Source organism: Streptomyces sp. NBC_01003, from assembly GCF_045162695.1.
Lineage (GTDB): Bacteria > Actinomycetota > Actinomycetes > Streptomycetales > Streptomycetaceae > Streptomyces.
Genome location: NZ_CP108707.1, coordinates 9,328,868 through 9,442,948 on the forward strand (window position 1 = coordinate 9,328,868; position 114,081 = coordinate 9,442,948).

At 70.0% G+C, this 114,081-nt stretch carries 104 protein-coding genes, 1 tRNA gene and 5 pseudogenes (2 of these 110 only partly in view); 46 read left to right on the forward strand and 64 right to left on the reverse strand.

All coding sequences use genetic code 11. From position 1 onward, the window contains the following. Positions 1-486, reverse strand: the 5' portion of a protein-coding gene (locus OG698_RS42855; protein WP_406109559.1) for a coagulation factor 5/8 type domain-containing protein. Its footprint begins 1,329 nt before the window's first position; only the first 486 of its 1,815 coding nucleotides appear in the window; the start codon lies at positions 484-486; the stop codon falls past the left edge of the window. Between the two features lie 376 nt (positions 487-862). On the opposite strand from OG698_RS42855, the gene OG698_RS42860 reads away from it, so the two are divergent. The 3 genes from OG698_RS42860 (at position 863) to OG698_RS42870 (ending at position 4,921) form a co-directional block, all read left to right on the forward strand. Beyond that, positions 863-1,954, forward strand: coding sequence for a DUF1996 domain-containing protein (locus OG698_RS42860; RefSeq protein WP_406109560.1), 1,092 nt, complete (start codon positions 863-865; stop codon positions 1,952-1,954). 106 nt (positions 1,955-2,060) lie between these two features. Next, on the forward strand, positions 2,061-3,809 hold the full coding sequence (locus OG698_RS42865) for a discoidin domain-containing protein (RefSeq protein WP_406109561.1): 1,749 nt from the start codon (positions 2,061-2,063) through the stop codon (positions 3,807-3,809). Positions 3,810-3,880: 71 nt separating this feature from the next. Beyond that, positions 3,881-4,921, forward strand: coding sequence for a LacI family DNA-binding transcriptional regulator (locus OG698_RS42870; protein WP_406109562.1), 1,041 nt, complete (start codon positions 3,881-3,883; stop codon positions 4,919-4,921). 48 nt (positions 4,922-4,969) lie between these two features. Here OG698_RS42870 and OG698_RS42875 read toward each other — a convergent pair whose 3' ends face one another. The 7 genes from OG698_RS42875 to OG698_RS42905 form a co-directional block, all read right to left on the reverse strand. After that, the gene (locus tag OG698_RS42875; protein WP_406109563.1) at positions 4,970-5,329 is read right to left on the reverse strand and encodes a hypothetical protein; all 360 of its coding nucleotides are present in this window, start codon (positions 5,327-5,329) and stop codon (positions 4,970-4,972) included. Positions 5,330-5,474: 145 nt separating this feature from the next. After that, complete coding sequence (locus OG698_RS42880; protein WP_406109564.1) at positions 5,475-6,167, reverse strand: alpha/beta hydrolase; 693 nt, start codon at positions 6,165-6,167, stop codon at positions 5,475-5,477. A gap of 105 nt (positions 6,168-6,272) precedes the next feature. Beyond that, positions 6,273-6,629: a PRC-barrel domain-containing protein gene (locus OG698_RS42885; RefSeq protein WP_406109565.1), complete on the reverse strand. Its 357-nt coding sequence runs from the start codon at positions 6,627-6,629 to the stop codon at positions 6,273-6,275. Positions 6,630-6,645: 16 nt separating this feature from the next. Next, positions 6,646-7,539, reverse strand: coding sequence for an RNA polymerase sigma factor SigF (locus OG698_RS42890; RefSeq protein WP_399980242.1), 894 nt, complete (start codon positions 7,537-7,539; stop codon positions 6,646-6,648). A gap of 101 nt (positions 7,540-7,640) precedes the next feature. Next, positions 7,641-8,267 (reverse strand): pyridoxamine 5'-phosphate oxidase family protein, encoded by a 627-nt coding sequence (locus OG698_RS42895; protein ID WP_406109566.1) that lies wholly within the window; start codon positions 8,265-8,267, stop codon positions 7,641-7,643. A gap of 132 nt (positions 8,268-8,399) precedes the next feature. Continuing rightward, complete coding sequence (locus tag OG698_RS42900) at positions 8,400-9,170, reverse strand: SDR family NAD(P)-dependent oxidoreductase (RefSeq protein WP_406109567.1); 771 nt, start codon at positions 9,168-9,170, stop codon at positions 8,400-8,402. A 153-nt stretch (positions 9,171-9,323) separates the two neighbouring features. Beyond that, a complete protein-coding gene (locus tag OG698_RS42905; protein ID WP_406109568.1) occupies positions 9,324-10,772 on the reverse strand; it encodes an MFS transporter in 1,449 nt (482 codons plus the stop codon). A 200-nt stretch (positions 10,773-10,972) separates the two neighbouring features. Here OG698_RS42905 and OG698_RS42910 point away from each other — a divergent pair, with 200 nt between their 5' ends. Next, positions 10,973-11,428, forward strand: coding sequence for a MarR family winged helix-turn-helix transcriptional regulator (locus tag OG698_RS42910; protein ID WP_383090076.1), 456 nt, complete (start codon positions 10,973-10,975; stop codon positions 11,426-11,428). 141 nt (positions 11,429-11,569) lie between these two features. Next, entirely contained in the window at positions 11,570-11,959 is a 390-nt protein-coding gene (locus OG698_RS42915; protein ID WP_406109569.1) for a hypothetical protein, read from the forward strand. Positions 11,960-12,007: 48 nt separating this feature from the next. Here OG698_RS42915 and OG698_RS42920 read toward each other — a convergent pair whose 3' ends face one another. After that, on the reverse strand, positions 12,008-12,868 hold the full coding sequence (locus OG698_RS42920) for an alpha/beta fold hydrolase (protein WP_406109570.1): 861 nt from the start codon (positions 12,866-12,868) through the stop codon (positions 12,008-12,010). Positions 12,869-13,169: 301 nt separating this feature from the next. On the opposite strand from OG698_RS42920, the gene OG698_RS42925 reads away from it, so the two are divergent. Together OG698_RS42925 and OG698_RS42930 are read left to right on the forward strand one after the other, a co-directional pair. After that, positions 13,170-14,534, forward strand: a complete 1,365-nt coding sequence (locus OG698_RS42925) for an FAD-dependent oxidoreductase (protein ID WP_406109571.1) — start codon at positions 13,170-13,172, stop codon at positions 14,532-14,534. Between the two features lie 83 nt (positions 14,535-14,617). Next, positions 14,618-14,691 (forward strand) — tRNA-Met (locus tag OG698_RS42930). Positions 14,692-14,772: 81 nt separating this feature from the next. On the opposite strand, the gene OG698_RS42935 is transcribed toward OG698_RS42930, so the two are convergent. The 4 genes and pseudogenes from OG698_RS42935 to OG698_RS42950 form a co-directional block, all read right to left on the reverse strand. Next, positions 14,773-15,234 (reverse strand): hypothetical protein, encoded by a 462-nt coding sequence (locus OG698_RS42935; RefSeq protein WP_406109572.1) that lies wholly within the window; start codon positions 15,232-15,234, stop codon positions 14,773-14,775. A 128-nt stretch (positions 15,235-15,362) separates the two neighbouring features. Continuing rightward, positions 15,363-17,360: an APC family permease gene (locus OG698_RS42940; RefSeq protein WP_406111603.1), complete on the reverse strand. Its 1,998-nt coding sequence runs from the start codon at positions 17,358-17,360 to the stop codon at positions 15,363-15,365. A gap of 123 nt (positions 17,361-17,483) precedes the next feature. Then, positions 17,484-17,780 (reverse strand): annotated as a pseudogene (locus OG698_RS42945) (response regulator transcription factor); the annotation flags it as partial. 25 nt (positions 17,781-17,805) lie between these two features. Then, positions 17,806-19,047, reverse strand: coding sequence for an MFS transporter (locus OG698_RS42950; protein ID WP_406109573.1), 1,242 nt, complete (start codon positions 19,045-19,047; stop codon positions 17,806-17,808). 99 nt (positions 19,048-19,146) lie between these two features. Here OG698_RS42950 and OG698_RS42955 point away from each other — a divergent pair, with 99 nt between their 5' ends. Both OG698_RS42955 and OG698_RS42960 read left to right on the forward strand, forming a co-directional pair. Beyond that, the gene (locus OG698_RS42955; RefSeq protein WP_406109574.1) at positions 19,147-20,232 is read left to right on the forward strand and encodes a DUF5937 family protein; all 1,086 of its coding nucleotides are present in this window, start codon (positions 19,147-19,149) and stop codon (positions 20,230-20,232) included. A gap of 83 nt (positions 20,233-20,315) precedes the next feature. Continuing rightward, a complete protein-coding gene (locus OG698_RS42960) occupies positions 20,316-20,597 on the forward strand; it encodes a hypothetical protein (RefSeq protein WP_406109575.1) in 282 nt (93 codons plus the stop codon). 24 nt (positions 20,598-20,621) lie between these two features. On the opposite strand, the gene OG698_RS42965 is transcribed toward OG698_RS42960, so the two are convergent. From OG698_RS42965 to OG698_RS42985, 5 genes are all read right to left on the reverse strand, one after another. Further along, on the reverse strand, positions 20,622-22,646 hold the full coding sequence (locus OG698_RS42965; RefSeq protein WP_406109576.1) for an ATP-binding protein: 2,025 nt from the start codon (positions 22,644-22,646) through the stop codon (positions 20,622-20,624). Between the two features lie 194 nt (positions 22,647-22,840). After that, entirely contained in the window at positions 22,841-24,853 is a 2,013-nt protein-coding gene (locus tag OG698_RS42970; RefSeq protein WP_406109577.1) for a phosphocholine-specific phospholipase C, read from the reverse strand. 138 nt (positions 24,854-24,991) lie between these two features. Continuing rightward, positions 24,992-27,046: an acetate--CoA ligase family protein gene (locus OG698_RS42975; RefSeq protein ID WP_406109578.1), complete on the reverse strand. Its 2,055-nt coding sequence runs from the start codon at positions 27,044-27,046 to the stop codon at positions 24,992-24,994. Next, a complete protein-coding gene (locus OG698_RS42980; RefSeq protein WP_406109579.1) occupies positions 27,043-28,209 on the reverse strand; it encodes an acyl-CoA dehydrogenase family protein in 1,167 nt (388 codons plus the stop codon). The genes OG698_RS42975 and OG698_RS42980 overlap by 4 nt, the downstream gene beginning before the upstream one ends. A gap of 42 nt (positions 28,210-28,251) precedes the next feature. Beyond that, positions 28,252-29,835: an APC family permease gene (locus OG698_RS42985; RefSeq protein WP_406109580.1), complete on the reverse strand. Its 1,584-nt coding sequence runs from the start codon at positions 29,833-29,835 to the stop codon at positions 28,252-28,254. Positions 29,836-29,983: 148 nt separating this feature from the next. Between OG698_RS42985 and OG698_RS42990 the strand changes: the two genes are divergently transcribed. After that, the gene (locus OG698_RS42990; protein WP_406109581.1) at positions 29,984-31,378 is read left to right on the forward strand and encodes a flavin monoamine oxidase family protein; all 1,395 of its coding nucleotides are present in this window, start codon (positions 29,984-29,986) and stop codon (positions 31,376-31,378) included. Between the two features lie 14 nt (positions 31,379-31,392). Then, positions 31,393-32,271, forward strand: coding sequence for a TetR family transcriptional regulator C-terminal domain-containing protein (locus OG698_RS42995; protein ID WP_406109582.1), 879 nt, complete (start codon positions 31,393-31,395; stop codon positions 32,269-32,271). 32 nt (positions 32,272-32,303) lie between these two features. Here OG698_RS42995 and OG698_RS43000 read toward each other — a convergent pair whose 3' ends face one another. Further along, complete coding sequence (locus tag OG698_RS43000; protein WP_406109583.1) at positions 32,304-33,035, reverse strand: TetR/AcrR family transcriptional regulator; 732 nt, start codon at positions 33,033-33,035, stop codon at positions 32,304-32,306. A 142-nt stretch (positions 33,036-33,177) separates the two neighbouring features. Between OG698_RS43000 and OG698_RS43005 the strand changes: the two genes are divergently transcribed. Further along, positions 33,178-34,113 (forward strand): carbon-nitrogen hydrolase family protein, encoded by a 936-nt coding sequence (locus OG698_RS43005; protein WP_406109584.1) that lies wholly within the window; start codon positions 33,178-33,180, stop codon positions 34,111-34,113. Then, the gene (locus OG698_RS43010) at positions 34,106-35,434 is read left to right on the forward strand and encodes an APC family permease (protein WP_406109585.1); all 1,329 of its coding nucleotides are present in this window, start codon (positions 34,106-34,108) and stop codon (positions 35,432-35,434) included. The genes OG698_RS43005 and OG698_RS43010 overlap by 8 nt, the downstream gene beginning before the upstream one ends. A 9-nt stretch (positions 35,435-35,443) precedes the next feature. Here the strand turns inward: OG698_RS43010 and OG698_RS43015 are convergent, their stop codons facing one another. Both OG698_RS43015 and OG698_RS43020 read right to left on the reverse strand, forming a co-directional pair. Beyond that, positions 35,444-37,525, reverse strand: a complete 2,082-nt coding sequence (locus tag OG698_RS43015) for a SpoIIE family protein phosphatase (protein WP_406109586.1) — start codon at positions 37,523-37,525, stop codon at positions 35,444-35,446. Between the two features lie 143 nt (positions 37,526-37,668). Beyond that, positions 37,669-38,829 (reverse strand): D-alanyl-D-alanine carboxypeptidase family protein, encoded by a 1,161-nt coding sequence (locus tag OG698_RS43020; protein ID WP_406109587.1) that lies wholly within the window; start codon positions 38,827-38,829, stop codon positions 37,669-37,671. 192 nt (positions 38,830-39,021) lie between these two features. On the opposite strand from OG698_RS43020, the gene OG698_RS43025 reads away from it, so the two are divergent. Beyond that, complete coding sequence (locus tag OG698_RS43025) at positions 39,022-39,249, forward strand: hypothetical protein (RefSeq protein WP_406109588.1); 228 nt, start codon at positions 39,022-39,024, stop codon at positions 39,247-39,249. A 27-nt stretch (positions 39,250-39,276) separates the two neighbouring features. On the opposite strand, the gene OG698_RS43030 is transcribed toward OG698_RS43025, so the two are convergent. The 3 genes from OG698_RS43030 to OG698_RS43040 all read right to left on the reverse strand — a co-directional run bounded on the left by OG698_RS43030 (position 39,277) and on the right by OG698_RS43040 (position 41,822). Next, complete coding sequence (locus OG698_RS43030) at positions 39,277-40,092, reverse strand: SAM-dependent methyltransferase (RefSeq protein WP_406109589.1); 816 nt, start codon at positions 40,090-40,092, stop codon at positions 39,277-39,279. A 114-nt stretch (positions 40,093-40,206) separates the two neighbouring features. Then, on the reverse strand, positions 40,207-40,986 hold the full coding sequence (locus OG698_RS43035) for a class I SAM-dependent methyltransferase (RefSeq protein ID WP_406109590.1): 780 nt from the start codon (positions 40,984-40,986) through the stop codon (positions 40,207-40,209). A 107-nt stretch (positions 40,987-41,093) separates the two neighbouring features. Continuing rightward, a complete protein-coding gene (locus OG698_RS43040; protein WP_406109591.1) occupies positions 41,094-41,822 on the reverse strand; it encodes a TetR/AcrR family transcriptional regulator in 729 nt (242 codons plus the stop codon). 106 nt (positions 41,823-41,928) lie between these two features. On the opposite strand from OG698_RS43040, the gene OG698_RS43045 reads away from it, so the two are divergent. Together OG698_RS43045 and OG698_RS43050 are read left to right on the forward strand one after the other, a co-directional pair. Next, positions 41,929-42,807 (forward strand): patatin-like phospholipase family protein, encoded by an 879-nt coding sequence (locus OG698_RS43045; RefSeq protein ID WP_406109592.1) that lies wholly within the window; start codon positions 41,929-41,931, stop codon positions 42,805-42,807. Positions 42,808-42,812: 5 nt separating this feature from the next. Further along, a complete protein-coding gene (locus OG698_RS43050; RefSeq protein ID WP_406109593.1) occupies positions 42,813-44,009 on the forward strand; it encodes a cytochrome P450 in 1,197 nt (398 codons plus the stop codon). A 211-nt stretch (positions 44,010-44,220) separates the two neighbouring features. On the opposite strand, the gene OG698_RS43055 is transcribed toward OG698_RS43050, so the two are convergent. Further along, the gene (locus OG698_RS43055) at positions 44,221-44,571 is read right to left on the reverse strand and encodes a hypothetical protein (protein ID WP_406109594.1); all 351 of its coding nucleotides are present in this window, start codon (positions 44,569-44,571) and stop codon (positions 44,221-44,223) included. A 210-nt stretch (positions 44,572-44,781) separates the two neighbouring features. On the opposite strand from OG698_RS43055, the gene OG698_RS43060 reads away from it, so the two are divergent. After that, a complete protein-coding gene (locus OG698_RS43060; RefSeq protein ID WP_406109595.1) occupies positions 44,782-45,078 on the forward strand; it encodes a YciI family protein in 297 nt (98 codons plus the stop codon). 58 nt (positions 45,079-45,136) lie between these two features. On the opposite strand, the pseudogene OG698_RS43065 reads toward OG698_RS43060, so the two are convergent. From OG698_RS43065 to OG698_RS43120, 12 genes and pseudogenes are all read right to left on the reverse strand, one after another. Continuing rightward, positions 45,137-46,069: pseudogene (locus OG698_RS43065) on the reverse strand (endonuclease/exonuclease/phosphatase family protein); the annotation flags it as partial. Positions 46,070-46,122: 53 nt separating this feature from the next. Beyond that, entirely contained in the window at positions 46,123-47,217 is a 1,095-nt protein-coding gene (locus OG698_RS43070; protein ID WP_406109596.1) for a hypothetical protein, read from the reverse strand. A 175-nt stretch (positions 47,218-47,392) separates the two neighbouring features. Continuing rightward, positions 47,393-48,649, reverse strand: a pseudogene (locus tag OG698_RS43075) (agmatine/peptidylarginine deiminase). Continuing rightward, complete coding sequence (locus tag OG698_RS43080; RefSeq protein ID WP_406109597.1) at positions 48,607-49,404, reverse strand: ABC transporter ATP-binding protein; 798 nt, start codon at positions 49,402-49,404, stop codon at positions 48,607-48,609. Before OG698_RS43080 ends, OG698_RS43075 begins: the two are co-directional and overlap by 43 nt. After that, a complete protein-coding gene (locus OG698_RS43085) occupies positions 49,397-50,395 on the reverse strand; it encodes an ABC transporter ATP-binding protein (RefSeq protein WP_406109598.1) in 999 nt (332 codons plus the stop codon). The genes OG698_RS43080 and OG698_RS43085 overlap by 8 nt, the downstream gene beginning before the upstream one ends. Beyond that, entirely contained in the window at positions 50,392-51,246 is an 855-nt protein-coding gene (locus OG698_RS43090) for an ABC transporter permease (protein WP_406109599.1), read from the reverse strand. The genes OG698_RS43085 and OG698_RS43090 overlap by 4 nt, the downstream gene beginning before the upstream one ends. Then, positions 51,243-52,202 (reverse strand): ABC transporter permease, encoded by a 960-nt coding sequence (locus OG698_RS43095; RefSeq protein WP_406109600.1) that lies wholly within the window; start codon positions 52,200-52,202, stop codon positions 51,243-51,245. Before OG698_RS43095 ends, OG698_RS43090 begins: the two co-directional genes overlap by 4 nt. Next, positions 52,199-53,854 (reverse strand): ABC transporter substrate-binding protein, encoded by a 1,656-nt coding sequence (locus OG698_RS43100; protein WP_406109601.1) that lies wholly within the window; start codon positions 53,852-53,854, stop codon positions 52,199-52,201. The genes OG698_RS43095 and OG698_RS43100 overlap by 4 nt, the downstream gene beginning before the upstream one ends. Positions 53,855-53,901: 47 nt before the next feature. Next, a complete protein-coding gene (locus tag OG698_RS43105; RefSeq protein ID WP_406109602.1) occupies positions 53,902-54,912 on the reverse strand; it encodes an agmatine/peptidylarginine deiminase in 1,011 nt (336 codons plus the stop codon). Positions 54,913-55,037: 125 nt separating this feature from the next. After that, the gene (locus OG698_RS43110) at positions 55,038-56,747 is read right to left on the reverse strand and encodes an urease subunit alpha (RefSeq protein WP_406109603.1); all 1,710 of its coding nucleotides are present in this window, start codon (positions 56,745-56,747) and stop codon (positions 55,038-55,040) included. After that, positions 56,744-57,457, reverse strand: coding sequence for an urease subunit gamma (gene ureA, locus OG698_RS43115; RefSeq protein ID WP_406109604.1), 714 nt, complete (start codon positions 57,455-57,457; stop codon positions 56,744-56,746). Before ureA ends, OG698_RS43110 begins: the two co-directional genes overlap by 4 nt. 202 nt (positions 57,458-57,659) lie before the next feature. Beyond that, positions 57,660-58,208 (reverse strand): hypothetical protein, encoded by a 549-nt coding sequence (locus tag OG698_RS43120; RefSeq protein ID WP_406109605.1) that lies wholly within the window; start codon positions 58,206-58,208, stop codon positions 57,660-57,662. A gap of 265 nt (positions 58,209-58,473) precedes the next feature. Between OG698_RS43120 and OG698_RS43125 the strand changes: the two genes are divergently transcribed. Both OG698_RS43125 and OG698_RS43130 read left to right on the forward strand, forming a co-directional pair. Beyond that, entirely contained in the window at positions 58,474-59,661 is a 1,188-nt protein-coding gene (locus OG698_RS43125; protein ID WP_406109606.1) for a tyrosine-type recombinase/integrase, read from the forward strand. After that, on the forward strand, positions 59,658-62,129 hold the full coding sequence (locus OG698_RS43130) for a tyrosine-type recombinase/integrase (protein ID WP_406109607.1): 2,472 nt from the start codon (positions 59,658-59,660) through the stop codon (positions 62,127-62,129). Before OG698_RS43125 ends, OG698_RS43130 begins: the two co-directional genes overlap by 4 nt. 42 nt (positions 62,130-62,171) lie before the next feature. On the opposite strand, the gene OG698_RS43135 is transcribed toward OG698_RS43130, so the two are convergent. Together OG698_RS43135 and OG698_RS43140 are read right to left on the reverse strand one after the other, a co-directional pair. Continuing rightward, entirely contained in the window at positions 62,172-63,404 is a 1,233-nt protein-coding gene (locus tag OG698_RS43135; RefSeq protein WP_406109608.1) for a protein kinase domain-containing protein, read from the reverse strand. A gap of 218 nt (positions 63,405-63,622) precedes the next feature. Next, on the reverse strand, positions 63,623-64,582 hold the full coding sequence (locus OG698_RS43140; RefSeq protein ID WP_406109609.1) for a serine/threonine-protein kinase: 960 nt from the start codon (positions 64,580-64,582) through the stop codon (positions 63,623-63,625). Positions 64,583-64,756: 174 nt separating this feature from the next. Between OG698_RS43140 and OG698_RS43145 the strand changes: the two genes are divergently transcribed. From OG698_RS43145 to OG698_RS43200, 12 genes are all read left to right on the forward strand, one after another. Further along, positions 64,757-65,314, forward strand: coding sequence for a TetR/AcrR family transcriptional regulator (locus OG698_RS43145; RefSeq protein WP_406111605.1), 558 nt, complete (start codon positions 64,757-64,759; stop codon positions 65,312-65,314). Between the two features lie 63 nt (positions 65,315-65,377). Continuing rightward, complete coding sequence (locus OG698_RS43150) at positions 65,378-65,962, forward strand: TetR/AcrR family transcriptional regulator (protein ID WP_406109610.1); 585 nt, start codon at positions 65,378-65,380, stop codon at positions 65,960-65,962. A 380-nt stretch (positions 65,963-66,342) separates the two neighbouring features. After that, on the forward strand, positions 66,343-67,437 hold the full coding sequence (locus tag OG698_RS43155) for an agmatine/peptidylarginine deiminase (protein ID WP_406109611.1): 1,095 nt from the start codon (positions 66,343-66,345) through the stop codon (positions 67,435-67,437). A gap of 200 nt (positions 67,438-67,637) precedes the next feature. Then, positions 67,638-68,783 (forward strand): agmatine/peptidylarginine deiminase, encoded by a 1,146-nt coding sequence (locus OG698_RS43160; RefSeq protein WP_406109612.1) that lies wholly within the window; start codon positions 67,638-67,640, stop codon positions 68,781-68,783. Positions 68,784-69,197: 414 nt separating this feature from the next. After that, complete coding sequence (locus OG698_RS43165; protein WP_406109613.1) at positions 69,198-70,643, forward strand: purine-cytosine permease family protein; 1,446 nt, start codon at positions 69,198-69,200, stop codon at positions 70,641-70,643. An 88-nt stretch (positions 70,644-70,731) separates the two neighbouring features. Further along, positions 70,732-71,862: a C45 family autoproteolytic acyltransferase/hydolase gene (locus tag OG698_RS43170; RefSeq protein WP_406109614.1), complete on the forward strand. Its 1,131-nt coding sequence runs from the start codon at positions 70,732-70,734 to the stop codon at positions 71,860-71,862. A gap of 69 nt (positions 71,863-71,931) precedes the next feature. Continuing rightward, positions 71,932-72,498, forward strand: a complete 567-nt coding sequence (locus OG698_RS43175; RefSeq protein ID WP_406109615.1) for a cysteine hydrolase family protein — start codon at positions 71,932-71,934, stop codon at positions 72,496-72,498. A gap of 98 nt (positions 72,499-72,596) precedes the next feature. Continuing rightward, a complete protein-coding gene (locus tag OG698_RS43180) occupies positions 72,597-72,821 on the forward strand; it encodes a hypothetical protein (protein ID WP_406109616.1) in 225 nt (74 codons plus the stop codon). A gap of 147 nt (positions 72,822-72,968) precedes the next feature. Further along, complete coding sequence (locus OG698_RS43185; protein ID WP_383090166.1) at positions 72,969-73,085, forward strand: putative leader peptide; 117 nt, start codon at positions 72,969-72,971, stop codon at positions 73,083-73,085. A 74-nt stretch (positions 73,086-73,159) separates the two neighbouring features. After that, entirely contained in the window at positions 73,160-74,392 is a 1,233-nt protein-coding gene (locus tag OG698_RS43190) for an LLM class flavin-dependent oxidoreductase (protein ID WP_406109617.1), read from the forward strand. A gap of 19 nt (positions 74,393-74,411) precedes the next feature. Next, positions 74,412-75,785 carry an NtaA/DmoA family FMN-dependent monooxygenase gene (locus OG698_RS43195; protein ID WP_406109618.1) on the forward strand — a complete coding sequence of 458 codons (1,374 nt, stop codon included), beginning with the start codon at positions 74,412-74,414 and terminating at the stop codon, positions 75,783-75,785. Positions 75,786-75,876: 91 nt separating this feature from the next. After that, entirely contained in the window at positions 75,877-76,668 is a 792-nt protein-coding gene (locus OG698_RS43200) for an inositol monophosphatase family protein (protein WP_406111607.1), read from the forward strand. A 138-nt stretch (positions 76,669-76,806) separates the two neighbouring features. Here the strand turns inward: OG698_RS43200 and OG698_RS43205 are convergent, their stop codons facing one another. The 3 genes from OG698_RS43205 to OG698_RS43215 all read right to left on the reverse strand — a co-directional run bounded on the left by OG698_RS43205 (position 76,807) and on the right by OG698_RS43215 (position 80,920). Next, a complete protein-coding gene (locus OG698_RS43205; RefSeq protein WP_406109619.1) occupies positions 76,807-79,050 on the reverse strand; it encodes an MMPL family transporter in 2,244 nt (747 codons plus the stop codon). Between the two features lie 308 nt (positions 79,051-79,358). Further along, positions 79,359-79,982: a GNAT family N-acetyltransferase gene (locus tag OG698_RS43210; protein ID WP_406109620.1), complete on the reverse strand. Its 624-nt coding sequence runs from the start codon at positions 79,980-79,982 to the stop codon at positions 79,359-79,361. A gap of 89 nt (positions 79,983-80,071) precedes the next feature. Then, on the reverse strand, positions 80,072-80,920 hold the full coding sequence (locus OG698_RS43215) for an aldo/keto reductase (protein ID WP_406109621.1): 849 nt from the start codon (positions 80,918-80,920) through the stop codon (positions 80,072-80,074). A gap of 372 nt (positions 80,921-81,292) precedes the next feature. Here OG698_RS43215 and OG698_RS43220 point away from each other — a divergent pair, with 372 nt between their 5' ends. Next, positions 81,293-81,442 carry a hypothetical protein gene (locus OG698_RS43220; protein WP_406109622.1) on the forward strand — a complete coding sequence of 50 codons (150 nt, stop codon included), beginning with the start codon at positions 81,293-81,295 and terminating at the stop codon, positions 81,440-81,442. A gap of 107 nt (positions 81,443-81,549) precedes the next feature. Here the strand turns inward: OG698_RS43220 and helR are convergent, their stop codons facing one another. Continuing rightward, a complete protein-coding gene (gene helR, locus OG698_RS43225; RefSeq protein WP_406111609.1) occupies positions 81,550-83,733 on the reverse strand; it encodes an RNA polymerase recycling motor ATPase HelR in 2,184 nt (727 codons plus the stop codon). 647 nt (positions 83,734-84,380) lie between these two features. Between helR and OG698_RS43230 the strand changes: the two genes are divergently transcribed. Beyond that, positions 84,381-84,908 carry a hypothetical protein gene (locus OG698_RS43230; protein ID WP_406109623.1) on the forward strand — a complete coding sequence of 176 codons (528 nt, stop codon included), beginning with the start codon at positions 84,381-84,383 and terminating at the stop codon, positions 84,906-84,908. A 208-nt stretch (positions 84,909-85,116) separates the two neighbouring features. On the opposite strand, the gene OG698_RS43235 is transcribed toward OG698_RS43230, so the two are convergent. From OG698_RS43235 to OG698_RS43255, 5 genes are all read right to left on the reverse strand, one after another. Then, the gene (locus OG698_RS43235; RefSeq protein WP_406109624.1) at positions 85,117-85,365 is read right to left on the reverse strand and encodes a DUF6332 family protein; all 249 of its coding nucleotides are present in this window, start codon (positions 85,363-85,365) and stop codon (positions 85,117-85,119) included. Positions 85,366-85,542: 177 nt separating this feature from the next. Beyond that, positions 85,543-86,622, reverse strand: coding sequence for a sensor histidine kinase (locus OG698_RS43240; RefSeq protein ID WP_406109625.1), 1,080 nt, complete (start codon positions 86,620-86,622; stop codon positions 85,543-85,545). Next, a complete protein-coding gene (locus tag OG698_RS43245) occupies positions 86,615-87,313 on the reverse strand; it encodes a response regulator transcription factor (protein ID WP_406109626.1) in 699 nt (232 codons plus the stop codon). The genes OG698_RS43240 and OG698_RS43245 overlap by 8 nt, the downstream gene beginning before the upstream one ends. A gap of 92 nt (positions 87,314-87,405) precedes the next feature. Then, a complete protein-coding gene (locus OG698_RS43250) occupies positions 87,406-88,110 on the reverse strand; it encodes a VanZ family protein (protein ID WP_406109627.1) in 705 nt (234 codons plus the stop codon). Between the two features lie 253 nt (positions 88,111-88,363). After that, on the reverse strand, positions 88,364-89,734 hold the full coding sequence (locus OG698_RS43255; protein ID WP_406109628.1) for an NAD-binding protein: 1,371 nt from the start codon (positions 89,732-89,734) through the stop codon (positions 88,364-88,366). Between the two features lie 559 nt (positions 89,735-90,293). On the opposite strand from OG698_RS43255, the gene OG698_RS43260 reads away from it, so the two are divergent. Together OG698_RS43260 and OG698_RS43265 are read left to right on the forward strand one after the other, a co-directional pair. Continuing rightward, positions 90,294-91,748 (forward strand): ferric reductase-like transmembrane domain-containing protein, encoded by a 1,455-nt coding sequence (locus OG698_RS43260; RefSeq protein ID WP_406109629.1) that lies wholly within the window; start codon positions 90,294-90,296, stop codon positions 91,746-91,748. A gap of 40 nt (positions 91,749-91,788) precedes the next feature. Further along, positions 91,789-91,962: a hypothetical protein gene (locus OG698_RS43265; RefSeq protein ID WP_356275474.1), complete on the forward strand. Its 174-nt coding sequence runs from the start codon at positions 91,789-91,791 to the stop codon at positions 91,960-91,962. A gap of 25 nt (positions 91,963-91,987) precedes the next feature. Here the strand turns inward: OG698_RS43265 and OG698_RS43270 are convergent, their stop codons facing one another. Together OG698_RS43270 and OG698_RS43275 are read right to left on the reverse strand one after the other, a co-directional pair. Then, positions 91,988-92,704, reverse strand: coding sequence for a Clp protease N-terminal domain-containing protein (locus OG698_RS43270; protein WP_406109630.1), 717 nt, complete (start codon positions 92,702-92,704; stop codon positions 91,988-91,990). Further along, positions 92,701-92,922, reverse strand: coding sequence for a helix-turn-helix domain-containing protein (locus OG698_RS43275; RefSeq protein ID WP_100594665.1), 222 nt, complete (start codon positions 92,920-92,922; stop codon positions 92,701-92,703). The genes OG698_RS43270 and OG698_RS43275 overlap by 4 nt, the downstream gene beginning before the upstream one ends. A gap of 95 nt (positions 92,923-93,017) precedes the next feature. Between OG698_RS43275 and OG698_RS43280 the strand changes: the two are divergent. Next, a pseudogene (locus tag OG698_RS43280) lies at positions 93,018-93,311 on the forward strand (hypothetical protein); the annotation flags it as partial. 102 nt (positions 93,312-93,413) lie between these two features. Here OG698_RS43280 and OG698_RS43285 read toward each other — a convergent pair. The 7 genes and pseudogenes from OG698_RS43285 to OG698_RS43315 all read right to left on the reverse strand — a co-directional run bounded on the left by OG698_RS43285 (position 93,414) and on the right by OG698_RS43315 (position 99,444). Beyond that, positions 93,414-94,103, reverse strand: a complete 690-nt coding sequence (locus OG698_RS43285; protein WP_406109631.1) for a response regulator transcription factor — start codon at positions 94,101-94,103, stop codon at positions 93,414-93,416. 100 nt (positions 94,104-94,203) lie between these two features. After that, the gene (locus OG698_RS43290; protein ID WP_406109632.1) at positions 94,204-95,577 is read right to left on the reverse strand and encodes a sensor histidine kinase; all 1,374 of its coding nucleotides are present in this window, start codon (positions 95,575-95,577) and stop codon (positions 94,204-94,206) included. A 60-nt stretch (positions 95,578-95,637) separates the two neighbouring features. After that, positions 95,638-96,279, reverse strand: coding sequence for an ABC transporter permease (locus tag OG698_RS43295; RefSeq protein WP_406109633.1), 642 nt, complete (start codon positions 96,277-96,279; stop codon positions 95,638-95,640). A gap of 7 nt (positions 96,280-96,286) precedes the next feature. Next, a pseudogene (locus OG698_RS43300) lies at positions 96,287-96,682 on the reverse strand (ATP-binding cassette domain-containing protein); the annotation flags it as partial. A 142-nt stretch (positions 96,683-96,824) separates the two neighbouring features. After that, positions 96,825-97,724: a phosphotransferase family protein gene (locus OG698_RS43305; protein WP_406109634.1), complete on the reverse strand. Its 900-nt coding sequence runs from the start codon at positions 97,722-97,724 to the stop codon at positions 96,825-96,827. A gap of 77 nt (positions 97,725-97,801) precedes the next feature. After that, complete coding sequence (locus OG698_RS43310) at positions 97,802-98,650, reverse strand: hypothetical protein (protein ID WP_406109635.1); 849 nt, start codon at positions 98,648-98,650, stop codon at positions 97,802-97,804. After that, positions 98,647-99,444, reverse strand: a complete 798-nt coding sequence (locus tag OG698_RS43315; RefSeq protein ID WP_406109636.1) for a MerR family transcriptional regulator — start codon at positions 99,442-99,444, stop codon at positions 98,647-98,649. The genes OG698_RS43310 and OG698_RS43315 overlap by 4 nt, the downstream gene beginning before the upstream one ends. 213 nt (positions 99,445-99,657) lie before the next feature. Here OG698_RS43315 and OG698_RS43320 point away from each other — a divergent pair, with 213 nt between their 5' ends. After that, entirely contained in the window at positions 99,658-100,011 is a 354-nt protein-coding gene (locus tag OG698_RS43320) for a VOC family protein (RefSeq protein ID WP_406109637.1), read from the forward strand. On the opposite strand, the gene OG698_RS43325 is transcribed toward OG698_RS43320, so the two are convergent. The 5 genes from OG698_RS43325 to OG698_RS43345 form a co-directional block, all read right to left on the reverse strand. Continuing rightward, complete coding sequence (locus OG698_RS43325; RefSeq protein ID WP_406109638.1) at positions 100,008-100,424, reverse strand: cytidine deaminase; 417 nt, start codon at positions 100,422-100,424, stop codon at positions 100,008-100,010. The genes OG698_RS43320 and OG698_RS43325 overlap by 4 nt on opposite strands. Next, a complete protein-coding gene (locus OG698_RS43330; protein ID WP_406109639.1) occupies positions 100,421-102,091 on the reverse strand; it encodes a tetratricopeptide repeat protein in 1,671 nt (556 codons plus the stop codon). The genes OG698_RS43325 and OG698_RS43330 overlap by 4 nt, the downstream gene beginning before the upstream one ends. Positions 102,092-102,518: 427 nt before the next feature. Next, complete coding sequence (locus OG698_RS43335) at positions 102,519-103,019, reverse strand: hypothetical protein (protein WP_406109640.1); 501 nt, start codon at positions 103,017-103,019, stop codon at positions 102,519-102,521. Positions 103,020-103,190: 171 nt separating this feature from the next. Continuing rightward, positions 103,191-104,609 (reverse strand): ATP-binding protein, encoded by a 1,419-nt coding sequence (locus tag OG698_RS43340; protein WP_406109641.1) that lies wholly within the window; start codon positions 104,607-104,609, stop codon positions 103,191-103,193. Beyond that, positions 104,606-105,283, reverse strand: coding sequence for a response regulator transcription factor (locus tag OG698_RS43345; protein ID WP_406109642.1), 678 nt, complete (start codon positions 105,281-105,283; stop codon positions 104,606-104,608). Before OG698_RS43345 ends, OG698_RS43340 begins: the two co-directional genes overlap by 4 nt. Before the next feature lie 64 nt (positions 105,284-105,347). Between OG698_RS43345 and OG698_RS43350 the strand changes: the two genes are divergently transcribed. The 4 genes from OG698_RS43350 (at position 105,348) to OG698_RS43365 (ending at position 109,355) form a co-directional block, all read left to right on the forward strand. Further along, a complete protein-coding gene (locus tag OG698_RS43350; RefSeq protein ID WP_406109643.1) occupies positions 105,348-106,499 on the forward strand; it encodes a UDP-N-acetylglucosamine--N-acetylmuramyl-(pentapeptide) pyrophosphoryl-undecaprenol N-acetylglucosamine transferase in 1,152 nt (383 codons plus the stop codon). After that, entirely contained in the window at positions 106,496-107,500 is a 1,005-nt protein-coding gene (locus OG698_RS43355; protein ID WP_406109644.1) for a GDP-mannose 4,6-dehydratase, read from the forward strand. The genes OG698_RS43350 and OG698_RS43355 overlap by 4 nt, the downstream gene beginning before the upstream one ends. A 182-nt stretch (positions 107,501-107,682) precedes the next feature. Next, the gene (locus OG698_RS43360) at positions 107,683-108,636 is read left to right on the forward strand and encodes a class I SAM-dependent methyltransferase (RefSeq protein WP_406109645.1); all 954 of its coding nucleotides are present in this window, start codon (positions 107,683-107,685) and stop codon (positions 108,634-108,636) included. A gap of 155 nt (positions 108,637-108,791) precedes the next feature. After that, positions 108,792-109,355 (forward strand): dihydrofolate reductase family protein, encoded by a 564-nt coding sequence (locus tag OG698_RS43365; RefSeq protein WP_406109646.1) that lies wholly within the window; start codon positions 108,792-108,794, stop codon positions 109,353-109,355. A gap of 30 nt (positions 109,356-109,385) precedes the next feature. Here the strand turns inward: OG698_RS43365 and OG698_RS43370 are convergent, their stop codons facing one another. Beyond that, a complete protein-coding gene (locus OG698_RS43370) occupies positions 109,386-109,730 on the reverse strand; it encodes a VOC family protein (protein ID WP_399980948.1) in 345 nt (114 codons plus the stop codon). Positions 109,731-109,827: 97 nt separating this feature from the next. Between OG698_RS43370 and OG698_RS43375 the strand changes: the two genes are divergently transcribed. After that, positions 109,828-110,307 (forward strand): polyketide cyclase, encoded by a 480-nt coding sequence (locus tag OG698_RS43375; RefSeq protein WP_406109647.1) that lies wholly within the window; start codon positions 109,828-109,830, stop codon positions 110,305-110,307. Between the two features lie 60 nt (positions 110,308-110,367). Here the strand turns inward: OG698_RS43375 and OG698_RS43380 are convergent, their stop codons facing one another. Beyond that, a complete protein-coding gene (locus OG698_RS43380) occupies positions 110,368-111,171 on the reverse strand; it encodes a hypothetical protein (protein ID WP_406109648.1) in 804 nt (267 codons plus the stop codon). Positions 111,172-111,295: 124 nt separating this feature from the next. Here OG698_RS43380 and OG698_RS43385 point away from each other — a divergent pair, with 124 nt between their 5' ends. From OG698_RS43385 to OG698_RS43400, 4 genes are all read left to right on the forward strand, one after another. Beyond that, positions 111,296-111,919, forward strand: a complete 624-nt coding sequence (locus OG698_RS43385) for a TetR/AcrR family transcriptional regulator (RefSeq protein WP_406109649.1) — start codon at positions 111,296-111,298, stop codon at positions 111,917-111,919. A gap of 129 nt (positions 111,920-112,048) precedes the next feature. Beyond that, complete coding sequence (locus tag OG698_RS43390; RefSeq protein WP_406109650.1) at positions 112,049-112,522, forward strand: carboxymuconolactone decarboxylase family protein; 474 nt, start codon at positions 112,049-112,051, stop codon at positions 112,520-112,522. Positions 112,523-112,679: 157 nt separating this feature from the next. Beyond that, complete coding sequence (locus OG698_RS43395) at positions 112,680-113,228, forward strand: YciI family protein (protein WP_406111611.1); 549 nt, start codon at positions 112,680-112,682, stop codon at positions 113,226-113,228. Between the two features lie 114 nt (positions 113,229-113,342). Continuing rightward, on the forward strand, positions 113,343-114,081 hold the 5' portion of the coding sequence (locus tag OG698_RS43400; RefSeq protein WP_406109651.1) for a hypothetical protein. It continues 143 nt past the right edge of the window; the window shows 739 of its 882 coding nt (coding positions 1-739); it begins with the start codon at positions 113,343-113,345; its stop codon lies off the right edge, out of view.

Sequence of the window (114,081 nt, forward strand, 5' to 3'; positions counted from 1 at the left end):
GGGGGTGAGGGCGAGGTTCTCGGCGGAGCGCCAGAAATTCTGGGTGGCGTTGCCGTTGAACCAGCCGGCGTCGACCGTGACGTCGCCGTTGATCGCGGTGTCGTCGGGGGACAGGCCGAGTCCGGCGATCGAGGTGTAGAAGCCGAGTTGGGCGTTGAGGCCGTTGTACGTACCGGGCTTGAACAGGAACGCGTAGCGGCCGGAGCCGAACTGTGCGGACTCCTGCTGCTTGAAGATCTCGTCCAGCTTGGCCTGGATGCCGGGCGTGGAAGGGTCGAACACGATCACGTTGGGGCCCAGGTCGCCGCCGCCGGGCAGGGCGTCGGCGGCAGGCCTCGCGGAGGCGGGCGATCCGACTGCGAGGAGGCCGGGAACGGTGGCCGCGGTCGCCGCCATGACGCCGAGAACGGTCCGGCGCGAGGGGGAGACGGGACCGGCGGCGGGCGAACTGGACGTCGTTGAGCGGTCCGTGGGGGGCGTGAGCATAGGGGCGACTCTCCTAGTTCAGAAATTGAACGAATGAGGGGGGTGGGAGCGCTCTCTTGCGGTCGAATGCTTCATCTGTGTGAACGTTGCGTCAAGACTTAAATCCAGAATCGTTGAAATTAGTGGCGGGCATGTGTCAGTTGGGGCTGGAGCCGCGACGCCTCGCTACCTGACGTCACCCAACACCCCCTGAAAGAAGAGGCGTTGACAGTCTCTTGACAGTCTCGCGCCACTGCCGCAACACTCCGACTCGGAGAGCGCTCTCCCAGCGCCCCGCTCCATGAGGGCGCTCCGCTCCGCGGGTGGCCGTGTGACGCAGGACCTGCGCCGGCCGCCCACCCCCCACCCATCCATGCCGATGTGGCAGGAGGTCTCCATGGCACGGAGATCGAAGATCGTTTCAGGGTTACTGATGACCGGCGCGCTGATGGTGACGTCGCTCGGTGTGGGCGGTATGGCGTTGAACGCCAACGCCGCTCAGGAGACGCAGAGTTCAGGGTCGACGTCCGCAGCGCACACGAGCCACGTGATGGCAGCGTCCACCCTCGCTTCGGCGGAGGACCCGGACGGCGACGGATACATCCCCGCCGATCCACCGGTGACCGGCGTGGAACCCTCCACGAAGGAGCCGCCGCACCGCTACTTCCACGAGTTCCAGGCGCACTGCACGGTGACCCACACCCGGCCGGACGACCCCATCGTCTATCCGGGGCAGCCCGGCAAGTCCCACGACCACACCTTCATGGGCAACACGACGACCGACGCCAACAGCACCACGGCCTCCCTCGACGCGGGGTCCACCACGTGTCTGGCCCCCGGCGACAAGTCCGGGTACTGGATGCCCACGATGCTCAACGGGGACAAGCCCGTGCTCCCGGTCGGCGAGCAGACCATCTACTACAAGGCCGGAGTCACCGACTACACGAGTGTCCGCCCCTTCCCGAAGGGGCTGCGGTTCGTGGTCGGCAGCCCGATGCAGACCGCCCAGGAGTTCCGCGACCACCGCGGCTTCGTCGAGGGATGGGAGTGCGGCACCAGCTACTTCAACGTGGACTTCCCCAAGGACTGCCCCACCACCGCAGACACCCAGCTCAACATCCGCTTCCAGGCGCCCAGTTGCTGGGACGGCAAGTATCTCGACACACCGGACCACAAGAGCCACATGGCCTACCCGGTCGTCGTGCCCGGCACCAACAACAACGCCTGCCCGGCCGACCACCCCGTCGCCCTGCCGATGATCGAGTTCAAGATGGCCTTCCCGGTCAACGGTGACCTCTCACAGCTCAGACTCGCCAGCGGCCCGAGCTACTCCTTCCACTACGACTTCTTCAACGCGTGGGACGCCCCGACGCTGAAGGCGCTGGTGGACCACTGCGTCGTCGGCGGACTCCAGTGCGATCCCCGCGGCTACGACCAGAGCCACCCCGAGGCCGGGGCCGCCCTCGACGAGAACTACGAACTGCCCTGACCCAGGCGCTCCCCGGGCCGGGCCGACCGCTGCCTGCCGCCCCGGCCCGGGAACCGTACACACGCGTCGCACCCCCTTCACCCCCACATCCAGGGAGAGAACGACCATGCAGAGATCCCGCACATCCCGCCGTCGTCTCATGGCTCCCCTCACCGCGGGACTGCTCGCTGCCGGTGCACTGTCGCTCCCGGCCCAGCAGGCGCAGGCCGCCGGCAGCGTCGTGAAGGTCACCGGTTCACAGGGCGACTGGCAGTTGACCGTCGACGGCTCTCCGTACCAGATCAAGGGGTTGACCTGGGGGCCGTCCGTGGCCGACGCCGACACATACATGCCGGATCTGCGGTCCATGGGCGTCAACACCATCCGCACCTGGGGGACGGACGCCTCCAGCAAGCCGCTGTTCGACTCGGCGGCGGCCCACGGCATCAAGGTGATCGCGGGCTTCTGGCTCCAGCCCGGCGGTGGCCCGGGCAGCGGCGGCTGCGTCAACTACCTCACGGACACCGACTACAAGAACAAGATGCTCGACGAGTTCCCCAAGTGGGTCGACACCTACAAGGACAACCCGGGCGTCCTCATGTGGAACGTCGGCAACGAGTCCGTGCTCGGCCTGCAGAACTGCTACGGCGGCGACGAACTGGAGAAGCAGCGCGACGCCTACACCACCCTCGTCAACGACATCACCAAGAAGATCCACGCGGTCGACCCCGACCACCCCGTCACCTCGACCGACGCCTGGGTCGGCGCCTGGCCCTACTACAAGAAGAACGCCCCCGACCTCGATCTCTACGCGGTCAACTCCTACAACGCCGTTTGTGACATCAAGTCGGCCTGGGAGCAAGGTGGTTACACCAAGCCGTACATCGTGACCGAGACCGGCCCCGCGGGCGAGTGGGAGGTCCCCGACGATGCCAACGGCGTCCCCGCCGAGCCGGCCGACCAGGCCAAGGCCGACGGCTACACCAAGGCGTGGGGCTGCGTCACCGGCCACAAGGGCGTCGCCCTGGGCGCCACCATGTTCCACTACGGCACGGAGTACGACTTCGGAGGCATCTGGTTCAACCTGCTGCCCGCAGGCCAGAAGAGACTCTCCTACTACGCCGTGAAGAAGGCCTACGGCGCCGACACGTCGCACGACAACACCCCGCCCGTCATCTCCGAGATGAACGTCGAGGGCGACGCCGCCAAGGTCCCCGCCGGCGGGAATCTGACGCTGGCGACCAGGGCCACGGACCCCGACGGCGACCAGATCTCGTACGAGGTTCTGACCAACAGCAACTACATCGACGCGAGCAAGCAGCTCACGCCGGTGCCGTTCACCGACCTGGGCGGCGGCAGGTTCAAGGTCACCGCGCCGGACAGGCCGGGGGTCTGGAAGATCTATGTGAAGGCGACCGACGGCAAGGGCAACGTGGGCGTCGAGACCCGCTCGGTCCGCGTCGTGCCGCCGCCCGTCAATGGCACCGACATCGCCCTCGGCAAGCCCGCCACGGCGTCTTCGTACCAGCCCGGGAGCGGCGACTGCCCCTGCACCGCGGCGAACGCGTTCGACGGCAGGAACGACACGCGCTGGGCGAGCGACTGGAGCGACCCGCAGTGGCTCCAGGTCGACCTCGGTTCCCGCCAGTCCTTCAGTCACGTGCAGCTCAACTGGGAGACCTCGTACGCGAAGGCGTACACCATCCAGACCTCCGACGACGGCCAGAGCTGGCGGACCGTCCACGAGGAGTCGGCGGGCAACGGCGGGATCGACGACTTCGACGTCGACGGCACCGGCCGCTACGTCCGTGTCAACGGCACGGCGCGGGGCACCGGATACGGGTACTCGCTCTACGAGTTCGGCGTCTACAACTGAGCCGGTCGCACGGGACCCATGAGAGGGAGAGCGCTCTATCCCGTCCCCTGGCGGGAAGTTAGGGTGCCGACATGAACAGACAGGCGCCGACGCTCGAGGACGTCGCACGTGAGGCGGGTGTCTCGCGCGCGACGGTCTCCCGCGTCATCAACGGCGTACGCAACGTCGATCCGGGCATCCAGGACCAGGTGCGACAGGCGATCGACCGGACGGGATACGCGCCCAACCGGGCCGCGCGCTCCCTCGTGACCCGGCGGGCCGAGACGATCGCACTGGTGGTCTCCGGCGCGGGGGACGAGGCCGACAGCGAGCAGAACGCCTTCGCGGCAAGGGTGTTCGCGGATCCGTTCTTCGGACGTATCGTCAGCGGAGTCGTCGGCTTCCTGCGGCCGCGCTCGATGCACCCTGTCCTGATGTTCGCCGAGTCGGACACCGCCAGGAAACAGGTCACCGCCTATCTGCGGCAGGGCAGCGCGGACGGTGCGCTCGTGGTGTCCACCCACGCCGAGGACCCGCTGCCGGAGCTCCTCGCTGCCGAGCGGCTGCCCGCCGTATTCTTCGCCCGCCCGGCCCTCACGGCCCCGGTCAGCTATGTCGATCTCGCCCATCGGGACGGCGGCCGGCTCGCCGCCGAACACCTGCTGGCGCGGGGGCGCCGCCGGGTGGCGACCGTGTCGGGGCCGCTGGACGTACCGGCGGGCCAGGAGCGGCTGGCGGGGTTCCGCGACGGGATGGAGCGCGGCGGCGTCCCCCATGTGCCGATCGCGGAAGGCGGTTTCACTCTCGACAGCGGGGCGGCCGCGATGGAGAGGCTGCTCGGTCAACACCCGGATGTCGACGGTGTGTTCGCGGCGAACGACCTGATGGCCCAAGGTGTCTGCCAGGTCCTGCGGGAACAGGGGAGGCGTGTGCCCGAGGACGTCGCCGTCGTCGGCTTCGACGACTCGAGCGTGGCCGTCACCTGCAAGCCGCAACTGACCACTGTTCGCCAGCCGGTGGAGGAAATGGCGAGTGCGATGGCCCGCCTCCTCCAGGAGCACATCGAGGGCACACGGACCGAGCCCACGTCACTGATCTTCGAGCCCGAACTGGTGCTCAGGCAGTCGGCGTAGACCAGCGGGGGGAGAGGGGACAGGGCCCCCTCTCCCCCGTACGACCGGTCAGAACTGCGGCGGGGTGAGGAACACCGAGCGCAGCTTGAGGTAGTCGGTGGCCGGCCGGCCGTGCGGACGCAGCGTCCAGGAGTCCCCTTCGCAGTCGGGCCCGGTGAAGACCAGGGCGAACTCGTCCGTGTCGTTGTGCGGAGCGAACGCCGGCTCGGACGAGCTCGGGTCCGCGACCTCGGGGAGGGTGACGCACTGGCGGCTCGGCAGGTCGTGGAGGGTGACCGACTGCGTCTGGCCGTCGAGCCCGACGATCTTGTAGGAGAAGTCGCCGGTGGCGGCCTGGGCGGAGGCCGGCAGGGTCAGCGCGAGAGCGAACGCGGCGAGGGAAGCGGCAACGGTGGAGCGACGGCGCATGGACAGCCTCATCATTCGGTGCTCGGGGACGGTCCATGGCAGCTTCGCCCATGGGCCCGCCCGTCACGCCGTCGACAGAAGCCGAAAGGATTCACTGTCGCCCGTTCGGCGGAACGTGCTCTTCCGGGCCTACGGTTCAGCGCGCTTACGGCGTACGGCCGTTGAGGGCGAGGCGGTCGGCGACGTCGGTCGGGAGCGGCGCGAACCCCAGCAGACCGCTCACGATCCGGCCGGTCTGCCGGTGCCAGGAACCGGCCCGCCGGAGCATCGCGTGATCGCCGCCCGGCATCAGCAGCGTGCAGGCCTCCGCGCCCGCGGCCGAGGCCCGGTCGGCGTAGTCGACGGAGGCCGCGGGGTCCGTCGTGCGGTCCCGGTCGCCGTGGAGCAGCACCACGCGCCGGCCGCGGAGCTGCGTCACCGGCTCACCCTCGGGACACCACGGAGCGAGTCCCACCACGTCTTGGACGAGCCGATGCCCTGCAGCGCGCAACGCGGCACGTCCGCCCATGGAATGACCGACCAGCACCGTCGGCACGTCCCCGGCGCGTACGGCCAGTTCGTCCAGCGCCCGCAGCGCGTCCCGGAGCGGGTCCTCGCGGTCACCGTTCCAGCCGCGGCAGCGATAGCGGACGCTCCCCACCAAGAGCCTCTGGCCCTCGCATGCCCGCTCGACGGCACCGGCGAACGGGCGCATGCGCGCACCCGCGAGACTCAACCTCGACACCGCTTCCGTGCCCTCCGAGCGGCCACCGTGCAAGAGGAGTACCGCGGCCTGCGGCGGTTCGACGGCAAGAGGCGCCACGAGTGCCGATCGCGGATCGTCGTCCCATACGAGCACGCTGTCTCCCCTTCGTCGTGCCCCGGCCATGCGGCCCGGCGCTGCGAGGCCATCATGACGAATCCGTGGCCGTGGGCCGAACGGATGGGTGTGAGGCGGCGCGCGTCAGCGGCGGGCGAGCTGCCGCTCCCCTTTCGTCCCGGGCTCGTACGGCAGGCCGTAGTGCCGGAACAGGGGTTCCTCGTCCTCGGCGGGCAGCACGTCGTCCGTGCCGATCGACGGGGACTCCTTCACCAGCGCCTTCGCGTGGTCGACCTTGACATAGGCCGGCCCGACGACCGCGCCGTCCAGCGGAACGAAGACGAGCCTGTGCCGCGTGGGGAGGCCGATCAGGACCGTGGCCATGGCCGGTTCGTCCGTCCTCGTGTTCACGTAGACGGCCTCGAGCGTGCCGATCTTGCGGCCGTCCTGGTCGACGACGTCGTAGGAGCGCCACTCACGGACATCCGCGGCCTGAATCATGGTGAGCCCCTCCGCGTCAGGCGAACATGCCTGTTCTGAGCTTGGTGAGGGTGCGGGTCAGGAGCCGGGAGACGTGCATCTGGGACACGCCGATCTCGGCGCCGATCTCCGACTGGGTCATCTCCTGGCCGAACCGCATCTCGAGGATGCGGCGCTCACGGCCGTCGAGTTGTTCCAGGAGCGGCGCCAGCGTGTGGAGGTCCTCGACCGTCTCCATGGCCGGATCCGGCTCGCCGAGCACGTCGGCGAACGTCCTCGAGGCGTCGGTCGGGCGCTCGCCGGGATCGCTCGGCATGTCGATGGACCCCGCGGTGTACCCGTTCGAGGCGACCATGCCCTCGATGACCTCGTCCTCGCTGAGCTCCAGGTGCTCGGCGAGCTCCTTGGGCGTCGGCTCATGGTCCAGGACGGTGGACAGCTCGTCCTTGCCCTTGGCCAGGTCGACGCGCAACTCCTGGAGGCGGCGCGGCACATGGACGGCCCAGCTGGTGTCACGGAAGAAGCGCTTGATCTCGCCGACGATGTAGGGGACGGCGAAGGAGGTGAACTGGACCTCGCGCGACAGGTCGAACCGGTCGATCGCCTTGATCAGGCCGATGGTCCCGACCTGCACGATGTCCTCCATCTCGCCACTGCCACGGTGGCGGAAGCGGGACGCCGCGAACTGGACCAGGGACAGGTTCATCTCGATGAGCGTGTTACGGGCGTACTGGTAGTCCGCAGTCCCCTCTTCGAGTACCTGGAGCTGCTCGAAGAACACCATGGAGAGATCACGCGCGTCCTTGGGCGCGACCTTGCCGGCGTCTTCGACCCACGGAAGCTCACCCGGGCCGACGGTCGCGTCGGCGTCGTGCGTCGTCGTGGCCTGCGCTCGCGCATCTTCATGAGCGTGCACCGAAGTTGCCGTCATGTCCCTGCCTTTCGTGTCGGCCCCGTCCAGAGCGTGTGCCCCAGTCCGCTCAGGTCATGCCTCTCGCCGCGGGAAGCGGCGTGGACCTGCCGGGACTTGGCCTATCCCTGTCCCAGGCAGGCGTGGGTCATCTCCTCGGTGAAGTAGTCGCCGTCCTTGGGTCGCCCCGGGGCCCTTCGATTCGGCTGGTGCGCGGGTTCCAGGTGGGGAATGTGCTTGGAGCAGTGGACGTAGGCCTCCTGGACGGTGATGTATATCCACATCTCGGCCTGCCGCCCCGGGGCCGAATCCCTCGGCAGCGTGGGGCAGATGGCCCGTAGCTCACGATCGCCCATCAGTTGGGCCGATCCGTTCACATGCAGCCCTATGTGGTCATGGGTGAAGTCGATGAAGAGCAGGCCCATATGGGGGTTCTCGGTGATGTTGCCCGCGCTGGCCATGACTCCGTTGCCCCGGTACTCCGGGTAGGCCAGGTGGAGGTCGTCCAGAACGGCGACGAACCCTGGTGGGCCTGCCCGGAAGCTGGCATCACAGTGGCCACGTGCGTCCGCCGTGGACAGGAACACCATGGTCTGCCGGGCGATGAACTCATTCATGGCCGGTGTCAGACGCGGCCGGACCTGACGGTCGTAGAAGTCATCGGCGCGCTCGCTCGTACCCATGTGGGCCTGCAGGGCGCGTTCACCCTGGGAAGGCGCGGGGCGGGGGGTGCTGGGGCGGAGGTGCATGCAGTGATCACGTCGCAATCGCCGGGGGTGGGCAACGAGCGAGCGTGGCGCCCACTCGAACTGTGGGGCCACGCTAGGCCATTGACGTTTCCCGGACGCGACGGTTCCGCCAGGAACAGGCGTCGGCCGGGGCTATGCGGCGATCACGGCGGCGCCGGCCCGGCCTCCGTCGACGTCCACGACCGTGCCGTGGACGAACGCCGACTCGTCCGAGGCCAGCCAGACCGCGGCGTGCGCGATGGCATCGGGCGTTCCGACGGCGCCGAACGGCGTGCCCTTCATCATGATTTCGCCCGGATGCGGCTCGCTGCCCTCGGCTGCTCGGGGGACGATCACGCCGGGCGAGATCGCGTTCACCCGCACCCCCTGCGGACCGAACTCCGCCGCCCACGCGCGCGTGAGTGTCTCCACGGCTCCCTTGGTGGAGCTGTACAGCGACCCCACGGGAATTCCCAGGCGCGCGATCCACGAGCCGAGATTGATGATGACTCCGCCACCGTCGCGCGCCATGTCGGGGGCGACTGTCGCGGTCAGGAAGAACGGCGCCTTCACGTTCACCGCGTAGACGTGGTCGAAGGTCTTCTCGTCCGTCGTGGTGGTGGTCCCGGGCGGGTAGATGCCCGCGTTGTTGACCAGGATGTCGAGGCGCCCGCCCAGCACCGCACGGGCCTGCTCGGCGAGGCGGCGGGAGGCATCCGCGCTGCCGTCGAGGTCGGCCTCGACGAAGTCGGCCCGCCCGCCGGCCGCACGGATGTCCTCGACCACGTGCCGGCCGCGCTCCCGATTGCGCCCCGATACGACGACGTGGGCCCCCTCGGTGGCGAACGCCTCGGCGATCGCCTTTCCGATGTTGCTGGTTGACCCAGTGACGAGTGCGGTCTTGTCCTGCAGTCGTCCACTCATGGCCGGTTCTCCTCAGTCTCGGTACTCCCGCTCACCGAGCCGGTCGGGAACGCCGCCCCAACCCGGCCCGGCGGTCCGTTGATCCGGACCGCAAGACCGACTGTGCGCCGATGAAATTGGACCTGCAAGTCCAGTTTTCGCAGGGGGCCCCGCCTACGCCTTGACCTCCGCAGGGGCGGCAGCCGGTTCGGTGCCCGCTTCGACGGGCGTGGCGCGTACGGCCGGGATGACCGCCGCGATCAGCGCGGCCACGAGGGCGACGCCTCCACCGACCATCAGCGCCGTACGGAAACCGGCCTCGGAGCTGAAGCTGTAGCCGCCCATGGTGGTCGTCATCTGGGAAAGGATCACGCCGATCACCGCGGCGCCGACCGAGGTGCCGAGGGAGCGCATGAGCGTGTTGAAACCGTTGGCGGCAGCCGTCTCCGCGAGCGGCACCGAGCTCATGATGAGCGCGGGCATGGAACCGTAGGCGAGACCGACGCCGCTGTTGATGACCATGCACACCACCATGAGCCCCAGGCCGGACCCCATCAGCACGAGCGACAGACCGTATCCGGCAGCGATCACCAGGACACCGCAGATGAGCGTGAACTTCGGGCCGCGGGCATCGGTGAGCTTCCCGCCGAGCGGGGAGACGATCATCATCATGATGCCGCCGGGCGCCATCCACAGGCCCGCCGCGAGCATCGACTGCCCCAGGCCGTAGCCGGTCGCCTCGGGGAACTGCAGCAGCTGCGGGATCACGAGCATGCTCGCGTACATACCGAAGCCGACGAAGACCGAGGCGACGTTCGTGAACAGCACGCGAGGCCGGGCGGTGGTGCGCAGGTCGATCAGCGGGTCCCGGGTGCGCGTCTCCCACCAGCCCCAGCCCAGTAGTACGAGGACGGCCGCGGCGAAGAGTACGAGCGTCGTCGCCGAGCCCCAGCCCCACTCCGCGCCCTTGGACACCGCGAGGAGGAGGCAGACCAGGCCGACGCCGAGGCCGAGCGCGCCGGGTGCGTCGAAGCGCTGACCCTTGGCGCTCGCCGGGACGTCGGGGATGAGGAACCAGATCAGCGCGGCGATCAGTACGGCAAGCACGGCCGAACCCCAGAACAGGACACGCCAGTCGGCGTACTGGGCCACCGCGGCGGCGATGGGCAGGCCGAGGCCGCCGCCGATGCCCATGGACGCGCTGACCAGGGCGATCGAGGAGCTGAGGTTCTCCTTCGTCACCACGTCCCGCAGGAGGGCGATGCCCAACGGCACCATCCCCATCCCCATGCCCTGCAGGCCGCGGCCGACGATCATCGGCACTACGGACGACGACAGCGCACACACCACGGAACCCGCCATGAGCGGGACCGAGCACACGAGCAGCATGCGGCGCTTGCCGACCAGGTCGCCGAGACGGCCGGTGACCGGCACGCATACGGCTCCCACCAGCAGCGTCACGGTGATGACCCAGGCGGCGTTCGACGAGGTGGTGTGAAGGATCTTGGGCAGCTCCGCGATGAGCGGCGTGACCAGGGTCTGCATGATCGCGGCGGTGGTGCCGGCGAAAGCCAGAGTGGCGACCACGCCGCCGGCGCGGGCCGTCGGCTGGGGGGCGTCCATCAGGGGACTCCTTGTGTGTCTGCAGGATTCGGGAATCTGCGGGGCTTCGACCGGGACACCGGCCGATGTGCATCGTACACATCCAATGTATGGCGCACATTGTGTGGTGACTACATTTGGCTGTGCGACGATTGGCGCGGGGGTGTGCACGGACGCGCGGTGCGACGCCGCGGGGAACGACAGCAGGAGGCGGCAGACGCATGGCCAGGCCCACGTACGAGCTCGAGTACGAGCAGATGCTGCTCAGCCGGCACGGACTCGTGCACCACAAAGGCGGGCGCCCCGAGAACGGCACCCTTGAGCGCAGCGCCTACATCCTGCTGAGCCGCATTCGCGTGCAGGGGCCCATGTCCATCGGTGAGCTCAGCGACGCCTTCGGGCTCGACGCCTCCACCCTGAACCGGCAGACCGCCGCCGCGATGCGCGCCGGGCTGGTGGAGCGCATCCCTGATCCCGACGGCGGCATGGCCCGCAAGTTCCGCATCACGGACAAGGGTGCGGCCGTCCTCGACGAGGAGCGCGATCACATCGTGGGCAGCCTGGACCGCGTCATGAACGACTGGGCGGACGAGGACATCGCGGCCTTCACCGCCTACCTGAGGCGCTTCAACATGGACATCGAGCGACTGGGCGGCCGGCCGTGGCCTCGGCCGTGAGATGTGCGCCGGCGAGCCGGAGAAGCCGAGCCGGCGCGCGTGAGGCCGAGCAGGTGAGCTCGAGCCACTGAGTTCGGGCTCCCTGAGGAAGTGGGGCGTCGGGGGCGTCCCGGGGGACGTCTGCCGTTAGAATCCGCTCTCATGTCGAACCCTGACGAACTGCTCGTCGACATCGCCGTCATGGTGGAGTCCGGGCAGAGCAATCAGATGTCCCTGACTGTGGTCACCAGCGGCGCTGTGATCACCGGACGCCTCGCCCCCGAGGCCGTGTGGAGGCAACGCGTCTCGGAGGTCCTGACGGACTCGGACCACCTCGGCTCCTTCTCGGAGATCTTCACCGCCGACGGGAAGCCCGATGAGCGCAAGCGGGGCGAGACCGATGGCGGCCCCGCGCCCACTCATCTGCACTTCCATGTGGCCCGGATCCTCCAGGGCAGCGTCGGCATCCCCGAGACGGGTGGCATGTACCGCGTCGCGATCCAGGACGTGAGCGCCTGGACGGTGGGCGACTTCAGCTACTCCGACAACTGACGTTCATGTGCTCGCGGCGCCGAGAAAGCCTCGCACGCACCTTTCCACCTACCCCAAGAAGCCCGCCGTGGCCGTCACGAACCGGTCCGCGTCGTCGAGCCACGGATAGTGTCCGGCTCCGGGTTGGACGACGAGCTCGGCGTGCGGGAACAGCTTGGCGAATTCGCCCATGGTGCGCGGAGGCGCCCCGAGGTCGACCTCGCCGGCGAGCAAGAGCGCTGGGGACGTGAACCGCGCCAGGGCGGCGCGGGTCGCATCCGGGTCGAATGCGCCGGGCGCGCCGTAGGCGGCCACGACCTCCATGTTCATCCGCTCGTCCCCGGCGGACTGATGGGTCTGCGCCGTCTCGTCCCAACGGCCGTACGAGAAGGGGGCGATGGCCTTCCAGTGCTCGTCGGTCGCGTTGCCGGTGGCGACCCTCTTCAAGGCCTGGAACGCCGACGGGAACCACGGTTCGCCACGGCGCAGTTGCGCGGTCTCGGTCCGCAGGTCGCCCGTGATCGTGAGGTCCACCGCCCGGACACTCGGCGTGATCAACGCGAGCTTGCCGACCCGCTCCGGATGGCGCCCCGCGTACAGGACGGCAAGATTCGCGCCACCGCAGTGCGCGAGTACGTCCATCCGCTCCAGGCCGAGATGCTCGCGCAGGGCCTCGACGTCGTCGACGAGCCGGTCGCAGCGGCCCGACGTCGGGTCCTCCGGCGCGGCCGACAGGCCTGTGCCCCGCAGGTCGAGCCTGATCAACTGCCGGTGCGCGCTCAGGCCCCCGAGATCGCCGAGGTATTCGGAGTCCGTCGGCCCACCCGGCAGGCAGATCAAGGGAGTTCCGTCACCGAGAGCGCGGTACGCGAGCCGGGTGCCGTCGTGCGCGGAGAAGGTGGTGACGTCGTCGAGGTGGGGGAGTCGCATAGGTTCATAACCTTTCGGGATGCCTGCGGGCACTCCCGGAGCCACCTGTGTCAGGTGAACCGCATCACCGTGCGGGAGGAGAGCACCCAGCCTGAAACAGCGTTGACGGGACTCACCTCCTCGGTAGAAAACGTGCGTGCGACGCTATCAGTGGGCAGCTGCCTGCGGCGACCCATAAGGACCACCCGCAGAGACCCATAAGGCAGCCTTATGGGTCCATAGGTCCAACCCGACTACTAACTAAGGTTTGCCTTAGTTTAGGCTTCCCGTTGAGTGCCCATGCCACGAAGGGAACCTGATCATGCCTCGCCCTCTGCGGGTAGCCGTTGTGGGAGCCGGTCCTGCCGGTATCTACGCCGCTGACGCGCTGCTGAAATCCGCGGTGGCCGAAGACCCCGGTGTGTCCATCGACCTCTTCGAGCGGATGCCTGCGCCGTTCGGTCTGATCCGGTACGGCGTCGCACCGGACCACCCGCGGATCAAGGGCATCATCACGGCCCTGCACCAGGTCCTCGACAAGCCGCAGATCCGCCTGTTCGGCAACGTGGACTACCCGGGCGACATCAGCCTGGACGACCTGCGCTCGTTCTACGACGCGGTGATCTTCTCCACGGGCGCGACGGCCGACCGCGCGCTCGACATACCGGGCATCGACCTCGACGGCTCGTACGGCGCGGCCGACTTCGTCTCCTGGTACGACGGTCACCCGGACGTGCCGCGGACCTGGCCCCTCGAGGCGGAGAAGGTCGCGGTCCTGGGTGTCGGCAACGTCGCGCTCGACGTGGCCCGCATCCTGGCCAAGACGGCGGACGAGCTGCTGCCGACCGAGATTCCGCAGAACGTCTACGACGGCCTCAGGGCGAACAAGGCCCTGGAGGTCCACGTCTTCGGCCGCCGTGGTCCGGCGCAGGCGAAGTTCAGCCCGATGGAGCTGCGGGAGCTCGACCACTCCCCGAACATCGAGGTCATCGTCGACCCCGAGGACATCGACTACGACGACGGCTCGATCGCGACCCGGCGCGGCAACAAGCAGGCCGACATGGTCGCCAAGACGCTCGAGAACTGGGCCATCCGCGACGTCGGCACCCGGCCGCACAAGTTGTTCCTGCACTTCTTCGAGTCCCCGACCGAGATCCTCGGCGAGAACGGCGAAGTCACTGGCCTGCGCACCGAGCGGACCGCTCTCGACGGCACCGGCAACGTCAAGGGAACCGGCGAGTTCAAGGACTGGGACGTCAGGTCCGTCTACCGCGCGGTGGGCTACCTGTCCGACGAACTCCCCAAGCTGCCCTGGGACTTGGCCTCGGGCACCGTTCCGGACAAGGGCGGCCGGGTGATCGAGGAGTCCGGCGAGCACCTTCAGTCGACGTACGTCACGGGCTGGATCCGGCGCGGTCCCGTGGGCCTGATCGGCCACACCAAGGGCGACGCCAACGAGACGGTCGCCAGCCTCCTGGACGACCGCGAGAACGGCCGTCTGAGCACTCCCTCATCGCCCGACCCGGCGGCGGTGGACGCGTTCCTCGACGAGCGGAACGTGCGCTACACGACGTGGGACGGGTGGTACCGCCTTGACGCCGCGGAGAAGGCGCTGGGCGAGCCGGAAGGCCGTGAGCGCGTGAAGATCGTCGAGCGTGAGGACATGCTCAAGGCGAGCGGCGCGTAGCCCCTGGCGGTAGCGGTGCCTGCCGTCCTGGCAGGTGGTGGTCGGGAGTAGCTGCTCCCATGGCGTAGGGTGGTGTCTACCGACGCGGGGTGGAGCAGCTCGGTAGCTCGCTGGGCTCATAACCCAGAGGTCGCAGGTTCAAATCCTGTCCCCGCTACTGCCGACCAGGGCCCGGATCCAATGGATCCGGGCCCTGGTTCGTATCTGCGGCCCCCTGTGGCGCCACGGCGAGCGGGGGTCAGGGGTTCGAGGGCGCCGCCGCCGGGACGCGTTCGCCGATGATGCGGCTCGCCAGGTCGGCGGCCAGTTCGGGGACGGTGAGGAGCAGTTCGGCCTCCGCCGCGATGCGTTCGGCCTCGATACGGGCCTGGCCGTCGGCAAGTATCGCCTCGCGTTCGCGCATTCCGTCCTCGCGGGCGGCGGCGATCAGCGCCGCACCCTCCTCGCGCGCCGCCTGCGTGACCCTGGCGGCCTCGCGACGGGCCTCGGCGAGCAGGGCCTGCGCGCCGGCGTGCTCGGCGGAGGCTTCCGCATGGATCGCCTCGGCGCGTTCCAGGGCGCCTTCCGTACGGTCGGCGCGCTCGGCCAGCACCTGGTTGATGCGGGGCAGGAAGCGCTTGAACCAGAGGAAGACGATGGCGAAGAGGACGAGGGCCACTGCTAGGACTTCGATTTTTGCGTTGAGTGGTCCAAATTTCATCGGCAGGAGGTACATGTCCCCTGCTTACCTGCTCATGCGTGCCGGCCCAACGCTCATTTGCGTCAGATTTGGCGGGATGCCGTCACTGGGACACCGTGCGACACCGGATCGATGGCGTACCCGGTGCGTCAGCCGTGCCCGGTGCCGCGCGAACGGCCCGCTCCGGCCCGCGGACGCTGTGGTTCGCCCCGGCGCACGGAACCGGGCGCGCGACGGGCAGGGTGGTTGGCGTGTGCGGACGAGGTGAGCTGCCAGGGGACGCTCGTCACCATCACTCCGGGCGTGAACAGAAGGCGGCTTTTGAGCCAGAGCGCGGACTGATTGTGGAGCAGGTTCTCCCACCAGTGGCCGACCACGTACTCGGGGATGAAGACGGCGACGATGTCGCGGGGGCTGTCCCGGCGGATGGCCCGCACGTACTCGACGACGGGTCGCGTCACCTCGCGGTACGGGGAGTCGATGACCTTCAGCGGTACGTCGATGTCGTACTCGTCCCAGCTCTCGCGCAGGGCGGCGACTTCGTCGCGGTCGACCGACACGGTCAACGCCTCCAGCTGGTCGGGGTGGGAGGCTCGGGCGTAGGCCAGGGCGCGCATCGTGGGCTTGTGCAGCCTGGAGACCAGGACGATCGCCAACACCCTTGAGGGGGAGGTGAGTTCGGCGTGCGGATCCTCGACGGCCAGCTCGGCGGCCGTCGCGTCGTAGTGGCGGCGGATGCCGCGCATCATCAGCCACAGCACCGTAGCGGCGAGAACGGCCAGCCAGGCGCCCTCGGTGAACTTCGTGGCGAGCACGATCACCAGGACCAGGCCGGTGACGCACGCGCCGAGGGCGTTGATGGCCCGGGTCGAGTGGTGGCGGCGGCGCACCACGGGGTCGTGCTCGGTGGCCAGCTCCTGGTTCCAGTGCCGGACCATGCCCAGCTGGGAAAGGGTGAACGAGGTGAACACACCCAGGATGTAGAGGTGGATGAGGCTGGTGACGTTGGCCTTGAAGCCCCAGAGCAGCGCTGCGGCGACGACGGCCAGCGCGAGAATGCCGTTGGAGAAGGCCAGCCGGTCACCCCGGTTGTGCAACTGGTGCGGCAGGAAACGGTCCTTGGCGAGGATCGAGGCCAGCATCGGGAAGCCGTTGAACGCGGTGTTCGCGGCCAGGATCAGGACGAGAGCGGTGGCGGCCTGGATGAAGAAGAAGCCGACGCTGTGCTCACCGCCGAACACCGCTGCCGCCACCTGCGCGATGACCGTGCGCTGCGTGTAGCTCCCGCAGTCCCCGTCGAGTCCCGTCAGCCGGCACGCGTCGTCCGTGACGTGCACCTTGGAGATCAGCGCGAGCGTCGTGACACCGACGAACATGGCGATGGCGATGCCCCCCATGGCCACCAACGTGACGGCGGCGTTCTTCGACTTGGGTTTGCGGAAGGCCGGTACGCCGTTGGAGATCGCCTCCACACCGGTCAGCGCCGTACACCCCGAGGAGAAGGCGCGCAGGACGAGCATCACCAGGGTCAGGCCCGCGAGATGCGCGTCGGACTTCTGGGGAGCGATGCCGTACGCGGCGGTCTCGGCGACCGGCGCGTCCCCCAGGGCGTACCGGATCAGCCCGGTGATCACCATGATCAGTACGCCGCCGACGAAGAGGTACGTGGGTGCGGCGAAGGCGTGGCCGGACTCGCGGACGCCGCGCAGATTCATCGCGGCGAGAAGGGCGACGAAGCCGACGGCCAGCAGGACGCGGTAGTCGTTCAGCGCCGGGAGCGCCGAGATGATGTTGTCCACGCCGGAGGCGACGGACACCGCCACCGTCATCACGTAGTCGACCAGCAGCGAGGCGGCGACCACAAGGCCGGCCGACGGGCCTAGGTTGGTGGACGCGACCTCGTAGGAGCCGCCGCCGCTCGGATACGCGTACACGACCTGGCGGTACGAGAGCACGACCACCGTCATCAGTGCCACCACCGCCCCGGCGATCCACGGCGTGAAGTGCAGATAGGCGAGTCCGCCCAGGGTGAGGACGAGCAGGATCTCCTGGGTCGCGTACGCCACCGACGAGAGCGGGTCGGAGGCGAAGATCGGCAGGGCGAGGCGCTTGGGGAGCAGAGTCCCGCCCAGCTCCTCGCTGCGCATGGCGCGGCCGATCACCAGGCGTTTGACCAGAGCGGGCACGTTGAACACTGCGTGAGCGTATGGCGGACCGTGTCACCGTTCGAGCCTGCGGACGTGTCGGCGGGTCGGGGTACACAAATGGTCCTACGGCCTGGGGGAGACCGGCCCGGTCTCGTTGGCGAGGACGACGGTCTGGGCCCGGTCGCGCAGCGTCAGCTTGGCGAAGATCCGGGCCACGTGGGTCTTCACCGTCGCCTCGCCGAGCGTCAGCACTTCGCGTTCGCGTGGCGTGAGGACGGCAAGGTCGCGGTGGACGGCTGGAGTTGAGGGAGCTGAGGCGGGGCCGGCGGTGCCGGAGGCGAAGCGTTCCACGAGGCGGCGGGTGATCGAGGGGGTGAGCTGCGCGTCACCGGTGTCGACCGGGCGTACGGCCGTGGCGAGCCGTCCCCCGAGGCGATCGCCGAGCTCACGAGCCTGCTCGCGCCCGGCGGCAGCAACCGCTGAGCCGCGTTCCTTGATCCTTCTCGGTGGCGACGGCGGAGGCGGAGAGGAGCGTCGCAGCGGCGAGGCTGCCCCAGAGGGCGGCCGAGCCGCGGGAGGCGAGAGCGGTGATGACCGCCGGGGAGACGGCGAGGCCGAAGCCCGTGGAGAGCTGGAAGCGGGCGAGGGCGCGTCCCAGGACAGGGGCCGGGGCGAGGGCGGTGACGAGCGCGGTGGCGCTGCCGGCATAGATGATCTCGCCGATGGTGCAGACCACGGACACCGAGGCGACGGCCGGGGCAATCCAGCCGTGTCCCAGTGAGGTGGCCGCGAGGAAGCCGAGGTAGGACGCGGCGAGTACCACGCCGGCAAGAGCCAGCACGGTCCGCCGGGAGAAGCGGGACAGCAGGACGGTGACGGGAACCTGCAGGGTGACCACCAGCACCGTGTTCGCCACGAAGATGGCTCCCGACCACACCTGGGATGCGTGCAACTGTGTCACCAGGACCAGGGGGAGCGCGATTTCGGGGACGTTGAGGCAGAAGACGTAGACCACGTTGGCGGCCAGCAGCGCGCGCATCCGAGGTGCGGGCCCGTGGGCCCTGTCCTTGACCGAAGCAGCGGCCGGATGCGTGTGCAGGTGGACCGACCAGGCCAAGGCTGCCGCAGTGAGATAGGCGAGCCCGGTGACGGCTGCCAGCGCCTGCAGTGCGGTGGTGCCGCCCGTCAGGCATGCGGTGGCGAGGAGGGCTCCCGCGCCCAGGCCGGCGTTGCGCAGGGCGCGGCCTGCCGCGAGAGCGGCGTCGCGTTCGCGGCCGTGGGCGACCGTGGCCACGAGGGCAGCATGGGCGGCCGGCCATGCCTGGTTGCCGATGCCGAGGAAGAGTGCCGCCGTCGTGAACAGCCCGGTGTGCCCTGCCGGGGAGGTCAGCAGCAGCGCCACGCCCAGCACCCGTACCAGCATCGACGCCGCCACGACCGTGCTGCGTGCGCCCCGGTCCAGCCAGCGGCCGACCGCGGGCATGCATACCAGGCCCATGACGATGCCGACCGTCATGGCGATGCCGGTGGCCGGCGGGGACAGCCTCAGCACGTTCACCCCGTAGAGCAGCAGAAAGGGCCGCAGCAGGCCGGTGCCGAGCGCGTCCACGGCCAGGGCGACGGCATAGCGGGGGCCTCCGGAGGCACGGACGAGGGCGCGCGGCTGGAGCTTGGTGGTGGTTGCCATGGCGTCAACGGTGCGTTCGGCCGCCGGGCCGGCCATGTCGGTTGACGGACACCGTCAATCGACGCGTTCGTCGGCCGTCCGACCGGCGATGATGAGGGGATGACGTTGAGGATCGACATCGGCGGCCTGCCGTCCGGGCGGCTGCGGTTCGCTGCCTCCCCGCTGGCCGAGCTGACCGCGATGCTGCACGTGCTGGCCGAACCCGCGCATCACCCGCAGCTCGCCGGCTGGGCCGGGGACGTCTGGGCCGGGCTGCGGCCGGAGCTGGCCGAGCGGCTCAGGGAGGCGGAGTTCCTCTGGCGTTCCTCACGAGCCGACTTCCTGGTCCCCGCTCGTCCCCGGCAGACCCTCGCCGAGGAGTTGGACGATGTGGACCGGATCGACGATGAGACCTATGTGACCGCCGCGCTCATCACCACGTGCGGCAGCAACCGGGTCCACTTCGCCGCGCCGTCGCCGCTCGCCGACGCGACGGCGCGCGAGCGGGCCCTGGACCTGGCCCAGGCCCGCGGCGCGCTCCAAGAGGCCTTCGCGGAACGGCTGCTCGCGGACCCGGCCGCCGTGCGGGCGCGGGTGCGTCACACCCTCGAACAGTGCGCCGAAGCCTTCTTCGACGCGGCCTGGACGGGCGTCGCCGTGCAGCTCGCCACCGACCTGCGCCTGAAGAACGACCTGCTGAAGCGCCAGGGCATCGGGGCGGCACTCGCGTCGGTCTCCGGCGCCGTCACCCTGGCGTCGGACGGCAACTGCATCATCGTGGACAAGCTGCAGGACAATGCGACGGCCGCCCACGGTACCGGGGTCACCTTTCTCCCCAGCGTCTTCGGCCGTCCACACCTGGTGGTGGTCCACGCGCCCGGGTGGCAGCCGGTGGTGCAGTACCCCGTGGCCGAGCCGAGTCCGGCGGAGCCGGTATCGCTGGAAACGGTCACGCTACGGCTGGAGGCACTCGCGCATCCGGTACGGCTGCGGCTGCTGCGCACCCTGGCCCGCGGCCCGCACACCAACGGCGAGCTGGCCCACGCCTGGGAACTTTCACCCCCGGAGGTTTCCCGTCACCTCGCTGTCCTGCGCCGCGCGGGCCTGCTCACGACCCGGCGACAGGGTCGTTACGTCCGTTACACCCTCAATCTGCCCGATCTGACGGCGCTGGGCGCCGACCTGCTGGCGGCCGTACTGCGCTGAGTAGCTTCGGTCTGCCAGAACGAGGGCGACCGCCGCCTTCGCAACATCGTCCGACTCGGCCGGCCGCCGAGCCTGCGCCGGGCGTGGCCGCGCTGATCCCCGCCCTGCGGGCACACCGGCTCTCCGCGGCACAGGCCATCACCGCGGGTAGTGCGCCGCGGGCCGGACGCGGGCTGCGCGTCCAGCGCCGCCTCGGCGCAACCCGGTGCCACGCGCCGTCAGCCTCGACCTCGGCCAGCCGGTGTGCCCGCAGGGGCCGCTCCCTGCTGACCATGGCGGCCGTCGTTCTCGCCGTCCTCGGCGCGCTGATCCCCCCGAGGTCGGCAGCGCGCCTGACCATCGCCAAGGTGCTGCACAACGAGTAGTCCGCCATGGGCGGCAAGGCGCTGTCAGGGGCCGGCGTGCCCCTGGAGCGCGTGGGCGAGGCCGTGCTCGGCGTCGTCGGTCAGGGCGCGGTGGTACGCGGTGTCGTACGCGGTGTCGCCGGCCGCCTTGCGGGCCTGTTGCTCCCACTGGTCGCGGATCTCGGACAGCTCCGGGGTGCCGCGATTCGGGTGGCCGAGCATGCGCCAGTAGGCGTGGCCCGTGCCGGAGGTGCGGGCGGCTTCGACTCCGTTGCCCTGGGCCGCGTTCGCCCCGGTGAGCAGGTCGAGGCCGAGGGCGATCCCGAGGTTGTCGTTGAGGTTGTGCTTGCTGGTGAGCATGGCTCGGGCGTGGACCTCGGCCTCGTGCGGGCGGCCCTGGAGGAGGTTGATGAAGGCGAGTTGGTGGTCCGCGTAGGACCGCGCCCAGTGTTCGCCGTACTCGTGGCTGAGCCGGCGCAGGCTGGTGGCCTTCTCGTGCGCCTCGTCGAGCCGGCCGAGCGCGGAGAGGGCGAAGGCCCTGATCACCAGGCAGCAGAGCTGCGGGGCGCCGGTCGGCGGGGTGTCGGCGCAGGTGTTCAGGGCGTGCTCACTCACGTCGTACGCGTCCTGCGGGTGCCCCGTCATGAGATGCGTGAGGCCGAGGGTGTGGGCGGCGAAGAGTACGGACTCAGGTGTGTCGTCCTGCTGCGCGGCGAGGGCGCACTGCTCGCCGATCCGCAGGGCGGTCTGGTGGTCGCCCTGCAGGGTGAGGGTGATGCCGAGCGCCCACAGGGCGCGGGTGCGGGACGGACCCCGGGGCGTGTCCAGCCTCAAGGCGCGTTCCAGATAGTCACGCGACTCGTGCAGGTGTCCGCAGCAGGGCCAGAACAGGCCCGTGCGCCCCGCCATTTCGACGGCCGTGTCGGCGTTCGCGGTGAAGAGGTGGTCGAGTGCGGCGCGGACGTCGGCGTGACTGTCGGAGATCCGGGTGTACCAGGCCACCTGCCGGTCGCTGAGCCAGCCGGCCTCGGCCTGCTCGACGATCCCGGCGAAATGAGCGGCGTGGCGCTCGGCCAGGGTGCGCTGCTCGCCGAGTTCGTCGAGCCACAGGGCGCCGTACTCGCGCACCGTGTCGAGCATCCGGAAGCGGGTGCCGTCCCGTTGCAGGACCGACTGGTCGGCGAGACGTTCAAGGATCGTGGGGATCTCGTCCGTGTCGAGGGGGCCGCCGGCGCAGACGGACCGGGCGTCCGCCTCGTCGACGGGGCCGTGGAAGACGGAGAGCCTGGCCCACACGAGGCGTTCGAGAGGGGCGCACAGCTCGTGGCTCCAGCCGATCGCGGTGCGCAGGGCGCGGTGGCGCTTGGGCCAGATCGTGTCGTCGACGAGGGTGTCCAGGCGTGAGGTCAGCCGCTCGGCAATCTCGTCGAGGCTGTTCTCGCGCAGCCGTGCGCAGGCCAGCTCGACGGCCAGGGGGATGCCTTCGAGGCGGCGGCAGATACGGGAGATCGTCTCGGCGGCGCCGGGGGAGTCGAGCGGGACGCCGGGCGCGGCCGTGGCGCACCGCTCGCGGAACAGGCGCTCCGCCTCGTCGCAGCCGCCCTCGTCGTCGCCCGTGGAGAGGGGGGCCACCTCGATGCAGTGCTCTTCCGGGACGTCGAGAGGCTGTCTGCTCGTGGCGAGGACGGTCAGGTTCGGGGCGGCGGTGAGGAGTTCGGTCACCAACTCCCAGCAGGCGTCGAGGACGCGCTCGCAGCAGTCGAGGACGAGGAGGACGCGCCGCCCGGCCAGCCATTCGCTCAGCGCGTCGATGGGTTCGCGCGGATTGTGGTCCAGGAGACCGACGGCGTCGCAGACCGTGGCGGTGAACAGACGGTCGTCGTAGAGATGGGAGAGGTCGGCCCACCAGGCCCCGTCCGCGTACGCGCCCCGTACCTCCTCGGCGGCGCCCAGCGCGAGGCGGCTCTTTCCGACACCGCCGCTGCCGGTGAGGGTGACCAGCCGGTTTTCTTTCAACGCCCGTCCGACAGCGGCCAGTTCGCTGTCGCGGCCGACGAAACTGGTCGTCATGACGGGAAGGTTGCCTACCACGGGCCTATCCTGCCGTGCGGCTGCTCCAGGCCGTACCCCCTCGCGAGAAACGGTCAAGAACGATCAGTTTCAGTCGCTGACCGGTCGGCCGGAGCCCGGGCCGGGCCCCGGGCCTGTGACGGGGCCGGGCAGGGCGCTCCAGGCCGACCGGTCGCCGCGGGCGCGGCCGGGAATCAGCCGCTGACGGACGCCGAGCCGGTCTCGATGTGGCCTGTGTAGCGGCGGGACCACGTCGTGTCCGTGCTGGACGTGATCGTGAAGTCGTACCAGCCCTTCTGGTTCGCCACGGCGTTGAAGAAGTCCTCCGTCGAGCCGCCGGCGGGGACCGTGTAGTTCCACGGGCCGTCCGAGCGGTAGTTGTTCGACGTGATGGTGAACTGGGCCGATGCGGAGCTCGAGTTGGTCAGCTTGAACCAGATGGCCATCTTGCCGGTGCCGGACTCGACGGCGTACCGGGCGGCGACCTCGATCGCCTTGCCCGCCTTCGTGGCGTCGCCCTTGAAGCGGCGCAGGAAGCGGTTCGGTCCGGCCATCGTGATGTCGTACGCGCCCGACCCGGAGCCCGCGCCGATGTTGAAGAAGTCCGTGGCCGTGCCGCCCGCGTCGACCGTGTACTGCCACGGCGTCGTGTCGCGGTAGGCGTTCGGGTGGATGGAGAGGTGGGCGGCGCTGCGTGCCGGGGAGCCCTGGTTGGCCATGGAGAACCAGGCGAGGATCTTGCCGCTGGCGCCGAACTCGAAGTGGTCGAGGTTTCCGTTCGGCTGGTAGGGCAGGGCGCGCGCGGGGCGGGTGCCGGCCTCCTGCGTGGGCAGGGCGTTCGTCTGCGGCGCGGGGTTGGGCAGCGGGCCACAGGTGTCGTACCCGATGACCTTGGTGGCGGGCAGGCCGGACGGCATGCCGTACACGGGCCTGGCGAAGTCGAACGCGCCGGTCAGGTCGCCGGTTACCTTGCGGCGCCACGCGCTGATGTTGGGACAGGTGGCCGGAGTGCCGAGGGCGGTCGTCCAGGTCTCCAGGAACCGCAGCACGGACGTGTGGTCGAAGACCTCCGACGAGACCCAACCGCCCCTGGTCCAGGGAGACATGATGACCATCGGGACGCGGAAGCCGAGGCCGAAGGGGGTTCCGTCGAGGAACTCGCCGGCCGTGCCGGCGGGGGGTGACGGCGGGGGTACGTGGTCGAAGAAGCCGTCGTTCTCGTCGTAGTTGAGGAAGAGGACGGTCGAGTCGAAGACCTCGGGGGAGGCCGCCAGGGCGCGGTGGACGAGGTCCACGAAGTGGGCTCCGTCGCCGGGCGGGGCATACGGGTGCTCGGAGAACGCCTGGTTGGCGACGACCCAGGAGACCTGGGGAAGCCGGCCGGCCAGCGCGTCCGCCTTGATCGCGGCGGCGATGTCGTCGGGCGTGGAACCGGTCACCGCGGGGACGGAGCCCATGCCGCGGTCGTGCAGCGGGTCGCCGGGCTCGGCGGCGGCGAACTTCGAGAAGTACGCGAGACCGTTGTCACCGTAGTTGTCATTGGCATTCTGGTAGACCTTCCAGCTCACGCCGGCCCGCTGGAGGGCCTCGGCGTACGTCTCCCAGGTCAGCCCCGACTCGTCGCCGCCGTCGTGGCTGGAGTCGTCGACCTTGCCGCTCCACAGATAGGTGCGGTTGGGTCCGGTGGCGCTGAGAGTGGAGCTGAAGTAGGCGTCACAGATGGTGTAGTTGTCGGCCAGCGCGTAGTGGAACGGTATGTCGTCGCGGTCCAGGTAGCCGAGGCTGCGGACGTTGCCGACACCGGCGACCCAGTGGTCGAGCCGACCCTTGTTCCACGCGGAGTGCTGGGAGGACCAGCTGTGCGGCAGGTCGCCGTTGCACTGGGCGAGCGTCTCGCCGTCCACGCCGCCCGCGGCCGGGGTGGCGCTGAGTTTCCACGGGTACTGGCGGCCCAGCCCGCTCGGCTGGTTGAACACGGGCTGCCCGCCGGAGAGCGTGATGCCGCTGCGGTCGCCGAACCCGCGGACGCCGTTGAGGCGGCCGAAGTAGTGGTCGAAGCTGCGGTTCTCCTGCATGAGGATCACCACGTGCTTGACGTCCTTGACGGTGCCCGTGGCGGCTGCGCCCGCCCTGGTGGCGGGCAGCGCGGCGCCGGCCGCGATCCCGGCGCCCAGCGCGACAAAACCCCTGCGGCTGATCGGTGTCATCGGTTCACCCTTGTCTCACGCTTACGTCCTGACACAACGGGCGCAAGAGTGCCGACATTTAATGGTCTGGGGCTAGACCTCTACATGGTCGAGTTTGTGAACACCGGGTTCCGGCCGGTGGTCGCCGGCCGGACGCGGTCATGGACTGGAAGGGCTGTCGGGGGCCGGTGCCGCTATGACCAGGGCGTCGACCGCGAGGGCTCCTTCCGGTGAGACACGGACCGGGTTGAGCTCGATCTCGCCGATGTCGCCACGGTCGGCGATCAGCTCGGAGACAGCGACGACGACCGCCGCCAGCGCGTCGACATCGACCGGCCGTTTGCCGCGCCAGCCGGACAGGAGTGGCCATGACCGGAGCCGGCGGATCATCTCGCGCGCGGTGTCCTGGGAGCAGGGGGCCAGCTCAAGGGCGAGATCCTGGGTGAGCTCGGCCTGCACTCCGCCGGCGCCGACCATGACGACCGGCCCGAACGACAGGTCACGCCGCGCGGCGACGATCACCTCGACCACATCGGTGCGCCGGTCCATCTCCTCGACCACGTACCCGTGAGACCCCAGCCGCGCCACCATGTCGCCGTACGCGGCCCCGAGCGCGGCGGCATCGTGCAGTCCGGTCGCGACACCGCCGTGCTCGGTCTTGTGCTCCAGCCAGTCGGCTTTGAGTACGACCGGTGCCGAGAGGGGGCGCATCGCGGCGCGGGGATCCGCCGTTCCCGGCACGATCCCGACCGCGGGCGGGAACGGGACGCCGGCATCGGCCAGAAGCCGCCGAGCTGCCATGTACCCGGATCCCAGTGGCACTTGATGCTCCCGCCCGGGTGCACGAAGCTCGCGCGGACGGGGCGCCCGAGTGAAGCGGTGCGCTGTCGCCACCGACCTCAACGCCGCCTCGATGTCGGCGAAGGTCGGCACCCCGGCCGCGTGCAACTCCCGTACGGTCTCAGTGTGTTCGGCCATTGAGTGGACCACGACCGGTATCGCCCGCTCGGCGGCCAGTGAGCCGATGGCCCGCGCGACCTCCGACTCGGCCGCCTGATGTCCGGGGATGTCGCGGCCGTAGCTGCCGAAGTAACCGCTGAGGACCACGGCGTCGGTGACCGAGGTGTCGGCGAGCACCGCCGGAGTCGACGCGTACGTGGAGATGTCCTCCTCGCCCGCACCGGCGAGGTCGACAGGGTTCGCGAGCGCGGCGTGCGGCGGCAGCCGGGCCGCCAGGCGCTCCTGGACCTCCGGGGGGAACCCGACGACGGTCAGGCCGAGCCGGGACGCGGTGTCCGCGGCGACGGCCCCTTGCCCGCCACTGTCGGCCACGATCGCGACCCGGCGCCCTCGTACAGGCGCAGACCGGAGCAACAGCTGGGCTGTGTCGACGAGTTGGACCGGTGACTCGACGCGTACCGCACCGACCGTCCGGCAGGCGGCATCCACGACATCGATGCCCGATGTCATGGAGCCGGTGTGCGAACGGGCCGCCTGCCGTGCGGCCTTGCTGGCACCGACCGTCAGCAGGAGCACCGGCCTGCCCGCCTCGCGCAGGCGCTCCAGAGCGTCCAGAAGCCGCTCGCCGTCGCCGAAACTCTCCAGATAGACGGCGACGACGCGGGTGGCTTCGTGGTGGGCCAGGTCGGTGAGCAGTTCGGCGGCGCACACGTCGAGCTGGCTGCCGACGGAGACGAACCTGGAGACACCGATGCCGGCGCTCGCGGCCATCCCCGCGATCTCCAGGCCCAGCTGTCCGCTCTGCGAGACGATCGCGAGGCTGCCGGGCGTGAACCGCCCCCAGGCCAGCTCCAGTTCGCCCGACGCGTCGTAGAGACCGAGGCAGTTCGGACCGAGCAGCCGGGTCGTGCTCGCCGCTATCACGTCACCGATCGCGGCCTCGTCCTCGACGCCCGCTGTGATCGCTAGCAGACCGGGCACGCCGAGAGCGACGGCATCTCGGACTCCGGAGGCGAGGGCGGAGGCGGGGACGGCGAAGGCGACCAGATCGGGGACCTCGGGCAGCGCGTCGAGGCTCGGGTGGCTGAGGCGGCCGAGGACCTCGCCGCCGCGCGTGTTGACCAGGTGCACGCGGCGCCGGTGCGCGCCCGCGACGGCGCCGCGTGCGAGCCAGTGGCCCCACTTGGCCGGGTTGTCGGTGGCGCCGACGACGGCGACCGACTCCGGGGCGCGGAAGACGTCGAGAGTGGTCATGACTTCGCGAGCGCCCTGGAGATGACCAGCCGCTGGATGTCGGAGGTGCCTTCCTCGATCTCTTCAAGTTTCGCGTCGCGCATCCACTTCTCGGCCAGGAACTCCTGCGAGTAGCCCCAGCCGCCCAGCGTCTGCACGGCGGCCCACGTGTTGAACATGGCGTTCTCCGAGCCGGTCAGCTTCGCCATCGCCGACTCCGCGGTGACCTTCTCGCCCTGGTCGAAGAGGCGAGCCGCGCGCATCGTCACCAGGTGGGCGGTGTCGGCGCGGGTCGCCATGTCGGCGAGCCGGAACGCGACCGCCTGGTGCTCGATGATGGGCACGCCGAACTGCACGCGCTCCTGGGCGTACTCCACGGCCAGATCCAGCGCGGCCCGGCAGAGGCCCGCGCAGGACGCGCCGATCAGGATGCGTGAGGCGTCGAAGGTGCGCATCAGGCCCAGGAAGCCCTGTCCCTCGGCGCCGAGCCGGTCGGCCGCGGGGACCCGTACGTTGTCGAGGAACACCTCGGCGTTGACGATGGCGCGCTGCCCCATCTTGCGCATCGGCTTGCCCACGGTCAGTCCGGGCGCGTCCCGGTCGATGACGAACGCGGTCACGCCGCGCGCTCGGAGCGACGGGTCGACCGTGGCGAACACGACGAACCGCTGTGCGTAAGGGGCGTTGGAGATCCAGGCCTTCTGGCCGCTGAGCACATAGTGATCTCCGTCGCGCACGGCGCGCGTGCGGATGCCGGCGGCGTCCGAACCGTGGTCGGGTTCGGTGACGGCGAGGGCGGTCAACGGGGGTGTGCCGGTGGTGAGCGGCCGCAGCCACCGCTCCTTCTGTGCCTGCGTGCCGAGTTCGAGAATGGGATCGGCGAAGAAGCCGCTGGAGGTCAGCAGATTGCCGATGGCGATGTCGCCGTGGCACAGCTCCTGCTGTACGAGCACCTGCGTGACCATGTCGGTCACTCCGCCGCCGCCGAACTCCGCCGGGATCATGAAAGCGGCCAGGCCTGTCCTTGCGGCCTTGTCCCACAGGTCCAGCGGTGACTCGGTCCGGGCGTCGTCGACAGCTCGGGCGCGGGGGCGGATCTGGGCGGCGGCGAAGTCGCGGGCGAGCCGGATGAAGTCGTGCTGCTCGGCGGAGAGGCCGAGCGCGTCGCGTACGGGGTAGGGCATGGCGAGCTCCGTGGTGGGAGGGTTGCTGAGGGGCTGTGACGTTCAGCGGGAGATGCGCTCGTGCGGGGGCCGGTGCTCGGCGACGGCCGCGGTCCCCTTCGGCGCCCCGGTGAAGAACCGCGGTGCGATGCGCCCGTAGGCCAGCATCAGCAGGTAGCCGAGGAGCAGCGTCCCGACGCCGATGACGAAGACTCCGCCGACGCGCCAGTGGGGTGCGAAGGGGAGGGTCCAGGACGTGTAGCTGTTCACCGGGTCCCAGTCGTTCTTCAGGCTCCACAGCCCGGCCGCGACGAGGATCAGGCCGCCGATCGCGGGCAGGGTGAGGCGCAGCCAGAAGTCGGCGGCGCTGCGCCGCCATTGGGTGCGGTGGGCCCAGGCCGAGGTGAGGCCCGTGAGGCCGTAGTAGAACGCGATCATGAGTCCGCAGGAGGACACGGCGTCGCCGATGACCTGACCGTGGCTCAGGAAGTTCATGACGACGTAGCAGACCGCTCCCGCGACCCCGGTGGCGATGGTGCTGAACTGCGGGACGGAGTAACGCGGGTGGACTTTCGCGAAGACGCGCGGCGCGGCTCCGCGGCCGCCCATCGCCAGGAGCGTGCGCCCCAGGGAGAGCACGGTCGTCTCGGTGGACGCGGCTGCGGAGGACAGCACCATCAGGACGAGCAGATGCCACAGGAAGGACCCGAAGCCGCTGTCGCCGAAGACGGCCTTGCCGATGGCGGAGAAGACGTCACCGAAGTTGTCGGGGTTGCCGAGCCCCGTGCCGGTCGTGCCGGTGCCGGCGAAGGCCAGGGTCGCCACGGTCGCGACGAGGTAGAGCACGAGCAGCATGACCGTGGAGGAGACGGCGGCGACGCCGGGTGTCCGGTGCCGGTCGGTGGTCTCTTCATTGACGGTGAGCGCGGTCTCCCAGCCCCAGTAGATGAACAGCATCAGGACGAGGCCGCTGACGAATGCGCTGGGTGAGGAGACCTCGAACGGGTTGAGCCAGGACCAGTGCGGATGCCGTGCGCCGGCACCGGCGTTCCCGGTGTAGACGCGTACGAGCGCGACCACCGAGAAGACCGCGAGCATCGCGAACTCGAGGAAGAGCAGGGCGCGTTGGACGGCGGCGGCCACTTCGATGCCGCGGTAGCAGACGGCCGTCATCAGGGCGATCCAGCCCAGTCCCGCCAGGAGGACCCAGGGGCTGGACGGGTCGGAGCCGATGCCTTTCGCGCCGAAGAGGATGAAGACGTACTGGCCGGCGACCTGGGCCAGGCTCGCCATCACCAGGGTGAACGAGGTGATGATGGCCCAGCCGCCCATGAAGCCGACGCGTGGGCCGAGGACGCGGGTGGCCCAGGTGAAGATGGTTCCGCAGTCCGGCTCCTGGCGGTTGAGAGCGGCGTAGCCGAAGGAGACGAAGAGGATCGGGACGAACGCGAGCACGACGATCGACGGCGCCTGGAAGCCGACGAAGGCGACGATGAACGCGAGGGTCGCGGCGAGGCTGTAGGCGGGGGCGGCGGACGCCACCGAGAGGATCAGGCTCGTGGTCATGCCGAGCGCACCGGTGCGCAGGCCCTTTTCCTGCGAGCTGTCGGGTGCGGCTTCCGGAGTGGTGTCAGGTGACGTTGCCATGGGCGGACCCCCTGTCCGGGGTGGGTGGCGAATCGCAAGATTGATGCGTGGGTCAATGATGCTGGCGGTGCGGGGCATGTCAAGACTTCCGGACGGATTTATCGCAACGATTGACTGATGGATCAGTCTTGCGACATGCTCTGCGGCCATGTGGGAACAGACCGAAATGGACCTGGTCGAATCCGAGGTGGTCGTCGTGGGCGGCGGCTACGCGGGACTGGCCGCAGCTCTTCAACTCCATGACACGGGCGTCGACTTCACCCTCGTCGAGGCGGCCGACCGCGTGGGCGGCCGCGTGCTCACCGAGACCCGGCCCGCCGGCGTGACGCTCGATCACGGCGGCCAGTGGGTCGGCCCGACCCAGACACACCTGCTCGCCCTCGCGGACCGCTTCGGCTGCGCCACCTTCCCGACCTGGGAGACCGGCAAGCACGTCGAGGTGTGGCACGACGGCGGCACCGCCCCCTACATCGGCGCGGCACCGGCCGACGGCCCCGGCATCGCGGAGTACACCCGCGTCAGCGAAGTCCTCGACGAGCTCGCCGGGACCGTGGACACCCAACAGCCCTGGCGCACACCCCGGTTCGCCGAGTGGGACGCCCAGACAGCCGAGTCGTTCTTCCGCGCGCAGACCGACGACGCGGACGCCCGGCGCCGCCTGGCACTCGCCGTGCAGGGCCTGTGGTGCGCGGAGCCGTACGAGATCTCGCTGTTCCATGTGCTGTTCTACATTGCCGCCGCCGGCGGGTACGAGCAGCTCATGGAGACGCGGGACTGCGCCCAGGACAGCCGCTTCGTCACCGGAGCCGCCGGCCCGGCCCGCGCCGTAGCCGACCTCCTCGGCCGGCGTGTCCGGCTCGGTGAGCAGGTCCGGTCGATCGAGTACGACGAGGACGGTGTCCGCGTCCGGACCGCGTCCACCGTGTTCGAGGCCCGCAGGGTCATCGTCGCGCTGCCGCCACAGGCGGTCCGCACCGTCCGCTTCACCCCGGGGCTCCCCGTCAGCAGGGACGGCTGGCTGTCCCACAGCCCGATGGGACGCGTCGCCAAGGTCCACGCGGTGTACGACTCCCCGTTCTGGCGGGCCGCCGGACTCTCGGGCGTCGCCACGCTCTACGACGACGGACCGGTGGGCGTCGTGTTCGACAACTCCCCCCACGACGCCTCCCGGGGCGTCCTCGTCGGATTCGTCTACGGCGACCGGGTCACCGACTGGAGCGACCTCGGCGACGCCGGCCGCCGTGAGGCCGTACTGGCGAGCTTCACCACCGTCGTCGGGGAGGAGGCGGCACGGCCGCTCGACTACACGGAGAAGATCTGGTCGCGGGACACCTTCGCGAAGGGCGGCTACGAGGCGTACGTAACCCCCGGCGGCTGGACGGGATACGGGCGGCGCGGCTGGCGGGAACCCACCGGGACCGTGCACTGGGCCGGAACCGAGACGGCTAGTGTGTGGAACGGCTACATCGACGGCGCCATTTCGTCGGGCCTGCGAGCGGCCGACGAGGTCGTGTCGGCACTCTCATCGCAAGCGGAAGGCTGAACGGACCCAGCTCAATGACGTCGATCCAAGGCGGGCCGGAGGACATCGCGGACGACACCGCGACCCTGGCGGACCGGGCGCGGCTCGTGGTGCTCTCGGCGCCCATCAGCCAGCGGGAGTTCGCCGACCGCGTGGGCATGGATCCCACCGCCCTGTCCAAGGCCCTGCGCGGCAACCGCCGCCTCCAGGACCACGAGGTCGCCGCGATCGCGCAGGTCGGCAAGGTGTCGCAGCGGTATCTGCGCACCGGCGCGGGAAGGCCGCCCGCCACGGGTGGCGGGCAGGCCGTGCGCCGCCGCGCCGACGCCGTGGACGCCGACCTGCGCCGCGCCCAGATCCTGGAAGCCACCGCCCGCCTCATCGCCCGCCGCGGGTTCCACAAGGTACGGGTCGCCGACATCGCCCGCGCATGCGGCACCAGCACCGGCACGGTCCACTACCACTTCCCGACGAAGGATCACGCGCTGCGGTCCGCGCTCGTCTTCTACGCCGACCGCTTCCACGCGCGCCTCGAAGAGGAGTTCAGGACGGCCGACACCACCGTCGAGAAGCTGCGCCGGCTGATCGAGGTGCAGCTGACGACCACCGAAGAGGATGCCGACGAATGGTCGGTGTGGGTGCAGTCGTGGAACGAGGCCATCCTCGACCCGACGCTCAGGGAAGGACAGAAGGGCGTCCACGTCCGCTGGCGCGAGATCGTCCTCGACCTGCTGCGGACCTGCCAGCGCGAGGGGATGGCGCAGGGCGCGGACGCGGAGGCCATGGCCAGCCGCTTCACCAGCATGGTCGACGGCATGGCCATCCAGGTCCTCGCGGGGACGGGCGACATGGACGCGACGCGGATGCGCGAGCTGTTGCTGGATGCCTTCGAGCCGTACATCACGCTGCGCTAGCGGTGCTCGACGCGCGGACCTCGGGCGTTGGGTCAACTGCCACCGGCGGCCCGCTCGATCGCGGCGATGACCGCTTCCACCGCAGTGTCGTAGAGGGCCTTCTGACTGACGGAGCTGAGCTGGTCGATGTGTGCCCGCGTGGCCGGGTACTCATCCGCGGGCAGATGCGCGTAGACCCGCGTCCACGCGGTGGCGTCCTTCTCCCGCACCTCGGGATCCAGTGAGCTGAGCGCCGCGGAGTGGGCGCAGAGTCCGAGGGCGGTGTCGACGAAGGTCCTGTAGTACAGGACGGCCTCGGCGGGGGCGAGCCCCGAGCGCGTGAACGTGGTGAGCTGAAGCTCGACCAGCCGGGCCTCGTACGGACCTCCCGTGGTGCGCGCGAAGGTCAGCACGGTGATCGCCGGGAAGCGGGTCTGCACCTGCCAGGTGGCCTCGGCGATCCTTCGCAGCGTGTCCTGCCAGGGCTCGTCGCCCGGCACCTCGCCGATCTCGCCGAGGATCGTCTCGATGGTGCGCTCGCACACGGCGAGGAGCAGCTCGTCCTTGTCGCGGAACAGCCGGTAGAGCACGGCCGCGTCGACATCGAGTTCCTGGCCGAGCCTGCGCATCGTCAGGCCGGCGACACCCTCCCGCTCGGCGAGCGTGAACGCGGCGTTCACCGCCGCCTCCTGCCGCAGGGTCCTGCGCTCCCGCCGCGTGGGCTGCCGGGCGGCGTCGCCCCCGGACCGCTCGGTCGGGGCCGCGGACGCGGTGTTCTTCGCCATGGCGGAACTTTACCAAGGTTCGTCAGCAGAAATGACAACACCGTTGACAACGGCGTTACGCATCGGGTTCCGTGTCCCCGTCACGCCGATCGGCAGGCCGTCGAGTGCTCGTGCCGGTCCGTCCACCAGAGTCAGGAACCCCATGAGCCGCCACCTACGTCTTGCCCTCGTCCAGGCACCAGCGGAATCCTTCGAGCAGTTCGCCGAGGGGCTGCGGCTGCGCATGAAGTCGCCCAACGCGGCCGACCTCGTCGTCTATCCCGAGGCGCATCTCTACTCGCTGGGCACGGACTCGATGTCCGCAGAGGAGCTGTACGACGCCCACGCGGAGCCGCTGGACGGCCCGCGCGGGAAGGCACTGGGAGCCCTGGCCCGCGAGCTGGGGATCTGGCTCGTCCCCGGGACGGTCCTCGAACGCGACGCGGACGGCAGCGTCTACAACACCGCCGTGGTCTACAACCCGGACGGCGAACTCGTCGCCGGCTACCGGAAGATCTTCACCTGGCGCCCCTACGAACCGGTGTGCGTCGGCCGGGACTTCGTCGTCTTCGACATACCCGGACACGGCCGCGTCGGCCTCTCGATCTGCTACGACAGCTGGTACCCCGAGCTCACCCGCCACCTCGCGTGGATGGGCGCCGAGCTGGTGATCAACGTGGTCCAGACACCGACCGCGGGACGCGCCCAGGAAATCCCGATCAACCAGGCCAACGCGATCGTCAACCAGGTCTGGGTGGCCAGCGTGAACGGCGCGGCCCCCACGGCCCACGGCCGCAGCCTCCTCGTGGACCCCGAGGGACACGTCCAGGTCGCCGCCGCCGGCATGGAGGACGTCACGCTGACCAGCGTCGTCGACTTCGACCGCGTCGCGGCCGCGCGAAAGTACGGGACCTGTGGGGACTCCTGGCCGTGGGACCACTTCACCGCCGGCGACACTCCGCTGGAGCTGCCGCTCTACAACGGCCGCATCGACCCCGCCACCTGGCGGCCCGCCGTCTCCCGCGAAACCCCCGACGACCTGCGCCCCACCGGCCACACGGTCTTCGAGCGCCCCGCCGAGGAGTCCGGCGATGAGTGACACCTCCGTGAGCCTCACCCCGAAGCTGTCGCTGACGTCGGTGGTCACCTTCGGCCTCGCCTACATGGCGCCCAGCATGGTCATGGTGATCTTCGGCGTGATCTCCGCGGCCAGCTCGGGCGCCGCGCCGACCGCGCTCCTCGTCGCCACCGGCGCCATGTTCCTCACCGCGCTGAGCTACGCGAAGATGGCCCGCCACTACCCGACCTCCGGCTCGGCGTACGTCTACACCAGGAACCTGTTCGGCTCACCGGTCGGCTTCCTCGTCGGCTGGGCCGTGCTGCTCGACTACCTGTTCCTGCCGATGGTCGCCTGGCTCGTCCAGTCGATCTACCTGAACGCGCAGTTCCCCGGCATCCCGGTCTGGGTGTGGATGCTCCTCAACGCCGGCCTGACCACGCTCGTCAACATCATCGGGCTCACCCTGACCGACCGCGTCAACAAACTCCTGACCGGCCTGGCCGTGTTCATCGTGCTGCTCTTCGTCGCGTACTGCCTGGTCCACCTCGGACACCACACCCCGAAGTCCTACACACAGCCGCTGTGGAACAGCGGAAGCAGCCTCGGCGGCATCTCGGCGGCCGCCGCCATCGCCGCCTACTCCTACCTGGGATTCGACGCGGTGACCACGCTCTCCGAAGAGACCCGCGACGCGCGGCGCACCATCCCCCGGGCCGTCGTCCTCGTCATCGCGATCGGCGGACTCCTCTTCGCCGCCGTGGCTTACGTCATGCAACTCGTCCACCCGGGCGGCGTGTTCGAGGACCCGGAGGTCATCTCGTACGCGATGTCCATCGAGGTCGGCGGCCAGACGTTCGCCGACTGGACCAACATGGCCGGCATCATCGGCGGGTTCGCCTCGGGCCTCGCCGTACAGCTCAGCTCCAGCCGCCTGCTCTACACCATGGGCCGTGACGGCGTGCTGCCCAAGCGGTACTTCGGGGCGCTGCACCCGAGGACCAGGACCCCGGTGCTCTGCCTCCTGCTCACCGGCGCCATGTGTGTGCTCGGCCTCGACATCTCCCTCGCGACCGCGACGTCGTTCATCAACTTCGGGGCGTTCCTCGCCTTCACCGCGGTCAACGCCGGTGTCGTCGTCTACTTCGTCCGCCACCGCGGCGAGGGCGGCGTGAAGGTACTGGGCTACGTCGTCGCACCCGCGCTCGGCGCCTGCGTCACCATCTACCTGATGACGCAGCTCAGCTCGGTCGCCCTCACCATCGGACTGTGCTGGCTCGCCGCGGGAGGCGCCCACCTGCTCTGGCTCACCCGCGGATTCAGCCGCCCCACACCGGAGTTGAGCATGGGGGAAAGCTCGTAAGGTCCGTGGCTAGACCAGATCGAGGGACAGCTCGCACCACACCGTCTTGCCGTTGCCGCGGGGTTCGACGCCCCAGGCCGTGGCGAGTTCCTCGATGAGCATGATGCCGCGGCCGGAGGTGGCACGTTCGGGCGCGGCCCGGCGGCGGGGCGACGCGGTCGACGTGTCGCTGACGGCCAGACGCAGGCCCCGGCCACTGTGCAGTACCGGTCTGGCCGTCAGCGTGGCGCTGCCGTCGGTGTGCACCAGGGCGTTGGTGGCGAGTTCGCAGGCGAGGAGTTCCGCCGTGTCACTGAGAGCCTCCAGCGACCAGCTGTGCAGCGCCTCGCGCAACGCGATCCGCGCGTTGCGCAGGGCGTCGGGATCGCTGGGGGAGATGACCGCCTCCATACGCGGTGCCGGGGTTGCCTTCCCCCGGGACCGGTGCAGCACCAGGAGAGCCACGTCGTCCTCTTCGCCCGTGAAGGGGGCCATGGCGTCCAGCAGATGGTCGGCGAGTGCGTCGGGCGGCCCCGGCCCTGCCTCCAGCGCGTCGAGGAGCCGCCCACGCCCCAGGTCGATGTCCGCGCCGCGCGACTCGATGAGCCCGTCCGTGCACAGCACCAGGGTCGAGCCGGGTTCGACGACCGTCTCGAAGACCGGGTACGCGGGCTGGCCACCGGGCGCGTTGAGACCGAGGGGCAGGCCACCGGGGATGTCGAGCCAGGCACAGCTTCCGTCGGGGGCACGCAGTACGGGCTCCGGATGGCCCGCGCGCACCACCGAGGTCATCCCGGTGAGCGGATCGACGAGGGCCATGAGACAGGTGGCGAACCGGTCGGTGTCGAGCTCGGCCAGGAAGGCGGAGGCGCGCGCCATGGCCGTGGACGGTGGATGCCCCTCGGCGGCGTACGCGCGCAGAGCGATGCGCAGCTGCCCCATCACGGCGGCGGCCGTCACATCGTGACCCTGCACATCGCCGACGACGACGGCGATCCGCCCGTCGGGCAGCGTCAGCGCGTCGTACCAATCGCCACCGATGCCGCCCCGGGCGCGCGTGGGCCGGTAACGGGTCGCGAGGTCCACGCCGGGCACGTGCGGCAGGATCCCGGGGAGCATCGCCGTCTGCAGCCCCGCGGCGAGCTCGTGCTCCTGGTCGTAGAGCAGCGCCCGCTGGAGCGACTGCGCGATGACCTTGCCGAGCGCCGTCAGCACGGTCCGCTCCTCCGGCGGGAAGCTCGCCCGCCCCTCGTATGTGAGCCCGACGGCACCTATCGGGGTGTCCTGCGCAATCAGTGGCAGATACACCGCTGCCGCGGCGTCCGGGAAATGCGACAGGTACGGCGTCAGCGCCGGATAGCGGGCGATGAAGTCCAGCCTGTTCGTCACGAACACCGCCTCGCGGGTGCGCGCCGCCTCCGTCAGCGGCAGCGGCTCACTCAGACGGGCCAGGTGAAAGTCCTGGATGAGGCCCTCGTGGACGCCGTTGGAGCCCACCAGCTCCATGCGGCCGTTGTCGATCAGGCCGAGGATGATGCTGGAGGCACCTATCTGTTCCATCAGGTGCGAGTTGGTGAGGGCCTCCGCGACGTCCTCCACGGTGACGGTCGGCACGAGCGCGTCGCTGACGTGGACGACGACGTCGGACGGCCGTCGCTGGTCCTCCCGGGCCTGCCGCAGCAGCTCGGTCTGGTCCACCGCCCGCAGCTCCTGGCTCGCGTCGCGGATGATCCCGATGACCCGCACCGGACGGTTGTGCTCGTCCCGGACGATGTGGCCCTGCGTGTGTGTCCACTGCAGCCGCCCGTCGGGGTGCCGTACCCGGAAGTAGAGGCTGAATCCGGAGCGCTCCCGCAGGGCCCTGTCCACCAGCTCCTCGATGGCAGGCCGCTCGCTGGGCACGATCCGCTCACCCAGGGTGGCCAGCCGGCCGTCGAACTCGCCGGGCCGGAACCCCATGACGGCCAGGCCCCCGTCGTCATACTGCATGAGCCCGGCGGCCACGTCCCACGTGAACGTGCCCATGCCGTTGACCGCCAGGGCGAGGTGGGCGGCGGCCTCGGGATCACTCTGCGTATCGGGCACGCCGCTCGGTTCGGAGGAGCGATCCATGAAACCTCCTGGCCCGTACACCCTCGGTAACCGTGGGCGCGCCGGTTCACGGCTGCGCCGCGCGTGGCCACCTCCTCATTCTGCGCGGAATCGCGGAGGGGCGCCTGTCCGGCGCCGGGCCCCGGTGCGCGCTGGTCGGGCCGTCACCTGGTGGGGTGCCTGCGCCTGCGCCGGACAGCCTTGAGGATGAAGGGCACGCAGGCGAGACCGAGGAGGGCGACGGCCGCTCCCAGGTGACGGGTGAGGCCGGACGACGCGTCCTTGGACGTGGTGGAAGCCTGCGCGGCGGCGGCACCGTGATGGGCCGACTCCGGGCGATGTGACGGGGCGGCGTGCGAGGCCGGCCCTCGCCCCAGGCCCGCCCTCAGGGCGCCTGGAGCGGCCTCGAAACCCCAGTCCAGGAGTTCGCGGCTCTCTTCATAGACGGCGTTGGAGGACGTGTCCTGCGGATTCATGACAGTGACCAGGATCGTGCGGTTGCCTTGGGTCGCGGCGGAGACAAGCGTGTTGCCGGCCTCGGACGTGTATCCGTTCTTCACGCCGATCAGCCCCGGATAGGGCTCCACACCGTGGGATCCGACCAGCAGACGGTTGGTGTTCTGGATGCCGAAGGAGTCGGGGCCGCCCACGGCCGGGAACTGGGCCGACTTCGTGGAGCAGTAACGACGGAAGTCCGGGTTCCGCAACCCCGCCTTCGCGAACAGCGACAGGTCGTACGCGGATGAGTACTGCCCCGGGGTGTCGAAGCCGTCGGGCGTGCGCACCGAGGTGTCGTGCGCGCCGAGCCGGTTCGCGGTGGCCTGCATCTGAGCGAGTGTGAGATCCAGTCCGCCGTTCAGTCTGGCGAGCGTGTGCACCGCGTCGTTGCCGGAGCTGAGGAACACACCGCGCCACAGGTCGCCGACGGTGTAGCTGGTTCCTTCGTGCACGCCGACGAGACTGCTGCCGGGAGCCACGTCGGCGATGTCGGCAGTGACTGCCGTGTGCTCGGTGGCAGCGGGCAACTTCGGCAACAGAGCCAACGCGAACAGCGTCTTGAGGGTGCTGGCCGGCGGCAGGCGAAGGTGCGGCGCCTTGGCGGCCAGCAGCTCGCCGGTACCGACGTCGGTCACCGTCCAGGACAGGGCCGACAGCTCCGGCGCGTCCGGCGTCCCCGGCGCGGTCTGGATCTGACTGCTCACGCCGTCGGAGCGTGGCACCGCGGCCGCGACGCCGCCGACCGGGCCGACCACGATCGCCGCACCGGCGACGGAGGCGACAACTGACTTGGTAATACAGGGGTAAAAGCCTACGAATCGTGCCATGGCGGCAACTTAGGATCGTTGTTCTCCTCCTGCCATCGCACTTACGCCATCCGGCGGGGGCCGGGAGGCTCCATGTGACATCGAGTGGTTCCCGCCTCAAGGCCCCCCGCACGAAGACCGTCGGCGTGTCATGAGAGCGCTGTCCTGAGGGTGTTGTGCAACATGCCTCGGCGACCTGCGAGACTTTCCCGCGTGAGTCATTCCCGCCGCCCCTTGGGCACCGGACCGAGCCGCGACCAGGCCTCTGAGCCTGCGCGCGCCGCACGAGGCCGCACGGCTGCGGAGCGAGCAGGCGCCGCCCCGCAACCACTCGACCCCCACCCCGACCCGCACCTCGCCGACGACGCGGACCTCACGGACTCCGGCCGGCGCCGCCTCGGCGCCGGCCCGTGGTCGCGGCAGGACCACCCGGACGCGTAGACCGATCCGCCCCGGCTCCCGGCGTACTTACGGCTTGCGGGCGAGGCCGCCGTGTTCGGCGACGAGCTCCGGGGCCGGAGAGGTCGATTCGGGGCGCCAGAACGGCACCGAGACCACGCCGGGTTCCAGGAGTTCGAGGCCGTCGAAGAACGCCGTGATCTCGTCGACCGGGCGCAGGAAGTAGGGGACGGCGCCGGAGCTGTTGTAACCGTCCTGGGCCTGCTCGAAGCCGGCGTCGAAGCCGCGCGACCCGTCGTTGATGGAGAGGTAGCTGCCCGACGGCAGTCCGTCCATCAGCCGCTTGACGATGGTCCGCGCCTGCTCGTAGTCGCCCATGTGGCCCAGGATGTTGCTGAGGATCAGGGCCGTGGGGCGGGTGAAGTCCAGCGTCTCGGCGGCCGCCGCAAGGATGCGGTCGGGGTCGGACAGGTTCGCGTCGACGTAGGCGGTCGCACCCTCGGGGGTCGAGGTGAGGAGCGCGCGGGCGTGCGCGAGGACCATCGGGTCGTGGTCGACGTACACGATCTTGGTCTCGGGGGCGAGCCGCTGGGCGACTTCGTGGGTGTTGTCGACGGTCGGCAGGCCGGTCCCGATGTCCAGGAACTGGCGGATGCCGGCCTCGGTGACCAGGTACGAGATGTTGCGGCGGAGAAAGGCGCGGCTGCTTCGGGCGATGGTGGAGATCCCGGGGAACGCGGCGCTGTACGCGTCGCCCGCCTCCTCGTCGACCGGGTAGTTGTCCTTTCCGCCCAGCCAGTAGTTCCAGATCCGGGCCGAATGCGGAACCGACGTGTCGATCTTCTGGTGAGCCGCAGCTCCGGGCGTCGTCGCGTCGTCCGTCATGGGTACCGTCCGTCTTCCAACCGAGGCGTGAACTCTTTCCACGGCATAACTTACGTCCCAACAATCGTGGCACGCACACCAGTTCGCGCGATCCGCCACGAGAGTCGAGGACACTCACAGGCGCCGGACGCGCAGCACGCCGGTCAGCATCGGGAGGGTGAACTCGCCGTGGGCGGTCTCCGGTCTGCTCGTAAGGAATGCGCGGATCGGGTCGAGCGTGGCCTCCCGTTCCTGTTCCGGCATGACGAGCACCCCCGCCTTGGTCGCGAACGTCGCGACGAGGGAGTCGGCGGTCCGGCGCTGCCCGTGCGGGAACTCGGTCTGCTCAGGGGAGCCGAACCGGGCGAGCAGGCCGGCACTTGGAAGATGTGCGCCGGCCGTCTCGGCGCGCCAACTGCTGCGCGTGTCCCGCGGGCCGATGGCCGCGCTCCCACTGACGCGCTCAAGCTGGGCAACCCAGTCGACCTGGTTGTCGAAGACGTTCCACAAGCCGGCCAGCATGCCACCGGGTGCGAGGACTCTGGCAATCTCGGGTCCCGCGACGTCCATGTCGAACCAGTGCATGGCGTTGCCGGCCACGACGGCATCGACGGACGCGTCAGGCAGCGGTACCGCCTCAGCACTGCCCGGCAAGGCGCGGACAGTCGGCAGCGCGCGGCCCAACTCGGTCAGCATCGCCGGGTCGGGTTCGACCGCGATGACCTCGGCGCCCAGCGCGACCAGCGCGGCGGTCAGTTTGCCCGTTCCGGCGCCGAGGTCGAGCACTCGGAGGCCCGGCGCGGGCTCGAGCGCCCAACGCACCGCAGCCTGCGCGTAGTCCGGGCGGTGCTCGGCGTATGAGGGCGCCGCCGCACCGAACGACGAGCTGTGCAGTATCCGTTCGTCCTGTTCCACTTGGCGACCGTAGCTGTGCCGCGCGGTCCGTGTGCCCCCTTTCGCACTTGCGACGGCGGCGGACGCGCAGCGCCTTCGCGGACACCCTTGGCGGACGGCTTCACCCGTCAGCGGTTGAAGTGGTGCAACGTGTCGTCGAGTTGCGCGGGAGTGAGCGCGGGGGAGGGGAGTGGGGGCGACGGCGGTGTGGCGCGGAGGCTGTCGCAGAGGAGCGCGAGGGGGCGGTGCCAGGCGTCGGCGGTGGTCGCTGTGGTGAGCGCGGGGACCGCGCGGCCGAGCGCGGCGAGGGCGAACAGGACGTCCTCGGTGGTGACATCGGGGCGGACGGTTCCCTGGTCGCGACCGCGTTCGAGGAGGAGTTCCATGGTGCGGTGGTTGTGGGTGTGTACGGCCTCCAGTGACTCGACGCCCTCCAGGTGGGTCGTCATGAGGTCGTTCGTCCCGCGGTCGGTGGCCAGAACGGTGAACACGGCCTGGAGGTAGCCGGTCAGCCCCGTCCAGGCGTCGTCGGTGGACCGGGCGCGTTCGCCGGCGTCCATCGTGCCGCTCAGCTGGTCGCGGAAGACCGCGTCGACGAGTGCGGCGCGGTGGGGAAAGTGCCGGTACAGGGTGGCATTTCCCACGCCCGCGCGACGGGCGATCACGTCCAGCGGCGCGCTCAGGCCCTGTTCGGTGAACACCTCGTGGGCGGCGTCGATCAGAAGGTCCCTGTTGCGCCGGGCGTCTCGGCGGCGGACGGGTGCGCCTGCGCCCGCAGCGTCTTTGCCGCTGCCGCTGCCGCTGCCGGTGCGGCCGGTGTCCGCGATCCCGTTCGGGCGGTCCGTTCTGTCTGTCATCTTCATCGCCCTTCACGGTACCGGGGAGTGCTCCCCGGTACCGATGCTATCGTCGAAGTGAGAAGTGGGGAGTACTCCCCGTTTACTGCTTCGAGGGGGTTGCGGCATGAGCGACAGAGGCGATAAGAGCGACAAGAGCGACGGGTACGGCACGGCGCTGGTGCTCGGCGGCGGCGGACCCGTGGGCGGCGCCTGGATGACAGGCGTGCTGGCCGGGCTCGCCGACGCGGGGATCGACCTCCTGCGTGCCGACCTGGTCATCGGCACGTCGGCGGGCGCGATCTTCGGTGCCCGTATGGCCTGTGGCGAATCCGCTCGCGAGTTGCACGAGCGGCAGCTGGCCCGAGCCGATCAGATCGACCTGCCGGTCACCACCGCCCAGACTCTGCGATTTCTCTGGGCGGCACTGGGGTCCCGTGACTCGCAGCGGTCCGTACAGCGGCTTGGACGAGCCGCGCTCGCCGCTCGGACAGCACCCGAATCAGACGTCCGCCGCACCATAGCGACCCTGCTGCGGGATGCCACCGACTGGCCCACGAACACCGATCTGCGGATCACGGCAATCGACGCGCACACCGGGTCACTTGAGACGTTCGATGCCGCCGGACAGGTCACGCTCGCGGAAGCGGTCGCGGCGAGTTGTGCTGTCCCCGTTGTCTGGCCACCGGCGTCGGCGGCCGGGCGCCGCTGGATCGACGGTGGCAGCCGCACCACGGCCAGTATCCATCTGGCGAGTGGCTGCCGACGGGTCCTGGTCGTCGCTCCGTTGACCACCGCGCCGGGCCCGCACCCGAGCGCCCAGCGGCAGGCGGCCGAACTCGCGGCCGCGGGAGCCGACATCGTGTTGGTGTCCCCGGACCGTGCCGCCCGTCGCGCCATGGGACGCGACATGACCGCCGATACGCGCAGGCCCGCCGCCGCCCGCGCCGGCCATGCACAGGCCACGGCGCTCGCGGAAACGGTGACCCGTCTGTGGAAGGGATGACGAGGATGCAGCAGCCACCTACCCTCAACGACCACGCCCCGGAAGGCCACGACGTGGCCGCAGACCCCTTCCCCGTATACGCGTCCCTACGGGCCAAGGGTCCCGTGCACCGTGTCCTCGTCCCGGAGAGCGGCGAGGCGTGGCTGGTCGTCACGCGTGACGCGGCGCGCGCCGCGTTGACTGATCCGCGCCTGTGCAACGACATCCGGCACTCGGCCCCCTGGCGCGACGACGGGGGACACGCCATCGGGCGCAACATGCTCCAGACCGATCCACCCCAGCACACCCGCCTCCGCCGCCTGGTCGCGGGCCACTTCACCCCGGGTCGCATCACTGCCCTGCGCCCGCGGATCGAAGCCATGGCCACCGACCTGCTGGCCGAACTCCCGCGCCACGGGACCGCCGACCTGGTCAGCGCCTACGCACTGCCGCTGCCGGTCACCGTGATCTGCGACCTCCTGGGCATCCCGGCATCCGACCGCGCTGTGTTCCACGCCTGGTCCAACGCGCTGGTCATGCCGGCGAACCCCGAGCAGGCGGTCACGGCAGCCACCGAGCTGACCACGTATCTGGCCGAGTTGATCGACCACAAACGCCGTACACCGGACTCCGGCCTGCTCAGCATCCTCGCCGCCACCGACACCGCGGCCGTTGACGCCCCCCTGGCCACCGACGAACTGCTCGGCATGGCCTTCCTTCTCCTTGTCGCGGGCCACGAGACCACCGTCAATCTCATCTCCGGTACGCTCCACGCCCTGCTCACCCACCCGGACCAGCTCGACCTCCTCAGAGCGGAACCTGAGCTGACGGGCGCGGCCGTCGAGGAATCGCTCCGCTACAACTCACCCGTACACGCAAGCGCGTTCCGCTTCGCCGCCGAACCACTCGACATCGCCGGAGTGCGCATCCCCGCGGGCGACGCCGTGCTCATCTCCCTCGCCGCCGCTTCCCGGGACCCACTGCACTTCCCCGACCCGGACCGGTTCGACATACGCCGGGCGCCCAACAGCCACCTCGGTTTCGGTCACGGCCTCCACCACTGCCTGGGCGCGCCCCTGGCCCGGGCCGAAGCCACCATCGCGCTCCGCCTGCTCCTCCACGACCGCCCCACCCTCGCGTTCGCGACGGACCCGGCCACCCTCACGTGGCGCACCAGCACCCTGCTCAGGGGCCTGACCGAACTGCCCCTGCGCGTCGGCTGAGAACCGGGACGGCCGCTCACGACCCACTGTCCCGCGACGTCCGCCGACCCTCCCCATGTCACAGACGGCCGCCCCGTCCCGTCTCGGGTGTGAGGGGCCGAATCGGAAGCGAGAGGGTGCTGGGAACTGAGTTATCCGTCCTGGCGGCAGGGCTTCCGGGAGAGCCTCGCGTGACCCGGACGGAGCAGGTCCCCCCGACGTGTCAGCGGCCCTAGGGCGAGGCCACCAGCATTTCGAAACCAGCCCGGTCGCAGTAGGAGGTCACCCTGACTGCGCTGTAGTGAATGTGGTGGACTACGGCCTCCTCGGTGTCACGCAGGATGTGACTGCCTCCCGTGTCCAGGTGCTCCCGGTCCAGTGTCTTCGCCGCGTCGACAACCATCTGAGCCGATACGGAGTCGACGTCATGCGTGGCGTCGTCTTGCTGCCACTGGCCGAACTGGGCGCAGAACCGCTGCTGTTGCGCCGTCGCCTTTTCGGGATCCGTGCTGTCGCCGAACGAGCATCCGCCGGTCAGCCCCAAGCAGAGCGCCACCACCGCTGCCGCTGTCGCAGCCGCCACCCGTCCGGAATGAGATCCACCCAGCCGTCCCCGCACCACAATCCCCCCAAGCCGTCCCACCGGCGTGGCTCGCCCTGGATGCGGGCTCCACGGACGGGATACTGATCTTTTCGACAGGCCGGGCAGCATAATCGCACAGCGATCGCCCCGACCTACCTCAGACTCGGACTGACCCCGGCTCACCCCAGACTCACAGGAGAGAACGCTCCGATGCCCATCTACGCTGTGACCTACACCTACACCGACGACTCCGCGGCCCGCGGCGAGCTCCACCCCGCCCACCGGGAGTTCCTCGGCACGCTCGTCGAGCAGGGGATCAACCTCGTCTCGGGCCCCTTCGTCGCCGGGGAGGCGCCCGGCGCGTTGCTCCTGTTCCGTGCCGCCGACAAGCAGGCGGCGCTGGCAGCCACGGACAAGGACCCGTTCCGCGTGCAGGGACTCGTCAGAGATGTCTCGGTCCAGGAGTGGAAGCCGGTGCTCGGACCGCTCGCCGACCAGCTGTCCTGACGTCGTGTGTGGCCGCCACCGACCTGGGGTGGCGGCTACGCGACACTCCCTGGCCCTGTGCGATCCGGGCGGCCACGGGCAGATGGTCGCTGCCGGTTTCGGGCAGCGTACGGATCTGGGTGACGGTCGCCGAGCGGGCCATCACCTGGTCGATCCGAGCCACCGGGAAGGCGGCGGGGAAGCTGAACGCGAATCCGCGCTCCGCCGTGTTCATGCGTGAGGTCAGCGGGGCCAACCCGCGGTCATCGACCGTGCTGTTGAGGTCGCCCAGCAGGATCACCGGCTTCAACTTCTCGGCAGCGACGGCCTGTCCCAGCATCCGGGCACTCTCGTCCCGCCACGTGGATCCGAGGCCGCTAGCCCCGACGCGGACCGAGGGCAGATGCGCGACGTACACCGCGATCTCGCCGCGCGGCGCGTGGACCACGGCGCGCAGCCCACGCTCCCAACTCTCCGTAATCCCACGGGGTTTGATGTCCACCATCCGGGAGTCGGTCAGCGGATGCTTCGACCAGAGCCCGACCGTGCCCCGGACCGCGTGGTACGGGTACCGCGGGGCCAGCGTCCTGTCGTAGACGGGCCGCGCTGCCGGGAGCAGCTCCTCCAGCGCGATGAGGTCGGGCCCGGCGTCGGCCAGGGCGCGGGCTGTGCCCGCCGGGTCGGTGTTCACGTCACTGACGTTGTGCTGCACCACGACCAGGTCGTCTGCGCGGGGTGTCTTCCCCGGCAACAGCAGCCCGCCGCAGAGGTACGTCCATGCCGCCACGGGCAGGAGCAGGGCCACCAGCGCTGCGGCCGAACGGCGCACCAGCGCCAGGGCGAGCAGCACCACGACCACCAGGCCGAGCCAGGGCAGGAACTGCTCCAGCAGACTGCCCAGGTGCCCCACGGAGTTGGGCACGGCCCGGTGGAACGCCAACAGTCCGGCCGTCACCACGGCAAGCGCGGCGAGCACGCGCCCCCGTGCCCAGGCCGACCGGTCCCACTTCACCCTTGGCGCCCCATCTGCTTCCCCGCACCGCTCACCCTGTTCCCCCGCACCACTCACGTCCGTGTCGCGGTCCCGCACTCCGCATCGTCGGCACCCTGCATGCGCGCGTCCATCGACGTGCTCCGGTCGTACGGGTCGACCTCGGGGCCGGCTCCCGGGCCGGTTGCTGCGCGCGCGGAGGGGAACTCCGGGACGTAGAAACCGGTGTCGTTGTCACAGCCGCCGTTGGCGGTGTCCGACTTGTAGGAGACGAGGGAGAACGTCCCCGGCTCGGTGATCACCTTCGCCGGGTCGTCCCAGCTCATCACCACCTCGCGGCGCACGATCGTGCGCGCGACCTCGTCCCTTCCCTCCGCGGCGTGCGCGACCGGATAGACGTACGTGACGTCGGTGGTCACCTCGACCGCACCGCGCTTGCCCTCCCGGTACGTGATCCGCCCGCGCGTCTTGACCACGTCCCCGACGAGACGCACCTTCTCCGTCGCGAAACGGCTGAACAGCAGCAGAGGATCGTCGTCCTGGCTCGGCGCGCGGAACGCGGTCGCCAGGTAGTCCTGGACGTCCTCCTGATCCGGATTGATCAACGCGATCGCCTTCTCGGGCGGCCGTCCGAGAAGCACACCGGAATCCAGATTGGACGCGGCAAGAAAGTCCCGGGACTTGTCGAGCGCCTGCGAGACCTGCGCCTTGCTCATCCAGCCGGTCGCCCGGGCCTCGGGGACGGTGATCCCCGCCGTTCCGTCACCCCACTGCGCCGCGGGCGATCCCCTGAACGGCTGCTGGAGGGTGGGCTGTTGGTCCGCCGCCTCCGTCGCGGGCGGCCGGCCGGGACGTACCGACTCCGCGGCGAGCGGTGTATCGCCGCCTCCACCGCCGAACCAATCGGTCACGCGCCCGGGATCCAGCGCCACGTACAGCATGCCCGCGGCGACGAGCAGACCGACCACGTACCAGCCCTTGCCCCGCCGCTGCCGGGCCGGTTCGTGCGTCCGCCACCCCTCGGGCCGGTCGGTCTCCTCCCGCAGCCGTCGCGTCACCATCCGGGCCCGGGCCGACGGTTCCTCGGGCGCGCCCTGAGTCCCGGCCTCGGCCTCCTTCTGGAAACGCTCCCACTCCTCGTCCGATATGGACGCCCCACCCTTGCTCACGATGTGCTCCCCGCCCCTTCCGCGGTACCTGACGCGGTGCTCCACCTTCATCGCGTCGAGTCGGCCGATGGCATGGTTGCCGCCTCGGCGTCGCTGATCTTAAACCGTGAGCACGTGGGGCTGGGTGCCTCGACGTTCCGGTGCCGGGTGGTAGCCCGGCACCGGAACCTGGTCGCTACGGGCGTGGCTGCTGCTGCGTGACGCAGTGGATGCCGCCGCCGCCCGCACCGAGGCTGTCGATGTCGAGCTGCTCGACGGTACTGCCCGGGAACAGCCGCTGGAGGAGCGCCTTGGCCCCTGCGTCCGCACGGGTGTCACCGAACTGGGCCGAGATCACCGCACCGTTGCACACGTAGTAATTGGCGTACGCCGCAACGAAGTCGGGGTCACTCGACCGGATGCGGGAGTAGTCCGGGCCCTGCAGCTTGGTGACCGCGATCGGCGTACCGTCGGCGTCGGTGGACGTGGAGAGGAGCTGGTACTGCTGACGGGCGTCCTTCGACCACGGGTCGGTGTCGGTGGCCAGGGGCATCTGGACGAGGCCGTCACCCGCGGCGAGGAAGCGGGAGGTGGCGTCCACGTGGTCGTCGGTGATGTCCCGCCCGGTCACTCCGTTGAACCAGATCACCTTCGACGCCCCGAAGGCGTCGCACATCGCGGCCTCGATCTGCGCGGTTGTCATGCCCGGGTTGCGGTTCTTGTTGACGAGGCTGCTCTTGGTGGCCATGAGCGTGCCGTTGCCGTCCGTCTCCACCGCGCCGCCCTCGCCGACGAAGTCGGCACTGGTGAGTTGCACCCCGACCTCGGCCGCGATGCGCCCGGCGATCAGCGAATCCTTCGCGTGGGCCTACTTGTTGCCCCAGCCGTTGAAGTTCAGGTCCACGGCGTCGAGGCCACCGGCCCCGTCGGTGCGGAAGACCGGCCCGCTGTCACGCATCCAGCAGTCGTCGACCGGGATGGAACCGATCACGGTGACGGCCGATCCGCAGGCGCTCCGGGCCTGCGAGACGCCGGCGGAGTTGGCGCACATGGTGATGGGCTCGTACTTGGCGATCGTCTTCGCGATGAGGGCGATGTTCGCCTGGACGCCGGCCAGCTTGCGGCCCCAGATGGCGGTGCTGTCGGGCCACGCCATCCACGTCCGGGTGTGCGGGACGGTGTCGAGCGGCACGGCGAAGCCCGTGCCGGAGGCCGGCACCGGGGTGGCGAGTGCCTTGCCGCCGCCGGTCGCGGCCCAGGCGGCGCCGGCCGCCGCCAGCCCTGTCGCGGCGAGGAAGTTCCTCCTGCCGAGCAGGCGGTGGGACGGGCTCTGAGGTGCGAGGTGGTCGTTCATCTGTGATCTCCGATCTGTTGTGTACGGATCTCTGGACGCCGGTCTCGGGGCCCGGGCTACAGCGCGCGGCGGGCCAGGGCGATGGCCTGCGGGTTCCATCCGGGGCGGGGAATCGACTCCAACAGCAGGCGCGTGTATGCGTGTCGGGGGGCGTCGAGGACTTGGGAGGTGGGTCCCGACTCGACGATCCGGCCCTGGCGCATGACGATCACGTCATCGGCCACGCAGCGCACCACGCCGAGGTCGTGCGTGATGAAGAGGTAGGCGATGCCGGTCTGTTCGCGGATGTCGGCGAGCAGGTTGAGGATCTGCGCCTGAACCGACACGTCCAGGGCTGCTACGGCCTCGTCGAGTACGAGCACGGCCGGTTCGACCGCCAGTGCCCGTGCGATGGCCACCCTCTGGCGCTGTCCACCGGAGAGCTGCCGGGGCAGGGCGCCGGCCGCCCGGCTGCCGAGCCCTACCTGGTCGAGGAGTTCGTCGAGACGGTGCGAGTGGTCCCCGTCGGGAAAGTGGAGCCGCAGCGTTTCGCGCAGCGTCGCGTCGACGGTGATTCTCGGATCGAGGGAGAGGAACGGGTCCTGGAACACCATCTGGACCTCGCGGGCCCGCGCAAGCCGGGCCGCCCGGCCCCGCGCCCGTACCGTTCGCGAAACGCCGCGCACCAGGACCTCGCCCGCGTCGGCGCGCTCCAGGCCCACCACGATGCGGGCGGTCGTCGTCTTGCCCGAGCTGGACTCGCCGACGATGCCGAGCGATCCGCCGACGCCGAGCGTGAACGAGACGTCGTCCGCCGCCTGGACGCCGCGGTAGGCGCGGCTCACTCCGGTGACCTGGAGGACGGTCTCACTCATGGCCGGACTTCCCTTCGAGCCGTTCACTGTGGTGGCATGCGACGCGATGCCGCAGCAGCCCGTCCTCGGCGCCGGCCGGACGGTCGACGGGAGCCTCGTCCCGGCAGATGTCGGTGGCGTACGCGCACCGGGGCGCGAACGGGCAGCCGGTCAGCTCCTGTCGCAGATCGGGTGGTCGGCCGTCGATCGCGGCCAGTCGTCCCTGCGGTGCGTCGAGGCGCGGTGTGGCCCCCAGGAGGGCGGCCGTGTATGGGTGCCTCGGCCGGTCGAAGAGGGCTTCGGCGGGGCCGGTCTCAGCGATCCGGCCCGCGTACATCACGTAGACCCGGTCGCTGATGGTCGCGGCGAGACCGAGGTCGTGGGTGACGAAGAGCAGGCCGGTGCCGAATCGGTCCCGCAGGTCACCGAGGAGGCCGACGACCTCGGCCTGCGTGGTGACATCGAGTGCCGTGGTGGCCTCGTCGGCGAGGAGGAGCGCCGGATCGCCCATCAACGCGGCCGCGATCATGACGCGTTGGAGCATGCCGCCGGAGAGCTGGCCCGGATAGCGGCGCAGGGCGTCGGAGGAGAGGCCGACCGCGGCGAGCATCTCCGCGGCGCGCCGGCCTGCGTCCTCGGCGCGCATTCCGGCGTTGAGGCGCAGGCTCTCGGTGAGGAAGTCCCCGATCCGGCGCAGCGGGTTGATGGCGGCGCGGGGGTCCTGGAAGATCATGGCGGCCGTGCCGGTGCGCAGCTCGCGCAGCCGCGCGGGCGTCATCGTGAGGACGTCGTAGCCCGAGACCCGTACGGTCCCTTCGGTCGTGGCCCCTGGCGGCAGCAGGCCCAGGATGCTGCGGGAGGTGAGGGACTTCCCGGAGCCGGACTCGCCGACGAGTGCGACCGTCTCCCCGGCGGCGACGGTGAGGTCGACGCCGTCGAGTACCGGCCGTGCGGTGTCCGGGAGTTGGAGCCGCAGCCCTTGGATGTCGAGCACGGGTGGGGTGTCGTTCATCGGTCCCTCCTGGCGACCTGGTCGGCCCAGCGCTCGCCGACCACGTTGAACGCGACGACGGTCAGCACGATCGCGGCACACGGCAGGAACGCCGACAGGGGATAGCAACGCTGGATGGCTGTCTGGCCGTCGAAGACCATCCGGCCCCAGTCGGGCGTCAGCGCGGGCACACCGAGTCCGAGGAAGGACAGACCCGCCAGATCGATCAGCGCGTAGCCGAAGTTGATGGCGGACTGGGCGAGGACGACGGGCGCGATGTTGGGCAGGACGTGCCGCAGACAGACCTGGAGCCCGGAGTGCCCCTGCACCGAACAGGCGCTGACGTACGGGCGTTCACGCTCGGCCAGCGCCAGGGAACGGGTGAGCCGGCTGACATACGGGAGGTAGGCGACGGCGAGTGCGATGACCGGGGCGAAGAGGCCCTCGCCGTACACGGAGACGATCAGGATCGCCAGGAGCATTCCGGGGAACGCGAAGACCAGCTCGGTGCCGCGCGACAGCACGGAGTCGAGCCAGCCGCCCCGCCAGGCGGCGGCGATCCCGATGGCGACACCGGCGACGGTCGAGAAGGCGACCACGCCGAGCGGGCCGAGCAGAGAGGTCCGCGCGCCGACGACCAGGCGGGACAGCGTGTCGCGGCCGGAGGCGTCGACGCCGAAGGGGTGGGCGGTGGATGTGCCCGCCAGCGCGTTGCCGAGGTCGGCCGCGTTGGGGTCGGCCGGGGCCAGCCAAGGGGCGAGCAGGGCCGTCAGGACGACGACGCAGACGAAACCGAGGCAGAGCACGTAGAGGAGCGGACGGTTGGTGCGGAGCCGGGCGAGGCCGGGGCGGCGCAGAACGGCGACACTCATGCGGCGGACCTCCCCGGACCGAGGGAAATGCGCGGGTCGACCAGGGGGTGGACGAGGTCGACGACGAGGTTGACCGCCATGAACAGCCCGACCATGGTCAGCGAGATGGCCTGCACGGTGGGGAAGTCCTTGGTGGTGATGGACAGTTCGAGGAGCTGGCCGATGCCTCCGACACCGAACGCGGACTCCACGAGGACGGTGCACACCAGAAGGGTGGAGACGATCAGCCCGCCGGTGGTGAGCACGGTGCCGAGCGCGTTACGGAACACATGCCTGCTGATGACGTGACGCTTCGGGACACCCCGGCTGAGGGCCACGGTGACGTGCTCCTGGCCGAGGACGTCGAGCATGGCGCTGCGCGTGACGCGGGCCAGCATGCCGATCAGATACAGCGAGAGGGCCACGGCGGGAAGGGTCAGATGCCAGAGCAACTGCCCGAACCCTTCGCCGGTGCCGCCGGCGGGAAACCAGTGCAGCCGCACCGCGAACACACCCTGGAGCACGACCGCGGCGACGAACGACGGAGTGCCGACGGCGAGGGTGGTGGTGACCAGGATCGTGGCGTCGGTGGCGCCGCCGCGGACCGCGCCGATCCGGCCGAGAGCGAGGCCGACGACCACGACGAGGACCAGAGCCATCGTGACCAGGAGCAGGGTGCTCGGCAGCCGGTCGGCCAGGAGCCGGGACACGTCGGTGCGGTAGGTGATCGAGCGGCCGAAGTCGCCGTGCAGCAGCCGGCCGAGCCAGCGGAAGTACCGTACGACGAACGGGTCGTCGAGGTGGTACTGCTCATTGACCGCGCGCAGCGCGTCCGGCGAGGCGGACCGCCCGGACAGGAGGAAGCTCGCCGGGCTGCCGGGCGCCAGATACATCGCGCCGAAGATCACGAACGAGGCACCGAGCAGGGTGGCGGCCATCTCGGCCAGCCTCCGCACCGTGAATTTGAGGAAGTTCATTGCGCGGCCCCGATGCCGGCGGCCCACGGGGAGTACAGGTAGGAGATGGTGGTGGGGGCCCCGGTGATCCGCCTGTTGAGGAACAGGGCGGTGGGCCACTCGGCGACCGGGATCCACAGCACCTGACCGGCCGCCTTCCGCTGGAGCTCGGCCTCTGTCGTCAGGCGCTCGACCGGGTCGTACGTGGCGCGGGCCCGGTCGACCAGGCGGTCGTACGAGCGGTCGCTGTAGCCGGCGAAGTTCTGGTACGCGCCTGTCCGGAAGTTGCTGAGCAGGTCCAGCGGATCGGTGATGGAGTCGTAGTACGTCTCGGGGAACATGTCGATGCCCTTGCGCGCCTGCGGGTCCGTGAACAGCGCGGTGAAGGCGTTGGGAGCGACGGTCTTGAGCTTGATGTCGAGCCCGATCTCGCTGCCCGCCGCCTGGACGGCGGTGGCGAGCAGCGACACGTCCTGACCGATCGAGCTGGTGGCGACGGTGAGCGTCTTGCCGGTGGCGCCGGCTTCCTTGATCAGCTTCTTCGCCTTGCTCAGGTTCGACTCGGCGGCCGGCAGTCCGTCGAAGGCGGCCTTGCGTACCGACTCCGGGGCGGCGGCCCAAGCAGCCTTCGTCGTAAGAGAGTTGGTGACGGTTCCCGCGCCGCTCAGGCCCGTCTTGAGGAAGCCCCGGCGGTCCAGAGCCAGTGACAGCGCGCGGCGGACCCGGACATCGCCGAGCGGTCCGTGCATGTTGGTGACATTGACGTTGACCGTGCTGAGCCCCTCACCGAAGTAGAGGGTCCCGACACCTGAGGAGCGCAGGGCGCCGTAGCTCTCGGTGGGGATGAGGTATCCGCCGTCCACCTCGCCGCTGAGCATGGCCTTGGTGCGCGCGGAGGAGTCACTGAGGAAGCGGAACACCGCTTTGGCGGACTTGGCCTTCGTTCCCCGGTAGCGGTCGAAGCGCCGCAGCTCGATCGACTGGCCCTTGGCCCACTTGCCCAGCTCGTACGGTCCCGAGCAGGCGAGTCCACCGGAGGTGCCGTAGTCCCGGCCCGCGGCCCTGACCCCGGCCCGGCTTGCCACCACTCCGGCGGCGGTCGCCATGTACTGGGGGAACTGCGAGTCGGGGCGCTTCAGTCTGACGGTGACCTGGAGCGGGCCGGTCTTGTCGAGCGAGGCGACGTTCTCGAAGACCTGCGCCCACGCCGCCCCGTTGTGCGGGTTCATCTGACGCCCGAGGCTGAAGAGGACGTCGTCGGCGGTCAGGACGCGCCCGTCGTGGAAGCGCACGCCGTCGCGCAGGTCGTACACCCAGGTCAGCGGGTCGGGATTGGACGCCCTCCTGGCCAGACCCGGCGCCAGTTTCAGGTCGGGCGTCCACCGCATCAGGCTCTCGCACACATTGGAGAGGATCATGTTCTGCGGGTAGTCGAACGCTGAGATGTAGTCGAGCGTCGGGGGCTCCGCGTACAGCGCCCACGTGAACGAGTCGATCCGGCCCTTCGCCCGAGGCGTGCTCGCGGACAGCCGGAAGTCGGTTCCCACGCCCGAGGCGCCGGTGCCCGGCGGTCCCGCACACGCGGGGACCAGGAGGATGGCGGACAGGGCAGCGGCCAGCAGGGCGGGACGGCCGGCCCTGCGTCTTCCCGGCCGGGGTGGTGTGGTGTGCATCGGCGCGGTTCCTCTCCGTACGTACGTCGCCGAGGGTGAGGAACTGCTCAGACGCGCGGACGCGCGGCGGGGACCTGCTGGGTGATGCAGTGGACACCGCCGCCACCGTGGGCGATCACGCGGGCGGTCACGCCGACGACCTTGCGCCCGGGACAGGCCTGCGCGATGACCTCCAGGGCCTGCGCGTCCTGAGGCAGCCCGGCGACGGGTACGACCACGCCGCCGTTGGCCACATAGAAGTTGAGGTACCCGACCTCGACCGGCTGCCCCTCGACCTCGACGAACGCGCTCTGCGGCAGATCGACGATCTCCAGCGTCCGCCCCGTCGCGTCGGGCGTGGCCTCAAGGACCGCCCGGTTGGCGCGCATCCGCGCGTAGTCGGGGTGCTCGGGATCATCCGGGAGCTGTACGACGACCTTCCCGGGGGCGACGAACGCGCAGACGCCGTCCACGTGACCGTCCGTCTCCGTGTCCAGAAGCCCGCCGTACGGCAGCCAGATCACCTTCGTGACACCGAGCCGGGCCTTCAGCTCCGCCTCGATCTCCGCCCTGGTCAGGCCCGGATTGCGGTTGGGGTGGAGCAGGCACTGCTCAGTGGTGATCAGCGTGCCCTCACCGTCCACGGTGATCGCCCCGCCCTCCAGGATCATCTCGGAGCGGTCGGCCGGGACACCCAGCCGTTCGAGCAGCAGAGCACTGATCCGGTCGTCGGCGTCGTACGGGTGGTGCTTGCCGCCCCAGGCGTTGAAGCGGAAGTCCACGCCGGCCCGGCGGCCGTCGGGGCCGAGCACGAACAGCGGCGCGGAGTCGCGGAACCACGAGTCGTCCGTGGGCAGTTCGATCACCTCGACGTCTTCGCCGCACAGGTCACGGGCCTCGGCTGCGTGGCCGGGCGGCGCGACCATGGTCACGGGCTCGAACTCGGCGATGGCGCGGGCCACTTCGGCGTACTCACCCTTGACGGTCTCCAGGACGTCGCCCCACAGGTCGGGACGGGTCGGCCAGGCCATCAGGCAGCGCTCGTGCTCGGTCCACTCGGCGGGCATGCGGAAGGTCATCGGGGTTCTCCCTCTCCGGATTCATCCGGGGTCGGTCTATGGGGCAGGCGGTGACTGAAAATTCAGTCAGTCTGATTGAACCGAAGAAATCTCGGCGGTTTCGGCACTCGTGGAGTCTCGGTGCTTTACAGGAAGTACAGGCGGTTGAGGGGCACTTCGGACGCCGGCTCCGAGCGGACCGGCGATCCGTCCAGCGTGACGAGCCCGCTGTCGGCCTCGACCCGGACCTCGCCCAGGCGGGCGTTGTTCACCATGTCGGCCGGGCCGATCCCGCGGGTGCCGTGCACAGCCACTCGCCGGCGCCGGGTCGCCAGCGCGTCGTACGGCCGGCCGAAGGAGCCGGACTCGGCCGCTGCCCGGCTGACGAACGCCACCGACAGATCCGCCGCGGTCGCCCCGTGCGCGCCGAACAGCGGGCCGAGTACGAGCGGTTCGCAGCGGTCGTCGGCGGCATTGGGATCGCCGGTCACGCCGTAGGCGGGGAAGCCTGCCTTGAGGACCATCTGCGGCTTGGCGCCGAACGAGTCGGGCCACCACAGCACGATGTCCGCCAGCTTCCCGCTCTCGATCGAGCCGACCTCGTGGGACAGACCATGGGCGATCGCCGGATTGATGGTCAGCTTGGCGATGTAGCGCAACACGCGCGCGTTGTCGTCGTCGAGCCCGTCGCCCTCCATCGGGCCGAGCTCGGCCTTCATCTTCCCGGCCACGGCGAAGGTGCGGCGCACGGTCTCCCCGGCCCGGCCCATGCCCTGGGCGTCGGACGAGGTGATGCCGATGATCCCGAGGTCGTGCAGCACGTCCTCGGCGCCCATGGTTCCCGCCCGGATACGGTCCCGCGCCATGGCCGCGTCGCCCGGGAGGTCCGGCTGCAGGGCGTGCGCGCTGAAGATCATCCCGTAGTGCTCGGCGACCGCGTCCCTGCCGAAGGGGAGGGTCGGATTGGTCGAGGAGCCGATGACATTGCGTACGCCCGCCATCTTCAGCACGTTGGGCACGTGCCCGCCGCCGCACCCCTCGATGTGGAAGGCGTGAATGGTGCGCCCTCCGAGGACGGCGAGGGTGTCCTCGACAGAGAGGCACTCGTTCAGACCGTCGGTGTGCAGGGCGACCTGCACGTCGTGTTCCTCGGCGACCCGCAGCGCGGTGTCGAGCGCCCTGGTGTGCGCGCCGAGGTCCTCGTGCACCTTGAAACCGGACGCGCCGCCCTCGGCAAGAGCCTCCACCAAGGGCGCCGGGTCGGAGGACGAACCCCGGCCCAGGAAGCCGATGTTGACCGGCCAGGCGTCGAAGGCGTTGAACGCGTGCCGCAGCGCCCAGGGCGAGTTGACCCCGACACCCCAACTGGGCCCGATCTCCTGCCCGATGATCGTGGTCACGCCGGAGGCGAGCGACGCCTCCATGATGCGCGGCGACAGCAGATGTACGTGCGTGTCGACGGCACCCGCCGTGGCGATCATGCCCTCTCCGGAGACGATCGTCGTCCCGGTGCCGACCACGACGTCCACGTCGGCCAGGGTGTTCGGGTTGCCCGCGCGGCCGACGGAGGCGATGCGCCCCTCCCGTATGCCGATCGACGTCTTGCGGATGCCCTGCGCCGCGTCGATCACCAGCACGTTGCTGATGACGACGTCGCAGGTCTCACGGACGGCGGCGGCCTTCAGGTGCAGTCCGTCGCGGGCGGTCTTGCCGAAGCCGGCCAGGAACTCGTCCCCCGGGGCCTGGGAGTCTGCCTCGACCCGTACGACGAGTCCCGTGTCGCCGAGGCGGACCCGGTCGCCGACGCGCGGGCCGTGCACGGCGGCGTACTCCTGCGGATCGATGGTGGTGCTCACAGCGAAGCCTCCTGGTCGTCGTCCGGCCCGGCGCCGAGATAGCCGCAGGCGGCCGCGCGGCGCAGCGCGTCCCGGCGGGCGCCCGGCGCGTCCAGCGGACCGTCGACCAGGCCGGCGAACCCGATCACGACGCGGTCGCCGCCGACGGGGAGAAGCCCGACCTCGCTCTCCGTGCCCGGCGCGAACCGGGTGGACGCACCGGCCGGCATGGCCAGACGCATGCCGAAGGCGGCGGCCCGGTCGAAGTCCAGGCGGGGGTTGGCTTCGAAGAAGTGGAAGTGCGAGGTGACGCTGATCGGTATGGAGGCGGTGTTGCGGACGGTGACCGTCCGGACCGGAGCGGGCTGCCCGGCCGGATCCTCCGCCGCGGGCAGGACCGCGCCCGGCGCCTGCGCCCCGAGGCCGCCGCCCCCGAACGGATGGCTGATCACGGCCAGCCGGGTTCCGTCGTCGAAGACCGCCTCGACGTGGATCTCGGTGACCACATCGGGCACGCCGGGCAGGACGTCATCGGGCCCGAGGGCCTTGCGTGCGGCGGTGACGGCCTCCGCGAGGCGGGCGCCGTCACGGGCGGCCTCGCACACGGTGTCGGCGATGAGCGCGGTCGCCTCGGGCACGTTGAGGCGGAGACCGCGGGCGCGTCGGGCGCGGGCCAGCTCGGCGGCCCCGAACAGCAGCAGCCGGTCGCGCTCCGTCGGGGTCAGCCGCATACCGGCGGCTCCGCGAATCTGCCGCGGACGGGCTCGTGGGTGGTGGCGGCGTCGAGGTGCATGGTGGTGAGTCGCTCTCTGTGGCGGTTCATCTGGCGCTGACCTGAAGATGTCACTGACTGAAAATTCAGTCAAGGTGTGCGACGGGACTTCTCCGGGCATCCGCCGGGCGGGGCTCGCCAGGAGATCTGGCGGCCGTCCGTCAGGTGGTCTTGCGGTAGTAACGGACGGAGACCGTTACGGACTCGCTTGCCGTGGGGGCGTCGATGAGACGCACGATCGCGATGTCCTTGCCGTTCGCGCTGCGGATGCAGAACGGACGCCATTCCTCCAGGTCATCGAAGTCCAGCGTGGTCACCGGCTCGCCGTCGATCCCTTCCTCGCAGCCACCGGGGGACAACGTGTCGTCGTATGCGATGTAGGCGTCGCTGTCGTCGGGGAAGCCGAAATCGTCGGCGGTACGTGCCAGATACCAGGCGGCGGTGGACTCGGGGGCGACCGTGCCGCTGCGCAGGTCGAACTCGTAGCTCGGGTCGGGGGAGGTCAGCTCGGTGTCGGCGTACACCTGCTGGTATCCGGCACCTGGCGACGCGGTCGACTTCGAGGGCGGCGAAGAGTGCGGCCGCGACGGTGGGGCCGAGCTCCGGTCGCGCCCGCTGGGGGCGTCCGCATTCGACGGGTCCCCGGTGGAGTCGCTGAGGCTGTAGGCCGTCGCTCCGGCGATCAGGACGGCCACTGTCGCCGTCGGCACGATCCAGCGCCGCCGCCTCTTGCGTCCCCGTGGCGGGGGTGGTGGTGCGGGTGATGCGCTGACGGCGGGTGCCGTGCGGGCCGGGGCTGTCGGGGTGGCCGTCATCGAGCCGTTGACCGGACTACGGAAGGACACGCCGGGCGGGAGCGCATCCCCCGCTTGGTCTAGTCGGTAGACGTTGCGCATCCGATGACGAAGGAGCGCAACGGAGTTGAACGAGCAATCCCGTGATGTCAGCGCCATCCAGCTACCGCAATGGGGGCGGGTGGCTACGAACTCAGGTGTCGTGCCCTGGCTGGTCTTCGATGAGGACGGGAAGGTCGTGCTGCCGGTCCGCAGGTTCCTGATCGACTTCATCGCCCGGGACAACCGGACTGGCAGCGTGCGCAGTTATGCCTACGACCTGCTGCGTTGGTGGCGGTGGCTGCGGGTCGTCGATGTCGAGTGGAACCGCGCGACCTCGGTGGAGGTACGGGACTTCGTGCTGTGGCTCCGGGCCGCGTCGAAGCCGCGCAGGTCGGCGCGTACACATTCCGCGTCGACCGCGGGCACCACGAATCCGGTCACAAAGAAGACGTACCTGGACGACCGCTACAAGCCGCGGACGATCCGGCACAGCAACGCGGTGCTGCGCAGCTTCTACGACTTCTGGATCGAGACGGGCGGCGGCCCGCTGGTCAATCCGGTGCCGCTGGCGCGTTCCGACCGGCGCCGGCCGCACGCCCACCACAACCCGCTGGAGCCCTACCGGGGCGAAGGACGGCTGCGCTACAACCCGAAGATCCCCAAGCGCCGCCCGCGGCAGATGCCCGACGAGCGGTGGAACGAACTGTTCGCGGCCCTGCGCTCGAACCGGGACCGGGCGGTCCTGGCCCTGGCCGTGAGCAACGGCGCCCGCGCCTCGGAGCTCTTGGGCGTGCGCGGGGTCGATCTCGACTGGGGCGACCAGCTCGTGCGTGTCGTGCGCAAGGGCACGCTCGCCGAGCAGTGGCTGCCGTCCAGCCCGGAGGCATTCATCTGGATTCGCCTCTACCTCGCCGAAGGACCACCGATCGATCCGCAGGCCCCGCTGTGGTGGACCCTGCGTCGCCGTGACCACGGCGACGGGCTGGCCTACCAGGCCATGAACTACGAGGCTCTGCGGGCGGTGTTCCGCCGGGTCAACGCGCTGTTGGGCACGAACTGGTCGATGCACGACCTGCGGCACACCGCCGCCCTGCGCATGGCGCGCGACGAGAGCCTGTCACTGCGGGACGTGCAGACCATCCTCGGTCACGCCCACCTGTCCACCACAGCGGACATCTACCTGGTGGAGGAGGAAGCCCAGGTCATCCGCCGCGTCCAGGAACATCTGGCCGAGGTGAGGGACCGGGCGAAACTTCCGCCACCGGCGGTGGCGACGGGCTATGAGACCAGCGACCTGGATGTGCTGTTCGGAGGTGGTCAGTCATGAGCCGCCGCGCCAACCGCGTGATGCTCGCTGGCTCCGGCCCTACTCCCGAGCGCCGACTGTTTGTCGCCCACGGCGTGAAGGCAGACGAGAAGCGCACCGGCCCCCACGAGCACCTGGGCCGCGAGGACGTCCTGGCCCTGCTGCCTCTCTCCCCGGTCTGGCCGGCGCAGGACTACATCAACGGCAGGGTTCTGGGACGGTCCCGCCTGATCGGGGCCGGTCAGGTCCTCGACTGGCTCTCGACTCACCCCGGCGACGGGTGGCAGGCCCGTTGGCGCGCAGCCGGCGCCGACCGCGGCAAGGACTGGATCGAGCAGGTGCTCGCCCAGACCGACAACGGCCACAGCTACCAGGGACGCCGCGCAACGCTGCTGAGCGGCCTGAACAGCATGTTCATCAGCCGCATCGTGCTGCCCGACTACGAGTTCCTGCGCGGCTACAAGGCCATGGCCCTGTTCAAGGACATCCAGCGCATGTTCCCGCCCGAGCAGCTGGAGCAGATGCGCCGCCACGGCCATGAGCTGGGCATGACGGGCCGACACGTCGACGAGGGCCTGCGCGTGATCTCCAAGATGATCCTGCACACCGGCCGCGGCCTCGATCAACTCACTGCCGAGGACGTCTTCGAGGCACGGGCCTGGGGACGGCGAGCCATCGGCTACTCCTACGATGGCACCCACAGCGCCTGGGATCTGCTGCGGGGCGCCGAGGTGATCCACTCCAAGGACACCCTCAAGGACGCGCTGCGGCACGGCCAGCGGCCCACCGCCGAACTGGTCGACTTCTACAACCTCCAGAGCACGGCCGTCCGCAACCTGCTGGTCCGCTACCTCGAAGAGCGCCGGCCCGGCGTCGACTACGGCACCTTCCTCGGCCTGGTCCGCGAACTGGCCGGGGTGTTCTGGGCCGACATCGAGGCCCACCACCCCGGCATCGACACTCTCCGCCTGTCCGAGGACGTGGTCGACGGCTGGAAGCAGCGGCTGCTCACCTACGTCAACAAGAGCGGCGAGGTGGTTGAGCGCCGCTCCCGTTACGACGTCATGATGCGCATCCGCGGCTTCTACCTCGACATCCAGGAGTGGGCGCACGAGGACCCGTTCTGGGCCCAGTGGGCCTGCCCCAGCCCGATCCGCCGCGGCGACGGCGCGGGCAACCTCAAGGCCGTGGCCCAGACCCAGGCCCGGATGCACCAGCGGGTCCGCGAGCGGCTCCCCCACCTCGGGCGCCTAGTCGAAGCCGCCGAGCGTGAGCGGGATGAGACGGCCGCGCTGCTGGCGGCCGCGAAGGCCACCGCGTTCGACGAGTACTTCGACCACGAGGGCACTCGTTACCTGCGGGTCATGCCTGCTGCCCACAAGGTCACCAGTCGCCCCGACCACGTCACCCCGCACGTCTACGTCCAGGCCGAGGGCAGCACGAAGCGGATCAATCAGAGCATGGCCGAGGACGAAGCGTTCTGGGCCGTGATCGAGACCCTGCGACACACCGGAGTACGCGTCGAGGAACTCACCGAGATCACGCACCTCGCGCTGGTCTCCTACAAGCTTCCGGACACCGGCGAGATCGTCCCGCTGTTGCAGATCGTGCCGTCCAAGAGCAACGAGGAACGGCTCCTGCTGGTCAGCCCGGAACTGGCCAGCGTCCTGGCCACGATCATCAAGCGCCTCCGCGACGCCAACGGCGGCAAGATCCCGCTCGTTGCCCGCTACGACGACCACGAACGCGTCACTAGGCCGGTGCTGCCGCACCTCTTCCAGCGACGCCATTACTGGCAGCCGCAGGTCATGGGGCAGAACACGGTCTCCCGGCTGCTCCGTAAGACCCTGGCCCGGATGGGGCTACTCGACCAGGCCGGCACCCCGATGCGCTACACGCCCCACGACTTCCGCAGGATGTTCGCGACCGAGGCCGTCACCGGCGGACTGCCCGTCCACATCGCCGCACGCATCCTCGGACACAAGACCCTGACGACCACTCAGGCTTACCTTGCAGTCTTCCAGGACGACCTGATCCGCACCTACCGCGGCTTCCTCGACCGCCGGCGGGCCGAACGGCCCGTCGAGGAGTACCGGGAGCCCACCGAGCAGGAGTGGCGCGACTTCCAGCAGCACTTCGAGCTCCGCAAGGTCTCCCTGGGCACCTGCGGACGTCCCTATGGGACCCCCTGCAAACACGAACACGCCTGCATCCGCTGCCCCGTCCTCCAGATCGACCCACAACAGCGGTCCCGGCTCATCGAGATCATCCAGAACCTCCGCGAGCGGGTCCGTGAGGCCCGCGCCAACGGCTGGCTCGGTGAAGTCGAAGGACTCCAGGTCAGCCTCGACGCCGCCACCGCCAAGCTGCACAGCCTCAAACGAACCCCCGTCGACGGTCGCCCTCAGCTCGTCGATCTCGGCATGCCGCTCTTCACGGACCTTCCACGCCAAGGCTCAGAGCCGCTCGATGACCAGGAGTCTTCATGATCGCTGCCTCACCCTGGGGGCTACCTACCTATGGGAGCAGCCTCACGAGAGGACCTCCTCGATCGTGCCCCACCCCTTGCACTCGGGACAGCGCCCCCTCCATTTCGGTAGACCCGCTCCACAGGCCGTACATCGGAAAGCATGCGCGTTCCCTGCCGCCGTCGATCGCGCGGGGACCTTTTCGATCGTGCCCCACCCTTTGCACTCGGGACAGCGCCCCGTCCATTTCGGTAGACCCGCTCCGCAGGCCGTACATCGGAAAGGAGACTGAGGAGTTGTGGCGGGATGGGCCTGCGGCAAGGCATGCGTTTCAGGAATCGTAGGCAGACCGGGCGGCCCTGGTTCAGCCGGGCACAGATCTTGGACGGCCACTTCGCGGCGGCCTATCTCCTTGGCGAGCGGCGCAGGCAGCCAGCCGTCGAAGTCGCGCAGTTGCCGCTCCGCGGCCTCCGCGCACCGCTCGGCGAGCGCGGCGGGCGTCGGACGCTGTCCCGGATCCACCAACAGACAGGCATCCAGCAACGGCCTCAACGGGGCTGGGTAGCCGCTCAGATCCGGGGGCCTCAACTCGGTGTTGGCAATGCTCGCTGCAATGGAGACGCCCCGGACCTCACCGTAGGGGTGACGCCCGGTGGCCGCCACGGCCCCGATCAGACCGAGCGCGAAGACGTCGGTGGCCGGAGTGACCTTCTGCCCCAACGCTTGCTCGGGCGACATGAATTGCGGCGTGCCGATCACCCCGCCGGTACGTGTGAGCTGCGTGGTGTCCGCCGCCCGCGCGATGCCGAAGTCGATGACCCACGGCCCCTGCGATCCCAGCAGGATGTTGCCCGGCTTCAAGTCGCGGTGGATTACCGACGCCGCATGCACATTACCCAGCGCCTGCGCCACACAGCCGACCAACTCAAAGACGGCGGGCAGCGGCAGCGGCCCGTACGCCGTCAGCGCCTCCCCCAGCGGCACTCCGGGCACGTACGCGCTTGCGATCCAGGGCTCCTCGGAGTCCACGTTGTGGTCCACGACCGGCACGATGTGATAGCCCGACACCCGCCGCGCCGCCAGCGCCTCCGCCTTGAACCGCGCCCGGAAATCAGGATTCCTCGCGAACTCCCGCCGGATCAGCTTGAGCGCTGCCGGCTGCCCGCCTCGTGTGTGCGTGAAGTACACCGCGCCCATGCCGCCCTCACCGATCCTCGCGGTGAGCCGGTAGCCGGAAACTTCCCGCGGATCGTCCGGCTCCAGCGGCTTCAGAAATGCCTCATGGTCGTCAGACACGGATCCCCTCGCTCGTACGTCGAAAGGGCTTCCCCTGCCGACGGTGGTCGTCCCTGCGAATCCTAGGTTTCCGGCATGGGTGACAGACAGAAGAGCTACCGAATGAGGTCCGCCCCGTCCAGACCAACAAGCGACTTCAACGTCAACACCACAACGAGCGGCCCCGTCACCGACGGAGCCGCTCTCTTGGCGAAGGAGCCTCCACCTTGATCGTTTCCTTAGTCCGGAAAAGTGGGCTGGGCGTGCGGCGGTTGGAGGGGTTCGGGCAGATCGCTGCGGCGGGCTATGTCGGCACGGATCGAGTGCGGCAGCCAGCCGTCGGTGAACCGCAGCCGGGCCCCCGCGGCCGGATGGTGGCGCACGGCCTCGATCACGGCGCCGGTGGTGGGCCGGTCCCCGGGGTTCTTCGCGAGGCACTGCCACAGCAGGTTCTGCAGCTCGGGCGGTACGTGCGTGAGGTCGGGCTGTTCGTGCACGACCCGGTACAGGGCCGACTCGGGGCCGCTGCCGAAGGGCGGCGCGCCGCAGACCGCGTACACCGCGAGGGCTCCGAGCGCGAAGACGTCCGTGGCGTCCGTGGCGGGTCTGCCCAGGGCCTGCTCGGGGGCCATGAAGGCGGGTGTGCCGATCTGCAGGCCCGCGCTGGTGAGCGCGACGGCGTCGGCGGCCCGGGCGATACCGAAGTCGATCACCCGCGGGCCGTCGGAGGCCAGCAGTACGTTGGCCGGCTTGAGGTCGCGATGAACCACACCGGCGGCATGGATCGCCTGGAGCGCTTCGGCGATGCCGGCCATGAGCAGCAGCACCGTCGGAACGGGCAGCGGGCCGTGCCGGTGGACCACCTCGTGCAGCGAGGGCCCCGGCACATAGGCGGTGGCCAACCACGGTGTCGCGGCGTCCGTGCCGGAGTCGATGACCGGGGCCGTGTACAGGCCGTGGACGCGCTGGGTGTTCGTCACCTCCTGGGCGAACCGGTGGCGGAAAGCGGTGTCCCCGGCGAGTTCCGGTCGCACCGTCTTCAGGGCGACCGGCCGGCCCCCGGGTGTGAAGGCCAGATAGACATGGCCCATGCCGCCCGAACCGAGCCGGGCGCACAGCCGGTAGCCGCCGATCTCGTGCGGATCGTCCGCGGACAGGGCCTCGAAGGAGGGTGGCGCTCCGCGCCGGTCGGAGGTCATGCGGTGGCTCTCTCAGGGTGTGACGGACAAGGGGGCCGCGTGTGGCACGCGCGGGACAGGGGAGAGGATTGGACTGCATCGTGCCCGTGACTGAAGTTTCAGTCAATAAGAGGTGAGGTTCGGCCGGTGAGAGCGGTTAGGGTAGGAATCGTGGGCGACCGTAGAACAGGGATCATGGAGGCAGCCGCGCGGGTCATCGCCCGCCGCGGAGTGCGCGGGCTGCGGGTGGAGGAGCTGGCCGCCGAGGCCGGGGTGTCCACCGCGCTCATCTACTACCACTTCAAGGACCGCGCGGGGATCCTGCGCCGGACCCTGGAGTTCATCAACGACCGCGCCGAGCGCTACACCACGGAGCACGACGCCGACGCCGAGCCCCTGACCCCACGTCAGGAGCTGGAGCGCACCCTTCTCCTGGAGCTCCAGGACGAGCCGGTCGTCCGCGAGAACAGCACCGCGTGGGGCGAGCTGCGCGCCAGTGCCATCTTCGACCCCGATCTGCGGGAAGACCTGGCAAGGGCGACGCTGATCTGGGTGCAGGAAATCTCCGAACTGCTCGGCCAGGTACGGCCGATGGCCACCGTCACCGCCCTCGCGATCTCCGCCGAGCGGCTGACGCTTCTGGTGGAGGGCATCAGCATGCGCTGGCTCAGCGGCATCCTCCCGCTGGAGCACGCCCGCGAGCTGATGCTGGACGCCATCGACGCCGAACTGGGGCGGCTGGAGCGCAGGTAGGTGCTGCCCGCCCCGGCGGTGTGCGTCGCTCCGGCGCCCTGACCTGCTGGTTACAGTACGGACGTGAGTACTCGACGCGCCAAACTGCTGGAAGCCACCTGCCGAGTGATCGCCCTGCGGGGAGTGAGAGGACTGCGGGTCGAGGAGGTCGCCGCCGAGGCGGGTGTGTCCAAGACCCTGATCTACTACCACTTCCGCGACCGGTCGGGCCTGGTCACGAGCGCGCTGGAGTACGTCAACGACCGTGCCGAAGGGTATGCGGGCGTCTCCGACGACGAGGACGCCCCCGTTCGTGAGCTGCTGCTCCGGCTGCTGGTCGGAGAGTTCCAGGACGACCGGTCCGTGCGCGAGAACTCCGCGGTGTGGGGCGAGGTGCGAGCCGCGGCCACCTTCGACGAAGGGCTGCGGCCGGTCCTGGCGACACTGACCGAACGCTGGCTCGTCGAGCTGGCCGAGGTGATCGAGGACGGTCAGGACGACGGGGACATCCCGGCGTCGGTGGACTCGCGCGCCGCCGCGGTCCGGCTGACTTCGCTGGTGGAAGGGCTGAGCGGGCGCTGGCTCGCCGGCCTGCTCACCACCGCCGAGGCCCGGGCTCATGTGGCCGCCGCTCTGGAGCGCGAGCTTCTTCCCGATCCGCAGGGCTGATCTGCGGAGCTGAGCTGTAGGGCTCATGGGCTGGGTGGGCCGAGCCCCAGAGGCTCGCCGGACGCCCGGGGCCCTGCGCGGCTCTTTGACTGAAAATCCAGTCAGTGTCACAATGGGGGCGTGGTGACACCGAGCCGCCCGGCTCGCTCCCTGCCCGGGTCGCGCCCTGCGGCCCAGGGGATACGGGTGAGTGCGGCAGCCGCCCAGGCGCCGCAGGCTGACGGCTCCCGTCACGGCGTGGGCGAACGGTGGCGGCCGTAGAGGCTTCCGGCCCGTCCCACGCGAGGCTCGGCAAGGTCCCTGTCGCCGATGACCGCTCCCTGGCGATTCGGTGGCCTCAACAGCCGCTCAATACACAGCACTTGATGTGGAGCCCTCCCATGAACGAACCTCCGCTGGGCAGGCGTCTGCTCGACGCGCTTTTCGGGGCGAGCCCCTCGCGTCAGCCCGGCTACGACAGCACAGCCGATGACGGATGGCACGTACCGGCGGACGATGTCCCGCACGTGCGGACATGGATGTCCTGGCCGGCGAGCAGATCCATCTGGGGCCGCCGGCTGTCCGGAGTCCAGCAGGACATCGCCCTCATCGCCCGCACGGTCTCCGCCTACGAGGCCGTCATCATGTGTGCCCCGGACGAGGACACCGCCGAGGACGCCAGGGCTGCCTGCGGCCGGGACGTCACCGTCATCACGTCGATCCCCACGGACGACCTCTGGATGCGTGACACGTGCGCCGTCTTCCGGCGCGACGGCCGGGGAAACCGTGACGCCGTAGGCCTCAACTTCAACGGATGGGGCCACAAGCAGACGCACCGAGACGACGCCGCCGTGGCCGAGTGGGTCGCCGAATTCAATGAACTCGAATTCGAACGGGCGGACTTCGTCGGAGAAGGCGGCTCGATCGAGACCGACGGTGACGGGACGGTGATGGCCACCGAGAGCAGCCTCGTCAACAAGAACCGCAACCGCGGAATGAGCCGGACGGAGATCGAGGAGGCCGTACTGCACGCATACGGCGCCGAAAAGATGATCTGGGTTCCAGGCGTCCGCGGCCGGGACATCACCGACAACCACATCGACGTCACGTCCCGCTTCATCCGCCCCGGCGTGGTCATGGTGCAGATGCCGCCCGGCGACAGGGGGGACGTCTGGGCCCGCGACGCGCGTGAGCAGTTCGCGATCCTGTCCGGCGAGACCGACGCCAGGGGGAGGAGACTCCAGGTCATCCAGGTCGACGGCCCCGATACCGTCCGCTCACGCAGCTCGCAGTTCGTCGACTCGTACCTCAATTTCCATGTCGTCAACGGCGCCGTCATCACGGCACAGTTCGGGGACCGGACGAAGGACCACGCCGCCCGCCAGGCGCTCTCCGACGCGTTCCCCGGACGCGAGGTGATCCAGCTCGATGTCGACCGCCTCATGGGCGGAGGCGGCGGCATTCACTGCTCCACCATGCACGAACCCGTGCCGTAGATCCCCACACGCTGCCGTACACCCCCATACGCACGTAGATATCCGAAAACGCATCCAGCTACCTGAAAAACGCGCCTCGATAACCGAAAAGGCGACAGCCGTCGGATATTTCTGTCCCCAGGGCTCCACGATTCAGGATCCAGGAATCCTGAAAGTAGCCCGTCAGCTGAATTCCGGAGTTCTCAGTGCCCCATCCCCCCATGTCCCGTCGCAGTGCGCTGCGTTCCTTCGCCGGCGTCGGCGCGCTCGCCCTCGGAGCCGCGGCCTGCGGCCCCGGTGACGAACTGACCTCCTCCGCGTCCTCGTCCTCCGCGAGCGGGGTGAAGGCGTCGGGCCGCAGGTTCGGAGCGGAGTGGGACAGCCACACTCGTACGTTCATGTCCTGGCCCGCGCTGGAATCGGTGTGGTTCGAGGATCTGCCCGCCGTGCGCGACGACATCGCTCGCGTGGCGCGGGCCGTGGCGGAGTACGAGGCGGTGGTGCTGATGGCGCGGCCGGAACAGGTCGACGCCGCCCAGCGGGCCTGCGGCTCCCAGGTCGAGGTCATCCCTCTCGAAGTGGACGACCTGTGGGCGCGCGACATCGTCCCCGTGTTCGTGGAGGAGTCGGACGGCCGCCTGCTGGGCGTCGATTTCAACTTCAACGGCTGGGGCAACAAGCAGGAGCACCGCAACGACGCCCAGGTCGGCCGACTCCTGCTGGCCAAGTACGACATCGCCCGCTCGAAGGCCCCGCTCGTCGCCGAGGGCGGCTCCTTCGAGACCGACGGCGAGGGCACGCTCCTGCTGACCGAGAGTTCGGTGGTCAACAAGAACCGCAACCCCGGTAAGAGCCGCGAACAGATCGAGGCCGAACTCAAGAGCACCCTGGGCGTCGAAAAGGTGCTCTGGCTGGCCGGAGTGCGGGGCCAGGACATCACGGACGCCCACGTCGACAGCCTCGTCAGGTTCACCGCGCCGGGCGTCGTCCTCGTGGACCAGGCGTACCCCGGCAGCCCGCCGGACGTGTGGTCGCGCTCGGCGGACCAGGCCAGGTCGGTCCTCGAGGAAGCCACGGACGCCCGAGGCAAGCGCCTGGAAGTCGTCGACCTGCCTCAGCCGGACCTCGACAAGATCACCGGCCGCGGCGACGACTTCGTATCGACGTATGCGAACTTCTACGTCGCCAACGGCGCCGTGTTCATGCCGCGCTTCGGCGACACCCGGGCAGACGACCGCGCGAAGGGGATCCTCCAGGACCACTTCCCGACGCGTGACATCGTGCCCGTGAAGATCGACACCATCGCGGGTGGCGGCGGCGGAATCCACTGCTCGACCCACGACCAGCCGGGCAAGCCCGCCGCGTAACCGCACGCCACGCACAGGGCCGCCAGGTCGGGGACGAGCCGTCACATGCCGAGGGCGGACGTCGGCTCGTTCCCCGCCTGGCGGCCCTGGCGGCCCTGGCGGCCCTGGCGGCTCTAGCCGCTCTAGCCGCTCGGGCAGGTCGGGCAGATCGAGCAGGTCTGACAGATCGCGCGCGCCTCCGCCGTCGCGGTCCGTGAGTTGACCGTTGTCCTGGCGGGCGTCAGGGCCGATCGCCCGTCGGGGTCCGGCTGTCTCCTGGGCATGGCGTATCGACGGTGCGGCTTCCGTTGTATCGCGAACGTATTTCCGGTGAACCCTTGACGTCGCGCGACCCACCGCTATTAGATCTCCACTATTGGGCATGCGGCCAATAGGGTCGATCGGTCATGCCGTGACGCTTCATGGGAGGACGCGATGGCGACCAGAGACCTGACAGCCACCGTCGGCAGTGACACGGCCAAGGCCGTGGAACAGGCCGGACAGCTGGAAGCGCACGGGATCGACCACATCCCCGAAGAGGAGCGGCACGGCCGGCCGCGGGAACTGTTCGCGGTGTGGGCGGCGCCCAATGTGAGCTACCTGAGCCTCGTCGTGGGTGCGGCGCTGGTCCTGATGGGCCTCACCCTCGGGCAGGCGCTTGCGGTGATCGTCGCCGGCAACCTGCTGTGGGCGCTCACCGGAGTCCTGGCCGTCAGCGGACCGGCCGCGGGCACCACGGGCTCGGTCATCTCCCGTGCCATGTACGGAATCCTCGGGAACAAGGCCGTCATCGCGCTCACCGGCTGGCTGATCTCCGCGGCCTATCTGGCGCTGAACTGGTCCGCCGCCTCGGTCGCCGCGTTCGGGCTCGCCCGACGGCTCGGCGCACCCGACAGCCCCGTGCTCGACGCCGTCATCATCTGCGGGATCGCCGCGGTCACCCTCGTGGTCAGCGTGTACGGCCACGCCACGATCGTGCGGCTGTACTCCGTGCTGAGCGTCGCCCTCACCGTCGTGTTCGTCGTGGTGAGCGGCTACGCGCTGGCGCACACCGACTGGTCCTACCGGCCCGCCGAGTCACTGCACGGCGCCCAGCTCTGGGTGACGCTGGCCGGCGGCTTCGCGATCATGGCGTCCACCCCGCTCTCGTACAGCAACAGCCCCGACCTGGCGCGATACCTGCCGCGCGACAGCAAGCCGATGGCGGTGGCCGGGTGGACCGCGCTCGGGGCCTTCCTGCCGAGCGTGCTCTTCACCGGCGTCGGCGCCCTGGCCGCCACCACACTCGACATGAGCGACCCGGAGGCGGCGCTCGAGGGGATCCTCCCGGGCTGGTTCATCCCGGTGTTCGTCATCGCCGTCGTCCTCAACACTGTCGCCAACAACGGCCTCACCGCGTACAGCGCGGGTCTCACCTTCCAGTCCATCGGCGTGCGGCTCGGCCGGATCTGGGCTGTCCTGATCATCGGCATCCTGGCCACGGCCATGACGCTGTACGCACTCCTGGTCTTCGACTTCCTGACCAGCGTGAACACCATGCTCGAACTCGTCGTGGTGGTCACGGGACCGGCCGTCGGCGTGTACGTCGCCGACATCTGGATCTGCCGCAACCGCTACGACGGCCCCCAACTCCTCGACGAGCGGCGCGGCAGCCCGTTCTGGTACGACGCGGGCGTGCACCGGGCGGGCGTGGCGGGGTTCCTCGCCGGCGCTCTCGCCGGGGTCCTCTGCGTGAGTACGAGCTTCTGGACCGGCCCCGTCTCGTCGTTGCTCGGCGGCGCGAACCTGTCCCTCATCGCGGGACTCGTGGTCTCGGCCGCCGTTTATGGAGGGTTGGGGCGCACGCGGCGCCGCGCGGTGATCACGGAACCGGGCGAGTGACCGACGCGCGCCGCAGCCACCTCCCCACGCAATGCCCCGACATCCCCACACCCGCCACATCCCCACAGTCTCCGAGGAGAAGGCAGTCATGATCGCCCGTCCCGCCGAACGCCTCCACGTCGCGGTCGCCTCGTCCGACCCCTTCGCGCGCGGAGCCGCCCGCGGTGATCGACTGCGCGACACCCTCCCCGGAGGGATCGCCGGGTACGACCGCTTCTTCCGGCTCGGCGGCACCAGCCCGCATCAGGTCCGCGACGACGCCGAGCGCGCTCTCGACACCATCGACGCGTTCCGCCCCCGCGCGCGGGCAGAGATCGAGGGCATCGCGCACGGCGCCGGTGTCGACATCTGGCGCATTGCCGCGCTCAACGCCCGCACCGAGATACTCGCCCGCAGTGCCACCGTCCCACCCGGCGAATGCTCGACGATCGTCCGCCGCACGGGCGGCACGGGCGGCGCCTCCGGCACCGTCGACACCTTCGGCATTCAGACCTGGGACTGGCACGTCGAACTGAACCCCTACTGGCACACCCTGGAGTCCCGCGGCGGCACCCACGACGTCGTCGGCCTCACCGAGCACGGCATCCTCGGCAAGATCGGCATCAACAGCGCAGGCCTCGCACTGCACTTCAACATCCTGGGCCACCGCCGCGACGGCATCGGCGGCATCCCCATGCATGTCCTTGCCGCCGTCGTCCTGGAGGAAGCCGGGAGCGTGGCGGAGGCGGTCGAGATCGTGCGCGGCGCCCCGATCGCCTCCTCGGGATCGTTCGCCCTCTTCGACACCACCGAGGCCGTACTCCTCGACCTGAGTCCCGAGGGTGTGTTCGCGGTGGAATCCGACCGGGGCACGCTCGTGCGCACCAACCACTTCCTCTCGCCGACCCCTGCGGCCGGCGAGAAGACCTGGCTCTACCAGCCGGATTCCGGCGAGCGCTACGACCTCATCCGGAAACGCCTGACGCCCACCGCGCTGCCGCAGTCCCCGGACGAACTCGTCGCCCTTCTCGTATCGGGGAAGGGCGAAGCGGCCCTCACCTGTCTGCCCGACCTGAGCCTTCCCGAGGGACAGCGATGGGCAAGCCTGGCGACGGTCGTCCTCGAACCGGCCGCCCGCACGGCCCGCATCCTGGACGGCACACCGGCTGACGCCGGTTCACGGCCCTGGCGCCACCTCGCGGCACAGCGCGGCTCGGACACCGGATCCGGAACGCGGTGAACTCTTCACGCTCTTCTGATTCCATGAAGGCCCCGCTCAAGTGCCTCCATGAGGGAAGGGACAGCAAGCATGGTGAAGGCGAACAGCGCGCTGCTCGTGATGGACGTCCAGCGGGACGTCGTCCGCATCGCCGACGACGGATCCGGTTATCTGGCCCGCCTGACAGGGGCGATCGCGGGCGCCCGCGCGGCGGGGATCCCCGTGATCTACGTGGTCATGCGGCTACGGCCGGGTCAGCCCGAAGTCAGCCCGCGCAACAGGACGCTCGACACCGTTCTGCAGGCGGGCCTGTTCACCGACGGGGCTCCCGGCACCGAGATCCACGACGACGTCGCGCCCCGCCCGGGCGACATCGTGGTCACCAAGAGGCGGGCGAGCGCGTTCTCGGGCAGCGACCTCGACTCGGTGCTCAGGGCTCGCGACATCAACAGCCTTGTGCTGGCAGGCATCGCCACCAGCGGCGTGGTGCTGCACACCCTGTGCCAGGCCAACGACCTGGACTTCGGCCTCACCGTCCTGTCGGACGCCTGCCTCGACCTCGACCCGGAGGTGCACCGGACCCTCATCGGGAAACTGTTCCCGCAGTGGGCGGAGGTCGTCACCGTCGAGGACTGGGTCGGTTCCCTCGCTCAGTGACGGGCGCCCAGCACCTTCCTCATCGGCCATGAGCACCCGAATGCAAGGTGATCACCCCGCTCGGTTCGGGTGTGGTGACGACTCGGGGGAGCACGACAATGGCCGAGCCGGTACGCGCGTCGCTGGGAGAGATGTGGATCACCTGCCAGGTCTGCCGCAGCGAACTCTTCCGTGAGCGGGGCATCAGGCTCAACAGCACCGGCATGGAGTTCATGAAGCTGGCGTGGGCGGACGCGACGGCGACGGGCCTGATCTGCTGGAAGTGTGGATACGTGCACCTCTTCGTGAACCGTGAGATCCGGCTTCACCGGGCCGAGGACTGACCTGGCGCGGGGAGTCGTGGGCCTCCCCGGTATCAACACACGCAGGGTTCCGTGTGAGATCCGGGCCCGAAGCGGGAACAGACGGCGGCGGCCGACCGTTCTTGCTGACAATGCCGTGTGCACTGGCGATGAGGGGGAGGGGCGTTCATGACCCAGGTGTCCCGCCTGTGCGCCCTGGTCATCGCCCCGTACCGCCCGGTGCACCTGTACACCCGGGCCCATATCGACCTCCAGCGCGTGGCCGGCGCGCTCTGTTGTTCCTGACCGGATTCTTCGCCGTCGCACCCTCCGCCTGAGGGTCGCTCATCTCGTACGGTCGATCAGGAAGGCACCCTTTCGTGTCCTCGTCTTCTTTGCTGCCCTCTTCAACCTCCGCACTGCACCTTGCCGTTGCCCTTGACGGCGCAGGCTGGCACCCGGCCGCCTGGCGCGAGCAGGTGTCCCGGCCCCGGGAGCTGTTCACCGCCCGCTACTGGGCCGACCTCGTCCAGGAGGCCGAGCGCGGGCTGCTCGACTTCGTGACGATCGAGGACGGACTCGGGCCCCAGTCCTCGCACTTCACGGAACCCGACGCCCGCACCGACCAGGTCCGCGGGCGCCTCGACGCCGTGCTCATCGCCGCCCGCGTCGCCCCGCTGACCCGGCACATAGGCCTCGTGCCGACCGTGGTCGCCACACACACGGAGCCGTTCCACATATCCAAGGCGATCGCCACGCTCGACTATGTGAGCTCCGGCCGCGCGGGTCTACGCGTACAGGTGTCGGCACGCCGGAACGAGGCCGCGCACTTCGGACGCCGTACGTTTCCCGCCCTGCGCATCGAGGACCTGGACAGCCCGGAGGCGAAAGAGCTGACGGGCGACCTCTTCGACGAGGCCTCCGACTACGTCGAAGCGGTGCGCCGGCTGTGGGACAGCTGGGAGGACGACGCCGAGATCAGGGACGTCGCCACCGGCCGCTTCATCGACCGCGACAAGCTGCACTACATCGACTTCGAGGGCAGGCACTTCAGCGTCAAGGGCCCCTCGATCACGCCACGTCCGCCCCAGGGACAGCCGGTCGTCACCGCCCTGGCCCATCAGAGCGTGCCGTTCCAACTCGTCGCACGCTCCACCGACATCGGATACGTGACCCCGCACGACGCGGACCAGGCACGTGCCATCGTCGACGAGATCCGTACGGCACAGGCCGCGGCCGGACGCTCGGACGAGCCTGTCCATGTCTTCGGAGACCTCGTGGTCTTCCTGGACGACGACCCGGCCGCGGCGGCGGCACGGCGCGAACGCCTCGACGGCCTGGCGGGCTACACGTACGCCGGCGACGCACGGATCTTCACGGGCACTCCGGCTCAACTGGCCGATCTGCTCCAGGAGTTGCAGCAGTCGGGCCTCACCGGCTTCCGGCTTCGTCCCGCCGTCGTGGGCCACGACCTACCCGCGATCACCCAGGGACTCGTCCCCGAGCTGCAGCGGCGCGGAGCGTTCCGGAGCGCGTACGAGGCCGACACCCTGCGCGGACTCCTCGGGCTCGCGCGCCCCGCCAACCGCTACGCCGCCACCGCCACCGTCTGAGCCGGAGGGAACACAGACCATGCCCCGCAAGCAGATCCACCTCGCGGCCCACTTCCCGGGTGTCAACAACACCACCGTATGGAGCGACCCCAAGGCCGGCAGTCACGTCGAGTTCAGCTCCTTCGCCCACTTCGCGCAGACGGCCGAGCGGGCCAAGTTCGACTTCCTGTTCCTGGCCGAGGGCCTGCGCCTGCGCGAACAGGGCGGAGAGATCTACGACTTGGACGTGGTGGGGCGGCCCGACACCTTCACTGTCCTCACCGCGCTCGCCGCGGTCACCGAGCGCCTCGGCCTGACCGGCACCATCAACTCCACCTTCAACGAGCCCTACGAGGTCGCGCGCCAGTTCGCCAGCCTCGACCACCTCTCGGACGGGCGTGCAGCGTGGAACGTCGTCACGTCCTGGGACGCGTTCACCGGCGAGAACTTCCGGCGCGGCGGGTTCCTGCCGCAGGACGAGCGGTACTCGCGGGCCAAGGAGTTCCTGACCACCGCGAGCGAGCTGTTCGACTCGTGGCACGGCGACGAGATCGTCGCCGATCAGGCGAGCGGCACCTTCCTGCGCGACGCCCAGGCCGGAGCCTTCGTCCACCAGGGACAGCACTTCGACATCAGCGGTCAGTTCAACGTCCCCCGCAGCCCCCAGGGCCGCCCGGTGATCTTCCAGGCAGGCGACTCCGACGAGGGGCGGGAGTTCGCCGCGTCGAGCGCCGACGCGATCTTCAGCCGGTACAGCACCCTCAAGGAGGGCCAGGCGTTCTACACGGACGTCAAGGGCCGCCTGGCCCGCCACGGCCGTACGCACGACCAGCTCCTGATCCTGCCCGCCGCGACCTTCGTGCTCGGCGAGAGTGACGTCGAGGCGGCGGAGCTGGCCCGCGAGGTACGCCGGCAGCAGGTCAGTGGCGCCACCGCGATCAAGCACCTGGAGTTCGTCTGGAACCGTGACCTGTCCGGCTACGACCCGGACGGCCCGCTCCCCGAGATCGACCCCGACCTCGGCGAGCACACCATCGCGCGCGGCCGCGCCCAGGTCCGCATGTACCGCGACCCGCTGGCCACCGCCCGCGAGTGGCGGGAGCGTGCAGCCGCCAACAAGTGGTCGATCCGGGATCTCGTCATCGAGACCGGCAACCGCCAGTCGTTCGTGGGTTCCCCGGCCACGGTCGCCGAGACGATCAACGACTTCGTCCAGGCGGACGCGGCCGACGGCTTCATCCTCGTCCCGCACATCACCCCCGGCGGCCTCGACGTCTTCGCCGACACCGTCGTCCCGCTGCTCCAGGAGCGCGGGGTGTACCGCACGGAGTACGAGGGCACCACCCTGCGCGACCACTTGGGCTTGAGTGAACCGACCGCCGTGGAAGCCGGGACCCGGCGAGCGGCGTCGTAACGACCTGTCCGCCACGCGATCTGCACCTGGGTCGGACCCGGCGGTGAGCTTTCCGCCGCCGGGTCCGGCGCCGCCCGATACTGTGCACCGCGTGATCAACTCATCTGCGAGTTCTGACGATTCCGTGGTCGCGACAGCCGCGGCGAGTGCCGGTGCCGACGTGGTGCGCAGCCTGTACGGGCGACGCCTCACCCGCATCGACAAGGGCGCGGGGGACTTTGCCACCGCCGCCGACGTGGAGGCCGAGAAGGCCATTGTCGACGTCATCCGCGCCGCCCGCCCCGACGACGCGGTGGTCGGTGAGGAAGGCGGGCAGCAAGGCACGGCCGATGCCGCGCGCCAATGGCTGGTGGATCCGTTGTGCGGCACGTTGAACTACGCCGTCGGCAGCATGCTCGTTGCAGTCAACGTGGCGCTGCGCGATGGAGCGGCGGCGGTGGCCGACCCGTTCAGCGGCGAGGTGTTCTTCACCGACGGCACGAGCGCTTGGGTGCGGCGCGACGGGGTGGACGAGCCGCTGGCCCCGACCTCCGCCACCTCGCTCGTGGATGTCAACCTGGACCCGCCGTTCATCGGCCGGCCCGGCTTCCGGGCCGTTGATCTGCTGGCCCGTCCCGCGTTCGTCGAGCGGTTCCGGCCGCGGGTCGTGTCGACGACGCTGGCGCTGGCCTGGGTCGCGGCCGGCAGGCGCGCCGCGTACGTCACCGATGGCGGTGACCTCACCGGGAGTGTGCATTTCGCCGCGGGCATCGCACTGTGCCGGGCCGCCGGCTGCGTGGTCACTGGGATCGACGGTGCCCCAACTGGGCCTGCGGGGCGCGGACTTGTGGTGGCCGCCGACACCGAGACGCACGGGCAGCTGATGTCGATGATCCGCGGCTGAAGGCGCAGCGGCGACCGCTGCCCGCCTGTGCAGGGGCGGTTGTGTGTACGGCCGCAAGCCCGCCGCCCCGGTGACTGTGATCACCGGGGCGGCGGGCTTGCGGTGGGGAGGGGCCCCGGATCGGGCGGGGCCGTGGGATCAGCCGCGTACGGGCTCCAGCTCCCGCTCCTCCTCGGCTGCCGGTGACGACGACGGGGCGAGGGTCTTGTGCAGCTTCTCGCCCTCGACATCCACGTTGGGCAGGATCTTGTCGAGCCAGCGGGGCAGCCACCAGGCAGACTTGCCGAGCAGGGCGAGGACCGCCGGGACGATCGCCATGCGGACGACGAAGGCGTCGAAGAACACCGCGATGGCGAGCCCGAAGCCCATCATCTTGATCATGTCGTTGTTCTCCATGATGAACCCGGAGAAGACGCTGATCATGATGATCGCCGCCGCGCCGACGACCCGGCCGCCGTGCTTGAAGCCGGTGACGACCGCCTCGGCGGGGCGGGCCCCATGGACGTACGCCTCTCGCATCCGTGTCACGAGGAACACCTCGTAGTCCATCGCCAGGCCGAACACCACGCCGATCATGAAGATCGGCATCATCGACATGATGGGGCCCGGCTGGTCGACGCCGACGATGTCCGCGAGCCAGCCCCACTGGAACACGGCGACGACTGCGCCGAGCGCCGCGGCGACCGACAGCAGGAAGCCGAGGGCCGCCTTCAGCGGGACGAGAACCGAGCGGAAGACCAGCATCAGGAGCAGGAAGGCGAGCCCGACGACGAGACCCAGGTAGGGCAGGAGCGCGTCGTTGAGGGTCTGGGAGAAGTCGATGGTCATCGCCGTCTGCCCGGTGACCAGGACGTCGGAGTGGGTGTCCGCCTCCAGGCCGCCGGTGGTGGACCTGATCGTCTTGACGAGTTCCTCGGTCTTGTGGTCGCTCGGTCCGGTGGTCGGGACGACCGTGATGATCGCCGTGTCACCGGCCGGGTTCACCGAGGCGGGGGTGACCGCGGCGACGCCGTCGACCTTGGCGAGGGACGTGCCCACCGTCTTGGCGGCGGCGGCAGCGTCCTTGGCTCCGCCCGTGTCGACGGTGACCATCAGCGGGCCGTTGAAGCCCGCCCCGAACGACTCGGACAGCATGTCGTACGCCTTGCGCTGCGTGGTGTCCGGCGCCGACGTCCCCTCGTCGGGCAGCCCGAGCTCCAGGCTCGTCGCCGGGATGGCGACCGCGCCCAGGCCGAGTACACCGATCAGCAGCACGGTGACGGGGCGGCGCAGCACGAGGCGCGCCCAGCGGGTGCCGAGGTTGGGCTTGGCGTCCTTGGCATCCCTGGCACTGTGCGCGGCGGCCGGCTTCGCGAGGTTCTTACGGTCCTTGCGGCGCAGGGCGCGCTTGCCCGCGAAACCGAGCAGCGCGGGGATCATGGTCAGCGCGATGAGTACGGCGATGGCCACCGTGGCCGCCGCTGCGAGGCCCATCTTGGTGAGCATGGGGATGTTGACGACCGACAGACCCGCGAGAGCCACGATGACGGTCAGTCCGGCGAAGACCACGGCGGAGCCCGCGGTGCCGGTGGCCCGGCCCGCCGCTTCCTCCGGTTCCCGGCCCTCGGCTATCTCGGCGCGGTAGCGGGAGACGATGAAGAGGGCGTAGTCGATCCCGACCGCGAGCCCGATCATCATCGCCAGCGTCGAGGTCGTGCCCGAGAGGTTGAGGACGCTCCCCAGGGCGGCGATGCCGGAGACACCGATTCCGACACCGATGATGGCGGTCAGCAGCGGAAGGCCGGCGGCGATCAGCGAGCCGAAGGTGATGACGAGGACGACCGCGGAGACGGCGATGCCGATGAGTTCGGCGGAGCCGCCCATCTCCTGCTCGGCCTGGACCGCGTCGCCGCCCGTCTCGACGGTGAAGCCCTCGGCGCGCGTCTTGTCGGTGGCGTCGGTCAGCGCGTCATGGGTCTTGTCCGTGAGCTCGGTCGAGATCACCTTGTAGGTGACGGACGCGTAAGCGGTGGTGCCGTCCTTGCTGACGGCGTTCGCCTTGTACGGGTCGGCCACACCGGCGACCTGCGACCCCTTGCCGAGCGCGGTGACGAGCTGCTTGACCTCGGCCTTCGCGGCGGGGTCGGTTATCTTCTCGCCCTCCGGCGCCCGGATGACGACGCGGGCGGTCGCGCCCTCCGCACTGGCGGCGGGGAAGCGCTCGTCGAGCAGGTCGAAGGCCTTCTGGGAGTCCGTTCCCGGCATGGAGAACGAGTCGGCGGGCGGGGCGGGCGCGGCCGATGACGCGTATCCGATGCCGCCCAGGAGCAGCACCCACAGAAGTGCCACATAGCGGCGCCGCCTGAAGGAGAGGCGCCCAAGTTTGTAAAGGAAGGTAGCCACGGCGAAAGAGACTCCCGTCGGGTGGAGGCGGAGGCAGGGGCGACCGCCCGGCGGTGCCATGGCACGTCAGGGAAGTCAGCAGGATTTCTCCCTCTATCGTCGCCGCATTCCGGAGCCCGGATGTCAGCCTCCGGGCCGGACTCCGACCCACGCCTGCGGTAGTCGGACTGGGTGGCCGGTCATCCCCCGGTATGACCGCAGGACCCCTTTTGTAGAGCCGTGGGTGCAGGCGGGAGGTGGAGGCGGGGACCTGGGGACGAGTCTGCATCCGGCGCGGGGCCCGTGCCGGGCTCAGGTGTTTGCGCAGGTCACGCGGGCCGAGGCGGTAGGTGGAGAGGGAGGGAAAGGATCATGTCCAGCGACGGCGTGCCGTCCGGTCCGATGAAGGGGCCGACGAGCCGGAACCCGTTCTTCTCGTAGAAGCGCAGTGCTCGCGCGTTGTCGGCGAGGACGCCGCCCCACAGGATGACCCGCGTCCGCCCGAGCCGTCGTACGGCCTCCATGACGAACGGGATGACGAGCGAGCCCACCCCGCTGCCCTGATACGCGTCGGCCAGGGTGGGGCCGAAGCGGCAGTCGGTCCGTTCGGTGAGGGGGATTCCGGCGACCCGGTAGCGCGCGATGTCGGAGGCGGTGAGCGCGAGGCTCAGCTCGAACAGGCCCACGATCCGCTCCGAGGACTCGTCCTCGAGCACCAGCCGCAGCTTGTCGTAACGGGCGATCGCGTCACACAGTTCGCGGGCCGCCGCGAGGTCGTATCCGTCGAATGTGCTCAGCCGCCTCGACTCCGGGGACAGCCCCGCAAGGAAGTCGGCCAGACGCTTCACGTCGGCGTGGACGAGAGGGCGCAGCACGGCTCGCGAACCGTCGCGCAGGCGCAGGCGGCGCGTCAGGACGAGCGGGTCATCGGCGATGTCGGTGAGTGTGAGCACTGAGGCATTGTGCTCCCGAGGGGGCGCGTCGCGGCCTGATGCGTGCGCAGGCGATCGGCAGCCGCGTCGGCCTGGTCCAAGCGCGAGGGTCAGGTGGTCGGCTGGAGCTTGCCGATCCGGCTGACGACCTCCGGGTCACGGTGGTCGAGGAACAGGGACTGGCCTGTGTCCATGGCGTCGACGGACGCCATCTGGCTGTCGGTGAGTTCGAAGTCGAAGACGTCGAGGTTCTCCGCCATGCGGTCGGCGCGGACCGACTTGGGGATCACGACGACCTGCCGCTGAATGAGCCAGCGCAGCACGACCTGCGCAACGGACTTGCCGTGCGCGGCGCCGATCTCGGTGAGCACCGGGTCGGAGAAGAGGTTGTTGCGGCCCTCGGCGAAGGGCCCCCACGACTCGATCTGGACCCCGCGCTCATGCATGACGTCCTGGTCGACGGTGCGCCGGTTGAACGGGTGGGTCTCGATCTGATTGACCGCCGGCGTGATCTCGTTGTGGTCGATGAAGTCCACGAGCCGGTCGGGGTAGAAGTTCGAGACGCCGATGGCCCGGACGACGCCCTCGTGGTGCAGGCGCTCCATGGCACGCCAGGAGCCGTAGACGTCGCCGAAGGGCTGGTGGATCAGGTACAGGTCGAGGTGGTCGAGGCCCAGCCTGCGCAGCGAGGCGTGGAAGGCGTGCCTGGCGTTCTCCTCGCCGGCGCTGGAGATCCACAGCTTGGTCGTGACGAACAGGTCCTCGCGCGGGATGCCGCTGGCCTTGATCGCACGTCCGACGGCCTCCTCGTTGCCGTAGGCGGCCGCGGTGTCGAGGGACCGGTAGCCGGCGGCGAGAGCGTCGCTGACAGCCTGCTCGGTCTGCTCGGGCGGGATCTGGTAGACGCCGAATCCGAGGATCGGCATCTCGACGCCGTTGTTGAGCAGGACGTTCTGCATGGGGGTGTTCCTTACGTGGGTGGTGTTCCTCTCTTGGCCATTCCCCGGCGCGGTGGGTGCTCGCGCAACCGGAGTGCGGCGCCCGGTGCCGCCCGGGCGGCACCGGGCGGGCGGCACCGGGCGGGCGGGCGCGGCCGTGCCCACGCCGCCGTCCGGGGCGATGACCCCAGCATCGGGGTGACTGTGAGTGAGTTCGGCGCGCGTGATCAGCAGAACGCGGTTCGACGGTTTCACCGCCGACCAGCCTCCCACCGGAGGAATTCACGCGCCTTCCCGCACTGGCCTGGCCGCCCTGACCGCGGTTGTCGTGCTCAGCCCGAGCGCGTCAGCCGACACGACGGACAGGAACACGAGTGGAGCATCAGCGGGCCGGTGGACGGTCTGATGGACCTCGGCCTCCACGAAGGCCAGGCGGCCGTCGACGCGCACCTGATGACCCTGGAGTCCGACGGCGGACTGCCGATGCCGCGCGCCCTGGCGGGGCAGGAAGAGCCGGTCCGTCTTGTGGACGACAGCACCTGAGAGGCGCATGCCTGGACGCGCGCGTGCCCGGGCCCGCCACGTAAGCGGCAGGCCCGGGCACACCCGGAAACCTTCAGCGGCGATCACGCCGGCCTGTCTCTCACGGGTCAGGAACTCGTCAGGATGACGAGCTGCTGCGTCGCCCGGGTCATCGCTACATAGCGGTCGACCGCTCCCTCGATGCCGTCGCCGAACTCCTCCGGATCGATGAGTACGACCAGATCGAATTCGAGGCCCTTCGACAGCTCCGGGGTCAGGGACCGGACGCGTGACGTCGCCCGGAACGTGGGGTCGCCGATGACGCAGGCGATCCCGTCGTCGTGCGCGGCGAGCCAGGTTTCGAGGATCGGATCCAGGTCCGTAACCGGCCCGTGGACGACGGGGACGCCACTGCTGCGGATGGATGTCGGCACGTTGGCGTCGGGGAGCTCGGCCCGGATGACCGGCTCGGCTTCCGTCATGACCTCTTCCGGCGTGCGGTAGTTGATGCTCAGGGAGGCTGGCTTGATCCGGTCGAGCCCGGCCCGCTCCAGGCGCTCCTCCCACGACTCCGTGAACCCGTGCCTCGCCTGAGCACGGTCCCCGACGATGGTGAAACTCCGCGACGGACAGCGAAGCAGCAGCATCTGCCACTCCGCGTCGGTCAGTTCCTGCGCCTCGTCCACGACGATGTGTGCGAACGGTCCCGCGAGCCGGTCCGGGTCGGCCGTGGGCAGCGCGCTCTCGTCGATCAGGCTGTCCTGGAGGTCCTTCCCACGCAGCATCCGCACCGCGCCCTCGCTGTCGTCGCCGGCCGAATTGAAGTCGGCTGCCGAGATGATGTCGTCGATGACGAGGGCCATGCGCTCGCGCTCGGCGGCGACGGCGGCGTGGTGCTGCCGCTTGCGCCGCGCCGCCTCCGGGTCACCGAGGCGCTGCCGAGCCGCGTCAAGGAGCGGCAGGTCGGACACCGTCCAGGCCTGGGGTGCGTCCTTGCGCTGCAGCCTCGCCACGTCGTCGCGGTCGAGCCAGGGGGCACACATCCGCAGGTAGGCGGGGACAGTCCAGAGGTCGGAGACGAGGTCGGCGGCCTCGAGCAGTGGCCACGCGCTGTTGAGGGCCGCGACCAGATCCCTGTCCTGCCGCAGCGAACGCAGGAACAGATCGGGCGAGACGCCGTCCTCGTCCTCGTCCATACCCTGCTTGTCCATGAGGATCGTGGCCAGTTCCTCCCAGACCTGCTCCCGCGCCTCGTTGTGCGCGGCGCCCGGACCCGGAGCTTTGAACGCTTCGGCCCAGTCGTCGGCGCTCACCCAGATGTCGGACCAGGCAGTCGTGGCGGTCATGCCCTTGGTGGGCGGCTCCTCGTAGAACCTGACGGCCGTCTCGATCGCCTGCACCATGTCCGCCGAGGACTTCAGGCGGGCCACGTCCGGGTCGGTCTCGTCCTCCGCCGTCGCGCCCTCGGCGACGAGGTCCGGCAGGATGCAGGTCTGCACGCCCTCCTCTCCGAGGCTCGGCAGGACATCGGCCACGTAGTCCAGGTAGGGCCGGTGCGGACCGACGAACAGCACACCGCCCCGACGGTGGCTGAGGCGCGGGTCGGAGTAGAGGAGGTACGCGGAACGGTGCAGGGCGACGACGGTCTTGCCCGTGCCGGGCCCGCCGTCGACGACGAGCGCTCCGCGTGAACCGGCGCGGATGATGGCGTCCTGGTCGGCCTGGATGGTGCCGAGGACGTCACGCATACGGGCCGAACGGTTGCTGCCCAGGCTGGCGATGAACGCGGACTGGTCGTCGAGCGCGGCGCGCTGTTCCAGGCCGGCGGCGGTGAACACCTCGTCCCAGTAGTCGCTGATCCGGCCGCCGGTCCAGCGGTACCGGCGGCGGCTCGCCAGGCCCATCGGGTTGGCGTGCGTCGCCGCGAAGAACGGCTCGGCGGCGGGGGAGCGCCAGTCGACAAGCAGTCGGCGGCCCTCGCTGTCGGTGAGGCCGAGCCGCCCGATGTACAGGGGCTCGCCGTCGTCCGCGCCGACGACACGGCCCAGGCACAGGTCCAGGCCGAAGCGGCGCAGGGCGCGCAGGCGGCCGGTCAGCCGGTGGATCTCCGAGTCCCGGTCCATCGCCTCGCGGCCGATGCCGCCGGGGGCCTTGCGCAGCACGTCGAGACGGTTCGAGAGCTCGGTGATCGTCTGGTCCAGGCTGCTCGCGATTGCCGCGAAGTGCTGCTCATCGCCGGAGATCAGCGTCGCGTCGGCCTTGGAGGAAAGACGCTCGGCAAGGTCGAACGCACTGGTGGTCGTGGAGGTCAATGTCATCAGCTCCGATCCGAGGTCACGCTTGCGAAGTACGACGCGGCGCCCACCGGCACCTCGGCGCCGAGCGCCCGCTCCGGCGCGACGCCACCGCACGACCCATGAACCGACAACAGCAAGTGCACTTCGTTGATCTCCCATTTCCGCAGGGTTCGGGCCTCGGCCAGCGATTGTGCGGCAAGGTGGGGGCCTTGCCGCAAGCCCCCCAGTGCGCTATAAGTTAAGAGTGGCAAGGAGTGAGAAGTCCTCCTTGCCTTTCTTGCTCTCTGGGGACGGGCACCACTTGCTCTCTCGGACGAGCACATCCTTCAAGCGGCGGCGACGCGCTACGCAACGCTCCCACGAGACCGGCCGAAGCTCACCACAGGGGCTCGCGTGCATAGTCGGTCAGGTCCAACCGGCTTGGAACGAGCTCGACTTGATGGATGATCAGGCATAAGGGTGTTCCGGGGACGCGTGCGGTCCTGCGTCCCGCTCCTGCTCCTGCTCCTGGCGGATCCCGCGCCGAAGATTGCCGGACATCGGCAGTGCGGCACAACCCACCGTGCATGCATGCTGGTGCCCGTCGGCTGAAACGGGGGGCGTCAGTGGAAGCGAGTACAACCAGCAGCGTGGCGCGTGCGCGCGTGGGATCGGGACTGGCGGTGGCTGTTCTTCTGCTGCCCCTCGCCGGCTACGGACTGGCCCGGACCGGGGCAGTCCCCGAAGGCACACCGATCGGGCTTGCCCTGGTGTGCGTGATCATTGGCTGCGTCCTCCTCACCGAACTGTGCGAGGAACGAGCCCCGTTCCGGCACTCGTCGTCGCACCTGACCGCGCACACCCTGACCGGCGAACGGTCCGTCGACCTGAACCGGATCGCCACCGTCCGCCTGCTCACGACCTTTTCGTACGGCGGCGCGCACCGCACCCTGGTGGTGTGCGACGTCCATGGTGTGCGCCTGGGCATCACGACGAAGAGATCCCGCGGGAAGCTTCGCCGAGCGATCGAGAAGGCTGACGCGAACGCCGCGCGAGGAGTCCCCCGACCCCGGGTGAGCCGTGCGGCACGGGCATACCTGGGCCTTGCCCCGGGACGAGGGCTCGTCGTCCACACGACTCTCGCCTTTCTGCTCACGACGGTATCCGGGTGCCTGTACGTGGTCGGCGCGCTCCGACTCGGCGGGTCGTGAGTTCGCCCTTCCGCCCCGACGGCTCAGCGGTTACTGCGGTGGACGAGAACGGCAGGTTCTTCACCCGCGCCCTCGCCCCGGCGCGGCTGATCCGGGGCCTCCGCGCCGGGTCGGGCCCTCTTACGGAACAGGAATGGAAGGCTCACATCCCTGACGTTCCCTACCGCCGGCCGTGCTGATGCGGCGACCGCCCGCGCCTGGTTGTCCGTCAGCGGCGTTGCGAGTCGAATCGCCACAGGACGTGGACGACGCGCATCACTGCCAGCACGCCGCCGACCACAGTCCCCGTAGCCACCAATGAGCGCTCGACAGAGGGAGGGAGGTGCCAGACGAAGGCGGGGCCGGCGATCGTCGCGAAGACGATGCCTCCGAGGAAGCACGCGCTGAACAGCGCATAGCCGATCTCGACGGTGATCTCATCCCGCTCGGCCTGGCTGCGCCGCGGTCTTGTCCCCATGAGGGCAGCATCGCAGCCGATCCGCCATCCGGCCACGTAAGTGCACGCCCGTAGAGGGACTCTGGGAGGACTTCGCCGTCGGCCCGTGGGTGCGAAGGCGGCCCGGGCGGGCCTGGTCAGGTCGGCTCCGGCGCCACGACGCCATGGCCGACCGCCAACCATGCCCTGGGACCATGCCTACGCCGTGCCGGGAAGCCGGACCGTGACGAGGAGACCGCCGGCGGGGCGGGGGACGAGGTCGAGGGTCCCGTCGTGGGCGCGGACGATGCTGTGGACGATGGCCAGGCCGAGCCCGACGCCGGCGTGCTCGTCGGTGCGTACGCGTTCCGTTCCGCGCTGGAAGGGTTCGGTGAGGGTCGGTACCAGTTCCGGTGGGAGCCGACGGCCGGTGTTCTCGACCCGCAGCACGCTCGTGTCGCCGTGCGTCTCGGTGTGGACGGTCACGGTGCCGCAGGCGGGGAGGTTGTGGACGATGGCGTTCTGGACGAGGTTCGTCACCATCCGCAGCAGGAGCTCCGCGGAGCCGCTGGTCCGGGCCGCCCCGCCGGTGACGTCGAGCGTGATGCGGCGCTGTTCGGCGAGGGGGAGCAGCGTTTCGGCGGCTTCTTCGGCGATGAGGGAGAGGTCGACGCTCTCGCGGATGAAGTTTCCGCGGTCGCCACGGCTGAGCAGCAGGAGGGCCTCGGTGAGGTCGATCGCCCGCGTATTGACGGCGTGCAGGCGTTCGATGAGTTCGTCCCGGTCCCGCGTGGGGTCCTTGCGGGCGACGTCGAGGAGGGTGCGCGAGATCGCCAGCGGGGTGCGCAGTTCGTGGGAGGCGTTCGCGGCGAACCTCTGCTGCTCGGCGACGTGGGACTCGAGTTGTCGGAGCATCGAGTCGAACGCGTCGGAGAGTTCACGGAATTCGTCCTGCCGGCCCTTCATGTGGATCCGGTGGGACAGCGACCCGCTCCCGGCCATCCGTGCCGCATCCGTGATCTGTGTGAGCGGCGCGAGCATCCGGCCGGCGAGGATCCATCCCCCTACGAGGCCGAACACGAGCAGGAAGACCATGGCCACGGCCGCGGCGGGGGCGAAGGTGTGCACCAGGAGGTAGCGGTTGGGCGAGATCCCGAGAAGGCCCTTGGGGTTGTCAGGTACGTAGCGCAGCAGGAACACCCACACCACGGCCAGCAGGAGAGCGCCGGCGACGGCGAGGAATCCGGCGTAGCTGAGGGTGAGTTTCAGTCGGGCGCTGAGCCCTGGGCGCCTATCCATGCGGCGTACCGTCGGGGGCGGTGGTGTCCGGACCGGTGGCGATCCGGTAGCCGACGCCGGGCACCGTGGCGATGACCCATGGTTCGCCGAGCCGTTTGCGCAGCGCCGAGACGGTGATGCGCACGGCGTTGGTGAGGGGGTCGGCGTTCTCGTCCCACGCCCGTTCAAGGAGTTCTTCGGCGCTGACGACCCCGCCCTCGGCGGCGACGAGGACTTCAAGGACGGCGAACTGTTTGCGGGTGAGCGCCACGTAGCGTGCGTCGCGGAAGACCTCCCGGCGGAAGGGGTCGAGCCGCAGGCCCGCGATCTCGTGGACCGGAGGCCGGGCGTACGCGCGTCTGCGGTCGAGCGCCCTCAGCCGCAGGACGAGCTCCCGCAGCTCGAACGGCTTGGTGAGGTAGTCGTCGGCGCCGAGCCCGAACCCGGAAGCCTTGTCGTCGATCCGGTCGGCGGCGGTGAGCATGAGGATCGGGATGCCGCTGCCGGAGGCGACGATGCGCCGGGCCACCTCGTCGCCGGAGGGGCCGGGGATGTCGCGGTCGAGGACCGCGAGGTCGTAGGAGTTGACGCTGAGGAGTTCCAGGGCGGAGTCGCCGTCGCCGGCGATGTCGGAGGCGATCGCCTCAAGGCGCAGACCGTCACGGACGGCTTCGGCCAGGTAGGGCTCGTCCTCCACGATCAGTACGCGCATGTGCGAAGCCTAGGCAGCAGAACATATCGCCGACGTATGCAACGGCGTCTGCAAGGCCGTGTGCGGAGAAGTGTGCACGCCGGACACGCGACTCAGCCTGTCGGTGCCGGCGCGGGGCGAGGCCGGTCCGACGGCGCTTGCGCCGCAGTGCGCCACCAGGGGCGCGTCGCCAGCGCGGCCAGTGCGGCGCCGGCGGCGTTGACCAGTACATCGTCCACGGAGGACACCCGGTCAAGGCGCAGGACGTACTGTGCGGTTTCGACCAGGACCGAGCAGCCCGCCCCGAGCGCCAGGATCCGCGGCACGGACGCCAGCGCCGCGAACCGCATCGGGGCGAAGAACCCCAGCGACGCGAAGACCAGCAGGTTGCCGACGATCCCGAGCGTCCCCATCGTGACCAGGTCCCGCAGCGGTACCAGGCTCACCCGGGCGGGGACGATGCCGGCTCCGGCGCCCGGCATCATGGTCAGCCACAGGAACGGCACCGTCCCGTGGACCATGCCCACCTCGGCCAGCGACATCCGCCACGCCGATGTGACGCCGGCGGCACGTCGACGGAGCGCCAGAGCCCACACCACCAGCGCGGCCAACGGCAGCGCGACCAACGTCATGAGCACCACGCCGTTGAACGTGTCGAAGCAGCCGTGCCACCGCCCGGCCATGCACCTCGGAGCGGACATCATGAGCGGCCCGCGCACAACGAACGCGCCGCTCGCCAAGACGACGATCGCCAGGCCGAGGAACACGATCCTGCGTGTGCGGCCGGGCGGTGCCGGCAGGGATGCGTCGTGGTTCATGGCCCCCATTGGAGAGGGAGGGCCGTTGCGGTGGCGTATGCGATTTTCGATACGCCCGCGATACACGGAACCCCCGGCACCTAGGAACTGGCGCAAGCCGGCAGTGAGATGGCCCCGCCGCGGGTGATCGCGCCGGCGCGTCGGTCACGCTCGATCGAGTGTCCCCTCCTTCTCCTCGGCCGTGTTCACGGCATGCCGGGTGGAGCGGACGGCAGTCCAACTGGCCAGTAGTGCGAGCGCGGTGAGTCCGCCCTCAGTTCGTGGCCGCTGACGCTTCAACGCCTGACGCAGTACGGCCAGGTGCGGTCTCGTCCTCGTGTTGCCCGGGGCATGTGTCCCACGTGGCGAGGTCCACCACCTGGCCGTCCGGGAACAGGGCGCAGGTGCGGTCCTCGGCGACGAAGACGCTGGACGGTTCGGCGCCCAGTACCGACGCGGCGACGAACGCGCCGACGATGCGCGGGAAGTCGCACACCGCACCGATCCGGAACAGGGACTGTGAGTCCGTCGTGACCTCGTCGCTTCCGGCGCGCAGGATGATCCGCTGGTCGGGGGCGACGGCCCGGGCCGCGACCGCGACAGCCATGTTCGCCAGACTGTCCGAGCCGACCGCGGCAAGACCGCGGGCCCGCAGGACGGAGAGGCGTTCGAGCAGGAAGCGGTCACCGCCCCGGCCGAGGACGACGGGAATGTTCAGGGAGCGGGCCAGGGGGAGGCACGCTGCCTGGGGGTTGCGCTCGACGGCGACGACCTTGATGCCGAGGTCCTTCAGCCGCGCGGACAGCCGCAGGCCCACCTGCCCGAGGCCGACGACGATGACGTGGCCGCGGCGCGGGATGGACCGGGCGCCCAGGATGCTCGTCATGCGGTGCCCGGTGAACCGGTCGACGACGCTCGCGGTGAAGATGGCCGCCAGCACCAGGACGGCGAGCATCGAGACGGCGGACAGGACCTTGTACCAGCCGGGTCCGTGCTCGGCCGCCGGCGAGGAGCCGATCGTGGTGAGCGCGCGGGCGGCGTTCCACACGGAGTCGGTCCAGTGCTCGTGCAGGACGAGGACGCCGAGCGCGATGTCCACCGAGAAGACCACCGACAGGGCGGCCAGACTTGCGATGAGCGCCTTCGCGGACGTCCCGAGGGAGCGCAGCCACGCAGGGAAGGACGCGCGGGGGTGAACATGTGCGTGGGCCGCGAGGGCACGTCCGTTCAGATGCTCGACGGACGTGGTCCCGTCCTCCCGCCGGACCGCGATGACGCCCCCGCCGTCGGGCTGGAGCATGGCGTAGCTCGGGGCGAGGCATTCGGCCAGGAGGCTGGGCACGATGGCATCGGTCATGCTCAGGACGGTGCAGTTGGGGACCGTACGGGAGACCTCGTCGGCGACCGTGCGGTCGAAGAGGGTCACGACCAACCGGATGCCCGGCTTGAGATGTTCGGCCAGCAAGGCATAGCGCAGGGCGACGATGTCATCACGGGAGACGACAGCGACGGCGTCGACGGACTGCTCCAGGTGCTCGCGCAGCGTGTCGTCGTCGGGCCGCGGCAGGCGGTGCACCGTGCCGTACCAGCGGCCGATGTGAGCCGCTGCGGAGCGCCCCAGGGCCTCGTCGTCCTCGATGATCACAATGCGCTGACCCGAGGCGGGTATGTGGGGAGGTGCCTCATCCTGAAATGTCTGCGGGTTCAAACCGTCGGCCTTTCTGCACGGGTGGGGGCTGCTCTGAGCCGCCTTGTGATCAGTGCGCCCGGCATGCCTGGTCGAGGCTCGGTGCGGGGGCTTCGGCGCGGGCCGGTCCGGCCGACACGTCTGTCTCGTACGCCGTGTCCGATGAGTGAGGCACGGCCGGGAGGAGCCGAAGACGTGTTCTTTGTACCAGGGTGCCGACGGTTTGTATCAGGCTCCATGGGGGCGTCGGACCCCCGGCCTGTCCGACATTGTGTACAAGAGGGCGAAGTCCCCTGTGCGGTATGGGAGTCACTGTTGCCCGCGACGGTGACCTCCTGGCGACGAGGCCGGAAACGCGGAGCGGTGGTTTCCGGCGCGGTGGTGCTCCCCAACCGTTCCGAGGTCGAGAGGCCCGTGGCTTAACCACCCTTGAGGCGATCCTCAAGCCTGCCTTAAGGATCAGTGATCGGCCTCTGACCTGGCTTTTTTCGCCCCTCTCGACCCCTACTGTGGCCGCGTGACGACCGAGGCCGCCAACGAATCCGAACTCTCCAGGTACCCCGCCCTGAACGCATATCTGCGCCACGTCGAGGGTCCGGGCGCGGAGTGCCCGCCCATACCCCCGCGGCCCACCCGCCGCCCCCGCATCGGCCGTCCCGCCGCTCCCCTCCGCATCTCGCCGGGCGCCCTGCGTGCAGGCATCGTCATGGGCGGCATCGGCGTCAGCGCCCTCTGGGCCGTACAGGCCGAACCGTCGGCACGGCTCGACGTGCTCTTCGCGACCGGCGCACACCTCACCGGACTGCTCGCCGGATACGGCATTCTCGTCATGCTCTTCCTCATGGCGCGCATCCCCGCGGTCGAGCACGGAGTCGGCGCCGACCGCCTCGCCCGCCGTCACGCCGCCGGTGGACGTCACGTCCTGGTGCTGTGCGCGGCCCATCTGGTCCTCGCCGTGTGCGGATACGCCACCCACGCCGGCACCGACGTCGTCTCCACCGTCGTGGACCTCCTCGGATACCCGGCCGTCGCGGCCGCGTTCGCCGGTACGGCCCTGCTCGTCGCCGTCGGTGTGAGCAGCGCTCGTGCGGTACGCCGCCGGGTCACCCACGAGACGTGGCGGGCCCTGCATCTGCTGACCTATCTGGGCGCTGCGCTGGGCTTCGTGCATCAACTCGCGGGCCCGGACGTGGCAAGCGGCGTCGTCACGCGGTGGCTCTGGGCCCTCCTGCACACGACCGTCGCCGTACTGCTCGTCTGGTATCGGCTGGTCGTGCCCGTCCACCAGGCGCTGCGGCACAGCCTGCGCGTGGTCGCGGTCCATGGCGAGGGGCCCGGCGTGTTCTCCGTCGTCATGCAGGGCATCGGGCTCGACGGACTGCGGGCCGAGCCCGGCCAGTTCTTCCGCTGGCGATTCCTCAGGGGAGGGCTCTGGCACACGTCGCTCCCGTTCTCCCTCTCGGCGCCGGTGCGCGGCGATGAACTGCGTATCACCGTCAAGGCACTCGGCCGGCACACGCGCCGCGTCCGCAGGCTCGCGCCGGGCACGCGCGTCCTGGCCACAGGGCCCTTCGGCGCGCTCACCGCACACCGCCGCACACGGCGCAAGGTGCTGCTCCTGGCGGGCGGCGTCGGCATCACGCCCCTGCGGGCCCTGTTCGAGACGCTGCCCGGAGCGCCGGGCGACCTCACCCTCCTCTACCGCGCGGGCACGGCCGAACAACTCGTCCTGAGCGGGGAGTTGGAGGCCATCGCCCGCAGCAGGCAGGCGGCCCTGCACTATCTGCTCGGCCCGTCGGACGCCTCGTTCGACCCGCTCGCACCGCAGGCCCTACGCAATCTCGTACCCGAACTCGCCGAGCACGACGTGTACGTGTGCGGGCCGCCCGGCATGACGGCCGCGGCCACCGCGGCGCTGGTGCGGGCCGGGGTGCCCGAAGACCACATCCACGCAGAGTGCTTCACGTTCTGACCCGGCGCAGATGCCGTACACCACTGACAGAGAGACCCCCATGGGACGCCACCGCAAGCCCGCAGGCCCCACGCCGCTCCCCACCCTCACGGCCCGGCGCCGTCTCGCCGCCGGGCTCGCGGGGGCCAGCGCCCTCGTCGCCACGTTCCTCGTCATCGCCGTCGACCCGGCGGCCCCGCCCGCCCCCGACCGGACCACGGCGACGGCGCCGTAGCCGCATGACCGGGGGAGGGAGGGAATCAGCTCACCTGCCGATACCTCTCACTGATCGCGGTGCGCAACGCCGGGGCCGAGGCGCCGAGTGCCGACAGTACTGAGGGCACGAGGCCGGTGGCCGTGGTGATGACGCTGAGGCTGAGGTGTTCGAGGCCGATGTGACTGTCGTGCCGGGCCTGTGCCTCGCGGACCGTGTTCGCGAGGCTCTCCTTGGCGCGAGGGGAGAACCGGATGTGCCCGCCGGAGCGAGCGCCGGCGGCTTGGTACAGGCCGGTGGGAGCGGGGGCCTGTGCCGTGCGGGCGGGGTGTCGGGCGGCGCGCCTCCGGCGCCAGTGGCGGGCGAGGCCCGTGGGCACCACGCGACGCGGGCCGCGCCTCGGCGAGCGAGGTCCGTGGTGGACGGCACTGTCGGCGCGCGCGAGGGCTTCCGGCCCGAAGGACTCCTCGATCCTGGCGCGTACGGCGTCGATGTCGATGCCCACGGACGCGAGCGCGTCCCGGTTGAGGGTGCCGAACAGGTGGGACGCGCCCCCGAGTCCGACCAGACGGACGATCTCCTCCTCCACGCCCTCCGGCGTCACGCCGTGCTCACGCAGTACGGCGCCCGCGGGCTGATCGGTGGAGGCGAGGGCGAGCAGGAGATGTTCGGGGCCGATGTAGTTGTGGCCGAGCCGGCGGGCGTGTTCCTGGGTGTGGACCACCACGGTGCGGGTGTCCGGTGTGAAGCGTTCGAACATCATCGACTCCCTATCAGGCGGCCGTACTTGCGGTGCACGGTCTGCTTGGTGACGCCGAGCCGCTCCGCGATGTCCTGCCAGGACCATCCCAGCTTCCGTGCGTTCTCGACCTGGAGGATCTCCAGGCGTTCGGTGAGTTCTCGTAGGGCGGCCACCGCGCGGAGCCCGGTGTCCGGGTCGCTGCTGGCGGCGCCCTCGGCGATTTCGAGTGTGCTCTCCATAGCCGTCAGCATATGCTGACGGCTGAGCGGGTGTCAACATATGCTGACGCGATCCCGGGGTTCGAGAATCGATCGGAGCACCAGATCAGGCCGGGATACCGCAGGCCTTCCTAGCATCGGCATGTGGAACACCCCGCAGCGGAACAGACGACCGCCCGCCCGCCGCGGCCTACCGCAACCTGGCTGTGGCCACCATCGGGTTCGCTCTCACGTTCTGGGCCTGGGCCCTCATCGCGCCGCTCGGCAGCGACTTCGGGGAACGCCTGAACCTGAGCTCGTTCAACCAGTCGTTCCTCGTCGCGGTGCCAGTCATCGTGGGCTCCCTCGGCCGCGTTCCCGTCGGCGCGCTGACCGACCGCTACGGCGCCAAGCTGATGTTCCCGCTGATCCTTGGTGGGGCGCGGGGTTCCTGTGCCTGTCCTTCCTGGTGGTCCTGGGGCTGTGGCTGCTCGACCCGAAGGATCGCTGAACTCCCGGCCGGACGGCGTCACTTACGTCCGGCAGATCCGACCCGAACTCCAGCGGACCGGCGCCGTCCACGACCCCAGGTAGCGCAGTACGGCCAGCACGCGCCGGTTCGCGTCCTCCGACGCGGGCAGGCCCAACTTGCCGAAGATGGCCGCGACGTGTTTCTCGACCGTGCCCGCCGACACCACCAGCGCCTGCGCGATCGCGGCGTTCGTCCTGCCCTCGGCCATCAGCGCCAGAACATCCCGCTCGCGTGCCGTCAGCGACTCCAGGTCGCCTCCACGGCGGCTCGCTCCGGCCAACTGCGTGACTACTTCCGCGTCGAGAGCGGTGCCGCCGGCGGCGACGCGGGACAGGGCGTCGGTGAACTCGGCGACGTTCGCGACGCGGTCCTTGAGGAGGTAGCCGACCCCGGCTGAGCCCGCGGCGAGCAGCCTGGTCGCGTACTTGGTCTCGATGTACTGGGAGAACAGCAGCACGCCCGTGCCCGGGTGCTCGCGCCGGATGTCGATCGCGGCTCGCAGGCCCTCGTCGGTGTGTGTCGGCGGCATCCGGATGTCGACGACGGTGACGTCGGGCCGGTGCTCGGCGACGGCGGCGATGAGGGCGTCGGCGTCGGGCACGGCCGCGCACACTTCGTGGCCACGCTCGATGAGCATCTGGGCAAGCAACTCCCGCAACACGGCGGCATCTTCGGCGATCACGATGCGCATGGGGGCATGCTCTCACGGGTTCGAGCGGGGGAGGGCGGGGGCAGATGCGCTGCGCGCGGGCCGTCCGCCGTGTCCCTCAGCGCATTGCTTGCGGTGTCACTCATGCGTGGAGCGGCAGTTCCACCGTCACCGCGGTCGGCCCGCCGCTCGGGCTCGACACGGCAAGGCGTCCGTCCACCGTCCGGACCCGCTGCTGAAGGCCCGTCAACCCGCTTCCAGCGCCGAGTGCAGCCCCGCCGCGTCCGTCGTCAGTGACCCGCAGCCGCAGGACGCCGTCCTCCTGTGCGACCCACAACACCGCTCGGCGCGCGTCGCTGTGCTTGATGACGTTGGTGAGGAGCTCCGCCGCGCAGAAGTACGCGATCGTCTCGATGGCGGGCGTGGGCCGCTGCGGCACGTGCACCGAGAGCTCCACCGGCACGGTGCTCCGCGCGGCCAGCGTCGACAGCGCGTCGGGCAGGCCGTCGTCCAGGGCCGGGGGATGGATGCCGCGTGCCAGGTCACGCAACTCGGCGAGGGCCTCGGTGGCGTTGCGGTGCGCGGTGTCCACGAGTTGCCGTACACGCGCCGGGTCGGCGATCGGTTCGCCCTCCGGGCCGAGCCGCTCCTTCGCCATGTCGAGGCTCATGGCCAGCGCGACGAGCCGGACCTGCGCCCCGTCGTGCAGATCGCGCTCCAGGCGGCGCAGCAGCGCAGCCGAGTCGTCGACGGCGAGAGCGCGACTCTCCTCCAGACTCCTGACGCGTTCGGCGAGTTGGCCCGGACCGAGCAGCGCCCGGACGAGCCAGCGGTCCACGGCGACGACGCCGCGAGTGAACCAGGGCGCCGCCAGCAGCGTCACCGCGCCGATCGCCGCAGCCACGAAGGTCCCGGCGAAACTCGTGCTGTGCGGGGCGCCACCGCCGAAGGGGATCGGCGTGATCGTCGGCATACCCGCCTCGCCCGCCGCGGGGCGCTGGTGGAACGCGGCCCAGCGCAGTGGCGCGGAGAGATTGAGGAGGGCGGTCAGCCACCAGCCGACGGCGTACAGGCCGAAGGCGGCGACGGGCAGCTTCACCAGGACGTATGCCACCGAACGCCACCCCGCCGCATCGCGCAGGCGAGCGTCCAGCCGCGCGAACGCCTTGCCCGTCGGTCGCAGCCGCGGCGGTGCCTGCACCCGCTCGCCCAGCAACCCCTGGGCGAGCCGGCGATGCACGGCGGCGCAGCCGCGCGCGAGGCCGACCGCCCCGACCACCAGCGCGAGGCCGAGGACGGCGCCGACGAGGGAGGCGGTGAGACCGGTGCCGAGGGCGAGCAGGACGAGGAGGAGAACGGCCCCGACGACGGCCAGGGGGAAGCCGACCAGGCAGTACGTGGCCTCGGCCCAGGCACGGGCCGTGAACGGAGCACGCAGGACGGCGCCCGGGGATACCTGACGTGAGGGCTCGGCCCGCGCGCCATTCGGTGGCCGGTCCCCGGCTGACTCGTGCATGGCTCAAGTCTCCTGTACGTACACACCTGTTGTAGGTATCCGTCGTCCGCCGTGAGGCGATCAGGCGTCCCGGCGCGTCAGCAGCCAGCCGCCCGCGCCGAGCGCCGCCACCACGTACAGGCACAGCATCCCGAAGCCGACCCACGGTGAGAGCACGTCGGCCACCGGCTTGGAGACGGCGAGCGAGTTCCCAGCGATCATGGTCGGGAAGTACTTTGCCACCGCGACCCCGGTGAGCCCGGACAGTGCCGCGGGCAGCACGTACAGCAGCCCGACCAGGGCCCCGACGGCCGCGGCCGTGTGCCGGACGACGGCGCCCAGCGAGATGCCGAGCAGCCCGACCATGGCGAGATACGCGCCCGAAAGGACCACCGCGCGCAGCACACCCGGATCGCCGAGGGCGGGCACCGGCACTCCTTCTCCGAGCGCGAGCCGCCCGGCGAAGAACGTCGCGAACGCGACCACTTCACCGACGGCCGACGTCACCGCGCCGAAGACGCCCGCCTTGGCGGCGAGCAGCAGCGGCCGGTTGGGGATCGCGGCGAGCGTGGAGTGAATCGCGCCGGAGGAGTACTCGCCGGTGACCACGAGCACGCCGAGTACGCCGACGACGAGCTGGCCGAGGGCGATCCCGGCGAGCACGTTGTTCACCGGGTCGAACGTGTCGGCCTTGTCCGGGCTGGGGGTATGGGTGTTGGCCATGGTCACACATGCCGAGCGAGAAACCGCCCGCGCGCTTGTTCGCCACGTCGGCGAGACCGACGGTGTCCAGGACGACGCGGACCCGGGCGCGGGGAATGCCGTTGGCGGCGGCCAGCGCGGCCAGGTGGTTCGCCGCGCTGCGGCCCGGGTGGTACGTACGGGCCTCAAGCAGTGCGCCGACCTCGCGCAACGGCCAGCGCAGCTCCTCGTACGGCGTGCAGTGGATACGGGCGGTGCCCGCGTCCGGGCGGTCCAGGCCCGTGATCATGCGCATGGTGGTGGACTTCCCGGACCCGTTCGGGCCGAGGAAACCGGTCACCGCGCCCGGGCGGACCTCGAAGCCGAGGCCGTCCACGGCCACGGTGGGGCCGTAACGTTTGGTGAGACCGCGGACCTCGATCATGGCTGTTCCCAGGTGGCTACGTTCATGCCCCCGACGCTAGGCGCGCCCGCGCCGCCCTGGAACGAGGCTGACCTCCGTCTTGAGCTGGGGGGTTTCCCCCAGGGAGCGGTGCCCCGTGCGGTAGGGGCGTCAGCCTCCCGCGTCAGCCTCCCCCGTCCGCGCGGCTCAGAAGGATCAGTGTGCGCTCGAGGAGCTTGTCCACGTTCTGAATGCCCAGCTGAAGGTTCCGCTGGTGGACGAAGACGGTGAGGTCGAGGGCGACCTGGGCGAAGCAGTAGGCCAGCACACCGGGTCCGGCCACTTGCTCGCCGGCGTCGCGGAGCATCTCAAGTGCCTCGGGAGTGAAGTCGTGGGCGCTCAGAAGCGTCGCGTAGTCGAAGACTCTGGTTCCGCTGCCCAGTGCCTCGATGTCGATGACGCCACTGACGCGGTCCGCGTCGAACAGGATGTTGCCGGGCCGGAAGTCGCCGTGGACAAGGTCCTCGGTGGGCAAGGTGACGGGGCCGTGAGCGGCGAGAAGCCGCTCGCAGGCGTGGACGAGGTCCCGTCCGGTCGCACCGGTCTCCGCCGTCTGCCGCCAGAGGTCCTCACCCGCCATGCGCGTGGTCACGAACTCCGACCAGCATCGCTGCGGGTCGGGGTCGAGACCGGCGTGCATCTCCAGGACGCCGATCAGCAACCGGGCCTCGCTCGCGGTCACTTGCTGTCTCGTCCGACCAGGTGCGAGTTCCTGGATCTGGTATCCGAAGCCGTCTGTGCTGGTGCCTACGGCGAGCCAGGCGGGGGTCGGATATCCGGCAGCGCGGATCTTGGCGACGCCCGCGGCAGCCCGTTCGATCTGAGGGGCCCAGGAGAGATCCGGGCTCCACTTCAGCACGGCTTGTCGGCCGGTGTCATCGGTGATGATCCAGGCTCCTGACTGGACTCCGTCGTCGAACCGGTGAAGCAGCTGGAACTGCTCGTCATGCGCGTGGTTGGCCTCGCGCAGGACCGCCCGGGCGGTGCGGGTGTCAGCTTCGTCAGACGTGGTGTTCCGGGGCACGGGGCCCTCCTGGGCAAGCCGAATGTCGAACGTGCGCAAGGGACACTACGAGGGGCGGTCCCCGAAGCGCACCTCGTTTACCGGCTGTGGATGCCGCCGGCCGCCCTCAGCGCGGTGACCGCGGATGTGGCGTCTTCGGCGTAGAAGCGGAAGGTGTGGGCTTCGGCGGGCTTGCCCAGGGCACGTACGTACCGAACCGGTTCGGTGAGTTCGACGGTGATGGTCGTCTGGCCGCCGACGGCCAGGTCGGCGACGCCGTTCTCATCCACGGCGGCCAGCCTGCTCGTAGGGAACTTACGGTCCTGGCGGACGGAGGCTATGCGGTCGGCCGGGATGCGGATGTCCAGCAGTGCGCCGTAGCGCAGGTGCAGGGAGCCGTCGGATCCGATCACGTGCGGGCGCACTACGCACGAGGCGTGCAGGGCGATGACGAAGTAGCAGCCCCAGACGTCGAGTACGAGCGTGACGGCGTGCACCAGCGGCCAGGGGACGAGGAACGCGAGGGCGACGGTCTCGACGACACTGACGAAGAAGAAGCCGTACATGAAAGACGTCTGCCCCGGGGCGTAGGGGACGGGCACGGCGCCGTCGCCCACGCCGTGCGGGCCGCGGCGGGCGACCCAGCGCACGAAGCTGGTGGAGAGGGAGATCTCGTGCGCGGTCAGCTTGCGCACAGGCGCCGGTACGGTGTCGGCGACCGCGGCGAGGAAGGCACCGCGGTGATCGAGACCGGTGCGGTGGTGTCGGCGGTGGTCGAGGCCGAGCAGGACGGCCGACGCTGTCATGAGTGCGAGCGCGGCAAGCTCCACTGCCGATCGGGCGGCCGGGGGCGGCCGCACCCCGCTTGTCAGGCACAGGACGAGCGCGAGCTCGCCGGGTACGAGTGCGGCGAAGGACCAGCGCACGGCCCTTCTCAGCGCCTTCACCGGGCACGCTCCTGAAGGAGTTCGATGGCGCGGCGCACCGCCGCGGCCTGGGCTGGGGCGAAGTCCGAGAAGAGGGCGTCCGCGAAACCGCCGTCCTCACCCACATCGCCGTCCGCAGGGATGTTCATCGCCCGAACAGCCGCCTCCGGGATGCTGTCGACGATGGCGCGGGCCGCCGCCTCCACGCGCACGTCGTCCTCGGTGGCCTCGGCCAGCTCGTCCAGCTGGGCGTAGACCTCGTAGGCGCGCCGCATGGCGTCCGAGTCGGCGTTGAGGGTGTGCATCAGCGCATCGAGCCAGCCGCGGTCGCCGCCCGGCGAACCGGTCTCCAGCAGGGCGAGCAGTTCCCGTTCCTTGGCGGCCATCGCGGGCTCGGGGCCGGGCAGCCGTGCGGAGGCGCGGGCCATGTCGGCGAAGAGCGCGGTCAGTTCGGGCGACACGGGGGCCTCGGCGGGCAGCTGTCCGGTGTGCTCGGCCTGTCCGAGCAGCAGCCGCAGACGGGCGCGACGTCGGCGGATGGCCTCCTCCTGGCGGGCCAGGTCGGCGTCCAGCTCGGTCAGGATCTCGACGAGATCCTTGCCCACATCGTCCGCCAGCACGTCCTTGACCTCGTCGAGGCTCAGGCCCAGCTCGGTCAGCCGACGGATACGCGCCAGCTCTACGGCGTCGCGCAAGGAGTACTCGCGGTACCCGTTGGGCTGCCGGGGAGGCTCGGGCAGGAGCCCGATGCGGTGGTAGTGCCGCACGGCACGGGTGGTGATGCCGGCCATGCCGGCGAGCTCTCCGATTCGCATGGCACCAGTAGAAACGTTGACGTTGCGACAAGGTCAAGCGGCTCGGTGCACGGGTGGTGGCGTCATCCGTATGGGCGGCTGGGTCCTTGAGGGAGTAGGTGACTGGGCGGCTGGGCCGAACTGAGGGCGCTCGTCGGGATGTTGGTCCCGGAGACGGATCCCGGTTCCCCGGCCCACCGGACGCAGGACCCACGGCAGAGGCATACTCACCAGATGGCGAACCGTTGGGTCGGAGTGACCGTGGACTGCGTCGACGTCGAGCGGGTGTCAGCGTTCTGGAGCGTGCTGCTGGACCGCCCACCGGGGCCGTCCGAGCCCGGCTGGGTCTATCTCGGTCATCGCGACGACCCGCAGCCGCGCCTGGTCTTCCAGCCCGTGGCCGAGCCGAGGGCCGGAAAGGTGCGCCTGCACCTGGACGTCTCGGTCGACGACATCGATCAGGGCATCGCCCAAGTCATAGGCCTTGGCGGCCGGTTCACCGGCGAGCGGCACGACTACGACGAGGGCGTGGTCGTCGTGATGGCCGACCCCGAGGGGCACGAGTTCTGCCTGTCCCAGTACTACTAGCTTTCCGTATCGAGCTGGTGGTCGGCCCACACGTAGGTTTCGGGCAGCAGGTCGGCGACGGGGACGGTGCGGAGGTGGTCGCCCGCACCGACGATGACCTTGAGGTCCGGGAAGTAGTCGAGGAGGACCTGGCGGCACCGGCCGCACGGGGGGACGACTCCGCGGTCGCGGTCGCCCACGGCGACGATCGTGTCCAGCTCGTAGGCGCCCTGGCCGGCTGCCGCGCCGATGACGACCAGCTCGGCACAGGGGCCTCCGGTGAAGTGGTAGGCGTTCACCGCGGTGACGATCCGGCCGTCCCGGTCGCGGGCCGCGGCCGCCATGGTGTGGTTGTCGCCCCGGCAGCGGGTGCGCGCGACATGGGCCGCGGCCTCGATGAGTTCGTGGTCGACGTGATCGGTCTGCGTGGTCATCTGCTCTGCCCTCGTGAGGTGTTGGCCCATTGTGCCGTCAGCGAGTGGGTCGGGAGTCGGTCGGGACCGCCGGTTGCCTGGTTCGTCGTCATGCGGTGTGCCGCGGCGGAACGGCCTTGCTCGCGGTAGAGGGCCAGTGCGGTGGTCCAGGCCTTGCGGGCACGAGCGTCCTCGCCGCGTTCGGCGTGGATGTCTCCGAGCTTGGACCAGGTGTCGGCTTCTCGGTTGGCGTTGCCGATGGACTGGAAGTGCGTGAGGGCCTCACCGTAGGAGTGGAGGGCGCGTTCGGCTCTTCCGGTGTGCCGAGCGATGTAGCCCAGGGTGTCCCAGGTGGCGGCCTGGCCCTCACCGTCACCGTGGTGTTGCAGCAGGGGCAGGGCTTGAAGGCAGTGATCCTCGCCTTCGGCGTACCGGCCGAGGCGGGCGAGGGCCCACCCTGTTCCGTTCAGGATGTTGGACTCGCCTACCTGGTTGCCGAGTTGCCGGTATCCGTCGAGCGCCTCGGCGAAATGCGGGAGGGCACTCTCGTAGGCGTTGAGCCGGACATGAACCTCGGCCAGAGCATGGTGGGTTCGCGTGAGTCCCGACGTATCGCCTTGTTCGCTGAAGTGGGACCGGGCGTCCGCCAAGTGGGGCAGCGCTTCCTCGTGACGTCCCGCCTGGGCCAGGGCCACCGCCAGGCGCTGGTGGGTGTGAGCGGCGAGAGACGGGTCGTCGAGCGCGGCGGCCGCATCCAGGACGGACTGCCAGGCCTGGATGCTTTCCGTGAAGAGACCGCGCCGCCAGCGGAACGTGTGCAGCGACCAAGTCAGGCGACAGACAGCGGATTTGAGGCGGTGGCGTCGCGCCGTCGCGGCGATCTCCTGCAGAGCGGCGTACTCGGTGTCGAACCAGGCGAGCGCGCTGTCGGCGTCCTCGAACGTCTGCGGTGCGGTGTGTGGTGGGTCGGTGGGCAGTGGGTCTTCGGCGGTGCGATGGGGGTCGAGTACGCGGTTCGCGGCATGTGCGGTCCGGACGTAGAAGTCGACCAGCCGGTACGTGAGTTGATCGTGCAGGTCACGGGGCAGATCGGCGGCCTGTTCCTCGGCGTACAGCCTGACGAGGTCGTGCATGCGATGGCGCCCGGGGTTGTGCTGCCTGACGAGGAACGCTTCCTGGAGGACGCGCAGTGCCTGCCGTGTCCGTGCCGGAGTGCGGTCGACGAGATGGGTGAGCGCCGGAAGTGCGATGTCCTGGTGCGGGGCGAGACCCATCAGGCAGAAGACACGTGCCGCCTCCGGATCCAGGGCCTGGTGCGAAGACGTGAACAGCGCCCGCAGGTTGGTGGAGACGTCACCGGCGTCCAGCACGTCGAGGCGCGTACCAGGGTCGCGCAGCTCCTGGGCCAGGTGGTCGAGCGCGGCCGTGGGCAGGCTGACGGCGTGCGCGGCCGCGATGTCGATGGCCAGCGGAAGCCCGGCACATGAGCGGACGATGTCCTGCATCGCGGGTTCGGCCGCGGCCGGGGTGCTGCCCACGCGCCGGGCGAAGTGGAGTGAGGACTCCGAGTCCGTGAGCACGCCGAGGGCGACGGAGCCGGCGCCGCTGCGGACCTTGAGACTGCTCAGCCTGTTCCTGCTGGTGACCAGCGTCAGGCAGCCGGGGGAGCCGGGCAGCAGGGGCAGCACCTGAGAGCTGTCCCTGGCATTGTCAAGGTCGCCACATGACCCGTAGGACAGTCTGGAGGCAGAGGGGCGTACGGCCGGGGAAGAGCGGGCGCGCGAAGCGTGCTGTTGTACGTCAGGGGGGCTCGGCGGTCTGACCGGGGCCGGGGGCACCGCCGGAGTCGTGCCCGGCCCTCCGCCCACGGGGGTGGCGGGGAGCCGGGCTGCTGGTGATGTGACCAGTTGAAGCGACAGCGAGCAGCATCGACCAGTTGAAGTAACGGCTGAAGTCAGAGCTTGAAAGCCAGAGCTTGAAGTCCTCGACGCCCAGTACGCCGAGTCCGTCGACCTGACCTCGTACAACTCGTTCACTCTGAACCGGTAGAACACCCGCTGCGGCCGCCGGCGTGCGAGGAGGCGCGGTGAGCGACGGCTCCAGGACTTCGTGCCGTCAGTCGGACACGATGCGGAGGATTGCCGTGCCGTTCTCACCGGTGAGCGCCTGGATCACCACCGCATCGGGCTGAGGGCTCGGCCGGGCGGCGTCACCCTGACCACCGCAGGAGTTGCCGCCGCCGTTGCTGCGGAGGACCGTGATGCAACTTTGGCCCGGGCCGGTCGCGCCGCCGTTGGACTGGCTGTTGCCCGACTTGATCGTGTACTCCACCTTGTTCGGGCCGACCTCGGTGACGGACAGGGTTGCCGAACCGGCCGGGCCTTTGAAGCGGAACGTCACCGGCTTGGATACCGCGATCTCGCAGTTGCCGTCCGCGCAGGCGCCGACATCACGCCCGTCCGCCGCCGACACGGACGGCTGCGCGGACGAGGGCCGCGGGGACGGGGCCTTCGAGGAAGGGGCTTTCGAGGTCTGACGACTGGGTGAAGACTCATGTTCGGCTTTGTCCGTGCTGCCGCAGCCACCCACCGTCAACGCGACCAGCGCGGCGAGCATGACGCCCGCTGCCCGCCGACGCTGCGAATGCCCTGGCAGCAGCCTCCGTGCCGATTCAGTCGCGGCCATGATGTCCCCTGTGTTCCAGCCTGCACGGTTCGGTGTTCGGCAGCCAGTCTTCCCCCTTGCCACCGCCGCCATGCGGTAGCGGGCCGGAGCGGCCACCCGCCGTCACTCGAATGCCAGCCGGAACACCGCCCCGCCCCCCTGCGCCTGCTCCGCCGTGAGTTCCGCGCCGTGGGCCCGGGCGATCTGGCGGGCCATGGCCAGGCCGAGGCCTGAGCCGGGCAGGGCGCGGGCCGTTTCCGCGCGGTAGAAGCGGTCGAAGACGTACGGCAGGTCCTCGGCCGTGATGCCGGGACCGTGGTCGCGGACCGTCAGTTCGAGGCGCTCACCCGACCCCGACCCCGACCCCGACCGCCGGGACGAGGTGAGTTCCACCTCCACCGGCAGCCCCTCCGGGCTGAACTTCGCCGCGTTGTCCAGCAAGTTCGTCAGCAGCCGGGTCAGCCGGGCAGGAACCCCCGGCCGTACGGTCTCGGCAGCATCCGGGGCGACCTGCAGGGTGAAGGGGGTGGCGGGCCAGTGTGCGCGGGCCGCACCCACCGCGTGTTCGGCAAGCGCCGCGATCCGTACCTCTTCGAGGAGCGGCGTGGGTTCCTCGTCCCTGGCCAGTTCGATCAAGTCGTTCACCAGTCCCGTCACTTCGCGCAGCTGCCGTGCCAGCGCCCCCGCCGCCCGGTCGCGCTGGGCGTCGGTCAACCGGTCGGCGCGGGCGAGGAGTTCCGCGTTCGTGCGCAGCGCGGTGAGCGGTGTGCGCAGCTCGTGCGACGCGTCCGCGACGAGCCGTCGTTGGGCCGTCACAGACTGCTCCAGCTCACCCAGCATCGTGTTGAAGCTCGTGGCGAGGCGGGTCACCTCGTCCTCACGCCCCGGCGGGCCCGGCGGCAGTTCGATGCGGTGGCGCGGGTCGCGGGTCGACGCGATGCGTTCCGCGGTCGCGGTCAGCCGGGCCACCGGCGCGAGACCGGTCCTGGACACCCAGTAGCCGAGCCCGGCCGCCAGGAGAACGCCCGCAGCGCCGATCACGGCCAGCAGCCCGGCAGCCTGACGCACCCCCTTCTCGACGCTGTCCGAACGGAGCGCGACCTGAAGGGCCTTGTCCTCTCCGAGGCGGGTCGTCAGCATCCGCATGGGCTTGCCGGAGAGCGTGATGTTGCTGAAGTAGGGGGCGCGATCGCCGGTGGCCACTTCGCGCACCGGCGCCGAGACGGGCAGGAGATAGGGGCGGGGAGGGTCCTCGGCCGGGAGGCCCGGCACGATCTGCGCGCACGCCGGCGCCGACAGGAACCGGCACTCGCCCGCCACGACCTGCGGTCCGCCGTCCCGGTTCTCCTGGATCACCCGCGTCGCCGACTGCGTCAGATTCAGGTCGAGCTGGTGGAACATCTCGTACCGGATCACGAAGAACGCCGCCGTGCACACCCCGACGGCGACCAGCGCCACCGCCGCCGAGGCCGCCAGGGCGAGTCGGGTGCGCAGCGGCCGCTGCCTTCGCCAGCGGCGCCCGAGCCTGCGGACTCCGCTCATGCCACGTCCAGCCGGTAGCCGATGCCGTGGACCGTGTGCACGAGGCGCGTCTCGCCGCCCGCCTCCAGCTTCCGGCGGAGGTAACCAACGTATACCGCAAGGGAGTTGGAGTCAGGACCGAAGTCGCGGCCCCATACGAGCTCCAGGATCAGCTCGCGCGGCAGGACCTGTCCCGGGTGGCGCATCAGCAGTTCGAGGAGCGCGGCCTCGGTACGGCTGAACTCCAGCGGGCGCCCGCCTCGCCGTCCCGTACGGGTGTTAGGGTCGAGGACCAGATCCGCGTACGCCAGCCCGCCCTCCGTAGGGGTCGGCGCGGCCCGCCGCAGCAGCGCCCGTACACGCGCCACCAGTTCGTCGAGCGCGAACGGTTTCACCAGATAGTCGTCGGCGCCCGCGTCCAGGCCGTCGACGCGCTCGCTCACCGAGTCGAGCGCCGTGAGGACGAGTACGGGCGTACGGTCGCCCATCGCCCGCAGCTGACGGCACACCCCGAGCCCGTCCAGGACCGGCATCATCACGTCGAGGACGAGCGCGTCGGGCTGCCAGGACGACACCGCCGAGAGCGCTTCGAGGCCGTCGCGCGCGCCGCGCACCTCGTATCCCTCGACGGTCAGTCCGTCCTCGACGGCCGCCCGCACTTCCGGCTCGTCATCGACTACGAGGATCTTGGTCATGCCGTAAAGAGTGCCAAACGGGACTCTTAGAACCCTCTTAAACCGCTCCACGAGTGTGGCCGCCATGCGCACACCACTCTCCGTCGTGATCGGTGCGGGCGGCACCGGCGGCCACATCTACCCAGGGCTCGCGCTCGCCGAAGCGCTGCGCCGGGCCGCCCCGGACGCGGTGATCTCCTTCGTCGGCACCGAGCGGGGCCTGGAGACCAGGCTGATCCCGGGCGCCGGATTCCGCCTGCACACCGTCGACATGATCCCCTTCGACCCGGCTCTCGGCGCCAAGCGCTACCTGCTGCCCGCGGCACTGATCAGGTCCGGTGCCCAATGCCGCAGCATTCTGCGCGCTCAAGGTGCTCAGGTCGCCGTCGGCATGGGCGGCTATCCGAGCGCCCCCGTCATCGTCGGCGCACGTATGGCCGGGCTGCCGAGCGTGATCCATGAGTCCAACGCGGTGCCGGGCCGCGCCAACCAGTTCGCCGCGCGGCTCACCCCGCACATCACGGTCGCCTTCGACCGCAGCCGCGCGCACCTGTCCGGCGGCAAGGACGCCGACACCGTCGGCATGCCGATCGCCGCACAGCTCGCCACCCTCGACCGGACCGCCCTGCGAGCCGAGGCACGGCGGGTCTTCGGCATATCCGACGGCGCGCGCGTCGTGCTCTTCAACGGGGGCAGCCTCGGCGCGGCTCGGCTCACCGAGGCGGCCGTCGGGCTCGCCGCGCGCTGGCGGCATCGCCCCGACGTCCAACTGCTGATCAAGACCGGGCCCGCCGCGCTCGACGAGACGCGGCGGCGGCTCGCGGACTCCCCGGTCGCGCAGGCCGTGCCGTACCTCGACCGGATGGACCTGGCGTACGCCGTCGCCGACCTCGTCGTCTGCCGGGCCGGTTCCGCGACCGTCGCCGAACTCGCCACCACCGGTGTGCCCGCCGTCCTCGTGCCGTATCCGCACGCCCCCGGCGATCACCAGACGCACAACGCCCGCGTGCTGTCCGACGCGGGCGCCGCCCACCTCGTACCCGACGGCGAAACGACCGCCGAGCGGCTCGCCGCCCTCGTCGAGCCGCTGCTCGCCGACCCGTCGCGGCTCGCGGCGATGAGCCGCGCCGCGGACCCCGGAAACCACGCCCACGCGGCGGACCTGCTCGCCGCGAAGGTGATCAGTCTCGCCAGGACCCCCAACTCACCCGTCCACGAAATGGAGTTCACCTCATGACCGATCACAGCAACTGGACCAACCGCACCGTCCTCGTCACGGGCGCCGAGGGCTTCATCGGCTCGACACTCGTCGACATGCTCGTGGAGCGAGGAGCGAAGGTGCGCGCGATGGTGCACTACAAGCCGTACGCGGAGAAGGGCTATCTGGCGCGCTACCTGAGCGACTCGCACAGCCCCGTCGAGATGATCGCCGGCGACGTGCGTGACGCGGGCCGCGTGATGGACGCCGTGGCCGGCTGCGACACCGTGTTCCACCTGGCCGCGCTCATCGGCATCCCGTACAGCTACGACTCGCCCGGCGCCTACGTCCAGACGAACGTCGTCGGCACCGAGAACATCGCCGAGGCCTGCCGCCGCCACTCCGTACGCCGCCTGCTGCACACCTCCACCAGCGAGGTGTACGGGACCGCGCTGACCGCCCCCATCAGCGAGACGCACCCGCTCCAGCCGCAGTCCCCGTACTCCGCCTCCAAGATCGGCGCGGACATGATGGCGCTGTCGCACTGGCACGCTTTCGAACTGCCGGTGACGGTGGTGCGGCCGTTCAACACCTACGGTCCGCGGCAGTCCGCGCGCGCCGTGATACCGACCATCCTGTCCCAACTGCACGCGGGCGCGACGGAGATCAGGCTCGGATCGCTCACCCCGACCCGCGACTTCACCTACGTCACCGACACCGCGGCCGGCTTCCTGGCGCTCGCGGACTGCGACCGGGCGCTCGGCGAGTCGGTCAACCTCGGCACCGGGCGGGAGATCTCCATCGGGGACCTGGCGACCGCGCTGATCGCCGCGTCGGGCCGGGAGGCGAAGGCGGTCGTGGACCCGGCACGGCTGCGGCCGTCCGGCAGCGAGGTGGAGCGGCTCCTCTCCGACAACGCGAGGGCAAGGGAGTGGGCGGGGTGGCAGCCTGAGGTGTCCCTGGAGGACGGGCTGAAGCGGACGTCACAGTGGGTGGCCGAGAACATCGCGCTGTTCGCGACGGATCGGTACCAGGTCTGAGCCTGGGGTGTCGTGTGGTGCGGTGTGTCAGGTGGCTGGGGGAGGCCAGGTCGTCGGGTGACCCGGTGTGCGCGGCGCGCAAGGCCGTGGTCCCTTGCGCACGAGGCCGTCGGGCGGCGGATCTTCTTGCGTCATAGGCAAGATCTTATGCGCTGAACGAAATGGCACGTACGGTCGATGTCATGACGCACCCCACGCACCGGACGCCTGCACCGCACGGTTCTCCCGCACACTCCCAGCCGCACGGACATGGGTCCCATGAGGCCGGCCATGGCGCCCTCGACGCCCACAGCCACGGCACACATACGCATGAGCAGGACGGCCTGGCGGAGCTGCTCGACCTCGATGCCGACCTGTTCGCGCCTCAGCTCGCCGCCGCGATGCGTTCCATCGCGGAGCTGGCCGGGGACGATGTCGAGCGGATCGTGGACCTTGGTGCCGGAAGCGGCACCGGAACGTTCGCCCTGCTCAAGCAGTTCCCCTCCGCGCAGGTGACGGCCGTGGACAGCTCCTCACACATGCTGGAACAGCTGACCCGAACCGCTGCCGCCAAGAACCTGGACGCGCGCGTCCACCTGCTGGGAGCGGACGCCGGCACGGGCCTGCCGGGCGTCACCGACGCGGACCTCGTCTGGGCCTCGGCCTCCATGCACCACATGGACGACCCCGCCGCGACCCTCGACATCATCTTCAGGGCCCTGCGCCCGGGCGGGCTCCTGGCCGTCGCCGAACTGGACGGGATGCCGCGATTCCTCGCCGACGACGCGGTGCCGGAGCGCCCCGGGCTGGAGGTCCGCTTCCGCGAGGCACTCACGACGCTGCACGCCGAAGAGGTACCCCACATGGGAGCCGACTGGGGCGCGCTGCTGGCATCGGCCGGATTCACCCTTGAGGACGAACGCACAGAGAATCTCGAACTGCGCCCGCCGTCGGGCGGCAGCGCCGGGCTCTACGCGCACGGCACGCTCAGCCGCATCCGCGGCGCCCTGGAAGGCCGCATCGACCCGGCCGACCTGGAAGCGCTCGAAACGCTCGTGAACGGCGGCCCTGCGGACGTACGCCACCGTGACGACCTGGTGGTCCGCTCCACGCGCCAGCTCTGGATCGCACGCCGCCCCACGGACAGCGGCTCGTAGCGACCGACCGAGGGGCGACCGGCCGAGGGACTGACGCGAGGGTTGGTTGAGGGTGTCGATTCACGCGATGCCGCTCCGACGTCTCTACTGGAAGGCGCCATGCCCCATGGGAGCGGACATGGCACGGCCGGTGCGAGACATTCGGAGGAATTGCCATGCAGACACTCACCGTCGATGTGTTCGTCTCGGTTGACGGGTATGCCGGCAGCGCGACATCGCCCGCCTACTTCGGCTACTTCGGGCCCATGCTCGAGGAGTGGATCCACGAGGAGATGGCAGGGCCGCAGCTGGTGCTCATGGGGCGGCGCACCTACGAGGCCCTCGCGGGTCTCCCCGGGGAGTCGGGTGGCCCCGGTGCGGACCCGATGCTCGGTGTGGACAAGGTCGTCTTCTCGTCGACGCTGAAGACGGTCGCCTGGCAGAACACGCGCGTGTGCCAGGACGACCTGATCGCCGAGGTAACCCGGCTCAGGAGCGAAGGCCATGTGCCGCTGCGGACCATGGGCAGTCTGTCCCTGGCCCGGCAGCTCCTCGACGCGGGCCTCGTGGACCGGCTGAGACTGATGACCTTTCCGCTGCTCGTGGGGGAGTCGGGCCGCGAGCCGTTCTTCGCCGGTGTGGACTCGACAGAACTGGAGCTGGTCGCCCATCACGATCTGGACAACAGGGTGCTGATGATCGAGTACCGGCCCACAGGACGCGCGATTCCGCAGGCCTGAGAGCTGGGCACCCGGCGCCTGGGGAGGCCGTCAGAGGTTGTGCGCCGTTTCGTGGCGTGGTTGGTAGAGCCCCAGCTCGCCACCGCCCGGCAGCCGGATCCCGGTCTTGAGACCCCACCCGGCGTTCGTGACCGGGGTGCACTCGACCCCCTTCGCCGAGAGCTCGTCGACCGTCGCGTTGACGTCGTCGCACATCAGGTACAACTCGTGTGACGGTGCGGCGGCGGGGTGGACCGCTACCTCGGCCGGAGGCAGCTTGAAGATGAGCCAGCCGTCGCCGGCGTCGATGTGCGGATACTCCAGAACGTCCCTGAAGAAGGCGCGATCCGCCTCCGCGTCGTGGCTGTAGATGATGACGTGAGCGCCGCTGATCATGCGTGCAGGGTACTGACCGCTGGGGGCGGAGCCCGGATATGACGCCGTGTCCGAGGCAGTGGCCTGGCGACATGAGATGACAAGGAGCGTGAACACCATGGCTGAGGAGTACGTGAGCGCCACTCTGGCTGTCGCCGTGTCCGCCGCGAGAGCGTTCGCGGTGTTGGCGGATCCGAGGGCACATTCTGCGATCGACGGCACCGGCTGGGTTCAGGAATCCGTCGACCGGGCGCCGCTGACCGAGGTGGGCCAGATTTTCCGGATGGACATGTATCACCCCAACCACCCGAACGGTGACTACCAGGTGGTCAACAAGGTCCAGGTGCTGGACCCGCCGCGCGCCATCGGCTGGCTGACGGGGTATCGCAAGGACGACGGTCACCTGGAGTTCGGCGGCTGGATCTGGCGTTATGACCTGGAGCCGCTCGGTCCGTCCGAGACCGAGGTCACGGTCACCTACGACTGGTCGGCGGTGCCACAGTCCATCCGGGAGTACATCCACTTCCCGCCGTTCGGCCCTGAGCACCTCACCAACTCGCTGCACCACCTGGCCGAGCTTGTTACGGGCCCGCGCTGAGGCGGCGAGTCGGGACCTCCCCGCTACGCGGGGAATCGGGGATCCCTGCTACGCGGTGCTTCAGGGCCGGCGACCGACGAGCCCGGTCAGCGAGGACATCGTCGTGCGCGGCGGCTGCCGCTGGTCGCGGTCCGGGCGCAGGACCGTGCGGAACGCGACCCGGGCGAGCGCTCCGAGGACGAACCCGTAGCAGGCGACCAGCCCGTGGCCGTTCTCCTGGGTGAACCACATCGCCAGGCCGAGCACGGGTACCGCGAGCGCGAGCAGGCGGTTCTTGCGGACGGCGTTACCGGGTGAGCTCTCGTCGGCTGAGGCCCCGGCGCCGTCCGAGGCCAGGCCTTGGGCATCCTTGTCGGGCGCCTGACCAGCCCCGCCGTGCAGTAGCAGTGCCGCGGCCAGCGTCGCCCCCAGGAAGTAGGTCGCGCCCGAACTGCCCGCGAAATTGCGCGGATCGGTGCTGTGGGAGGTCTGGCCCCACAGCGCGTCGATCCGCTCGGGCAGCAGGATGCCCGCGGCGAACAGGCAGAGCGTCAGTGGCGCTCCCCAGAACCACTCGGCGAAGCCCGCGACGGCGGCGAGGGTCGCGATGTTCCATGCCGCCCCGCCGAAGCCCCCGTTCTGCATGAAGACCGAGGTGACCACACGCCACCAGCCGGACTTCGCCGGGTCCGCGTCGAGCGCCCCCATCGCCCCCGACCAGCAGAGCTGGAGGACGACCCCGGCGAGCGCGATCCCGGTCAGGCCCGATGCCGCCCAGGGAATCCGCCGCCCGCCCAATGTGGTCTCACCGACCAGAGCCAGACCGCCTTTGAACATGAGCACCATCAGTGCCGCCGTGGTCACGTTGAACAGCACGCTGCCCATCGTCACCCCCCTTCGTCCCCCGCCGATCTGCTGATCGGTCGTGACAGTAGCGCGGCGGCGCCCATTTTCAAACGGTGTTTGAAAAGCTGCTCGTGCTCGCTCTCGTGCTCGCTAGACTGCGGCCGTGAAGCTGACCGCAGACCGAATCATCGACGCGGGGATGACCGTATTCGCCGAGACCGGCTACCACGGCTTCTCCATCCGGCAGGTCGCGGAACGGCTCCATGTGCACGCCGGCAGCCTCTACTACCACGTGCCGAACAAGGCCGCGCTGCTCCAGCTGATGGCCGACCGCGTGGCCCGGCAGGCGTACGACGCCGGCACCGCGGCCTTGGCCCAACTGCCGGGGCAGGACAGCTGGCAGACGCGGGTCACCGCGCAAGCCATCGCCGTACGGCAGAGCATCCAGCAGCATCCCGGCGGGGCGATCATGCTCGCCGGCAGCCCCAAGACGCTCAGCCCCGGCGCGCTCTGCCTGATGGAGCGACTGCTCGACACCCTCGCCGAGGCCGGCGTCCCTGGCGAGGACCGCGGAACCGCTGCCGACGCCGTGCTCAGCCATGTCACCGGCTACGTGCTCCAGGAGCAGAGCGAGCCGCCCGCCATGCCGGTCACCGGTGAGGACATCGCCGCCCTCACCCAGCGCTTCCCCCGGACGTTTACCGCCGCGGCCGCCCACCACCCGGACGAGAAGTTCACCCGCAGCCTGGACCTGGTCTGCGCCGGTATCGCGACGCTCATCCCGTGAAACCTCGTCGTCGGTGACCGCTCCCGCAGTGCCGGACGTGGAGACGCACGTCACATGGGGCCATGTCACAGCGCGCGGAGCCGTTTCGTCATAGGGGTGTAGGCATCGGCAACGACGGAGGAGTTCACGATGAACGCCCGTTTGAACATGTTCGGCAACCCGACGGCCATGAAGGTCTGGAAGCACATCATCGCGGCGAACCAGGTGCTCGCTGAGTCGTCGGTGCCGCACGCGACGCTGGAGCTGGTGAAGATCCGCGCCAGCCAGATCAACGGGTGCGGCGGCTGCCTCGACATGCACACCAAGGACGCCGCTGCCGCCGGTGAGACCTCTACGCGCCTCAACCTCGTCGCGGCGTGGAGGGAGGCCAAGGTCTACACCGAGGCCGAGCGCGCGGCACTGGAGCTGACGGAGCAGGGCACCCGTCTTGCCGACGCGGCCGGTGGTGTCTCGGACGAGGTCTGGGCGAACGCCGCCAAGTACTACGACGAGGATCAGCTCGCAGCCCTGGTCTCGCAGATCGCACTCATCAACGCGTTCAACCGCGGGAACGTCATCATCCAGATGCCGGCCGGCGACTACCAGCCCGGCCAGTTCGGATAACTCGTACCGGACAGACGATGAGCTGTGCCTGGCCCGGCGGTGCTGTCCGGACGACCGCCGGGCCGCGGGCTGACCTGCCCGTTCGGATGGCCATGCTCGCAGGCCGAATGAGGACATCTGCGAGATGGCGCAGGACATGGTGGTGGAGAGTGTGCGCATGGAGTTCTTCTGCTACCACCGCGATCGTCTCGACTCCCTGGCGCTACGCCATGAGTTGCTGGAAGACCACTGGTCCTACATGGACCGGTACGGCAAAGAGCTGATCGCTCGCGGCCCGACGCTCAGCAGCGACGGTGAGGAGCCGACGGGGAGTGTGCACATCGTCGACCTGCCGGACACCGCCGCGGCACGCGCGTTCGCGTTCGACGAACCCGGCTATCAGGCCGGCGTGTACCGGGACGTGATGCTGCGCCGTTGGCAAAACAAGCTCGGGCGCACCATGTGGGACTACCCCGGTGGCCCCACCGAAGGGGACCGATACCTGGTGCTCGGCCTCGGCGCGGGGCACACTGCCGACCTCGACGTGCCAGCCGATCAGGACGACCTGATCGCGTACGGGCCTCTGCTGTCCGACGACGGCGTCACCTGGCTGGGTACGGCGGCGCTGGTCCGGGCGCCGGACCCGGACACCGCGTGTGCCGTTCTGACCGTGGGTCTCTACGCCGAGATCGAGGTCCACAACTGGCAGTTCGGCGGCAGGCGGTGATGACGGCCGTCACCCCGCCACAAGAGCGGAAGACGAGCGAGCCGTGCAACGATTCTGGCCCGCCGTGCGTCAGTTATCCGAGAGTTCACTTCGATGCTCGAGGGACGTAAGTAAATGCAACGCGAGTGTGTCTTCGGGATCGCCGGGGCCGTGCTGTTTGCCACAGCCGGCATCACCGCCTGTCAGGGCGACGCCTCGGCCGTGCCGTCCGGCGCGGCGCGGGTCGTCAAGGACACCGATGACGAGGCGGTCGTCGAACTGTCCGACGGACGCCGGGTCTCCCTGCGCTACCAGGCCGGTACGGGCCTGCTCGAACGGCACCGGAGCGCCGTCGACAAGCCCTGGTCCACGTCGAAGACCGTCTACGCCACCAAGACCGACCCCTGCCGGGGCGTCGACCTGAAGGCATACCGCGCCACCGTCACCGTGCGCGCCAACTTCGGACAGTACTGCCGGGACGGCGAGCCTCCGACGGAGAGCGCCGCCGCCGTCGGCACCGGTGGACTGGGGAAGTGGGACACCCACATCGCCAAGAACTGGGACGGCTGGGACCGGGTCGACATCGCCCGCGACGGGAAGTCGGCGAAGTTCTCGTCCAAGTCATCGGCCGGCACGACGACGCTCGCCTGGCGCGTCGGCAAGGGTTTCGGCGAGGTCGCGACCACGTACAAGAGGCTCGGTGAACGGTTCCTCGGCACCTGGCGCGCCGAGGACGGCAGCCACCAGGTGACCTTCCGGCAGAGCAAGCTCAACGTGCCCGCTTCGGCCACCGTCGAGATGCTCAACGGCCCCACGTGCAGGGTCCGCATGGACCTGATCAACATCTGGGAGGACCGGGTACAGCCCAGGGGAG

Coding starts and splice junctions, on each gene's coding strand:
- OG698_RS42860 (WP_406109560.1), top strand. CDS start 863: ATGGCACGGAGATCGAAGATCGTTTCAGGGTTACTGATGACCGGCGCG.
- OG698_RS42865 (WP_406109561.1), top strand. CDS start 2,061: ATGCAGAGATCCCGCACATCCCGCCGTCGTCTCATGGCTCCCCTCACC.
- OG698_RS42870 (WP_406109562.1), top strand. CDS start 3,881: ATGAACAGACAGGCGCCGACGCTCGAGGACGTCGCACGTGAGGCGGGT.
- OG698_RS42875 (WP_406109563.1), bottom strand. CDS start 5,329: ATGCGCCGTCGCTCCACCGTTGCCGCTTCCCTCGCCGCGTTCGCTCTC.
- OG698_RS42885 (WP_406109565.1), bottom strand. CDS start 6,629: ATGATTCAGGCCGCGGATGTCCGTGAGTGGCGCTCCTACGACGTCGTC.
- OG698_RS42890 (WP_399980242.1), bottom strand. CDS start 7,539: ATGACGGCAACTTCGGTGCACGCTCATGAAGATGCGCGAGCGCAGGCC.
- OG698_RS42895 (WP_406109566.1), bottom strand. CDS start 8,267: ATGCACCTCCGCCCCAGCACCCCCCGCCCCGCGCCTTCCCAGGGTGAA.
- OG698_RS42900 (WP_406109567.1), bottom strand. CDS start 9,170: ATGAGTGGACGACTGCAGGACAAGACCGCACTCGTCACTGGGTCAACC.
- OG698_RS42905 (WP_406109568.1), bottom strand. CDS start 10,772: ATGGACGCCCCCCAGCCGACGGCCCGCGCCGGCGGCGTGGTCGCCACT.
- OG698_RS42910 (WP_383090076.1), top strand. CDS start 10,973: ATGGCCAGGCCCACGTACGAGCTCGAGTACGAGCAGATGCTGCTCAGC.
- OG698_RS42915 (WP_406109569.1), top strand. CDS start 11,570: ATGTCGAACCCTGACGAACTGCTCGTCGACATCGCCGTCATGGTGGAG.
- OG698_RS42920 (WP_406109570.1), bottom strand. CDS start 12,868: ATGCGACTCCCCCACCTCGACGACGTCACCACCTTCTCCGCGCACGAC.
- OG698_RS42925 (WP_406109571.1), top strand. CDS start 13,170: ATGCCTCGCCCTCTGCGGGTAGCCGTTGTGGGAGCCGGTCCTGCCGGT.
- OG698_RS42935 (WP_406109572.1), bottom strand. CDS start 15,234: ATGAAATTTGGACCACTCAACGCAAAAATCGAAGTCCTAGCAGTGGCC.
- OG698_RS42940 (WP_406111603.1), bottom strand. CDS start 17,360: ATGCGCAGCGAGGAGCTGGGCGGGACTCTGCTCCCCAAGCGCCTCGCC.
- OG698_RS42950 (WP_406109573.1), bottom strand. CDS start 19,047: ATGGCAACCACCACCAAGCTCCAGCCGCGCGCCCTCGTCCGTGCCTCC.
- OG698_RS42955 (WP_406109574.1), top strand. CDS start 19,147: ATGACGTTGAGGATCGACATCGGCGGCCTGCCGTCCGGGCGGCTGCGG.
- OG698_RS42965 (WP_406109576.1), bottom strand. CDS start 22,646: ATGACGACCAGTTTCGTCGGCCGCGACAGCGAACTGGCCGCTGTCGGA.
- OG698_RS42970 (WP_406109577.1), bottom strand. CDS start 24,853: ATGACACCGATCAGCCGCAGGGGTTTTGTCGCGCTGGGCGCCGGGATC.
- OG698_RS42975 (WP_406109578.1), bottom strand. CDS start 27,046: ATGACCACTCTCGACGTCTTCCGCGCCCCGGAGTCGGTCGCCGTCGTC.
- OG698_RS42980 (WP_406109579.1), bottom strand. CDS start 28,209: ATGCCCTACCCCGTACGCGACGCGCTCGGCCTCTCCGCCGAGCAGCAC.
- OG698_RS42985 (WP_406109580.1), bottom strand. CDS start 29,835: ATGGCAACGTCACCTGACACCACTCCGGAAGCCGCACCCGACAGCTCG.
- OG698_RS42990 (WP_406109581.1), top strand. CDS start 29,984: ATGTGGGAACAGACCGAAATGGACCTGGTCGAATCCGAGGTGGTCGTC.
- OG698_RS42995 (WP_406109582.1), top strand. CDS start 31,393: ATGACGTCGATCCAAGGCGGGCCGGAGGACATCGCGGACGACACCGCG.
- OG698_RS43000 (WP_406109583.1), bottom strand. CDS start 33,035: ATGGCGAAGAACACCGCGTCCGCGGCCCCGACCGAGCGGTCCGGGGGC.
- OG698_RS43005 (WP_406109584.1), top strand. CDS start 33,178: ATGAGCCGCCACCTACGTCTTGCCCTCGTCCAGGCACCAGCGGAATCC.
- OG698_RS43010 (WP_406109585.1), top strand. CDS start 34,106: ATGAGTGACACCTCCGTGAGCCTCACCCCGAAGCTGTCGCTGACGTCG.
- OG698_RS43015 (WP_406109586.1), bottom strand. CDS start 37,525: ATGGATCGCTCCTCCGAACCGAGCGGCGTGCCCGATACGCAGAGTGAT.
- OG698_RS43020 (WP_406109587.1), bottom strand. CDS start 38,829: ATGGCACGATTCGTAGGCTTTTACCCCTGTATTACCAAGTCAGTTGTC.
- OG698_RS43030 (WP_406109589.1), bottom strand. CDS start 40,092: ATGACGGACGACGCGACGACGCCCGGAGCTGCGGCTCACCAGAAGATC.
- OG698_RS43040 (WP_406109591.1), bottom strand. CDS start 41,822: ATGACAGACAGAACGGACCGCCCGAACGGGATCGCGGACACCGGCCGC.
- OG698_RS43045 (WP_406109592.1), top strand. CDS start 41,929: ATGAGCGACAGAGGCGATAAGAGCGACAAGAGCGACGGGTACGGCACG.
- OG698_RS43050 (WP_406109593.1), top strand. CDS start 42,813: ATGCAGCAGCCACCTACCCTCAACGACCACGCCCCGGAAGGCCACGAC.
- OG698_RS43060 (WP_406109595.1), top strand. CDS start 44,782: ATGCCCATCTACGCTGTGACCTACACCTACACCGACGACTCCGCGGCC.
- OG698_RS43080 (WP_406109597.1), bottom strand. CDS start 49,404: ATGAGTGAGACCGTCCTCCAGGTCACCGGAGTGAGCCGCGCCTACCGC.
- OG698_RS43085 (WP_406109598.1), bottom strand. CDS start 50,395: ATGAACGACACCCCACCCGTGCTCGACATCCAAGGGCTGCGGCTCCAA.
- OG698_RS43090 (WP_406109599.1), bottom strand. CDS start 51,246: ATGAGTGTCGCCGTTCTGCGCCGCCCCGGCCTCGCCCGGCTCCGCACC.
- OG698_RS43095 (WP_406109600.1), bottom strand. CDS start 52,202: ATGAACTTCCTCAAATTCACGGTGCGGAGGCTGGCCGAGATGGCCGCC.
- OG698_RS43100 (WP_406109601.1), bottom strand. CDS start 53,854: ATGCACACCACACCACCCCGGCCGGGAAGACGCAGGGCCGGCCGTCCC.
- OG698_RS43105 (WP_406109602.1), bottom strand. CDS start 54,912: ATGACCTTCCGCATGCCCGCCGAGTGGACCGAGCACGAGCGCTGCCTG.
- ureA (WP_406109604.1), bottom strand. CDS start 57,457: ATGCGGCTGACCCCGACGGAGCGCGACCGGCTGCTGCTGTTCGGGGCC.
- OG698_RS43130 (WP_406109607.1), top strand. CDS start 59,658: ATGAGCCGCCGCGCCAACCGCGTGATGCTCGCTGGCTCCGGCCCTACT.
- OG698_RS43140 (WP_406109609.1), bottom strand. CDS start 64,582: ATGACCTCCGACCGGCGCGGAGCGCCACCCTCCTTCGAGGCCCTGTCC.
- OG698_RS43145 (WP_406111605.1), top strand. CDS start 64,757: ATGGAGGCAGCCGCGCGGGTCATCGCCCGCCGCGGAGTGCGCGGGCTG.
- OG698_RS43155 (WP_406109611.1), top strand. CDS start 66,343: ATGAACGAACCTCCGCTGGGCAGGCGTCTGCTCGACGCGCTTTTCGGG.
- OG698_RS43160 (WP_406109612.1), top strand. CDS start 67,638: ATGTCCCGTCGCAGTGCGCTGCGTTCCTTCGCCGGCGTCGGCGCGCTC.
- OG698_RS43165 (WP_406109613.1), top strand. CDS start 69,198: ATGGCGACCAGAGACCTGACAGCCACCGTCGGCAGTGACACGGCCAAG.
- OG698_RS43170 (WP_406109614.1), top strand. CDS start 70,732: ATGATCGCCCGTCCCGCCGAACGCCTCCACGTCGCGGTCGCCTCGTCC.
- OG698_RS43175 (WP_406109615.1), top strand. CDS start 71,932: ATGGTGAAGGCGAACAGCGCGCTGCTCGTGATGGACGTCCAGCGGGAC.
- OG698_RS43180 (WP_406109616.1), top strand. CDS start 72,597: ATGGCCGAGCCGGTACGCGCGTCGCTGGGAGAGATGTGGATCACCTGC.
- OG698_RS43185 (WP_383090166.1), top strand. CDS start 72,969: ATGACCCAGGTGTCCCGCCTGTGCGCCCTGGTCATCGCCCCGTACCGC.
- OG698_RS43195 (WP_406109618.1), top strand. CDS start 74,412: ATGCCCCGCAAGCAGATCCACCTCGCGGCCCACTTCCCGGGTGTCAAC.
- OG698_RS43215 (WP_406109621.1), bottom strand. CDS start 80,920: ATGCAGAACGTCCTGCTCAACAACGGCGTCGAGATGCCGATCCTCGGA.
- OG698_RS43235 (WP_406109624.1), bottom strand. CDS start 85,365: ATGGGGACAAGACCGCGGCGCAGCCAGGCCGAGCGGGATGAGATCACC.
- OG698_RS43240 (WP_406109625.1), bottom strand. CDS start 86,622: ATGGATAGGCGCCCAGGGCTCAGCGCCCGACTGAAACTCACCCTCAGC.
- OG698_RS43245 (WP_406109626.1), bottom strand. CDS start 87,313: ATGCGCGTACTGATCGTGGAGGACGAGCCCTACCTGGCCGAAGCCGTC.
- OG698_RS43250 (WP_406109627.1), bottom strand. CDS start 88,110: ATGAACCACGACGCATCCCTGCCGGCACCGCCCGGCCGCACACGCAGG.
- OG698_RS43265 (WP_356275474.1), top strand. CDS start 91,789: ATGGGACGCCACCGCAAGCCCGCAGGCCCCACGCCGCTCCCCACCCTC.
- OG698_RS43270 (WP_406109630.1), bottom strand. CDS start 92,704: ATGATGTTCGAACGCTTCACACCGGACACCCGCACCGTGGTGGTCCAC.
- OG698_RS43275 (WP_100594665.1), bottom strand. CDS start 92,922: ATGGAGAGCACACTCGAAATCGCCGAGGGCGCCGCCAGCAGCGACCCG.
- OG698_RS43285 (WP_406109631.1), bottom strand. CDS start 94,103: ATGCGCATCGTGATCGCCGAAGATGCCGCCGTGTTGCGGGAGTTGCTT.
- OG698_RS43290 (WP_406109632.1), bottom strand. CDS start 95,577: ATGCACGAGTCAGCCGGGGACCGGCCACCGAATGGCGCGCGGGCCGAG.
- OG698_RS43295 (WP_406109633.1), bottom strand. CDS start 96,279: ATGGCCAACACCCATACCCCCAGCCCGGACAAGGCCGACACGTTCGAC.
- OG698_RS43315 (WP_406109636.1), bottom strand. CDS start 99,444: ATGCGAATCGGAGAGCTCGCCGGCATGGCCGGCATCACCACCCGTGCC.
- OG698_RS43320 (WP_406109637.1), top strand. CDS start 99,658: ATGGCGAACCGTTGGGTCGGAGTGACCGTGGACTGCGTCGACGTCGAG.
- OG698_RS43325 (WP_406109638.1), bottom strand. CDS start 100,424: ATGACCACGCAGACCGATCACGTCGACCACGAACTCATCGAGGCCGCG.
- OG698_RS43335 (WP_406109640.1), bottom strand. CDS start 103,019: ATGCTCGCCGCGCTGGTCGCGTTGACGGTGGGTGGCTGCGGCAGCACG.
- OG698_RS43340 (WP_406109641.1), bottom strand. CDS start 104,609: ATGAGCGGAGTCCGCAGGCTCGGGCGCCGCTGGCGAAGGCAGCGGCCG.
- OG698_RS43345 (WP_406109642.1), bottom strand. CDS start 105,283: ATGACCAAGATCCTCGTAGTCGATGACGAGCCGGAAGTGCGGGCGGCC.
- OG698_RS43350 (WP_406109643.1), top strand. CDS start 105,348: ATGCGCACACCACTCTCCGTCGTGATCGGTGCGGGCGGCACCGGCGGC.
- OG698_RS43355 (WP_406109644.1), top strand. CDS start 106,496: ATGACCGATCACAGCAACTGGACCAACCGCACCGTCCTCGTCACGGGC.
- OG698_RS43360 (WP_406109645.1), top strand. CDS start 107,683: ATGACGCACCCCACGCACCGGACGCCTGCACCGCACGGTTCTCCCGCA.
- OG698_RS43365 (WP_406109646.1), top strand. CDS start 108,792: ATGCAGACACTCACCGTCGATGTGTTCGTCTCGGTTGACGGGTATGCC.
- OG698_RS43370 (WP_399980948.1), bottom strand. CDS start 109,730: ATGATCAGCGGCGCTCACGTCATCATCTACAGCCACGACGCGGAGGCG.
- OG698_RS43375 (WP_406109647.1), top strand. CDS start 109,828: ATGGCTGAGGAGTACGTGAGCGCCACTCTGGCTGTCGCCGTGTCCGCC.
- OG698_RS43380 (WP_406109648.1), bottom strand. CDS start 111,171: ATGGGCAGCGTGCTGTTCAACGTGACCACGGCGGCACTGATGGTGCTC.
- OG698_RS43390 (WP_406109650.1), top strand. CDS start 112,049: ATGAACGCCCGTTTGAACATGTTCGGCAACCCGACGGCCATGAAGGTC.
- OG698_RS43395 (WP_406111611.1), top strand. CDS start 112,680: ATGGAGTTCTTCTGCTACCACCGCGATCGTCTCGACTCCCTGGCGCTA.